This is a genomic window from Haemophilus haemolyticus (genome assembly GCF_001008205.1).
Classification (GTDB): Bacteria; Pseudomonadota; Gammaproteobacteria; order Enterobacterales; family Pasteurellaceae; genus Haemophilus; species Haemophilus haemolyticus_Q.
On the sequence record NZ_LCTK01000006.1, the window covers coordinates 57,672 to 173,014 of the forward strand.

114 protein-coding genes, 2 pseudogenes and 1 CRISPR repeat array (2 of these 117 cut by a window edge) are annotated in these 115,343 nt (G+C 39.5%); of the genes and pseudogenes, 30 read left to right on the forward strand and 86 right to left on the reverse strand.

Annotation, left to right across the window (positions count from 1 at the left end; all coding sequences use genetic code 11):
- Both holA and AAX18_RS01590 read left to right on the forward strand, forming a co-directional pair.
- A protein-coding gene (gene holA, locus AAX18_RS01585) for a DNA polymerase III subunit delta (RefSeq protein ID WP_046952732.1) crosses the window boundary here: on the forward strand, positions 1 to 411 show its end. The gene continues 624 nt to the left of window position 1, outside the view; the window shows 411 of its 1,035 coding nt (coding positions 625-1,035); the start codon falls outside the window, past its left edge; its stop codon occupies positions 409 to 411.
- A gap of 89 nt (positions 412 to 500) precedes the next feature.
- Positions 501 to 764 carry a DUF5339 domain-containing protein gene (locus AAX18_RS01590; RefSeq protein ID WP_032825592.1) on the forward strand — a complete coding sequence of 88 codons (264 nt, stop codon included), beginning with the start codon at positions 501 to 503 and terminating at the stop codon, positions 762 to 764.
- 48 nt (positions 765 to 812) lie between these two features.
- Here AAX18_RS01590 and mutT read toward each other — a convergent pair whose 3' ends face one another.
- From mutT to secM, 3 genes are all read right to left on the reverse strand, one after another.
- Positions 813 to 1,226: an 8-oxo-dGTP diphosphatase MutT gene (gene mutT / locus AAX18_RS01595; protein ID WP_005627484.1), complete on the reverse strand. Its 414-nt coding sequence runs from the start codon at positions 1,224 to 1,226 to the stop codon at positions 813 to 815.
- A 64-nt stretch (positions 1,227 to 1,290) separates the two neighbouring features.
- Positions 1,291 to 3,996, reverse strand: a complete 2,706-nt coding sequence (gene secA, locus AAX18_RS01600) for a preprotein translocase subunit SecA (protein ID WP_046952733.1) — start codon at positions 3,994 to 3,996, stop codon at positions 1,291 to 1,293.
- A gap of 127 nt (positions 3,997 to 4,123) precedes the next feature.
- Entirely contained in the window at positions 4,124 to 4,426 is a 303-nt protein-coding gene (gene secM, locus AAX18_RS01605; protein WP_046952734.1) for a secA translation cis-regulator SecM, read from the reverse strand.
- 78 nt (positions 4,427 to 4,504) lie between these two features.
- Between secM and AAX18_RS01610 the strand changes: the two genes are divergently transcribed.
- Positions 4,505 to 4,819, forward strand: a complete 315-nt coding sequence (locus AAX18_RS01610) for a DUF721 domain-containing protein (protein WP_005627477.1) — start codon at positions 4,505 to 4,507, stop codon at positions 4,817 to 4,819.
- Between the two features lie 33 nt (positions 4,820 to 4,852).
- On the opposite strand, the gene tadA is transcribed toward AAX18_RS01610, so the two are convergent.
- The 6 genes from tadA to ampD form a co-directional block, all read right to left on the reverse strand.
- Entirely contained in the window at positions 4,853 to 5,368 is a 516-nt protein-coding gene (tadA, locus tag AAX18_RS01615) for a tRNA adenosine(34) deaminase TadA (RefSeq protein WP_005627475.1), read from the reverse strand.
- Positions 5,368 to 6,219, reverse strand: coding sequence for a thymidylate synthase (locus AAX18_RS01620; protein WP_005627473.1), 852 nt, complete (start codon positions 6,217 to 6,219; stop codon positions 5,368 to 5,370). The genes tadA and AAX18_RS01620 overlap by 1 nt, the downstream gene beginning before the upstream one ends.
- A gap of 10 nt (positions 6,220 to 6,229) precedes the next feature.
- Positions 6,230 to 7,036: a prolipoprotein diacylglyceryl transferase gene (lgt, locus tag AAX18_RS01625; protein WP_046952735.1), complete on the reverse strand. Its 807-nt coding sequence runs from the start codon at positions 7,034 to 7,036 to the stop codon at positions 6,230 to 6,232.
- Positions 7,037 to 7,044: 8 nt separating this feature from the next.
- Positions 7,045 to 7,842, reverse strand: coding sequence for a sulfite exporter TauE/SafE family protein (locus AAX18_RS01630; protein ID WP_005627469.1), 798 nt, complete (start codon positions 7,840 to 7,842; stop codon positions 7,045 to 7,047).
- Positions 7,842 to 8,432, reverse strand: coding sequence for an RNA pyrophosphohydrolase (gene rppH / locus AAX18_RS01635; protein ID WP_005627467.1), 591 nt, complete (start codon positions 8,430 to 8,432; stop codon positions 7,842 to 7,844). The genes AAX18_RS01630 and rppH overlap by 1 nt, the downstream gene beginning before the upstream one ends.
- Before the next feature lie 525 nt (positions 8,433 to 8,957).
- A complete protein-coding gene (ampD, locus tag AAX18_RS01640; protein ID WP_005627465.1) occupies positions 8,958 to 9,512 on the reverse strand; it encodes a 1,6-anhydro-N-acetylmuramyl-L-alanine amidase AmpD in 555 nt (184 codons plus the stop codon).
- A gap of 114 nt (positions 9,513 to 9,626) precedes the next feature.
- Between ampD and ppdD the strand changes: the two genes are divergently transcribed.
- Genes ppdD through AAX18_RS01660 form a run of 4 tightly spaced genes read left to right on the forward strand, consistent with a single transcriptional unit; the run spans position 9,627 to position 13,364 of the window.
- A complete protein-coding gene (gene ppdD / locus AAX18_RS01645) occupies positions 9,627 to 10,067 on the forward strand; it encodes a prepilin peptidase-dependent pilin (protein ID WP_005627463.1) in 441 nt (146 codons plus the stop codon).
- Positions 10,064 to 11,458 carry a GspE/PulE family protein gene (locus AAX18_RS01650; protein ID WP_005627460.1) on the forward strand — a complete coding sequence of 465 codons (1,395 nt, stop codon included), beginning with the start codon at positions 10,064 to 10,066 and terminating at the stop codon, positions 11,456 to 11,458. Before ppdD ends, AAX18_RS01650 begins: the two co-directional genes overlap by 4 nt.
- Positions 11,455 to 12,675: a type II secretion system F family protein gene (locus AAX18_RS01655; RefSeq protein WP_046952736.1), complete on the forward strand. Its 1,221-nt coding sequence runs from the start codon at positions 11,455 to 11,457 to the stop codon at positions 12,673 to 12,675. The genes AAX18_RS01650 and AAX18_RS01655 overlap by 4 nt, the downstream gene beginning before the upstream one ends.
- A complete protein-coding gene (locus AAX18_RS01660; protein WP_046952737.1) occupies positions 12,672 to 13,364 on the forward strand; it encodes a prepilin peptidase in 693 nt (230 codons plus the stop codon). The genes AAX18_RS01655 and AAX18_RS01660 overlap by 4 nt, the downstream gene beginning before the upstream one ends.
- Before the next feature lie 53 nt (positions 13,365 to 13,417).
- On the opposite strand, the gene rho is transcribed toward AAX18_RS01660, so the two are convergent.
- Entirely contained in the window at positions 13,418 to 14,680 is a 1,263-nt protein-coding gene (rho, locus tag AAX18_RS01665; RefSeq protein ID WP_005629550.1) for a transcription termination factor Rho, read from the reverse strand.
- Between the two features lie 247 nt (positions 14,681 to 14,927).
- Here rho and metJ point away from each other — a divergent pair, with 247 nt between their 5' ends.
- Entirely contained in the window at positions 14,928 to 15,245 is a 318-nt protein-coding gene (metJ, locus tag AAX18_RS01670) for a met regulon transcriptional regulator MetJ (RefSeq protein ID WP_005634287.1), read from the forward strand.
- Between the two features lie 13 nt (positions 15,246 to 15,258).
- Here the strand turns inward: metJ and cueR are convergent, their stop codons facing one another.
- Positions 15,259 to 15,645, reverse strand: coding sequence for a Cu(I)-responsive transcriptional regulator (cueR, locus tag AAX18_RS01675; protein WP_046952738.1), 387 nt, complete (start codon positions 15,643 to 15,645; stop codon positions 15,259 to 15,261).
- A gap of 76 nt (positions 15,646 to 15,721) precedes the next feature.
- Here cueR and AAX18_RS01680 point away from each other — a divergent pair, with 76 nt between their 5' ends.
- The 5 genes from AAX18_RS01680 to AAX18_RS01700 all read left to right on the forward strand — a co-directional run bounded on the left by AAX18_RS01680 (position 15,722) and on the right by AAX18_RS01700 (position 22,604).
- The gene (locus AAX18_RS01680; protein WP_046952739.1) at positions 15,722 to 15,928 is read left to right on the forward strand and encodes a heavy-metal-associated domain-containing protein; all 207 of its coding nucleotides are present in this window, start codon (positions 15,722 to 15,724) and stop codon (positions 15,926 to 15,928) included.
- Positions 15,903 to 18,074 carry a heavy metal translocating P-type ATPase gene (locus AAX18_RS01685; protein ID WP_046952740.1) on the forward strand — a complete coding sequence of 724 codons (2,172 nt, stop codon included), beginning with the start codon at positions 15,903 to 15,905 and terminating at the stop codon, positions 18,072 to 18,074. The genes AAX18_RS01680 and AAX18_RS01685 overlap by 26 nt, the downstream gene beginning before the upstream one ends.
- A 222-nt stretch (positions 18,075 to 18,296) precedes the next feature.
- Complete coding sequence (locus AAX18_RS01690; RefSeq protein ID WP_005629539.1) at positions 18,297 to 19,535, forward strand: HAAAP family serine/threonine permease; 1,239 nt, start codon at positions 18,297 to 18,299, stop codon at positions 19,533 to 19,535.
- Between the two features lie 35 nt (positions 19,536 to 19,570).
- Positions 19,571 to 20,938, forward strand: a complete 1,368-nt coding sequence (locus AAX18_RS01695; protein WP_046952741.1) for an L-serine ammonia-lyase — start codon at positions 19,571 to 19,573, stop codon at positions 20,936 to 20,938.
- A gap of 76 nt (positions 20,939 to 21,014) precedes the next feature.
- On the forward strand, positions 21,015 to 22,604 hold the full coding sequence (locus AAX18_RS01700; protein ID WP_230599527.1) for a phosphoethanolamine transferase: 1,590 nt from the start codon (positions 21,015 to 21,017) through the stop codon (positions 22,602 to 22,604).
- 40 nt (positions 22,605 to 22,644) lie between these two features.
- Here the strand turns inward: AAX18_RS01700 and AAX18_RS01705 are convergent, their stop codons facing one another.
- The 11 genes from AAX18_RS01705 to ccmA form a co-directional block, all read right to left on the reverse strand.
- Positions 22,645 to 22,938 carry a hypothetical protein gene (locus tag AAX18_RS01705; protein ID WP_046952742.1) on the reverse strand — a complete coding sequence of 98 codons (294 nt, stop codon included), beginning with the start codon at positions 22,936 to 22,938 and terminating at the stop codon, positions 22,645 to 22,647.
- 10 nt (positions 22,939 to 22,948) lie between these two features.
- Entirely contained in the window at positions 22,949 to 23,473 is a 525-nt protein-coding gene (locus tag AAX18_RS01710) for a hypothetical protein (RefSeq protein ID WP_046952743.1), read from the reverse strand.
- A 114-nt stretch (positions 23,474 to 23,587) separates the two neighbouring features.
- Positions 23,588 to 24,505: a c-type cytochrome biogenesis protein CcmI gene (ccmI, locus tag AAX18_RS01715; RefSeq protein ID WP_046952744.1), complete on the reverse strand. Its 918-nt coding sequence runs from the start codon at positions 24,503 to 24,505 to the stop codon at positions 23,588 to 23,590.
- Complete coding sequence (locus AAX18_RS01720) at positions 24,506 to 24,967, reverse strand: cytochrome c-type biogenesis protein (protein WP_046952745.1); 462 nt, start codon at positions 24,965 to 24,967, stop codon at positions 24,506 to 24,508.
- Positions 24,967 to 25,512 (reverse strand): DsbE family thiol:disulfide interchange protein, encoded by a 546-nt coding sequence (locus tag AAX18_RS01725; RefSeq protein ID WP_005634310.1) that lies wholly within the window; start codon positions 25,510 to 25,512, stop codon positions 24,967 to 24,969. Before AAX18_RS01725 ends, AAX18_RS01720 begins: the two co-directional genes overlap by 1 nt.
- Positions 25,513 to 25,625: 113 nt before the next feature.
- Complete coding sequence (locus AAX18_RS01730; protein WP_046952746.1) at positions 25,626 to 27,572, reverse strand: heme lyase CcmF/NrfE family subunit; 1,947 nt, start codon at positions 27,570 to 27,572, stop codon at positions 25,626 to 25,628.
- Positions 27,569 to 28,090 (reverse strand): cytochrome c maturation protein CcmE, encoded by a 522-nt coding sequence (ccmE, locus tag AAX18_RS01735; RefSeq protein WP_005631161.1) that lies wholly within the window; start codon positions 28,088 to 28,090, stop codon positions 27,569 to 27,571. Before ccmE ends, AAX18_RS01730 begins: the two co-directional genes overlap by 4 nt.
- Positions 28,087 to 28,290: a heme exporter protein CcmD gene (gene ccmD, locus AAX18_RS01740; RefSeq protein ID WP_046952747.1), complete on the reverse strand. Its 204-nt coding sequence runs from the start codon at positions 28,288 to 28,290 to the stop codon at positions 28,087 to 28,089. The genes ccmE and ccmD overlap by 4 nt, the downstream gene beginning before the upstream one ends.
- A gap of 42 nt (positions 28,291 to 28,332) precedes the next feature.
- Positions 28,333 to 29,073, reverse strand: coding sequence for a heme ABC transporter permease (locus tag AAX18_RS01745; protein ID WP_005634316.1), 741 nt, complete (start codon positions 29,071 to 29,073; stop codon positions 28,333 to 28,335).
- A gap of 58 nt (positions 29,074 to 29,131) precedes the next feature.
- Positions 29,132 to 29,797 (reverse strand): heme exporter protein CcmB, encoded by a 666-nt coding sequence (ccmB, locus tag AAX18_RS01750; RefSeq protein WP_005637214.1) that lies wholly within the window; start codon positions 29,795 to 29,797, stop codon positions 29,132 to 29,134.
- Positions 29,798 to 29,801: 4 nt separating this feature from the next.
- A complete protein-coding gene (gene ccmA, locus AAX18_RS01755) occupies positions 29,802 to 30,440 on the reverse strand; it encodes a cytochrome c biogenesis heme-transporting ATPase CcmA (RefSeq protein ID WP_046952748.1) in 639 nt (212 codons plus the stop codon).
- 265 nt (positions 30,441 to 30,705) lie between these two features.
- On the opposite strand from ccmA, the gene sodA reads away from it, so the two are divergent.
- Positions 30,706 to 31,353 (forward strand): superoxide dismutase [Mn], encoded by a 648-nt coding sequence (gene sodA, locus AAX18_RS01760; RefSeq protein ID WP_046952749.1) that lies wholly within the window; start codon positions 30,706 to 30,708, stop codon positions 31,351 to 31,353.
- Between the two features lie 100 nt (positions 31,354 to 31,453).
- Here sodA and cysK read toward each other — a convergent pair whose 3' ends face one another.
- Both cysK and cysZ read right to left on the reverse strand, forming a co-directional pair.
- Complete coding sequence (gene cysK, locus AAX18_RS01765; protein WP_046952750.1) at positions 31,454 to 32,404, reverse strand: cysteine synthase A; 951 nt, start codon at positions 32,402 to 32,404, stop codon at positions 31,454 to 31,456.
- Positions 32,405 to 32,503: 99 nt separating this feature from the next.
- Complete coding sequence (gene cysZ, locus AAX18_RS01770) at positions 32,504 to 33,322, reverse strand: sulfate transporter CysZ (protein ID WP_046952751.1); 819 nt, start codon at positions 33,320 to 33,322, stop codon at positions 32,504 to 32,506.
- Positions 33,323 to 33,474: 152 nt separating this feature from the next.
- Here cysZ and zipA point away from each other — a divergent pair, with 152 nt between their 5' ends.
- Together zipA and ligA are read left to right on the forward strand one after the other, a co-directional pair.
- Entirely contained in the window at positions 33,475 to 34,461 is a 987-nt protein-coding gene (gene zipA, locus AAX18_RS01775) for a cell division protein ZipA (RefSeq protein WP_046952752.1), read from the forward strand.
- A gap of 110 nt (positions 34,462 to 34,571) precedes the next feature.
- Positions 34,572 to 36,590 carry an NAD-dependent DNA ligase LigA gene (ligA, locus tag AAX18_RS01780; RefSeq protein WP_046952753.1) on the forward strand — a complete coding sequence of 673 codons (2,019 nt, stop codon included), beginning with the start codon at positions 34,572 to 34,574 and terminating at the stop codon, positions 36,588 to 36,590.
- Positions 36,591 to 36,759: 169 nt separating this feature from the next.
- Positions 36,760 to 37,258: direct repeats of the CRISPR family, unit length 32 nt; unit sequence GTTTCAACACACAGCCGCGCGAAGGCGGCTGC.
- A gap of 191 nt (positions 37,259 to 37,449) precedes the next feature.
- Here the strand turns inward: ligA and cas2 are convergent.
- From cas2 to folA, 13 genes are all read right to left on the reverse strand, one after another.
- Positions 37,450 to 37,743: a CRISPR-associated endonuclease Cas2 gene (gene cas2 / locus AAX18_RS01785; protein WP_046952754.1), complete on the reverse strand. Its 294-nt coding sequence runs from the start codon at positions 37,741 to 37,743 to the stop codon at positions 37,450 to 37,452.
- Between the two features lie 3 nt (positions 37,744 to 37,746).
- Positions 37,747 to 38,760 (reverse strand): type I-C CRISPR-associated endonuclease Cas1c, encoded by a 1,014-nt coding sequence (gene cas1c, locus AAX18_RS01790; protein WP_046952755.1) that lies wholly within the window; start codon positions 38,758 to 38,760, stop codon positions 37,747 to 37,749.
- Between the two features lie 143 nt (positions 38,761 to 38,903).
- Positions 38,904 to 39,845 (reverse strand): LPO_1073/Vpar_1526 family protein, encoded by a 942-nt coding sequence (locus AAX18_RS01795; protein ID WP_046952756.1) that lies wholly within the window; start codon positions 39,843 to 39,845, stop codon positions 38,904 to 38,906.
- Between the two features lie 3 nt (positions 39,846 to 39,848).
- Complete coding sequence (locus tag AAX18_RS01800; RefSeq protein ID WP_046952757.1) at positions 39,849 to 40,112, reverse strand: hypothetical protein; 264 nt, start codon at positions 40,110 to 40,112, stop codon at positions 39,849 to 39,851.
- Between the two features lie 25 nt (positions 40,113 to 40,137).
- Positions 40,138 to 40,794: a CRISPR-associated protein Cas4 gene (gene cas4, locus AAX18_RS01805; protein ID WP_046952758.1), complete on the reverse strand. Its 657-nt coding sequence runs from the start codon at positions 40,792 to 40,794 to the stop codon at positions 40,138 to 40,140.
- Positions 40,795 to 40,811: 17 nt separating this feature from the next.
- Positions 40,812 to 41,678 carry a type I-C CRISPR-associated protein Cas7/Csd2 gene (gene cas7c / locus AAX18_RS01810; RefSeq protein ID WP_046952759.1) on the reverse strand — a complete coding sequence of 289 codons (867 nt, stop codon included), beginning with the start codon at positions 41,676 to 41,678 and terminating at the stop codon, positions 40,812 to 40,814.
- Positions 41,679 to 41,689: 11 nt separating this feature from the next.
- Positions 41,690 to 43,468 (reverse strand): type I-C CRISPR-associated protein Cas8c/Csd1, encoded by a 1,779-nt coding sequence (gene cas8c / locus AAX18_RS01815; protein WP_046952760.1) that lies wholly within the window; start codon positions 43,466 to 43,468, stop codon positions 41,690 to 41,692.
- Positions 43,465 to 44,145, reverse strand: coding sequence for a type I-C CRISPR-associated protein Cas5c (cas5c, locus tag AAX18_RS01820; RefSeq protein WP_046952761.1), 681 nt, complete (start codon positions 44,143 to 44,145; stop codon positions 43,465 to 43,467). Before cas5c ends, cas8c begins: the two co-directional genes overlap by 4 nt.
- Before the next feature lie 162 nt (positions 44,146 to 44,307).
- A complete protein-coding gene (locus tag AAX18_RS01825) occupies positions 44,308 to 45,630 on the reverse strand; it encodes an AAA family ATPase (RefSeq protein WP_046952762.1) in 1,323 nt (440 codons plus the stop codon).
- Between the two features lie 96 nt (positions 45,631 to 45,726).
- Positions 45,727 to 48,018 (reverse strand): CRISPR-associated helicase/endonuclease Cas3, encoded by a 2,292-nt coding sequence (locus tag AAX18_RS01830; protein ID WP_046952763.1) that lies wholly within the window; start codon positions 48,016 to 48,018, stop codon positions 45,727 to 45,729.
- 125 nt (positions 48,019 to 48,143) lie between these two features.
- Positions 48,144 to 49,676: a DHA2 family efflux MFS transporter permease subunit gene (locus AAX18_RS01835; protein ID WP_046952764.1), complete on the reverse strand. Its 1,533-nt coding sequence runs from the start codon at positions 49,674 to 49,676 to the stop codon at positions 48,144 to 48,146.
- A gap of 9 nt (positions 49,677 to 49,685) precedes the next feature.
- Entirely contained in the window at positions 49,686 to 50,858 is a 1,173-nt protein-coding gene (locus tag AAX18_RS01840) for an EmrA/EmrK family multidrug efflux transporter periplasmic adaptor subunit (protein WP_046952765.1), read from the reverse strand.
- 177 nt (positions 50,859 to 51,035) lie between these two features.
- Complete coding sequence (gene folA / locus AAX18_RS01845) at positions 51,036 to 51,518, reverse strand: type 3 dihydrofolate reductase (protein WP_046952766.1); 483 nt, start codon at positions 51,516 to 51,518, stop codon at positions 51,036 to 51,038.
- Positions 51,519 to 51,619: 101 nt separating this feature from the next.
- Here folA and proB point away from each other — a divergent pair, with 101 nt between their 5' ends.
- Positions 51,620 to 52,723: a glutamate 5-kinase gene (gene proB / locus AAX18_RS01850; RefSeq protein WP_046952767.1), complete on the forward strand. Its 1,104-nt coding sequence runs from the start codon at positions 51,620 to 51,622 to the stop codon at positions 52,721 to 52,723.
- A gap of 113 nt (positions 52,724 to 52,836) precedes the next feature.
- On the opposite strand, the gene ftsN is transcribed toward proB, so the two are convergent.
- From ftsN to trmB, 10 genes and pseudogenes are all read right to left on the reverse strand, one after another.
- A complete protein-coding gene (gene ftsN / locus AAX18_RS01855; RefSeq protein WP_046952768.1) occupies positions 52,837 to 53,625 on the reverse strand; it encodes a cell division protein FtsN in 789 nt (262 codons plus the stop codon).
- 175 nt (positions 53,626 to 53,800) lie between these two features.
- Positions 53,801 to 54,403 carry a cytochrome c3 family protein gene (locus tag AAX18_RS01860; RefSeq protein WP_046952769.1) on the reverse strand — a complete coding sequence of 201 codons (603 nt, stop codon included), beginning with the start codon at positions 54,401 to 54,403 and terminating at the stop codon, positions 53,801 to 53,803.
- A gap of 14 nt (positions 54,404 to 54,417) precedes the next feature.
- Positions 54,418 to 54,861, reverse strand: coding sequence for a nitrate reductase cytochrome c-type subunit (locus AAX18_RS01865; RefSeq protein ID WP_005636511.1), 444 nt, complete (start codon positions 54,859 to 54,861; stop codon positions 54,418 to 54,420).
- A gap of 5 nt (positions 54,862 to 54,866) precedes the next feature.
- Positions 54,867 to 55,730 carry a quinol dehydrogenase ferredoxin subunit NapH gene (gene napH, locus AAX18_RS01870; RefSeq protein WP_005635182.1) on the reverse strand — a complete coding sequence of 288 codons (864 nt, stop codon included), beginning with the start codon at positions 55,728 to 55,730 and terminating at the stop codon, positions 54,867 to 54,869.
- Positions 55,730 to 56,568 (reverse strand): annotated as a pseudogene (gene napG, locus AAX18_RS01875) (ferredoxin-type protein NapG). Before napG ends, napH begins: the two are co-directional and overlap by 1 nt.
- A 54-nt stretch (positions 56,569 to 56,622) precedes the next feature.
- Complete coding sequence (gene napA / locus AAX18_RS01880) at positions 56,623 to 59,106, reverse strand: nitrate reductase catalytic subunit NapA (RefSeq protein ID WP_046952771.1); 2,484 nt, start codon at positions 59,104 to 59,106, stop codon at positions 56,623 to 56,625.
- A gap of 155 nt (positions 59,107 to 59,261) precedes the next feature.
- The gene (locus AAX18_RS01885) at positions 59,262 to 59,543 is read right to left on the reverse strand and encodes a chaperone NapD (protein ID WP_046952772.1); all 282 of its coding nucleotides are present in this window, start codon (positions 59,541 to 59,543) and stop codon (positions 59,262 to 59,264) included.
- The gene (gene napF, locus AAX18_RS01890; protein ID WP_046952773.1) at positions 59,536 to 60,066 is read right to left on the reverse strand and encodes a ferredoxin-type protein NapF; all 531 of its coding nucleotides are present in this window, start codon (positions 60,064 to 60,066) and stop codon (positions 59,536 to 59,538) included. Before napF ends, AAX18_RS01885 begins: the two co-directional genes overlap by 8 nt.
- A gap of 214 nt (positions 60,067 to 60,280) precedes the next feature.
- A complete protein-coding gene (locus AAX18_RS01895; RefSeq protein ID WP_005632159.1) occupies positions 60,281 to 60,625 on the reverse strand; it encodes a YggL family protein in 345 nt (114 codons plus the stop codon).
- Between the two features lie 117 nt (positions 60,626 to 60,742).
- Positions 60,743 to 61,483 carry a tRNA (guanosine(46)-N7)-methyltransferase TrmB gene (gene trmB / locus AAX18_RS01900; protein WP_046952774.1) on the reverse strand — a complete coding sequence of 247 codons (741 nt, stop codon included), beginning with the start codon at positions 61,481 to 61,483 and terminating at the stop codon, positions 60,743 to 60,745.
- An 84-nt stretch (positions 61,484 to 61,567) separates the two neighbouring features.
- On the opposite strand from trmB, the gene priA reads away from it, so the two are divergent.
- Positions 61,568 to 63,760 (forward strand): primosomal protein N', encoded by a 2,193-nt coding sequence (gene priA, locus AAX18_RS01905; RefSeq protein WP_046952775.1) that lies wholly within the window; start codon positions 61,568 to 61,570, stop codon positions 63,758 to 63,760.
- 41 nt (positions 63,761 to 63,801) lie between these two features.
- Here priA and AAX18_RS01910 read toward each other — a convergent pair whose 3' ends face one another.
- From AAX18_RS01910 to epmB, 10 genes are all read right to left on the reverse strand, one after another.
- Positions 63,802 to 64,848, reverse strand: a complete 1,047-nt coding sequence (locus AAX18_RS01910; protein WP_046952776.1) for an AI-2E family transporter — start codon at positions 64,846 to 64,848, stop codon at positions 63,802 to 63,804.
- Complete coding sequence (gene glnB / locus AAX18_RS01915) at positions 64,848 to 65,186, reverse strand: nitrogen regulatory protein P-II (protein WP_005627040.1); 339 nt, start codon at positions 65,184 to 65,186, stop codon at positions 64,848 to 64,850. The genes AAX18_RS01910 and glnB overlap by 1 nt, the downstream gene beginning before the upstream one ends.
- A gap of 1 nt (position 65,187) precedes the next feature.
- A complete protein-coding gene (gene mog / locus AAX18_RS01920) occupies positions 65,188 to 65,781 on the reverse strand; it encodes a molybdopterin adenylyltransferase (RefSeq protein WP_046952777.1) in 594 nt (197 codons plus the stop codon).
- An 82-nt stretch (positions 65,782 to 65,863) separates the two neighbouring features.
- A complete protein-coding gene (locus AAX18_RS01925; RefSeq protein ID WP_005627042.1) occupies positions 65,864 to 66,220 on the reverse strand; it encodes a diacylglycerol kinase in 357 nt (118 codons plus the stop codon).
- A 14-nt stretch (positions 66,221 to 66,234) separates the two neighbouring features.
- The gene (gene relA / locus AAX18_RS01930) at positions 66,235 to 68,466 is read right to left on the reverse strand and encodes a GTP diphosphokinase (protein WP_046952778.1); all 2,232 of its coding nucleotides are present in this window, start codon (positions 68,464 to 68,466) and stop codon (positions 66,235 to 66,237) included.
- A gap of 77 nt (positions 68,467 to 68,543) precedes the next feature.
- Positions 68,544 to 69,860: a 23S rRNA (uracil(1939)-C(5))-methyltransferase RlmD gene (gene rlmD, locus AAX18_RS01935; protein WP_005627044.1), complete on the reverse strand. Its 1,317-nt coding sequence runs from the start codon at positions 69,858 to 69,860 to the stop codon at positions 68,544 to 68,546.
- Complete coding sequence (recO, locus tag AAX18_RS01940) at positions 69,860 to 70,570, reverse strand: DNA repair protein RecO (protein WP_005627045.1); 711 nt, start codon at positions 70,568 to 70,570, stop codon at positions 69,860 to 69,862. Before recO ends, rlmD begins: the two co-directional genes overlap by 1 nt.
- 2 nt (positions 70,571 to 70,572) lie before the next feature.
- Positions 70,573 to 70,977: a hypothetical protein gene (locus AAX18_RS01945; protein WP_046952779.1), complete on the reverse strand. Its 405-nt coding sequence runs from the start codon at positions 70,975 to 70,977 to the stop codon at positions 70,573 to 70,575.
- Between the two features lie 47 nt (positions 70,978 to 71,024).
- The gene (gene oapA / locus AAX18_RS01950; RefSeq protein ID WP_005627046.1) at positions 71,025 to 72,392 is read right to left on the reverse strand and encodes an opacity-associated protein OapA; all 1,368 of its coding nucleotides are present in this window, start codon (positions 72,390 to 72,392) and stop codon (positions 71,025 to 71,027) included.
- A gap of 84 nt (positions 72,393 to 72,476) precedes the next feature.
- Complete coding sequence (gene epmB, locus AAX18_RS01955; protein WP_005627047.1) at positions 72,477 to 73,493, reverse strand: EF-P beta-lysylation protein EpmB; 1,017 nt, start codon at positions 73,491 to 73,493, stop codon at positions 72,477 to 72,479.
- A gap of 37 nt (positions 73,494 to 73,530) precedes the next feature.
- On the opposite strand from epmB, the gene efp reads away from it, so the two are divergent.
- Positions 73,531 to 74,097, forward strand: a complete 567-nt coding sequence (efp, locus tag AAX18_RS01960; RefSeq protein ID WP_005627049.1) for an elongation factor P — start codon at positions 73,531 to 73,533, stop codon at positions 74,095 to 74,097.
- A gap of 151 nt (positions 74,098 to 74,248) precedes the next feature.
- On the opposite strand, the gene AAX18_RS09040 is transcribed toward efp, so the two are convergent.
- Entirely contained in the window at positions 74,249 to 74,371 is a 123-nt protein-coding gene (locus AAX18_RS09040; protein ID WP_268988368.1) for a hypothetical protein, read from the reverse strand.
- Between the two features lie 384 nt (positions 74,372 to 74,755).
- Between AAX18_RS09040 and trhP the strand changes: the two genes are divergently transcribed.
- Positions 74,756 to 76,135, forward strand: coding sequence for a prephenate-dependent tRNA uridine(34) hydroxylase TrhP (gene trhP, locus AAX18_RS01965; RefSeq protein WP_046952780.1), 1,380 nt, complete (start codon positions 74,756 to 74,758; stop codon positions 76,133 to 76,135).
- A gap of 142 nt (positions 76,136 to 76,277) precedes the next feature.
- Here the strand turns inward: trhP and ruvX are convergent, their stop codons facing one another.
- The 4 genes from ruvX to fadR form a co-directional block, all read right to left on the reverse strand.
- On the reverse strand, positions 76,278 to 76,703 hold the full coding sequence (ruvX, locus tag AAX18_RS01970; protein WP_005646895.1) for a Holliday junction resolvase RuvX: 426 nt from the start codon (positions 76,701 to 76,703) through the stop codon (positions 76,278 to 76,280).
- Complete coding sequence (locus tag AAX18_RS01975; protein WP_005627726.1) at positions 76,703 to 77,263, reverse strand: YqgE/AlgH family protein; 561 nt, start codon at positions 77,261 to 77,263, stop codon at positions 76,703 to 76,705. The genes ruvX and AAX18_RS01975 overlap by 1 nt, the downstream gene beginning before the upstream one ends.
- Entirely contained in the window at positions 77,260 to 77,997 is a 738-nt protein-coding gene (gene rsmE / locus AAX18_RS01980) for a 16S rRNA (uracil(1498)-N(3))-methyltransferase (protein WP_005627723.1), read from the reverse strand. Before rsmE ends, AAX18_RS01975 begins: the two co-directional genes overlap by 4 nt.
- A 61-nt stretch (positions 77,998 to 78,058) precedes the next feature.
- Positions 78,059 to 78,784, reverse strand: coding sequence for a fatty acid metabolism transcriptional regulator FadR (gene fadR, locus AAX18_RS01985; protein ID WP_005627721.1), 726 nt, complete (start codon positions 78,782 to 78,784; stop codon positions 78,059 to 78,061).
- Between the two features lie 126 nt (positions 78,785 to 78,910).
- Between fadR and nhaB the strand changes: the two genes are divergently transcribed.
- Both nhaB and dsbB read left to right on the forward strand, forming a co-directional pair.
- Positions 78,911 to 80,455 carry a Na(+)/H(+) antiporter NhaB gene (gene nhaB, locus AAX18_RS01990; RefSeq protein ID WP_032825605.1) on the forward strand — a complete coding sequence of 515 codons (1,545 nt, stop codon included), beginning with the start codon at positions 78,911 to 78,913 and terminating at the stop codon, positions 80,453 to 80,455.
- A gap of 9 nt (positions 80,456 to 80,464) precedes the next feature.
- Positions 80,465 to 80,998 carry a disulfide bond formation protein DsbB gene (dsbB, locus tag AAX18_RS01995; protein ID WP_046952781.1) on the forward strand — a complete coding sequence of 178 codons (534 nt, stop codon included), beginning with the start codon at positions 80,465 to 80,467 and terminating at the stop codon, positions 80,996 to 80,998.
- Positions 80,999 to 81,052: 54 nt separating this feature from the next.
- On the opposite strand, the gene AAX18_RS02000 is transcribed toward dsbB, so the two are convergent.
- From AAX18_RS02000 to proC, 14 genes are all read right to left on the reverse strand, one after another.
- On the reverse strand, positions 81,053 to 81,529 hold the full coding sequence (locus tag AAX18_RS02000) for a surface-adhesin protein E (RefSeq protein ID WP_046952782.1): 477 nt from the start codon (positions 81,527 to 81,529) through the stop codon (positions 81,053 to 81,055).
- Between the two features lie 31 nt (positions 81,530 to 81,560).
- Positions 81,561 to 82,301, reverse strand: coding sequence for a pyruvate formate lyase 1-activating protein (gene pflA, locus AAX18_RS02005; RefSeq protein ID WP_046952783.1), 741 nt, complete (start codon positions 82,299 to 82,301; stop codon positions 81,561 to 81,563).
- A gap of 115 nt (positions 82,302 to 82,416) precedes the next feature.
- Positions 82,417 to 82,707: a putative quinol monooxygenase gene (locus AAX18_RS02010; protein WP_046952784.1), complete on the reverse strand. Its 291-nt coding sequence runs from the start codon at positions 82,705 to 82,707 to the stop codon at positions 82,417 to 82,419.
- 82 nt (positions 82,708 to 82,789) lie between these two features.
- Positions 82,790 to 85,102: a formate C-acetyltransferase gene (pflB, locus tag AAX18_RS02015; RefSeq protein ID WP_046952785.1), complete on the reverse strand. Its 2,313-nt coding sequence runs from the start codon at positions 85,100 to 85,102 to the stop codon at positions 82,790 to 82,792.
- A 41-nt stretch (positions 85,103 to 85,143) separates the two neighbouring features.
- Positions 85,144 to 85,998: a formate transporter FocA gene (gene focA, locus AAX18_RS02020; RefSeq protein WP_046952786.1), complete on the reverse strand. Its 855-nt coding sequence runs from the start codon at positions 85,996 to 85,998 to the stop codon at positions 85,144 to 85,146.
- A gap of 285 nt (positions 85,999 to 86,283) precedes the next feature.
- Positions 86,284 to 87,465, reverse strand: coding sequence for a glutathionylspermidine synthase family protein (locus tag AAX18_RS02025; protein ID WP_005627708.1), 1,182 nt, complete (start codon positions 87,463 to 87,465; stop codon positions 86,284 to 86,286).
- Positions 87,466 to 88,047 carry a DUF1190 domain-containing protein gene (locus tag AAX18_RS02030; protein ID WP_005627707.1) on the reverse strand — a complete coding sequence of 194 codons (582 nt, stop codon included), beginning with the start codon at positions 88,045 to 88,047 and terminating at the stop codon, positions 87,466 to 87,468.
- 12 nt (positions 88,048 to 88,059) lie between these two features.
- Positions 88,060 to 88,479 carry a DUF2251 domain-containing protein gene (locus AAX18_RS02035; protein WP_046952787.1) on the reverse strand — a complete coding sequence of 140 codons (420 nt, stop codon included), beginning with the start codon at positions 88,477 to 88,479 and terminating at the stop codon, positions 88,060 to 88,062.
- A gap of 33 nt (positions 88,480 to 88,512) precedes the next feature.
- On the reverse strand, positions 88,513 to 89,223 hold the full coding sequence (locus tag AAX18_RS02040; protein WP_032825602.1) for a hypothetical protein: 711 nt from the start codon (positions 89,221 to 89,223) through the stop codon (positions 88,513 to 88,515).
- A gap of 139 nt (positions 89,224 to 89,362) precedes the next feature.
- Entirely contained in the window at positions 89,363 to 90,673 is a 1,311-nt protein-coding gene (gene eno, locus AAX18_RS02045) for a phosphopyruvate hydratase (protein WP_005627703.1), read from the reverse strand.
- Between the two features lie 190 nt (positions 90,674 to 90,863).
- Complete coding sequence (gene pyrG, locus AAX18_RS02050) at positions 90,864 to 92,501, reverse strand: glutamine hydrolyzing CTP synthase (protein WP_005636432.1); 1,638 nt, start codon at positions 92,499 to 92,501, stop codon at positions 90,864 to 90,866.
- Positions 92,502 to 92,687: 186 nt separating this feature from the next.
- Positions 92,688 to 93,581, reverse strand: a complete 894-nt coding sequence (xerD, locus tag AAX18_RS02055) for a site-specific tyrosine recombinase XerD (protein WP_046952788.1) — start codon at positions 93,579 to 93,581, stop codon at positions 92,688 to 92,690.
- Positions 93,582 to 93,611: 30 nt separating this feature from the next.
- A complete protein-coding gene (locus AAX18_RS02060) occupies positions 93,612 to 94,778 on the reverse strand; it encodes a 3-phenylpropionate MFS transporter (protein ID WP_046952789.1) in 1,167 nt (388 codons plus the stop codon).
- Positions 94,778 to 95,593 (reverse strand): pyrroline-5-carboxylate reductase, encoded by an 816-nt coding sequence (gene proC / locus AAX18_RS02065; protein ID WP_046952790.1) that lies wholly within the window; start codon positions 95,591 to 95,593, stop codon positions 94,778 to 94,780. Before proC ends, AAX18_RS02060 begins: the two co-directional genes overlap by 1 nt.
- A 65-nt stretch (positions 95,594 to 95,658) precedes the next feature.
- On the opposite strand from proC, the gene rdgC reads away from it, so the two are divergent.
- The gene (rdgC, locus tag AAX18_RS02070) at positions 95,659 to 96,567 is read left to right on the forward strand and encodes a recombination-associated protein RdgC (protein ID WP_046952791.1); all 909 of its coding nucleotides are present in this window, start codon (positions 95,659 to 95,661) and stop codon (positions 96,565 to 96,567) included.
- 117 nt (positions 96,568 to 96,684) lie between these two features.
- On the opposite strand, the gene srmB is transcribed toward rdgC, so the two are convergent.
- The gene (gene srmB / locus AAX18_RS02075) at positions 96,685 to 98,010 is read right to left on the reverse strand and encodes an ATP-dependent RNA helicase SrmB (protein ID WP_046952792.1); all 1,326 of its coding nucleotides are present in this window, start codon (positions 98,008 to 98,010) and stop codon (positions 96,685 to 96,687) included.
- Between the two features lie 80 nt (positions 98,011 to 98,090).
- On the opposite strand from srmB, the gene AAX18_RS02080 reads away from it, so the two are divergent.
- Positions 98,091 to 98,789, forward strand: a complete 699-nt coding sequence (locus tag AAX18_RS02080; RefSeq protein ID WP_046952793.1) for a tRNA1(Val) (adenine(37)-N6)-methyltransferase — start codon at positions 98,091 to 98,093, stop codon at positions 98,787 to 98,789.
- A 42-nt stretch (positions 98,790 to 98,831) separates the two neighbouring features.
- On the opposite strand, the gene AAX18_RS02085 is transcribed toward AAX18_RS02080, so the two are convergent.
- The gene (locus tag AAX18_RS02085; RefSeq protein ID WP_046952794.1) at positions 98,832 to 101,780 is read right to left on the reverse strand and encodes a YadA-like family protein; all 2,949 of its coding nucleotides are present in this window, start codon (positions 101,778 to 101,780) and stop codon (positions 98,832 to 98,834) included.
- A 253-nt stretch (positions 101,781 to 102,033) separates the two neighbouring features.
- On the reverse strand, positions 102,034 to 103,089 hold the full coding sequence (locus AAX18_RS02090) for a tRNA/rRNA methyltransferase (protein ID WP_046952795.1): 1,056 nt from the start codon (positions 103,087 to 103,089) through the stop codon (positions 102,034 to 102,036).
- A gap of 145 nt (positions 103,090 to 103,234) precedes the next feature.
- Here AAX18_RS02090 and pssA point away from each other — a divergent pair, with 145 nt between their 5' ends.
- Together pssA and AAX18_RS08835 are read left to right on the forward strand one after the other, a co-directional pair.
- Positions 103,235 to 104,602: a CDP-diacylglycerol--serine O-phosphatidyltransferase gene (gene pssA, locus AAX18_RS02095; protein WP_046952796.1), complete on the forward strand. Its 1,368-nt coding sequence runs from the start codon at positions 103,235 to 103,237 to the stop codon at positions 104,600 to 104,602.
- Between the two features lie 177 nt (positions 104,603 to 104,779).
- Positions 104,780 to 104,882 (forward strand): annotated as a pseudogene (locus AAX18_RS08835) (IS3 family transposase); the annotation flags it as partial.
- Positions 104,883 to 104,978: 96 nt separating this feature from the next.
- On the opposite strand, the gene AAX18_RS02100 reads toward AAX18_RS08835, so the two are convergent.
- Entirely contained in the window at positions 104,979 to 106,022 is a 1,044-nt protein-coding gene (locus AAX18_RS02100; RefSeq protein ID WP_046952797.1) for a glycosyltransferase family 9 protein, read from the reverse strand.
- Between the two features lie 76 nt (positions 106,023 to 106,098).
- Here AAX18_RS02100 and AAX18_RS02105 point away from each other — a divergent pair, with 76 nt between their 5' ends.
- Both AAX18_RS02105 and rdgB read left to right on the forward strand, forming a co-directional pair.
- Positions 106,099 to 106,824, forward strand: coding sequence for a 3-deoxy-D-manno-octulosonic acid kinase (locus tag AAX18_RS02105; RefSeq protein WP_046952810.1), 726 nt, complete (start codon positions 106,099 to 106,101; stop codon positions 106,822 to 106,824).
- An 11-nt stretch (positions 106,825 to 106,835) separates the two neighbouring features.
- Positions 106,836 to 107,423, forward strand: a complete 588-nt coding sequence (rdgB, locus tag AAX18_RS02110) for an RdgB/HAM1 family non-canonical purine NTP pyrophosphatase (RefSeq protein ID WP_005642741.1) — start codon at positions 106,836 to 106,838, stop codon at positions 107,421 to 107,423.
- An 87-nt stretch (positions 107,424 to 107,510) separates the two neighbouring features.
- On the opposite strand, the gene AAX18_RS02115 is transcribed toward rdgB, so the two are convergent.
- Entirely contained in the window at positions 107,511 to 109,355 is a 1,845-nt protein-coding gene (locus AAX18_RS02115; RefSeq protein WP_005627677.1) for an ABC transporter ATP-binding protein, read from the reverse strand.
- 78 nt (positions 109,356 to 109,433) lie between these two features.
- Positions 109,434 to 110,330 (reverse strand): cupin domain-containing protein, encoded by an 897-nt coding sequence (locus AAX18_RS02120; protein WP_046952798.1) that lies wholly within the window; start codon positions 110,328 to 110,330, stop codon positions 109,434 to 109,436.
- A 111-nt stretch (positions 110,331 to 110,441) separates the two neighbouring features.
- On the opposite strand from AAX18_RS02120, the gene AAX18_RS02125 reads away from it, so the two are divergent.
- A complete protein-coding gene (locus AAX18_RS02125) occupies positions 110,442 to 110,783 on the forward strand; it encodes a carboxymuconolactone decarboxylase family protein (RefSeq protein ID WP_005627672.1) in 342 nt (113 codons plus the stop codon).
- Positions 110,784 to 111,184: 401 nt separating this feature from the next.
- Here the strand turns inward: AAX18_RS02125 and rraA are convergent, their stop codons facing one another.
- Together rraA and menA are read right to left on the reverse strand one after the other, a co-directional pair.
- The gene (rraA, locus tag AAX18_RS02130; protein ID WP_005627670.1) at positions 111,185 to 111,676 is read right to left on the reverse strand and encodes a ribonuclease E activity regulator RraA; all 492 of its coding nucleotides are present in this window, start codon (positions 111,674 to 111,676) and stop codon (positions 111,185 to 111,187) included.
- A gap of 51 nt (positions 111,677 to 111,727) precedes the next feature.
- Positions 111,728 to 112,639, reverse strand: coding sequence for a 1,4-dihydroxy-2-naphthoate octaprenyltransferase (gene menA, locus AAX18_RS02135; protein ID WP_046952799.1), 912 nt, complete (start codon positions 112,637 to 112,639; stop codon positions 111,728 to 111,730).
- A gap of 62 nt (positions 112,640 to 112,701) precedes the next feature.
- Between menA and tsaA the strand changes: the two genes are divergently transcribed.
- Positions 112,702 to 113,421: a tRNA (N6-threonylcarbamoyladenosine(37)-N6)-methyltransferase TrmO gene (tsaA, locus tag AAX18_RS02140; RefSeq protein WP_005627666.1), complete on the forward strand. Its 720-nt coding sequence runs from the start codon at positions 112,702 to 112,704 to the stop codon at positions 113,419 to 113,421.
- A 52-nt stretch (positions 113,422 to 113,473) separates the two neighbouring features.
- On the opposite strand, the gene tehA is transcribed toward tsaA, so the two are convergent.
- Together tehA and rpoC are read right to left on the reverse strand one after the other, a co-directional pair.
- A complete protein-coding gene (gene tehA, locus AAX18_RS02145; protein ID WP_032825599.1) occupies positions 113,474 to 114,418 on the reverse strand; it encodes a dicarboxylate transporter/tellurite-resistance protein TehA in 945 nt (314 codons plus the stop codon).
- Between the two features lie 194 nt (positions 114,419 to 114,612).
- A protein-coding gene (gene rpoC / locus AAX18_RS02150) for a DNA-directed RNA polymerase subunit beta' (RefSeq protein WP_005633056.1) crosses the window boundary here: on the reverse strand, positions 114,613 to 115,343 show its 3' portion. The gene runs 3,520 nt beyond the window's last position; 731 of the gene's 4,251 nt are visible here — the last part of the coding sequence; the start codon falls outside the window, past its right edge; its stop codon occupies positions 114,613 to 114,615.

Sequence of the window (115,343 nt, forward strand, 5' to 3'; positions counted from 1 at the left end):
GAACAATCATCAATTTTTACACCATTTCAATGGATTGATGCTTTGCTAATGGGAAAAGCAAATCGCGCTAAACGTATTTTAAAAGGTTTACAAGCAGAAGATGTGCAACCTGTTATTTTATTACGCACGCTACAGCGAGAATTATTTACGTTGCTTGAACTTACCAAACCACAGCAACGCATTATGACAACGGAAAAACTTCCAACTCAACGAATTAAGGCTGAATTTGACCGTCTAAAAATCTGGCAAAATCGCCGACCGCTCTTTTTAAGTGCGATTCAACGTTTAACCTACCAAAAACTCTACGAAATTATCCAAGAGCTTGCCAATATTGAACGTCTTGCTAAGCAAGAATTTAGTGATAAAGTGTGGATTAAACTCGCTGATTTATCTGTAAAAATTTGTTTGTAATTGCTATTGTTTTTTTTTTGCACTAAAGCGGTATAATAAAACGCCATATCGGCAATGACTTATTAATTAACTTTCGTGAGGATATCATGATGAAAAAAACACTAGCTACGCTTATTTTAATGGGATTTGGTTTTTCAGCTTCAGCAACTGATTTGTCTGCAAGTTGTAAAACTTATTTCGCTGAAATTGATTCTTTCTTAGCATCAATGCCAGCTGCGCAAGCAAATGCGATGAAAGCTCAATATGAATCAAGCAAACAACAATTTGCATCAATGCCCGTAGCGGCACAGGATCAGGCTTGTAATCAAGCGGCAGAGCAACTTAAACAAATGAAAGCCGCAATGCCGAAATAATTTGAAAAAATCAATAGATATTATATAAACCCTAGCCTGACTAGGGTTTTATTTTATGGGATGGAGAGCTTCATTCAATAAGCGATGAATTAATTTAGCATTAGCTGGCGGAAACTGTCCTGCATCTAATGCGCGTTGCTCAACCCAAAAACCTTCTTGCCCTTCTCTCCCAAAAGGCTCACCAATCCATTCATCTACAACATAAAAGAAAAAAGAAATAATCTTTGTTGGATATTCAAATTGGAAGCGTTCGTAAAGTTCAGCATTTAATACAACAATGCCAATTTCCTCTTCCAGTTCACGTTTTAAAGCCTGTTCTGGAGTTTCTCCCGCATCCACTTTTCCACCGGGAAATTCTAAAGATTGGGCAAAATCCTGTCCTTCTAAACGCTGCGTTAAATAGATCTGCCCAAACTCATTACGAATAATCCCCGCAGCAACTTGTATAATTTTTTTATCCATTTCTTCTATCCAATAGCACGTATGAAAAAAGTGCGGTGAAAAATCACCGCACTTTGGCTAATCATTAATGGCGAGCAGCACGACTGCCATGACAATGCTTGTATTTTTTACCCGAACCACAAGGACAAGGCTCATTGCGTCCAATGCGACGATCTGAATAATCTTCAGAATCTGAATTTTGGATTGCCTGACCATTTTCATCCACAGGTAAATGATTTTGATTGATACGAGCAGCCATCTCCTGACGAGCACGTTCAGCTTCTTCCATTTCTTCTTGAGTACGTACACGTACACGCGTTAAAGTCGTAATAACGTGATGTTTTAAAGAATCCAACATTTCCGTAAACATACGGAAAGATTCTTTTTTATACTCTTGTTTTGGATCTTTTTGCGCATAACCGCGTAAATGAATACCTTGGCGTAAATAATCCATCGCCGCTAAGTGTTCTTTCCAAAGCTCATCTAAGGTTTGTAACATGACGCCTTTTTCAAAGTTGCGCATAGTTTCTTCACCAGCCAGCGCTTCTTTTCCTTTATATTCTTTTTCAGCGACTTCTACGATGCGTTCACGCAAGTTTTCTTCGTGCAGATTATTATCTTCTTCCAGCCAATGAGAAATTGGTAATTCCATACCAAACTCTTGAGCCAAACGTTCTTCAAGCCCTTTAATATCCCATTGTTCTTCCAAAGATTGCGGTGGAATATATTGATCAATCACACTATTAAATACATCGTGGCGAATGGCGTTGATAGTTTCAGAAATATCATCATTATCAAGCAAATAATTGCGTTGCTCATAAATTGCATGACGTTGGTCATTTGCCACGTCATCATATTCAAGTAGGTTTTTACGACCATCGAAGTGGAAAGCCTCAACTTTTGCTTGGGCAGATGCGATAACTTTCGCCAACATTTTCGATTCCATTGCCTCACCAGGCACGGTGAACGCTTTACGCATTAAATTGAGTTTACCTTCATTCAAATAAATGCGCATTAAGCCATCTTCCAAAGAAAGATAGAAACGAGAAGAGCCAGGGTCACCTTGACGGCCAGAACGACCACGCAACTGGTTATCGATACGGCGAGATTCATGACGCTCTGTACCGATAATATGCAAACCACCGGCTTTCATTACAATCTCGTGGTTCTTTTCCCACTCAGCTTTAAGCGCTTCAATTTGTTCTTGAGTTGGATTTTCTAATTTAGCAGCCTGCGCTTTCCAATTACCACCAAGGATAATATCTGTACCGCGACCCGCCATATTCGTTGCGATAGTCACCGCACCGGGATAACCAGCTTCTGCCACGATTTCTGCTTCTTGTTGGTGGAATTTCGCATTCAATACATTATGTTTGATGCCCGCTTTATCTAAAGCCTTAGATAATTCTTCTGATTTTTCTACTGAAATCGTCCCCACTAACACTGGTTGCTGGCGTTCTACACAATCTTTGATGTCTTCAATAATTGCATTAAATTTATATTGTTCATTTTCAAACATCACATCGGTACGATCATCACGGATCATTGGACGGTTTGTTGGAATCACAACGGTTTCCAAACCGTAAATTTGTTGGAACTCAAACGCTTCAGTATCCGCAGTCCCCGTCATACCGGCAAGACGCTCATATAAACGGAAGTAGTTTTGGTAAGAGATTGACGCAACAGTTTGGTTTTCACTCTTAATTTCAACCCCTTCTTTTGCCTCAATGGCTTGGTGTAAACCATCTGACCAACGACGCCCTGCCATTGTTCGACCAGTGTGCTCATCAACAATCACGATTTCACCATCTTTCACAATGTAATCGACATCTTTTTCAAACAATGTGTGCGCACGCAAGGCAGCCATAACATGGTGAAGCAATACAATTCGACCAGGAGAATACAAAGAATCACCTTCTGGCATTAAACCTTGCGCAATCAACCAATCTTCCACTTTTTCTTGGCCACGTTCAGTTAAGTGCGCCTGTTTAGATTTAAGATCTAAAGTAAAGTCCCCTTCACCTTGGTATTCTTCTGTATCTTCTTTTTCTTGCTTAATTAAGTTTGGAATCAGTTTATTTACCGCAATATAAAGTGCAGAACTGTCTTCCGCTTGACCAGAAATAATCAATGGTGTACGCGCTTCATCGATTAAGATAGAGTCCACTTCATCCACCAACGCATAGCCTAAAGTACGTTGGAAACGCTCTTCTTTTGAGTGAGCTAAGTTGTCACGTAAGTAATCAAAACCAAGTTCACTATTGGTTGCATAAGTAATATCTGCTGAATAAGCGGCACGTTTTTCTTCAGGCGGTAAACCAGGAATATTTACGCCTACACTCATGCCCAAAAATTCAAATAACGGACGGTTTGTTTCTGCATCTCGGCGAGCAAGATAGTCATTCACTGTCACAACATGAACGCCTTTACCTTCAAGTGCGATTAAATAACAAGGTAAAGTCGCAGTTAATGTTTTACCTTCACCAGTGCGCATTTCTGCGATACAACGGTTAGTCAATACCATTCCGCCAATAAGCTGAACATCAAAATGTCTCATACCAAGCACGCGCTTACTTGCCTCACGTACCGTTGCGAATGCTTCTGGTAAAATTTGTTGCAAAGTTTCGCTCGCACTTAAACGTTGACGGAATTCATCTGTTTTTGCACGAAGTTGTTCATCTGTGAGGGCTTCAAACTCAGGTTCTAATTTATTGATTTTTACAACTTGTTTTCTTAATTTACGTAAAATACGGTCGTTACGGCTGCCAAAAATTTTCGTTAAAATGCTCATAATTTCTCTTTTTAAATATATAAGTTAAATAGTTAAATGCGTATGAAATACTTTATTTCATGCACAATAATTCTTTTTTAAAATATCGCTATTTCAATAGCAATATTCTTCACAAAAAACAGAAAAATTAAATAAGCAAGGGGCCAGCTCGAATTGGCGCACTAGGATTCAACGCATCAGCTAAAAAGTGCGGTTGAATTTTAGGTTGTTTTTCAGTTTGGTGGGAAATTAAAGGTTGAGGAATGGCTTGTCGTTGCACTTCACGTGCTACTTTTACCGTTTCTAACGCTTGTTGAATGGAAATACTCGAGGAATAATTTTCCGCATTATTTTGATTTTCAAAACTTTGTGCGTTAGGCAAAGCAAAAATCGCGATGATACTTAAAAGTAATCGCGACCAAAAATTCGGTTTGACAGTGCCTGAAATCATCGTCTCGTTGTTTATTATGAAAATTGCGTGTATTGTAGCGGAAATCTAAACTAATGTCATTTACTGAGAGCAGACTTTATGGAAAACAAGGCTGAGCGTTATCAAAAAGCAGTCAATATTATGGATGTGCTTGAGCAATCCCCCTTTGCCAAAATAATGAAAAAAGGTCTTGCCATGAATGAACTTAATCAAAAATTTAACCGCATTTTTCCACAGGAATTTCACGGCAAATTTCGTATTGGTAATATGATAGATAACTCAATTTTTATTGAAACAGCAAATGCGATCGTTCGTCAAGGAATTTTATTCAGACAGACAGAATTGTTGAAACTCATTCAAGAAGAATTTCCGCAGGTAAAACGACTTGAGATAACAATAAACCCTGGTTTTTAAAAGCTAAGAATAGGAGAAAATGGAGATTTAATATCAATCAGACTTTTTTAACAATGCTTTCTCTATTTTTTTCTCTTCGCGTCTCTTCTGAAAAAATGCGCTTAATTTCTGACTACACTCTTCTGCCAATACACCAGATGTAATCTCCAGAGTATGATTCATTTTATAATCATCAAAAAAATGGAAACGTGATCCAACCGCACCAGTTTTATAATCAGAAGCGCCGAACACAAGGCGTTTAATTCGGCTATGCAAAATTGCCCCAGCACACATTGTGCAAGGCTCTAATGTCACATAAAGCGTGGTATTCAGTAGGCGATAATTTTGAATATTTTTCGCGCCATTACGCAAGGCGATAATTTCAGCATGTGCGGTAGGATCACTTTGAACAATGGAGAGATTCCAACCTTCGCCAATAATATTCCCACTCTCATCCACCAAAACCGCCCCCACAGGAATCTCACCTAACGCTTCTGCTTTATCCGCAAGAGTAAGGGCATAGCGCATCATTTTCTCGTCAAATTCTGATCGCACTTTTGTTGCATCCATTAGACGGAAAAAGGATATTTAATCGGTTCATGAGATTGATAGCCAATGACGTTGAAATCATCCATCGTGACCCAAGTTTCTAAATCTTCAAGGCTTTTTATATCTGGATTGATTTCTAATTTTGGCAATGGGAAAGGCTCGCGTTTAAGTTGCACATCACGCATTAACTCAAGCTGATCTTCATAAATATGTGCATTCACAATTTTATGATATGCCTTGCCTGCTTTTTTGCCCGTAATCTGAGCCATAAGCGCCAAGAACGTAAACACTTGGATTTGATTGAAATTCAATCCAAGCGGAACATCACAAGAACGTTGATAACTAGTAAGATGTAAAGTATTGCCCACAAGAGAAAAAGTATGCGTGTGCATACAAGGACGAAGACAACCAAGATCAAATTCCCCTGGATTAAAGAAGGTTAAAATTTCCCCTCTATCATCAATGCCCTTTGTCAAATTATTAACAATTTTGCGTAGCTGATCGATGGTTTCACCATTAGGCTTACGCCATGCTCTGCCCTGCACACCATATACGCGCCCCATATCGTCAATACCTCTACGGTGCGAATTGGCAAGCCATGCGGCATTTTCATTCGCATTGGCATCCCAAGTTTTAGTACCAAGTGCGCGGAAATCAGCGGCATTGTCATATCCACGAATATAACCTAAAAATTCAGCAATGGCCGCTTTCCAATAACTTTTACGTGTAGTAATCAGCGGAAATTGATTGTTCGCCACATCATATTCTAAATCAGCATTAATAACGGTGAGACAGCGCTTACCTGTACGCTCATTGGCAACCCATTCACCTTCATTAACAATGCGACGACAAAGATCAAGATATTGCTTCATAAAAAATCTCCTATTTTATTACCGCACTTTTGCGTGAATAAGCCCAAGCCATAATTAAAGCGCCACCCATAATCATTGGTAAACACAGCGCTTGTCCTCTTGTAATGACGCCAAAGAAATTTTCAACTTCAGGTTCACGCACATATTCCACAATAAAACGGAAGACGCCATAACCAATTAAGAATAAGCCTGCAACAGAGCCCATTGGACGTGGCTTTTTAATAAAAATATTCAGAATCGTAAACAACACTACGCCTTCTAAAAAGGCTTCATAAAGTTGTGATGGATGGCGTGGAAGTAATAGCGGATCATTCGGGAAAATCATTGCCCAAGGCACATCCGTTTCGCGTCCCCATAGCTCAAGGTTAATGAAATTACCAATTCTACCTAAACCTAAACCAAACGGAATCAAAGGCGCAACAAAATCAGCCGTTTGCCAAAAATTACGTTTTTGTGAATAAGACGTCCAAATCATGGCAACAATGACGCCTATTAAGCCGCCATGGAAAGACATCCCACCTTCCCAAACACGGAATAAATAAAGCGGCTCTTGTAAGAAACGATCTAAATTATAAAAAAATACATCGCCAACACGTCCGCCAATAAATACGCCCATAAAACCGTTGAAAAGTAAGGTATCAACTTGATCCACTGTCCAACCGCTATTTGGGCGATTAGCACGACGAACCGCAAGCCAGCGTGCAAAAATAAAACCTAAAAGGTACATCAAACCATACCAACGTAAGCCGATATTGCTATCACCAAGAGTAAAAATAGTTGGATCAAAATGAGGCAGAAGCAAGTAATTTGAATTCATAATTTTCTCTATCTAATAAACATATCAACAGCAATGGTAATTAATAAAAGGGCAAATCCTTTCTTTAAAGTTGGCACTGGTAGTTTTGAGGTGGCTGTCGCACCAAGTTTTGACGTGAAAAACGATGTAGCAGTAATACATAACACTGCAGGGAAATAAATGTAACCTAAAGAATATTCCGGCATTGCAGCATTGCCCCAGCCACTTAACATAAAACTGAACATTCCAGAAGTTCCGAGTAACATGCCACAGAAAGCCGAGGAACCAATAGCCTTTTTCATATCGATGCCGCGAGAATTTAAAAACGGCACAATAAATCCGCCACCACCGATACCTGCAGCACTAGATGCCATACCAATTAGAATGCCTCCGATAATAGACGATTGAGTCGTTAAAGGTTTAACTGTTTTATTTGTCTTAGGTTTAATAGATAAGACCATTTTAACTGCGAGATAAACCACTAAACAGGCAAATAATTTACTAGAAATATCGCGATCAAGTTTTCCGATAAAGAAACCACAAATAAATACGCTAACCATGATGCTTGGAGCAAGGATCTTCACCGCACTCCACACAATATTACCTAACTTATGATGTCGTTGAGCCGAAGAAAAGCCAGTAATAACAATCGTTGCGAAAGAGGTTCCAAGTGCGGTAGACATTAACAAAGGTTCTGGCACGCCTACCATTGGTAGTAAGTACACCAACACAGGAACAATCATTAATCCACCGCCGATACCAAAAAGCCCCGCAAAAAAGCCAGCCACAGCCCCCACAAGCAAACAAAGTAAAATAAAGCTAAGCATTATGAATTCCTTGTTTTATTAAAAGAACGTTTTGGAAATTTTGAACCATTATATTTTTTAGGATGAGTATAAGATTTTTGCTCCAATTCTCGCGCAGGTTGATATACAGGAGGATTTACTGAGAACAACACACTCGAAAACTCTTTCATTGCTTTGCGATACACTTCTTTTTTGAACGATACGACCTGACGAACAGGATACCAAAAACTAACCCAACGCCATCCATCAAATTCTGGCGATTTGGTTGTTTGCATATTGATATTTTTTTCATCGCCAACAAGCTGCAACAAAAACCAGCGTTGTTTTTGTCCTATACACATCGGTTTGCTGTCATAACGCAACAAACGTTTTGGTAATTTATAACGCAACCAATGCTTAGATACATATAAAATGCGTATATCTTTAGGCTGTAGACCAACTTCTTCGTACAGTTCACGATACATCGCTTGCTCGGCACTTTCATTATCATTAATGCCACCTTGCGGAAACTGCCACGAATTTTGCCCACAGCGCTTCGCCCAAAGCACTTGCCCGTTGCGATTACAAATCACAATACCCACATTTGGACGGTAGCCATCAAAATCGATCACTATCGTTTTACCTTAAATTTTTCATACAAAAATAGTCTGCAGATTGTTTCATAAATCAGTGTTTTTATCAACCAAAGGGCTGGTTACACAATAAAATACACAGATTGTGGATAACATTGTGAATAACGGATTTCTGATTGTGAATTGAGCACGTAAAAACAGAGTGAGATCCTTATCACATCGAACTTAAAAATAAATTGAGTTATTTTCGATCTAAAAATCTAAAGAAAAAATAAACCGCACTTTTCACATATAAAAATGGAAGAAAGTGCGGTAAAAAAATACAATTTTTAAAGAGACGCCATTCATCAAAGATCTTTTGGTCATCTCTTTGAGTTATTCAATATTTCTGTGGATAAAATTGTGATTGAGAAAATCCATAATGTTGTATAACTCAAACAAACCTTTCCAATATAATTTCAATATAAAATTTATCCATTTAAATTCAATCATTTAGTCACAAAACATAACAATATTTGTAATACACAGAAGTCTCTAAATTTTAATGTCTAATTTTTAAACAAATTATTTTAGGCTGGCAAAATAACGTTCCCAATCGAAATATTGACCTGGATCGATCTTACGTCCTGGCGAAATATCACAATGCCCAACAATCCGCTCTTTCGTAATCTTAGGATAACTTTTCATGATTAGGTTAGTTAATTCTTGCAATGCCCAATACTGCTCATTAGTAAAAGGTTGTTCATTACTACCTTCTAACTCAATTCCAATGGCAAAATCATTACATTTTTCTCGCCCTTGAAAGCAAGATAATCCAGCGTGCCAAGCCCTTTGGTTAAAATTAACATATTGCGTGATTCGCCCATCTCGTTCAATCAAACAATGGGCAGAAACACGCATTTGATAAATTTCTTCAAAATAAGGATGAATCTTAGGATCTAATTTTCCTTGAAAAAAATCATCCACATATCCGCCACCAAATTGTTCTGGCGGTAAGCTAATGTAATGGATAACAAGAAGTGAAATATCTTGTAAATCTGGGCGTTCATCAAAATACGGAGATGGAATTTGTCGACAATCAGTCAGAAATCCTTTATCAATATCTTTTATTTTTCGCATACATTTTTCCTATTTTTACGATCAGGATCACAGAAAAAGCGCGGTCTGTTTTACAAAACAATTTTCCCTTTTCACAATATTCCAGCCAATAAAGGCTTAATGAAAGGAAAATAAATGAAACTAACTACACAAACTACCTTGAAAAAAGGGTTTACCTTAATTGAATTAATGATAGTCATCGCTATCATTGCGATTTTAGCTACTATCGCTATTCCTTCTTATCAAAATTATACCAAAAAAGCAGCGGTATCCGAATTACTGCAAGCTTCCGCACCTTATAAGTCAGATGTGGAATTATGCGTTTATAGCACAGGCAAACCTTCTACTTGCTCGGGAGGAAGCAATGGAATTGCGGCTGATATTACAACTGCAAAAGGCTATGTAAAATCAGTGACAACAAGCAACGGTGCAATAACAGTAGCGGGTAATGGTACATTAGATGGAATGAGTTACACACTCACAGCTGAAGGAGATAGTGCAAAAGGCGTTACATGGAAAACCACCTGTGGCACAACGAATGCCGATATTTTCCCTGCAGGATTCTGTTCAAAATGATCGACTTAACTAGTGCAAAACCTCGTGTAAAAGCACAAAATGGCGAGATATTTACGATCTCGCCAGAGTTATGGGGGCGTAATCAGCAACAACAGTCGTTACTCTTACGTTATTTTGCTTTACCACTTAAAGAAGAAAATAATCGTCTTTGGCTAGGTGTCGATTCTCTTTCAAATCTTTCCGCCTGTGAAACTATTGCGTTTATAACTGGCAAGCTTGTTGAGCCAGTTTTATTAGAAAGCACTCAACTTAAAGAACTATTACAGCAACTTGCCCCTAATCAACCTAAAGTGGAAGAGCAAGTTAAATATTACCAACATCAAGAACAGTCTCATCTTGAACAACAAGATGACGAGCCCGTCATTCGCTTACTTAATCAAATTTTTGAATCCGCTTTACAAAATAATGCCTCAGATATTCACTTGGAGACTTTATCGGATCATTTCCAAGTGCGGTTTAGAATTGACGGTGTTTTACAAGCTCAGCCTCCACTTAGTAAAAATTTGGCTAATCGAATTATTTCTCGCCTAAAACTGCTCGCTAAATTAGATATCAGTGAAACCCGCCTTCCACAAGATGGACGATTTCAATTTAAAACTACGTTTTCCGATATTCTTGATTTCCGTCTTTCAACGTTACCAACTCATTGGGGAGAGAAAGTTGTCCTGAGAGCACAGCAAAATAAACCTGTAGAACTCAGCTTTTCTGAACTAGGCATGACTGAAAGTCAACAGAAAGAATTTCAACGCGCACTTAGCCAACCCCAAGGATTAATTTTAGTAACCGGCCCAACAGGAAGTGGGAAAAGTATCTCACTTTACACCGCACTTCAGTGGCTAAATACGCCTGATAAACATATTATGACCGCTGAGGATCCCATTGAAATTGAGCTTAATGGAATTATTCAAAGCCAAATAAATCCACAGATTGGATTAGATTTTAACCGCCTATTGCGTGCTTTCTTACGCCAAGATCCAGACATCATTATGCTAGGTGAAATTCGTGATGAAGAAAGTGCAATGATCGCGCTACGTGCTGCCCAAACGGGGCATTTGGTACTCTCAACTTTACATACCAATGATGCAATATCTGCCATTTCCCGCTTACAACAACTCGGTATTCAACAACATGAAATTGAAAACAGTTTGCTGCTCGTCATTGCGCAGCGTCTTGTACGAAAAATCTGTCCAAAGTGCGGTGGAAATTTAATAAATTCTTGTGATTGCCATCAAGGTTATCAAGGTCGAATCGGCGTGTATCAATTTCTACATTGGCAGCAGAATGGCTATCAAACCGATTTTAAAAATTTACGTGCGAGTGGTTTAGAAAAAGTTCGCCAAGGTATAACGGATGAGAAAGAAATTGAACGTGTGTTAGGTAAAAACTCATGACTAAAAAACTCTTTTATTATCAAGGTAGTAACGCATTAAATCAGAAACAAAAAGGCTCAATTATTGCGGATACGAAACAACAAGCACACTTTCAATTAATAAGCCGCGGGCTTACTCACATCAAATTACGACAAAACTGGCAGTTTGGGGCAAAGCCCAAAAATTCAGAAATCAGTGAATTACTCAATCAATTAGCGACATTGCTACAATCCGCTATTCCGTTAAAAAACAGTCTGCAAATTTTGCAACAAAATTGCACTCAAATTATGCTCAACGAATGGCTTGAACGACTGCTTCAATCTATTGAATCTGGTTTAGCATTCTCACAAGCAATTGAACAACAAGGAAAATATCTCACACAACAAGAAATTCAACTGATTCAAGTGGGAGAAATGACAGGCAAACTTGCCGTAGTTTGTAAAAAAATAGCCACGCACCGTAGTCAATCTTTGGCTTTACAACGCAAATTACAGAAAATTATGTTATATCCCTCAATGGTATTGGGAATTTCACTATTACTAACACTCGCATTACTGCTTTTTATCGTGCCTCAATTTGCTGAAATGTACAGTGGCAATAATGCTGAGTTACCAACAATAACCGCAATATTGCTCTCTATATCCAATGTTCTTAAGCAAAATATTGGCATTTTGCTATTTTTATCTTTTAGTTTTTTTCTATTTTATTACTTCTATCTAAAACGCCTGGTCTGGTTTCATCAACAGAAAAATCAACTTATTTCTATCACGCCTATTTTTGGCACAATTCAAAAGCTTTCACGTTTAGTGAACTTTAGCCACAGTTTACAAATTATGTTGCAGGCTGGCGTACCGCTTAATCAAGCACTAGACAGTTTTCTCCCTCGCACACAAACGTGGCAAACCAAGAAAACCCTCGTAAATGACATCGTATTAGATAAAGAAGTGCGGTCAATTTTACAATGGGTTTCTCAAGGCTATGCCTTTTCTAATAGCGTAAGTAGCGATCTTTTCCCGATGGAAGCACAACAAATGTTACAAATTGGCGAGCAAAGCGGAAAACTCGCTTTGATGCTAGAGCACATAGCAGATAATTACCAAGAAAAACTTAATCATCAAATTGACTTACTCTCACAAATGCTAGAGCCATTAATGATGGTGATAATCGGCAGCCTGATTGGAATTATTATGATGGGAATGTATTTACCTATCTTTAATATGGGCTCCGTTATTCAATGATTTACTTCGCAATGTTTTTATTAGGCGGCATCTTAGGGATCGCATTGTGGTTCTACCTATCTGGTTTTATTACGCGCTTGCAGCAAGAGATTTATGTGACTTACGTTGAATTATTTCCACAAAATCGTTCTCCATTTCAACCGCATTTTGTCTCTATTCAACAAAAAAAGTGCGGTCATATTTTGAGGTATTTTTTAAGCATTGGAGTAGGATTTATATTTTTACAAATTGCCTTTAAAGATTCTATTTTTACTGTATGGTTCGGACTCACACTTCTTATTCTTTGGACAATTAGTTATCTTGATTGGCACTATCAACTTATTTCTACTACACCCTGTTTATGGTTACTTACGCTCGGTTTATTTGGAGCAGATAATAACTTTTCATTGCTTACGTTATCTGAAAGCATAAAAAGTGCGGCAAGTTTTTTTATTGTTTTCTACGCAATCTATTGGATTGCAAAATTCTATTACAGAAAAGAAGCCTTTGGACGGGGAGATTATTGGCTAGCAATGGCATTAGGAAGTTTTATTCATTTAGAAACTTTACCGCACTTTTTGTTATTAGCCTCAGTTCTTGGAATATGTTTTTCGCTTATTCATAGGAAGAAAAAAGAATTTTTACCTTTTGCCCCTTTTATGAACTTATCGGCCGTCATAATTTATTTCGTCAAATATTACGGATATTAAAAAGGGGAAAACATAATATTTTCCCCTTGTTCTTCATAGAAGTGCGGTTACTTTTACGAACGTTTCATCACTTCAAAAAACTCTTCGTTGGTTTTCGCCATCATGAGCTTATCAATCAAGAATTCCATTGCATCCACTTCATCCATTGGATTAAGAATCTTACGAAGAATCCACATTTTTTGTAATTCATCAGATGTTGTGAGTAAGTCTTCTTTACGAGTACCAGAGCGTTTAAAGTCAATAGCTGGGAATACGCGTCTTTCTGCAATTTTACGAGAAAGGTGTAATTCCATATTACCTGTACCTTTAAATTCTTCGAAAATAACTTCATCCATTTTCGAACCGGTATCAACTAGCGCTGTCGCAATAATCGTTAAACTACCACCTTCTTCCACATTACGTGCAGCACCAAAGAAACGTTTTGGACGATGCAACGCGTTAGCATCCACACCACCAGATAAAATTTTACCTGAAGCGGGGGTTACCGTATTGTAAGCGCGCGCTAAACGTGTAATAGAGTCAAGCAGAATCACCACATCTTTTTTATGCTCGACTGAACGTTTCGCTTTTTCGATTACCATTTCTGCTACTTGAACGTGACGAGTTGCAGGCTCATCAAAAGTAGAAGCAATGACTTCGCCTTTTACTGAACGTTGCATTTCTGTCACTTCTTCTGGGCGTTCATCAATCAATAATACGATAAGCTCTACATCAGGATAATTATGCGTGATACTTTGCGCAATATTTTGCAGCAACATGGTTTTACCCGCTTTGGGTGGAGCAACAATCAAACCACGTTGACCTTTACCAATTGGTGATGCTAAATCCAAAATACGTGCTGTTAAATCTTCTGTTGAGCCATTGCCTCGCTCCATTCTTAAACGAGAGTTAGCATGTAATGGCGTTAAGTTTTCAAATAAGATTTTGCTACGAGAAACTTCAGGTTTGTCATCATTAACTTGATCAACTTTTAAAAGTGCAAAATAGCGTTCACCTTCTTTTGGTGGACGAATTTTGCCTTCGATTTTATCACCAGTTTGAAGATTAAAACGACGAATTTGACTTGGGGAAACGTAGATATCATCAGGGCCGGCAAGGTAGGAACTGTCAGCAGAACGAAGGAAACCAAAACCATCCGGTAAGATTTCTAACACGCCGCCGCCGAAAATATCTTCACCGCTTTTGGCGTGCTGTTTTAAAATTGCAAAGACAATATCTTGTTTACGCAAACGAGCTAAATTCTCTAAGCCCATTTGTTCTTCGCCAAGTTTCACAAGATCAGAAACAGGCGTATTTTTAAGTTCAGTTAAATGCATAATGAATAAATATTGGAATTAATAAGAATTGATGATTCGAATGGTGAGCCTATGCTCTTTGAATGGCGCGTAAATTACCACTAAAACCCTGTACTGTCTAGCGTTTCTTTATATTTAATCTAAAAAATTACCGCACTTTTCTTTCTCTTTTTAACATAGAAGTTTAGCCGTCTAGATTGTTATTTATTTGATTTTTCATTAGAATACGGACAATTCGTAAGGTTATCAATAAGCACTAAGGTAAATTATGGCGGATTGGGACGGAAAATATATCAGCCCTTATGCAGAACATGGCAAAAAAAGCGAGCAAGTAAAAAAAATCACTGTGTCTATTCCAATCAAAGTACTGGAAATTTTGACGAATGAACGCACTCGCCGCCAATTAAAAAGTTTACGTCATGCAACCAACAGTGAATTACTTTGCGAAGCATTTTTGCATGCATTCACCGGTCAACCTTTACCCACCGATGCAGATTTAATGAAAGAGCGTAATGATGAAATTCCCGAAGATGCCAAAGTGCTTATGCGTGAATTAGGCGTCGACCCAGAAAGTTGGGAATATTAACCGCACTTTTCATTTATCCTTTTAATCCATTCAAAATTGAACATTCAGGGCAGTCATTGCCCTGACAATTATCATGCCAACGCTGTAATTCTTGTACCATTTTTTGTAACTGTTCTATTTGTTGATTTAATGTCGCAATATGTTGCGCCGTTAGCGCTTTCACTTCGCGACTGCTACGCTTAGGATTATCTTGCAGTTCTAATAATTGTGCGATTTGATGTAGAGAAAACCCCACATCACGTGAGTGACGAATAAAATGCAATCTTTCTAAATCACTTTCTCCATAATTTCGATAGCCTGATAAACTGCGCACAGCGGGTTTAATTAACCCCATTTTTTCATAATCACGGATTTGTTTTGTAGATAAACCTACTAATTTTGCGACTTCACTAATATTCATAAAAAACTTCTTGACCTTAACCTTGCGTAAAGGTTTATAGTGTAGCCCTCAATAAAACAACTCACAAGGAGTAAAAATGAAAACTATCACATTAAACATAAAAGGCATACATTGCGGCTGTTGCGTAAAAAGTCTTACTCAAGTTTTAACTGAATTAGATGGCGTACAATCTGCTAATGTGCAACTAGAAGGGAAAGCAAATATTACTTTTGATGAAAATCGAGTCAATGTTGCACAGTTGATTGAGGTCATTGAAGATGCTGGATTTGACGCCACAGAGTAAAAAAATTTCGATTCAGATTGGTGGGATGACCTGCCAATCTTGTGCCAATCGTATTGAAAAAGTTTTAAATAAAAAACCATTTGTGCAACAAGCGGGAGTGAATTTTGCCGCCGAAGAAGCACAAGTGGTATTTGACTCTACGCAAGCAAACGAAACTCAAATTATAGAGATTATCCATAAAACAGGTTTCTCTGCCCATATCAAACAAGACAACGAATTACCAATAGAAGAAAAAAATACATCACTCCCTTGGCGATTAATCGTACTTTGGATAATCAATATTCCATTTCTAATTGGTATGCTTGGCATGATGAGTGGCTCACATAGCTTGATGCTGCACCCTATTTGGCAATTTGCATTAGCGAGCATTGTTCAACTTTGGTTAGCCATTCCATTTTATCGCGGAGCAATCGGTAGTATTCGTGGAGGACTTGCCAATATGGATGTCCTTGTCAGTACAGGAACGCTCACCATTTATCTTTATTCTGCTTTCATGTTGTTTTACCACGACAATCATGCAATGGGACATGTGTACTTTGAAGTTTCTGTTATGGTGATTGGTTTTGTCAGTCTTGGAAAATTTCTTGAAGATCGCACTAAAAAGCACAGCCTAAATAGCTTAAGTATGCTCTTGCAACTGACACCGAAAAAAGTCACTGCACTACGTAATGACAAATGGACTGAAATTACTCTTGACCAAGTAAATATCGGCGAAATCATTCGTGCGAATCAAGGCGAGCGTATTGCGGCAGACGGCATAATTGAAAGTGGAAATGGGTGGTGTGATGAAAGTCATTTAACGGGTGAATCTCGTCCAGAAGAAAAACAGAAATGTGGAAAAGTATTAGCGGGGGCGATGGTAACAGAAGGTTCTATTATCTATCGAGCAAATCAGCTTGGTAGCCAAACCTTACTTGGCGATATGATGAATGCATTATCAGATGCACAAGGCTCAAAAGCGCCAATTGCACGATTTGCTGACAAAGTTGCGTCAGTTTTTGTGCCTGCTGTATTAGTGATTTCACTTGCTACTTTCGCGCTCACTTATATTCTGACCAATGATAGTGTGTCTTCACTTATTCACGCGGTATCAGTGCTTGTGATTGCTTGTCCTTGTGCCTTGGGATTAGCCACACCAGCAGCCATCATGGTTGGTTTAGGTAAAGCAGTTAATGCTGGCGTATGGTTTAAAGATGCGGCAGCAATGGAGGAAACCGCCCACGTGGATACCATTGTGCTTGATAAAACAGGCACGCTAACAAAAGGCGAGCTTGAAATCTCTGCTTTATGGCAGCCACAAAGTGCGGTGTATTCTGAAAAAGATTTGTATCGTTTTGCCGCAGCCGTTGAACGACAAGCTAACCACCCAATTGCAAAAGCTATTGTGCAAGCAGCAGAACAAAAAATGTTAGAAATTCCCACCGCACTTTTTCCAAAGATGGAAGTTGGTCAAGGTATTCAAGCTGAATTAGAACAAGTGGGAACAATAAAAGTCGGTAAACCAGATTATTGCGGTTTAATCTTGCCTAAAAATTTAGAGGATATCTGGCAAATTGCGAGCATTGTCGCGGTATCTATAAATGATGAACCCATCGGTGCATTTGCGCTGACGGATACCTTAAAAAACGATAGCTTGCACGCCATTCAACGCTTACAACAGCAAAATATTGATGTAGTAATTATGAGTGGCGATCAACAATCTGTCGTGGATTACATAGCTAAACAGCTCGGCATTAAGAAAGCCTTTGGTGGACTCAGCCCTAGAGATAAGGCAGAACAAATTCAAAAGCTGAAAGCTCTAGGTCATGTTGTAGCAATGGTAGGTGATGGAATAAATGATGCGCCTGCTTTAGCCGCTGCAAACGTCAGTTTTGCGATGAAATCAGGTTCAGATATTGCAGAACAAACGGCCTCCGCAACGCTTATGCAACATTCGGTGAATCAACTTGTGGATGCGCTTTTTATTGCAAGGGCAACCTTGAAAAATATTAAACAAAATCTATTCTTTGCTTTAATTTACAATATTCTCGGCATACCCCTTGCCGCTTTCGGTTTTCTAAATCCAGTGATTGCAGGCGCCGCGATGGCGATGAGTTCAATTTCCGTATTGATGAACGCCTTAAGATTGAAAAAAGTGCGGTTCTAATTTCATTTATTTTTATACTCAATCGGTGTCGTGATCGCACCGATTTTTTTATCGTTGAAAATTACCGCACTTTTTATAAAAAAATTTTAACTTGATCACAATTTTAGAATTTGCTCTTTGAGATTCTCTATTTATCGGCATAACATAATACTCAAATTTTGTTAGGGCATATTTTGCTCTGCAAATTGACAAATTTAAGTAATTTATGCTTTGGAGCAAACTATGAAACCAACAGAAAAACTCAAATGGAACAAATTTGATGCAACATGGATGTTAAACCTTTTCGGTACGGCGGTTGGCGCTGGCGTCTTATTCCTACCGATTAACGCAGGGATGGGCGGATTTTGGCCGTTAGTTTTAATGGCAATTATCGTCGGACCTATGACCTATTTTGCTCACCGTGGTTTAGCCTATTTTGTACTTTCATCAAAAAATCCTGGCAGCGATATTACTGAAGTAGTTGAAGAACACTTTGGTAAAACAGCCGGTAAACTTATCACCCTACTTTATTTCTTTGCTATTTTCCCTATTCTTTTAATTTACGGGAATGGTATTACTAACACTGTCGATTCTTTCATTGTGAATCAACTTGGCATGGCGTCACCAAACCGAGCAATTCTCTCTTTTGTATTAATTGCAGTATTGATTTCCGTCATGCTATTTAATGAAAAAGTGATGTTAAAAATCACAGAATGGCTTGTTTACCCATTAGTATTAATTTTATTCGCACTTTCTATTTACTTAATTCCGGAATGGAATGGTGCGATGTTACATGAATTCCCAACAGCAGGCGGTTTTGTCACCACATTGTGGCTTACTATTCCTGTATTGGTATTCTCATTTAACCATTCACCAGCAATTTCATCTTTCACCTGCTCACAATTCCGTGAATACAAAACTTTCGATGGAGCAGAACGCCATATCGACCATACAGAAAAAGGCACCTCAACGATTTTGTTATTCTTCGTGATGTTCTTCGTATTTAGCTGTGTATTAACATTAACACCTGAAGAATTAGTGGCAGCAAAAGCACAAAATATCAGTATCTTGTCTTTCTTAGCGAATAAATTTGATAATCCATATATCTCTTATTTTGGCCCGCTTGTCGCATTCTTAGCGATTACTAGCTCATTCTTCGGACACTATATGGGCGCACGTGAAGGATTAGAAGGCTTATATTTAAAAATGAAAGGCGAATCTGTAAATCGTAAAAAACTCAATTATGCGACCGCACTTTTCTTCTTATTAACGTTATGGGGGGTTGCGATTATTAATCCAAGTATCTTAGGCTTAATCGAATCTCTTGGCGGCCCAATCATTGCGATGATTTTGTTTATCATGCCAATGTACGCGATTCGCAAAATCCCAGCGATGAAACGCTACAGCGGACGTTTCAGCAATGTTTTTGTAACGCTTATGGGATTAATCGCTATCTCTGCGGTTGTTTATGGATTATTATAAGCGCCCTTTAAAGTTTAGCGAATTTTGAGAAATTTATGATTAGCGTATTTGATATGTTTAAAGTGGGAATTGGGCCATCCAGTTCCCATACTGTCGGCCCAATGAAAGCCGGCAAACAATTTATAGATGACTTAATTGAACGAAATCAATTTGAACAAACATCTGAAATTCATGTGGATGTGTATGGTTCTCTTTCGATGACAGGGAGAGGCCATAGTACAGATATTGCCATCATTATGGGGTTAGCGGGTTATTTACCACATAATGTGGATATCGATATGATTTCAGGTTTCATCGAGAAAGTGAAGCAAACTGCGCTTTTACCAATTAATGTTGGTCAAAAGACAGTAAAATTTGATTTTGAAAATAATCTCATTTTCCACCGCACTTTTTTAAAATTGCACGAAAATGGCATGACAATTACCGCTCTTGATGAAAATCGCACAGAGCTTTATCGCCAAACCTATTATTCAATCGGTGGTGGTTTTATTGTCGATGAAGCCCATTTTGGTCAAGAAGAAAAAAACACAGTCCAAGTGCCTTATTCTTACAAAAATGCAGAAGATATTTTGAAACATTGCAGTGATAACGGCTTAATGCTTTCCACTGTGATGTTGAAAAATGAAATTGCCTTGCATGGCAAAGAAGCTGTCAGTGCTCATTTAGAAAATGTCTGGAAGACGATGCAAGCTTGTATCGAACACGGTATTCACACTGAAGGGATTTTACCTGGGCCATTACGAGTGCCACGTCGTGCAGCATCTCTTTATCGTATGTTGCAAGCAAATACTAATTTGTCCAACGATCCAATGCGTGTGATCGACTGGGTCAATATGTTTGCGCTTGCTGTCAATGAAGAAAATGCAGCGGGTGGACGCGTAGTCACTGCCCCAACTAATGGTGCATGTGGGATTATTCCAGCTGTATTGGCTTACTATGAGAAATTCATCTCGCCATTAACACCTGAAATTATTGAACGCTATTTATTAGCAGCAGGGATGATTGGTTCACTTTATAAAATGAATGCTTCGATTTCTGGCGCAGAAGTGGGTTGCCAAGGTGAAGTAGGGGTAGCCTGTTCAATGGCGGCTGCGGGACTAGCTGAAATTCTGGGTGGTAATCCACTGCAAGTATGCATCGCAGCTGAGATTGCAATGGAACATAACTTAGGATTAACTTGCGACCCTGTCGGCGGTCAAGTTCAAGTACCTTGTATCGAACGCAATGCGATTGCTTCAGTAAAAGCAATCAATGCATCACGCATGGCTTTACGCCGCACCACCAATCCAAGAGTAACCTTAGATAAAGTGATTGAAACAATGTATGAAACAGGTAAAGATATGAACGCCAAATACCGCGAAACATCTCAAGGTGGACTAGCAGTTAAGATTGTTTGTAACTAACAAACAATAAAAAAGTTAATATATCAGAATCGGATTATTTTTATTGATTATTTAATATATTAAAAAGAGAAATACATTGAAAACAACAACTTTAAGACATCAAATAAATAAAGTGAGTATATTTTTTCATTTATCGCTTTTTATTTTTTCATTCCTAACAAATATTGGCTTAGGAAAAGCCCACACAGGAAACATTTTTTCATCTAGCCATATTACATTATATGTTTTTCTAATATTAATATTTTCATCATCAAGAATCATAGGCTTGATTACGTCTAGTATATTATTTATAACCTCTATGATTTATTATCCAGCAGGAGTGTCTTATGGCGCTCCCTCTTTTGGAATTATAGCATCAATATATGAAACTAACATAAACGAAACATTAGAGTATTTATCTTCAATCCCAAATTATATTTATACTTTAATGTGTATTTATTTTTTGGTGTTAATTAGTGTAATATATTCAAGCAAGCAAGTAAGCAAATTTATCACATTGAGAAAGAAGAAAAAAATATTCATTTTAATATGGATAACTTTACTTTCTTACGTATTAACAAAGCCAATTAACGGCATTATAAAATCAAAATCATCTGATATTTCCTATTCATATTACTTTTCTCAATCTAAGTTATATCCATTATCTTTTTATTCTGAAACAGTCAGGGTAGTCTCAGAGTACTTCAAACAAAAACACTTTCTTGATCGAGCGTTTGATGAAGATTCTAAATGGGAAATTGTCTCTGTCTCACCTAAATATAAGAACTACATTCTTATTATTGGTGAGAGTATGAGAAAGGATTATATGTCCTTATATGGTTATCCAATCAAGACAACTCCATTCTTAGATAGTATAAATGGTACTATTTTTAATAATTACTATTCTGCAGCACCAAATACACAACCATCGTTACAAAGAACACTATATAGACAGGAAAATTATAAAACAGTTTATACTGACAATATAATTTCTCTATTAAAATTAGCAAATATAAAAACATATTGGCTTTCAAATCAAGGGAAAATGGGAGAATATGATACTATGGCGTCTCGCTTAGGAGTTAATGCAGATTACAATTTTTTTACAAAAGATTTATGGTATGAAACTGAGAAAAAATTTGATACTGAATTATTGCCAAAATTTAAAGAGATTTTGGAAAAAGAAAAAAATACAAATAAATTAATAGTATTACACTTAATGGGCTCGCACCCAATTTTTTGTGAAAGATTACCTTATAAAGTTGAAAATTATTTCATCAATCAACAAATGTCTTGTTATTTAGAATCAATAAAATACACCGATAAATTCATTGAAGATATAAATAAGTTATTAATTAAAAACAATGAATCTTTTTCCGTGATATATTTTTCAGATCATGGTTTAGCACATAAAAATGATTCCTTACATGTTAGTAATTTATATAAACAAGACTACGAAGTTCCATTTATTATGTTTTCAAGTGATTCAATTAAAAGAATAGAAATTAATGAAAAACAATCGGCATTTAATTTTATGTATGGCTTTACTCAATGGCTAGGAATAAAAGAAAAACATTTATCTGGAGTTGATTTCTTTAATCCTAAAGAGCAAAAAATAAAAGTTTTTGACTGGGAAAATATTATTGATGTTAATTTACTAAAAGATGACCCAGCCAAGCTACATTGACAAAATTAAAGCCTTGATAATCAAGGCTTTAATTTTTCTATCAAAAATGATGATAATTATAATGATACCCGACACTTGGGACTACAGGGATAACTGGTAGTGAGCTTCTCACTCGAGCTCTAACCTTATTATCACTCGCATTCAATTTTAAGTTAGTATCAACTTGACTTGCAACTCTATCTTTCTGTGCCTGAGTAACCGTATTACCACTTGTTACACGAGCATTATACTCTTGCACAGCCTTCATATCATAAACACCACCAGTTTGTTCTGGCTGAGACGAACATGCTGCTAAACCTAAAATTGCACAACTAACAAAAACTATTTTTCTCATTTAGTCCATCCTATTTACAAATTACGTCAGTTAATACTGCTCTTCCTTCAGAAACATGATTAACTGCTTTTTCTTTTAATGTCTTATTTTCTTGTAACTGAATGCGTTTAGACAAGTTTTTGTCTGTAATTGAGTAAACAGGAACATAACTTACATTCAAAGGTTCCTTTCTACTATAAATTGTCGCTCCAGTTACTCCACCGTAATATTCACTTCTATTACTTGGGGAAAGATAATTGTGAGTTGAATTTGTGTAATCCACACCTCTTTTAATTTTAAAGCCTCGGCAAATTCCTGCTGGAGATTCATAAATACTCTCTGATGAGCTCATTTCATTAATTTTATAAACCTTCAATTCGATACTTTGAGCAAGATGTCGAACATCATTATCAGAGACATCTGAACTAAAGGCTTTTTTATCTGTTTCATCAACATAAGTCACTGAATTAGATTTGCCTTCAGCAATTGACAAGCGTGGTATAAACAAGCTAACCAGCATGCAACAGAATAAAGAAATATAATTTTTATAATTCATTCCAAATTTGCCTTAACATTTTTTAAAGTGATATTTCCTACATAAAATACTAACTACAACTTGTCAGTTAATAACATTGCCTCACTATATCAAAAAGGGGTATAAACTACTAGGTTATTTTTCAGGCGTAATACTTTTTGATTTTTCTTCGTTTTGAGTTTCTAAAGCATCACGCGCGGCACGAATACTTTTTTCAATTAATGGAACACGCTCATCATCTTTCGGCATTAAGCGTAGCATCATCGCCCAAGTCACTGCCGCCATTTTATAATCTTCCGTTTCAAAATAACGGAATGCGAGTAAACTCAATGCTTCAATGTTAGTGTGATCTTGACGAATCACTTCACGCAATAAATCGCCACCTTTAAGTTTATCAGTCGCATCTTCAGAGAACATCAATACACGAGCATAGCCTAGTTTATATTGCACATTATCTGGTTCAAGTTTATTAGCCTTTTGATAGCTATCGAATGCCAAACGAGCATCACCTAAATTCATCCCAATTTGACCAAGCATCCACCATTTTTTTGCATCAGTTGGATTTTTCTGCAAATCAATTCGAAGTGCGGTAGAAAATTGCTGCATTTCTGCATCAGAAAATGGATTTTTATCTTCATCTTTCATTCGTTCAAAGAAATATGGCAATTTCGCATAAGTTTGCTCTAACATAGACTCTGCTTGCCAAGATCCAACCATAAAATAAGAAGAGCCCGCGATAATTCCTAGCGCCAACACGCCAGACCCAAACCACACTTTTCCATAAGATTTGCCAGAATAATCCACATTCTCTTGAACCTTGCTCGGCACATCATCAAGCAAAGTTTTCTGTAATTCTTGTTTGAGTTGCTCAACATTTTCAACTAAACCTTGTGAATTATCTTGCTCAATTTCTTCTAAGCGGGAGAAATATAACGCCTTATTTAAATCATCACGTTTTTGCCCATGTTTCGCTTTGAATTGACGCAATAAAGGATAAAAACAAATTAACGCCACAACTAAAGTGGTTAATATAAAAATTAATGCAAAATTCATCTATTTATCCTTGTTTAATAATTCTGCCAAACGCGCATTATCTTCATCAGTTAAAACATCTTGGGATTTCACCGCACTTTGAGCTTTTGGTTTACGTCTTAATAAAAATACCACGCCTAACAATACAAGCAATAATGGCGCAATCCATAGCACTAATGTGCTCGCTGTCATAGGTGGATCGTAAGTTACAAAATTGCCATAGCGCGCCACCATATAATCCACTACGTCATTTTTCGATTTGCCTTCTTGTAAAAGCTCAAATACTTTGCCACGCATATCCACAGCGATAGTCGCGTTGGAATCCGCAATATTGTTATTTTGACATTGAGGACAACGCAAAGATTGTGTTAACTGGTGGTAATCACTCTCTTGCTGTGGAGAAGTAAAATTAAGTGCATCAATGGCTGAAAACGCCACTGAGCTAAACAAAAGTGCGGTCAAAAATAGCCATGTTTTTTTCATTATTGTTGCTCCGAAAGTTTGTCATAAATTGGTTTTAAAGTTTGAGTCCAAACTTTCTCATTTACATCACCGGCATAACGATAATGAATCACGCCTTTACCATCTATAATAAAAGTTTCTGGCGCACCATATACCCCTAAATCCAAACCGAAAGAACCTTTTTCATCTTTTAAAACAACTTTATAAGGATTGCCAAGATCTTTTAACCACTTCATTGCTTTAGGTGATTCATCTTTATAATCTAAACCGATAATTCGCACACCATCTTTGGCTAGTTTGTTTAAATATTGATGTTCTGCATAACAAGTCGGACACCAAGTCGCCCACACATTAAGCAAAACTGGCTTACCTTGTTGAAACAATTCATTCGTATAAGCTTTATTTTCAAAAAGCTCCGTCAAATTTTTTGCTGGCACAGGCTTTCCAACCAAAGCAGACTCTAATGCTTTAATATCTTCGCCTTGCGCATTACGTTTTAATTGCACTAAAAAGGCAATGGTTATCGATAAAAAGAGAATAAGAGGAACGAGTAATTTTTTTTTCATTTTTTACCGCACTTTAAATATAAAAAACCAAAGTTGGCCTTCCTGAAAGCTCACATTATTCATACAAGCTAATTAAAAGTTAAGGCACACCTTAATCAAGGTGCGCCGTCATATTATTTTTTCAATAAAGCGTTAAATCGATAGCGTCGATCGAACATACACAACAATCCACCTAACGCCATAAATAAGCCGCCAATCCAAATCCAGCGAATAAATGGCTTGTAATATAAGCGTAACGCCCAAGAATTGTCCTCAAGTTTTTCACCAAGTGCCACATAAAGGTCACGAGTTAAACCACCGGCAATGGCGGCTTCCGTCATAGACATCCGACTTACTGTGTAAAAACGTTTTTCTGCAAATAAACTTGCCTTTGGTTGCCCATCTTTCGAAATATCAATTTGCGCTTTTCCACCAACATAATTTGGACCATTCGCATCCGTCACTCCGGCGAATTTAAAATCGTAACGACCAATTTGTGCACTTTCGCCGACTTTCATTCGAACATCACGTTCTACGCTGAAGTTTTGGCTAAATGCGATACCCCAAACAGTCATTGCTACGCCTAAGTGAGCTAACATCATTCCCCAATGAGAACGAGATAGTTTTCGTACGCCCACAAAAAATGGTTCACGATGCGTCGCACGTTGTTGCAATTCATAAAGCGCAAGTAACGCGATAATTACAGTCATCATTGAGCCAAGCACCGAACTTACGGTAATTTTATCTTGCAAGAAGTAAGGTAATGCAAAACCTGCAATCACCATAACAAATACGCTAATAACAACAGGCGTACGAATTGCAGAAAATTGGTCTCTACGCCATTTCACCAAAGGTCCAATACCAAGCAATAATGCAAATGGTGTCATAATAATTAAGAACATTTGATCAAAGAATGGCGCACCAATAGAAATAGAACCTAAACCAAGTTGTTTATGAACGAGTGGTAACAACGTTCCTAAGAATACAACGCAAAGTGCGGTCATTAATAAGATATTATTTAATAACAACATACTTTCACGTGAATAGCGTTCTGCATTATCACGAGAACGAATTTGACTACCTTTATACGCATAGAGCGCAAGCGAACCGCCAATCACCACAACAAGGTAAGCCAAAATATACAAACCACGAGTTGGATCCGATGCAAATGCGTGAACTGAAACTAAGATACCAGAACGAACTAAGAACGTGCCGAGCAGACAAAGTGAAAAGGCTAAAATCGCAAGTAATACCGTCCAAGCTTTGAAAGAACCACGTTTTTCTGTCACAGAAAGGGAGTGAATCAATGCAGTGCCAGCAAGCCAAGGCATAAAAGAGGAGTTTTCCACTGGATCCCAGAACCACCAGCCGCCCCAGCCAAGCTCATAATAAGCCCACCAAGAACCGAGTACGATACCTAAAGTTAAAAACACCCAAGCAGCAAGTGTCCAAGGACGTGACCAACGCGCCCAAGCTGAATCTAATTTTCCGGTCATTAAGGATGCAATCGCAAACGCAAACGCCACCGAAAAACCAACATAGCCCATATAAAGTAATGGAGGGTGGAAAATTAAGCCCACATCTTGCAACATTGGATTGAGCTCTTTTCCGTCCACTGGGAAATCAGGGAAAGTACGCGTAAAAGGATTTGAGGTGAACAAGACGAACAACACAAAACCGACGCTAATAATCCCCATAATACCAAGCACGCGAGCAACTGCTTCTTGGGGTAAATGTTTACTCAATAAAGCAACGGCAGATGACCAAACGGCCAGTAACCAGATCCACAGTAATAAAGAACCTTCATGAGAACCCCATACGGCAGACAAACGATAATAAATAGGTAAAGCCGTATTAGAGTTATTCACCACATACTGCACACTAAAATCATTTACTGCGAATAAATAAAATAATGCAGCAAAAGCGACGCTTAGGCTTGCAAATAAACCATAAGTCATTGGGCGAGCTAATGCCATTAATTGTGCATTGCTCTTTTCTGCCCCCCACAAAGGGAAAATCGCCAACATAAGCGATACGGCTAAACTTAAAGCCAGCGCATAATTTCCTAATTCAGCAATCATTTTGCGCCTTCTTTTTCTTGACGATCACGTGTGCTTTCGCCTTTTAAATCTGCATCACCAATCCCCATTGGTTTATGCACTTTTTGCATTTTTTCACCTAATTCTGGTGGCACATAATTCTCATCGTGTTTAGCCAATACTTCTGTCGCGGTTAAAACAGTTGGCTGAGTTAATACGCCTTGAGCCACGATACCTTGTCCTTCACGGAAAAGATCCGGCAAAATGCCTTCATATTCAACAGTGATCGCTGGGCCAATATCATTTAAATCGAAGCGCACTTTTAAGCTTTTTGGATCGCGCACTACCGTCCCTTCAACCACCATACCGCCAACACGAATACGCTGCCCCACTTCAGGTTTTTGATTCGGGTTATTATCCTTGCCTTGAATCACTTCAGATGGCGTATAAAACAAGTCGATATTTTGACGTAACGCATACAGCATCAATCCACTTGCAATAGCAATGCCAAGCACAACAAAAATGACTAATTTAAATCTGGATTTACGTCTTGGATTCATAGTGTGTTCCCTTTATTTACTTGTTGTAAACGTTCTTCGCGTTGTTGTTCACGCAATACATTTTGTAACACTGTCTTGCGTTGTTTTACACTTTGAACAATTAAGGCAATAACTGCCACTAAACTTACTGCATAGGATAACCATACGTAAAAACCGTAGCCACCCATATTAAAAAAATCACTCCAAGTCTGGAAAAACATAAAATATTCCTTATAAAAAATCGCTAAAAAACTAACCGCACTTTATTTCAGTGTTTGAGCCAATGCTTTAACCCAAGGACGTTTCGCATCTTCTTTCAATAATTCCACGCGATAACGCACTAAAGTAAGCCAAATATACAAGGTTAAAAAACCGAAGATACACAAAATTAATGGAACCAACATTGGAATTGCAATGGATGGTTTTTCCAGTTTCGTGATACTCGCACCTTGATGTAACGTGTTCCACCATTCCACCGAAAAATGAATAATCGGTAAAATCACGACCGTTGTAATACATAAAATCCCAGCCGCTTTTGCTCCTACGTTACGATCTGAAAAAGCAGAATAAAGCGCTAAGATACCAAGATAAAGAAAGAATAAAATCAATTCTGCAGTTAAGCGAGCATCCCACACCCACCAAGTGCCCCACATTGGTTTACCCCAAATTGCGCCCGTAACAAGCGATAAAAAAGTAAACAATGCACCAATTGGCGCCATTGCAATCATTGCGAGATGAGCTTGCTTAATTTGCCACACAAGGGCAACCACAGCTGCAATCGCCATTGAACCGTACACACCCATTGACCAAATCGCTGTCGGCACATGTACATACATAATTCGGAAACTATTACCTTGTTGGTAATCTGCTGGAGCGAATGCTAAGCCCCATACAATGCCAACTCCGAGTAAAATAAGCGTTAAAAATGCAAATAACGGACTCAATTTACCGCAGATACGATATTGAGTTTCGGGTTTTGCATAAGGATGTAGCCACTTCCACATAAAAAATCCTTAAAAATTAAAGAGAAAAACCACTGCACTTTTATACGGTGGAATGAAATTAATTATCTAAACTAATTCGCAGTGCCGCTGCGATGGCAAAAGGCGAAAGCGTTACAGCGCCAACCATCATTGCACCTAAAATCGCCAGTTGTCCCCCATAAGGCACATTTAATCCTGCAGCCTCTAATACTGATGACGCAAAAATTAAAACAGGAATAAACAACGGAACAACAAGCAAACTCAACAACACGCCACCTTTTCGCAATCCCACCGTTAAAGCCACGCCAATAGCACCAATACAACTCAATACAGGAGTGCCCAGTAACAATGTCAAAACCAGTGCCCACCAAATATTGACCTCAAGAGAAAGCAACAAAGCGGCAATAGGTGATAGCAAAATAAGTGGTAAACCAGTGAGCAACCAATGTGCAACGACTTTAGCCAGAGCCGTCATCGGCAAAGGCTGTGCGGTTAACATTAATTGTTCAAGAGAACCATCAATAAAATCATCACGAAACAAACGTTCAAAAGAAAGCAATGCTGAAAGTAATGCGGCTACCCATGCAATACCCGGTGCGATACGGGAAAGTAATTTAGGATCCGGCCCAATAACAAGCGGAAACAAAGTAATCACAAGCAAAAAGAACCATAGCGGATTTAAAATTTCCGCATTTTTGCGCATCGCAATTTGAAGTTCGCGTTTAATTATCTCTAAAAAAATCATTAAGTTATTCCGCTTTATAAGCCGCTAAATTCAATTTTTGCAGATGAGAACTTGGCACTTCTTGGTGGCTAGTCAACAACACAATACCACCTCGTTGCGCATGCTCATCAAAAAGTGCGGTTAGAATTTCCACGCCTTTTTTATCAATCGCAGTAAAGGGCTCATCTAAAATCCATAAGGGTGCTTGAGACAGCCATAAACGACCTAACGCGATACGCTTTTGTTGCCCAGCAGAAAGTTGTGCGGCAGGCAAATCTTCACGGCCTAACAATCCCACTTTCTCAAGCAAATCCCACAAAATGTCAGTATTTTGTTCAGCTTGACTAATTCGTTGATAAAACTGCAAATTTTCCCATGCAGTTAACTCTGGTTTTACGCCCGAAAGATGACCTAAATAAAGCAAATTCTGATGATACTGCTCACGTTGTTTAGAAATTGCTTCAGCATCCCACCGCACTTCGCCTTCTAAAGGTTGAGCTAAACCAGCAAGAATACGCAATAAACTGGTTTTACCTATGCCGTTATGCCCTTCAATTTGCACAAAATCACCGCTATTAAAATCGCAAGTCAAAGCACAAAAAAGCGCTCGCTCACCACGTTGGCAGGATAAATTTTGCAGAGATAACTTGTGTGGTTCAAACATAATTGCAAAGGGAAAATAAAAAGTGGCGGTATTCTATCACAAGAGAAATATTTGACGAGATTTTACCCCCCCAAAACAGATAACTCTTTAGGTGTAGATCGATAGGTTTATTGATTTAAAACAAGGTTTAATAAATTCGTCTATTAATGTAAAAGGAAAAACATTTAATGATCTAAATCAAAATTTTTGCTATTATTTGCCCACTTTTGGTTATAGACCAAAACCCTCAACGAAATTTGTCTTTATTACATAGAAGGAATAAATTATGGCTTACACTCTACCTGAATTAGGCTACGCCTACGATGCATTAGAACCACATTTCGATGCGCAAACAATGGAAATCCACCACAGCAAACACCACCAAGCGTACGTAAACAATGCAAACGCAGCATTAGAAGGTTTACCGGCTGAATTAGTGGAAATGTGCCCAGGTCAATTAGTTTCTAACCTTGACAAAATCCCTGCAGAAAAACGTGGCGTATTACGCAATAACGCAGGTGGTCATGCAAACCACAGCTTATTCTGGAAAGGTTTGAAAAAAGGTACCACCTTACAGGGCGCATTAAAAGATGCTATCGAACGTGATTTCGGTTCTGTAGATGCATTTAAAGCAGAATTTGAAAAAGCAGCAGCAACTCGTTTCGGTTCAGGTTGGGCGTGGTTAGTATTAACTGCTGAAGGTAAATTAGCCGTTGTATCAACAGCAAACCAAGATAACCCATTAATGGGTAAAGAAGTGGCAGGTTGTGAAGGTTTCCCACTTTTAGGTTTAGACGTTTGGGAACACGCTTACTACTTAAAATTCCAAAACCGTCGTCCAGACTACATTAAAGAATTCTGGAACGTGGTAAACTGGGATTTCGTCGCAGAACGTTTTGAACAAAAAACAGCACACTGCAACTGCGCAAAATAATCAATATTGAAAAAGCCTAGCAAACGCTAGGCTTTTTTGTTTTCAGATATACCAAATACAAAAATGCGGTGAAAATTCACCGCACTTTATTCTTTTTTATTTATCCCTCAATCCCTTCAAATAGTGCTGTGCTTAAATAGCGCTCTGAAGCTGAAGGCAAAATAACGACAATGAGTTTATCAGCAAATTCTGGTAATTTAGCTAGGCGATCTGCAGCTGCGACAGCTGCGCCAGATGAAATACCTGCAAGAATGCCTTCTTCCGCCATTAAGCGACGAGCTGTAGCAAGTGCGGTATCGCTATCAACAGTTTCTACGCGATCAATAATAGATAAATCTAAATTTTTAGGAATAAAACCAGCACCAATGCCTTGAATTTTGTGTGGGCCTGGTTTTACTTCTTCGCCCGCTAAAGTTTGAGTAATGACAGGTGATTCCACTGGTTCAACGGCAACAGAAGTGATTTGTTTACCAAAATCTAATTTAATCGCGCGAGAAATACCCGTAATCGTTCCGCCTGTTCCTACTCCAGCAACAATAACATCGACTTTACCATCTGTATCTTTCCAAATTTCAGGGCCTGTTGTTTCTCGATGAATTTGTGGGTTAGCTGGATTTTCAAATTGTTTAAGCATGACATAACGGCTTGGATCAGAAGCAACAATTTCTTCTGCTTTCGCAATCGCGCCTTTCATTCCTTTTGCGCCTTCGGTAAGCACTAAATTCACACCCAATCCGCGCAATAAACGTTTTCTTTCTAGGCTCATTGTTTCCGGCATGGTGAGCGTGATTTTATAACCTCTAGCGGCAGCAACATAAGCCAAAGCAATACCAGTGTTACCGCTCGTTGCATCTACAATTTCTTTTCCTTTCGTGAGCGTGCCATCTTTTTCTGCTTGCCACACCATATTCGCTCCAATACGGCATTTTACGCTGTAGCTTGGGTTACGCCCCTCAATTTTCACGACCACATTGCCATTGTGACCAAAGTGTTTTAAACGCACAAGTGGCGTATTTCCGATAGAATAAGAATTGTCTGCATAAATTGTCATAATATTTTCCTTTCGTTGGACTTCGTTAATGTTAGTTTATTTATAGCACCGCACTTTTGATTAAAAAAATAGTTATTTGATCTATTTTATAACCGCAAGCTATTTAACAATCCCTGTATTTTCTGAACGCACTTCAATCCCTGTTTGAGCGGAGGAAGGTCTATTCATATTAAAACGTAAGTCATTACGATAATTTTCCACCCACATCACCGTCGCACCACATACTGCAACAGGCATAATTAATAAATTAATCACAGGCACAAATGTGCAACAAGTTACTAATCCACCAAAAGTTAAACTTTGAGTTCGTTGATTGCCAAGCGCATTTTTCATGATATCAAAAGAGACTTTATGATTATCAAAAGGATAATCACAGTATTGAATTGCCATCATCCAACAAGTGAACAAGAAAGTTAGTACTGGTACGATGGTTTGCCCAACCAAAGGAATAAAACTCAGTAAAAACAAGGCGACAATTTTTGGTAGGCTATAACGTAATTTTTGCCATTCTCGAGCAAGCATACGAGGCACATCTCTCATTACATCAACAAGACTATCATCATTAATATTTTCACCTGTCAGCATTTTTTCTACTTTTTCCGCTAGCAAGCCATTAAAAGGTGCGGCAATAAAGCCAGAAAGTGTGGTGAAGGTAAAATAAAAGAGCAATAAAATTGTTAAGATCGAAAGTGTCAGTAAAATTACACTGAGAAAACTAAGCCAGTCTGGAATAAAATTCATCACCCAATCAATCGCACTGGTGATTTGACTAATAAAAAGCCAAAACAAACCACAGAGCAAAACAGTATTGAGCAAAATTGGAATAATAACAAACCGACGCAAACCTTTTTGTGTAATGTAATGCCAGCCCATTACAAAATAATGGAAACCAGATTTTAATTCATTAGGATTCAACATTTTTCTTTCCTTTCAATAAAAATACGCCTAAAACAGACCGCTCTTTTCCCTTAAAATTCCACGCATTGAAGTATTTTTTCACCTACTGAAATATGGTAGGATTAGCGCCATTAATAGCATTCTCGCTGGACTAGCACGCGTAAGGAATAAAGATGGATTTAAATACAATTTTGATTATTGTGGGCATTTTGGCACTTGTTGCCTTAATCGTGCACGGATTATGGTCAAATCGTCGTGAGAAATCAAAATATTTTGATAAAGCTAATAAATTTGACCGCACTTCTCATGTGCAAAGATCCCACACGCAAGAAGAAATGCAACCAACAAATGCTAATTTGTCTCACGTCACTACAGCGCAAGCAAATGCACCAATTCGTCATCAAGTCATGCCTAATTCTGCTGTGATTCAAGAACCTGTCGATTATAGACAAAGTGAAAAAAGCGTCGATGACATTAAGATTTCGATTCCAAATGTTCAACCTGTTTATGATATGGGAAATCATCGTTCTGAGCCGTTAAAGCCGACTCAACCACAATATGATATGCCGACACCAAATAGCGTTGCGAATATGACATTAGAACAAATTGAAGAACAAAGCCAAAATGCTAGTTTCGACGGAATTAATTCATCATCACCAGAATTAAGAGCGCAACTTGCGGAATTAGATCATGAAGAACGTCAAGTGGACTACAACGTATCTTTTAATGAACCAAAAGCAGAAACCACAACTAAACATAAACAAACAACTGGCTATATTCAACTTTATCTTATTCCAAAATCTAGCGACCAATTTAACGGTGCGAAATTAGTACAAGCACTTGAAAACTTAGGGTTTATCTTGGGTGAGGATGAAATGTATCACCGCCACTTAGACTTAAGTGTGGCAAGTCCAGTTCTCTTTAGCGTGGCCAATTTAGAGCAACCGGGAACATTCGATGCTTACAATTTAGTAGATTTTAGCACTGTGGGAATCGTATTCTTTATGCAACTGCCATCACCAGGTAATAATCTCGCCAATTTACGAATGATGATCCGCGCTGCGCATACATTAGCCGAAGATTTACAAGGCATCGTTCTTACTGAAGAACAAGAAATCTTTGATGAAAATGCAGAGCAAGCATATCTTGCTCGCGTGTAAATTCATACCTTAAATTTACCGCACTTTTATCTTTATTGAGACAGGCTTTATGCCTGTCTATTTTCACTCTAAACAGACAAAAAGTGCGGTCATTTTTCCCCGAGAATTTTATGACAAATATTCAAACTCAAATAGACAATCTACGCAAAACCTTGCGCCAATATGAATACGAATATCACGTTCTAGATAATCCAACCGTGCCTGATAGCGAATATGATCGTCTCTTTCATCAGCTAAAAGCATTAGAGCTAGAACATCCTGAATTTCTTACTTCAGATTCCCCAACTCAACGTGTTGGAGCAAAACCACTTTCTGGGTTTAGCCAAATTCGTCATGAAATTCCCATGCTCTCTTTGGATAATGCTTTTTCCGATGAAGAATTCAAAGCCTTTGTAAAACGCATTGAAGATCGTTTAATCGTATTGCCTAAACCACTTACCTTCTGTTGTGAACCTAAACTTGATGGTTTAGCCGTGAGCATTTTGTATGTAAATGGCATTCTTACCCAAGCTGCTACTCGTGGCGATGGCACCACAGGCGAAGATATTACAGCTAATATCCGTACCATTCGTAATATTCCATTACAACTTCTAACAGACAATCCTCCAGCACGTTTAGAAGTGCGGGGCGAAGTATTTATGCCACACGCAGGATTTGAGCGTTTAAATGAATATGCACTAGAACATGGTGAAAAAACCTTTGCTAACCCTCGTAATGCAGCGGCAGGCTCTTTACGTCAACTTGATCCTAATATTACAAGTAAACGCCCATTGGTATTAAATGCTTATGGTATTGGGATTGCTGAAGGTGTTGAACTACCAAGTAATCATTATGCTCGTTTGCAATGGCTAAAATCTATCGGTATTCCAGTGAATTCAGAAATTCGTTTATGTAATGGTACGAATGAAGTTTTAGATTTTTACCGAGATATTCAGAATAAACGAAGCTCGCTGGGTTATGACATTGATGGAACGGTATTAAAAATCAATGATATAGCCTTACAAAATAAGCTAGGATTTATTTCTAAAGCACCTCGTTGGGCGATTGCTTATAAGTTCCCCGCCCAAGAAGAATTAACCGTGCTGAATGATGTTGAATTCCAAGTTGGCCGAACGGGCGCAATCACACCAGTCGCTAAATTAGAACCAGTATTTGTTGCAGGTGTTACAGTAAGCAATGCCACCTTACACAATGGTGATGAAATTGAACGCTTAAATATTGCTATTCGCGATACTGTTGTCATTCGTCGAGCAGGCGATGTGATTCCACAAATTATAGGAGTATTACACGAACGTCGCCCTGATAATGCTAAACCAATTATTTTCCCAACAAATTGCCCTGTGTGCGACTCTCAAATTATTCGTATTGAAGGCGAAGCGGTGGCTCGCTGTACGGGAGGACTATTCTGTGCAGCACAACGCAAAGAGGCGTTAAAACATTTCGTCTCTCGTAAAGCAATGGATATTGATGGCGTAGGCGGAAAATTAATAGAGCAATTAGTCGATAGAGAACTTATTCATACACCTGCGGACTTATTTAAACTTGATTTAACTACGCTCACACGCTTAGAAAGAATGGGAGAAAAATCTGCAGAAAACGCTCTCAATAGTCTTGAGAAAGCCAAAAGTACGACTCTTGCTCGCTTTATTTTTGCTTTAGGTATTCGTGAAGTAGGTGAGGCCACTGCATTGAATCTTGCTAATCACTTCAAAACTTTAGATGCGCTTAAAGCCGCTGATCTTGAAGAACTTCAACAAGTACCTGATGTAGGTGAAGTCGTGGCAAACAGAATTTTTGTATTCTGGCGTGAAGCGCATAATGTTGCCGTTGTTGATGATTTAATCGCACAAGGCGTACATTGGGAAACTGTGGAAGTAAAAGAAGCCAGTGAAAACTTATTCAAAGATAAAACCGTCGTCCTCACTGGCACCCTCACTCAAATGGGTCGCAACGAAGCAAAAGCATTACTACAGCAGCTAGGCGCAAAAGTAAGTGGCTCTGTTTCCAGCAAAACGGACTTTGTCATCGCAGGCGACGCCGCTGGCTCTAAACTAGCCAAAGCGCAGGAACTAAATATTACAGTATTAACAGAAGATGAGTTTTTAGAGCAGGTTAATATTTTAAATTAGTTGAATTAAAATCATATAAACAAGAGCGGCCAAAAATCATTATATTTTGACCGCTCTTTTGTATTTAAATGTTAAGTTATCCATTTACTGACATTGTCATTTGTCTTCTTTCATCCTACTTAAATACGCAGCTGCCCGTATTAATAACGGTAATTTGATTGTGATTACAGTTTCAACACACAGCCACCCGAAGATGGCTGCAAGGAAAAAGCCTTCCCGTTTTCGCGCCTTTTTTGTTTCAACACACAGCCGCGCGAAGGCGGCTGCATGAATTGCTTGGGAAAGAGGGTGCTGAATATAATGTTTCAACACACAGCCGCGCGAAGGCGGCTGCCATCTATTTGCATCCTGGTTTGTACCAATTCGATTGTTTCAACACACAGCCGCGCGAAGGCGGCTGCATCGGGTTTAAAATGACATCTATTCCCTCTCGATAGTTTCAACACACAGCCGCGCGAAGGCGGCTGCCTCTATCCCAGTTCGCCCCCTCTGGCGTGTTGAGGTTTCAACACACAGCCGCGCGAAGGCGGCTGCGAGTTACCAAGTCTTAATAACGTGCCTAAAATTTTAGTTTCAACACACAGCCGCGCGAAGGCGGCTGCGTGCCTTGTTCGCCTGTTGCTGGATTACCATTGTGTTTCAACACACAGCCGCGCGAAGGCGGCTGCTCCCTACCTAAAAAAGCAAGAAAAATCAGCGTATTAAACACTGTATTTCGCTAACTGATTTTATGATAAGGAGTTTAGTCAGTATAACGGCCATACCGCCGTTATACAAATAGATTAATTCATCCAAATTGTTAAAGAAAATAAGGATCGCTATCCCATCAGGGTTTTAATGAGAACAACAGGTTAGCGAACTAAATGATAAGCACGTCTTTAAATACATCCACTGCCGGTTTTGCCCCATGATGTTCCACTTTATTACGCCACTTACTGCCCAAATGATAAAAACGCAGACTGTCACATGTAGGGTCGTAGGTTTCCAACAGTTTGTTTTTCAATATGACCCACTGGTCAGGCGTGACATCACATTCAAATACCGAATATTGCGCCCGCACGCCGTAATCTAAGCAATGTTTTGCAATGCGGCGCAATCGTGCTTGCCCATTTGGATCGTCAAAAGAAATGTCGTAAGTAATCAGCATTAACATAGTTTATCTCATCAAAAACGGCGGATATTCTGCCAAATCTCCGCGTAAGTGCCGCGCCAACAGCATGGCCTGAATATACGGCAGCAAACCGATTTCCACTTCTTCATCCAAAAACGGATGAACGATTTTCTCCTGCTTTTTCGCCTGCAAGGCTTGAAACAAGAGCTTACGCGCATCGGCTTTCAGGCTCACCGCGCCGCTTGCCTCGGTAACAAAATCCTGCGGTTTGATTTGCCCGCGGTTAATCAGCGACAACACCAGCCTGTCTGCCCACCACGCGCGGAATTCTTCCAAAATATCTTGCGCCAAACTATCGCGCCCCGGTCGGTCGGCGTGCAGAAAACCCACCTGCGGATCGAGCCCCACACCTTGCAGCGCGCCACTGATGTCCTTGCCCAAGATGCTGTAAACAAACGACAACAGCGCATTCACCCCGTCTCTGGGCGGACGGCGGTTGCGCCCGTCAAAAGTAAAGCCGCTTTTCTCGCTCAAAAGCTGCCAGAATACGCCGAAATAACGCGCCGCCGCATCGCCCTCAATGCCGCGCACCACGTCCAGATCCGCCGCGCCCTTCAACTGCCGCAGAGAAATGTTTAAAGAATCGACCGCACTTTGAATCGCCGTATTCTCGCCGTAATTGCGAATCTGCCGCTGAAGCACCCGCTTACTCGCCTGAATCTTCGCCGCAATGATATTGCGCGCAATCGGCACGGGATTTTGCTCCGACACCCGATACTGCGCCCGACGCAACAGCACATTGCCGCTCTGCCGCCCCTGAAGCCGCCCCAAATAACGCCCGTTTTCGGTAAAAAACGCCAAATTCACATTATTTTCGCCGCAAAACCTCAGCAAAAACGGCGACACCAACACATTCCCAAAACAGAAAATATGCCCGATGGAATGCACCGGCAACTGCGCCACCTTCTTATGCTCCTGCTCCACCACCAGCGTCTCCCGCTCCTTATGCAAATAGCTGCCTTGGGTAGTGATGTAGAGCGTGTTTTGCAGTTTGCGCATGGGGAACTCCTTGGGGTTTGACTGCAGTTTTGTTTTGAACCGGCTTGTCAATTTAGGCTGTCTAAAAAATCAGACCTGTAGATAGCTTGAAATAAAAAGCAAATAATCCATCAATATACATGCCCAAATACACACTACGATTTTTAATCAATTTTTATATTGCAATTTTCTGCAATGCATTCTCCAAATGGAGTTAATGGCTTAATTAACTCGTCAAGTTCAGAAGCGTCTATTTTCATAAATTCAATAAACTCAATAAAATCAGGGAAGTCAGTTTTTATATTTTCTGTTTTATAATCATTTACGCCTAGAGAATCACCCAAAAGTTTTAACGTATTAATCTTATAAGATTTATCAGAAAAAACCATATTATTCAAAGCGAGTAAATCAATGTTTACAGGAGAAGAAATATTCTCCATAAAGAATTTTGAAATACCGTTTATATATTTCTTGTAAAGTTCTTTTGCCTGTTGCATTAAATCAGTTTGAGATTCTATTGAATTAACATTACTAACAATCTGTTGATAAACGTCAAAAAAATTACTATAAAACTCCCCATCATCATGCTGAACCGAAACATAAAGAGGCTTTCTAAGGCATTTGATGAAACACAAGAAAAACACCTGATCCTTGTTTAAGTATTTTAAATATGATATAGCTTGATTGATTAAATAATCATTATTATTACTACTTAGTTTATCCATTAACAAATTTGCCAATACCTCATTTAATGAAATATCATTCTTTGTCCCAACTTGGTTAACCATCTCACTAATTAAACTTTGTACTTCAGAAGAAGCAAATCTTTTCTCCATTTCTTCATCAATGCGACCACTTACAGCCTCATCTACAGTTGAATTTAGCTTTTCATGGAATTTAAATGCGAAATCTGCAATGGCTTTATATGATTCAGATCTTGCATCTGCTATCAAGCTAGGCAACTTAGCAGAAAATAGTTTCTCAAATAGATCTTGAATTTCAGAAAATGAAAGCCCAATATTTACATTACCTGTGATTTCCCCTTGATTTTGTAAAGATACAGAATTTTCACCCTGAGATAATGTTAAATTTTTTCCCAAAACCATTTTTCAATCCTTTTTATTTATTTGATTAATATTTATGTTGCCGTTAATTTTTCCAGAATTTTGAATATTTTGTATATTATCTCCATTTAAATTAGCACTTATATTATTTTTAACAAATCTATCTCTCATGTAACTAGCTCCAAATAATAACGACAAAGCACTAAATATCATGGACCAGCTATTAGGATTCAATCCCAAAAAAGACTTATCAAAAATATTTGTAATAAAAGCCAAAAGCAACCAAACAATAACGAAAAATATTTTCATATATTCTCCTAAAAATACTAATAAATTAAAAGCATTTACCAAACAACCCCGCCACATACCCCAAACTCCTATCCCGTTTCCCCAACAGCTCCGGCTGGCAAATTTCCACCAGTGAGCAGGCCTTGCAGCGTTTGCCGTAGTTGGGCGGCGGGGTTTGTCCGCTTTCCAGTAATTCACGGACGGCAGCGATGGTGGCGAGTGTTTGGGTGCGCAGGTCGTCTGAAAACACGACAGGGACGCGGTGGCGGGTTTGCATATACCACAGCGCGCCCTCTGAAACGGTTTGCCCCGTCATTTCTTCCAAACACAAGCCTTGGGCACAAAGTTGGATTTCGTCCATCGGGTCGGGTTTGGGCTTGCCGCGTTTGTATTCCACGGGTTTCAGACGACCTGTTTTCGTTTCCACTTCCACCAAATCCAACACGCCGCTAATGCCCAGTTTCTCCGCCGACACATGCACCGTCCGCTCAAAGCGCACGCCCTTGCGCGTTTCCGGCTCGCCCGAATCCACCCGCTCATGCAGCGCCTTGCCCTGCGCGGTCAAATAGTTCTCCGCCCACGCCTGCTCGTTGTGGATCAAGGCGCATTGGCGCGGGCAGAAGGCGTAGTGTTGTAGGGCGGAAAGGGGAATCAGGCGCGTGTCCTGATTTTCCCCTTGGGTTTTGGTTAAAAGTGCGGTCATCTTTTTAAGTGTTTTTTTTAAAGCAGCTCTTCCACACTCACGCCATTTAAGCCGTCTGAAACCACACTGATGTTGTAATCGCCAAAACCGCTTGCCGGCGTACCTGATTCGCCGTTTACGCGTTCGACTTTCACGGCATCAAACAATTTATGTGCAGGCTGGCTGCCGAGTGCGCTGTCGTGTTTGAAAACAATCAGTTTGCGCGCCGCCATTTCGCCACGGGCGGCGGAGCGGTCGTGTTCAAACATCAGTTGCAGGGCTTGCCAGAGTTTGGCCAAGTCGTCGTCTGAAAAACCGGTTTTGGCGGCAAGGTTGGCGGAGATAAAGCCGTGCACGCGGTAAAGCGCGTAAGGGACGATGTATTTGCGCCCCATGGTGCGTTCTTTTTCCAAGTCTTTTTCATTGGTTACCGCCATGCGGGTGATGGAAACTTCCAGCGGCACAATCGGGTCGATGGATTGGGCGAACGCCAGTTGCACCGGGCCGCGCACTTGTCCGCTGTTGACTTCGGTGGTCATCACGGCGCCGAAGGTGCGAATATCGAAGAAGTTTTTACACATCCACGCGGTAATGTCGCGGGCTTTGGCTTCGTCTTTTGGCAGTTTTTTGGCTTCCGATTCAATGCCAAGTGCTTCATAAGCACGTTTGTTTTGCAGGTTTAACACGCTCTTTTCTTTGACGTAGATTTCGTAACCGGCTTCGTTTTCGCTGCTGATTTCGACAAAATTACGGATTTTTCGTTTCAGGCAGACATCGGTTACCAAGCCTTTGCTGGATTCGGGATCGAGACGCGGCATATTGCCCGCATCGGGATCGCCGTTGGGGTTGCCGTTGGTTACGTCAAAAAAGTAAACAAATTCATAGCGGTTTTGAATGGCAGACATTTTCTGGCTCCTTAGTTTTCAATGGTTTCAGCGGTTTCTTTTTTAGCAAAATAGCTTTGTTTTTGATGGTAATAGCCGATGGCGAAACGGCCTTGTTCGTCAATGCTCAAATGGCGCGGAAAGGTTTCGGGCAGTTTGGCAATGATTTCGCCCAAATCTTTATCCAAATTCACCGCCATACCGGCTTTGTCTTTACGCAAGCGCGACAAATGGTGTTTTGCACCCGACAAAAGGCGCGGAAAAACCGAAAACGGCACGGCGGATGCCGAGCCGTAATAGCGGTCGGCAATGCCGGCATTTAATTCACCCAACGCCTGATATTGAATGCGCTCCAACACGGCAAACAGCCGCCCTAAAAGATAGGCGCGATTCGGACTTTCATTGTTCAAACTCATAGGAACTCCTTCTTCGATAAAACCTTTTCTAAAACGCCGCTCTAATACGGCTTTCATCATTGCCACGCGCAGACCGTTCACGTCGCCATCGGCGCGGATTCGGGCAATCAGTTGCGACAGCAAACTCAAGGGATACGGCGTACCACAAATCACGGCGCGGGTCATTTCGCCTGCCAACACGGGTGAGATGTTTTCGCTTTTGCCCAGCACGGCAGTTTGCAATAAAAGTCGCCAAATAGACGGCGGTGTTTTCCACGCGCACGGCTCAAGGGCTAAATCTTGCCAATGCTGCGCCAAATTTTCCGCCAACTGCCCAAACGTGGTGTCCAGCCAAAAGCGAACAGAAATCCGCGCGGCATTGGGGGCAAGCCCTAAGATATAAAAACGGGTATTGGGAGAGAGTTCGGGCGCAATTTCTTGCAGCGGACGACCTTTGCCGATTTGTTCCAATACGTTGAAAATTTTGGCACTTTCTTGTTCATCATCCGGCGGCGTGAACACGTGCGCGAAGAAGCCCTCGGCAGCCTGCGCCGTGGCGTTATCATCCGCTTCCGCCCAAAAGACCGTGCTGGCATCGCCGATGGTCAGGCAGTGATTATTTTCGCGACGCAACAGATAGTTCAGCGCGGTGGTGTAGGCAAAGGCGGATTGTTCGGAAACGGGCGCATTTGCGCCTTGCTCTTTACCAAAAGAGGCAAAGGCTTCTTTGTTGAACGAAATAATCGAACCGCCGGAGCTTTGCCCGCCAAATACGCCTTTAATCGCCGGATGCAGCCGAGCAATCGGGGCGGTGTCGCCGCTAATCAGGCACAAGCCTTCTTCAGCCTCATCACTTTTCAGACAGTTAGCCCATATAGCCTGTGCGGCTTCTCGTTTATGAATACAAGCGGTCGTTTTTTCAAAAGAAAATGCAATATTGGCATCAAGCATTTCGGCAGGCAGATTTTCAGTAGCGAAATTATCAGGCTGCCAGTTTTGCAGAAAACGGCACAAGGCTTGCAAGCCTTCATCTTCGCTGTTTTGCAGTAAATCGAGATGGTATTGCTTAAAGGCGTCAAAAGTTTTTTCAGAAGACGTAAAGGGTTTTTCTTTCGCTTCGGCTTTGTTTTTATTGGCTTCCACGCCAAGCGCGTAGGCGGTTTTATCCCACAAAAAATTCGGTTTGATACCCGACGTGCGTTTTTCAGGGCGCGGCACGCTCATCAGCTTCGGCTGCGGCTTTTTATCGGCAGTCAGATTCGGCACAGCGGTTTTCAGACGACCTTCTTTATCCAACACCAAAATCCAGCTAATTTTCTCCTCGCTAAAGCCATAAGGCGGCACTTTCGGATTGCCCATTTCATCGGTTTCCGCTGCCAAACGGCGGTAATAGCGGGCAAGGGACGCAAGAATCATGCTTTCACCTCCTCGGCGTAAAACGGCGGCACATCAATCACCCCGTCTTTCATTTCTGCGCGGAAAAAATGCGGCGTGTTGCCGTGGTCAAAATCAATATCGTGCAGCATCCAGCCCAAATCGCGGTTTGTCTCGCTTTCCGATAATGCCGGCAGCGGCAGCGGCAGCGGCTCGCCTTCATCAATCAACGCAAAATCGGCAGGAAATTCACGCACGCCCAAACAAGGCTGCTGAAAGCATTGCCCCTTTTTGGCACGGCGTTTAAACATCTCAATATGCTTGGTAACGGTCTCATCCGCCCCCGCTTTTGCCGTCAGCACCGCATGAGCTTCAATCACATAAGCCACATCTTTAAGCACCGTCGCCGCGCGCTGCTGGCGGTCGTCTTCAATCAGCGTATATAAATCGGCAACATTCTTGCGCTTCATCGCGCCGCTGACCTTGCCCGCCGAAATCTTGCCGCCTAACTCATTGCGCCGCACCGACTCAAACCGAATCGGCTTTAACACATAAATCTTATCAATCACCCAGCGAATCGCCGGCTTCCAATGCACCGCCGCCAAAATCCCGCGCGCTGCCGATGGCGTGATGACATCATAAGACACCCGCTCCACCTTCATCTCCGGACGGGTAAAACAGGCATAATCGCCCCAAATGTGTAGGCGGATTTGGTTCATTTGGTTCTCCTTTTGGTTGTACACACGCCCCTTCGCAAGGAAGGGGCGGATTAGCTGACTAATCTAACTACTTTAGTTTCAATCCACGCACGGTTAAGTGCGAAAAGTTTTCAGATAACCTAAAAAACAACGGAAAAACTGACCGCACTTTTCTGTTATCAATTAAACATCGTCTTCGTCTGATGAATCATCATTTTTTCTGGGTATGCTCTTATTTTTCCCCTGATTAACCTTGATTGACTCTTGTCTCTCACTCATGACATTTCCTGCAAGTTCTTTCACTTTATCTGGAAAACTTGGAATTTTAGACATGGCTTGCTTAACAATATTTGATGAAGCTAATTCATGCCAAGGACTTCCATGACTTTCAGCCTCAACCAAGCGTAAAGGCAATTCATCTAATCTAGTTAGAGCAGAACTAAGCAATTTAGCTTCCATTTCGTTATCGAATCTCGTAGTTTCTTTACGGAAACCTTCATAAGCACGAGAAACAGAGGCTTTAAAGGCGTAATCTTCCGATAATTTAAACCGTTGCCCAATTTGTTTGGTTGCCAACCAAGAGAACCATATTGGTGCTCCAATTGACAAAATTGCCATAATGAAATTGATAGACATACTTAAACTAGAAATATCCTGCTGTGCCATTAACTCTAGTAACTTTTGTAATTGAACTGATCCAAAGTAACCACCTGCACTAAGCGATAAAACCAATCCACCAACCCATACCCACATAGATGTAGATAAACTATCAGAGCGTTCGGAAAAGGCCGCTGCTAACCCCACACTTGTAGCTGCAGCATAGGTACTTTTACATTCTTCTAATATATCTTTGGCTTCTTGAGAAGCATCTTTTAATTCTGCTTGAAGTTTTTCAATTTCTGTTTTTGTATTTGAAACTGCCGTTTTATCTGCAGTAGATTCAGTTACTAATTGACTTATAGTCTTCCTGGCTTCCCTTAACGATTCCAAATCTGTAGGTAATTGCTCTGCTGTCTCATGTGCTTGTTCTATACTGGAAACCATATCCTTTAACGGAGATGTTCTAGGCTCAAGATCATTTAATGTTGCCTCTAAACTCCTGACTCTTTTTCTTTGGTTCTTTAACCGAATAGCTAACTCTTTACTATCGTCTTTAATCAAAAAAGGTTCTAGGGCTGTCCTTAAGGCGTTTATCGTGATTATGTAGGCTGAAACTGCTTCATGAGGATTTCCCCATATTTGAGGAATTGTATTAGCTCTTAAAAATTCCAAAGCTTTTACATAACGGGAAAGTACATTATTCTCATCATTAATTTCATCATTTCCTTTGGTCTCAATGAGAGTAATTACCTTTTGTGCTTCAGTAACTAACTCTTCTCTTGCTATTCCTGGATATGCCCAACCATTTCTTGCATAATTTAATACATCTTCACTAGAGATGGAGCTTTCTAATTGTTGAATAATATTATTCAATTCATCTTTAATATCTAACAAAACTTGATTCATAGAGTTTTCCTTAAGGTTATAAATAATGTAACACTGTTGAGTATATTACTCTTGTATTTTTAAACATTCAACTTCTAAAGAAGTTATATTAAAAACTTAAAACACCAAACTCTCCCCCTTCAAAAACTCCGTATCGTCCCAAGAAAGCCCCGCCACTTGATCATACAAATCCAGCCCGATCAGCGTATAAAACTGTTTGCCGAAGTTTTTTTCGTTAATCGGTTCGATACGCCCTGCTTTATATAAAGCGGCGAGGGCACTTTCAGGGATTTGGACGGTGTAGGGTTGCAATTTGCGTAAGAGTCCGCCTATGTGGTCGGCGTAGCGCAGGCTGCTGATGAGGTTCTCGGCCTCACCATCGAACGGAACAATCAGCGGCTGCATATGGCTTTCGATCATGCGGAATTTGTCGGCGATGGTTTGGAATGGGAAATCGAGGCTTTGCCCTGTATCGTTGTGCATTTTCAGGATTTTTTTATTATCCAGTTCGCTGCCTTTTAATTGATAAAGCTCGGCGAAATAGGCTGCGACGGCTTGGGTGGATAAGAGGTCGTCTGAAAAGCTGTCGGCGGTCAGGCGCATAACGGCGGCTTGGGCGGCAAGTTCGGGCGGGGCTTTCCATTGTTCTTCGGGCGCAAATATCCATACAAAGCTGTTTTCAGACGGCCTTTTGCCTTCGCGGTTGCAGCGTCCTGCGGCTTGGGCAACGCTGTCTAAACCTGCTTCGGCGCGCATTACCAGCGGAAAATCCACATCAACGCCGGCTTCAATTAAGGAGGTGGCGATAACGCGGCAGGGTTCGCCGTTTTTCAAACGACCTCGAATCTCATCGAGTTTTTGGCTGCGGTGTTTGGCGCACATTAAGGTGGTCAGGTGGAACGTGCCCTCAAGGTGTTTGGCTTGGTCGTACAAGCTGTGGGCGTGGCGGCGGTTGTTGACGATGACGAGCATTTGCAGGTGTTCGGCAAGTTTGGCGAGCAGGTCGGCGTCGGTTTGAGAGCCGATGTGTTGCACGGTGGTACGGCGCAGTTTGTCGAAAAGTGCGGTCGGTTTTGGGGCTATTTCGCGCACGTTTTCAAAGCCGCGATAGAAGCCGTTTTCGGCTTGCACGGCTGGCTGGGTGGCGGTGCACATGACGACGCTGCAGCGGTAGTTTTGCGCCAATTCTTTGATGGCTTGCATGATGGGCAGCAAAAGATTGAGCGGCAGCATTTGCGCTTCGTCGAGAATGATGACAGAGCCTGTGATGTTGTGCAGCTTGCGGCAGCGCGAGGAGCGGTCGGCAAAGAGGGATTCGAAGAATTGCACGGCGGTGGTCACGACAATCGGCGCGTCCCAGTTTTCCGAGGCAAGGCGCAATTTGTCTTTGGTGGCCTTATTTTGCAGTTTGCCATCGTCGAAGGTGCTGTGGTGTTCCAACACGGCTTGCTCACCCAATTCGCCAAAGGCTTTGCGGAATTCAGCAGCATTTTGTTCGATGATGCTGGTGAACGGGATGACGTAAATCACGCGTCGCATACCGTGCCGTTTGGCATGTTCCAGTGCGAACGCCATGGAAGTGAAGGTTTTGCCGCCGCCGGTCGGCACGGTGAGCGTGAACAGCCCTTGCGCTTGTGCCGCTTGTTCTACGGCATGCTCCAGAATTTCGCTGCGCAGGCGGTTTAAGGCAGCATTACGTTTTTCGGCTTCGGTTTGCTCCGGAGCTTGGGTGATACGTCGTCTGAAAGCATTGATAAATTGATTGAAATTGTGTTGTAAGGCGTTTAGATCGGGATAGCCGCCGCGCTCGACGGCTTTGTTTTCTAGCTTTAGATAAAAGGCTTCGGTGTCTAGATAATCAGCATCCACCAAGCAGGAATAGAGCATTCGGGTGAAAAAGGCGTAGGAGAAATAAGGATGATGTGCGTCGGCTTTGAGTGGCGGTGCGGATAAGTTTTGAGGGAGCTTGATTTCTTGTTGCCACAGGTTATCGAGGGTGGGAATATCTGCGCCAAATTGTAACGCCAAACGCTGTTTTAACGTGCGGCGGTTATCACCTTCACCGCTCCCGTTGGCTAGCCCTGCATGATGCCCCGCAATGCAAAATGCCATCAGCTTGCCGATCACATTTCCCCAACGCTCAACGGCAATTTTGGCTCCGGCGGTAGCATGATCGACTGATAGGGCACCATGCAATCGTTGGTCAAAAGCTTCCGAATATTTCCCTAAGTCATGAAGCTGTCCCGTCTGGCAGGCAATTTCCTGCGCACCAAATACCCGAGCAAACTCCGCCGCCATTTCGCCAACATTGACCGAATGGCTTTGCAAGGTTTGCCAGTGTTCGTAAGGTAAGAGATTGCCGAGTTTGTCTTGGGCGGAATGGGCGTAGTAGAAAGGCTTAGTAAACATAAAAATAATCCTTTATATTTATGATTATTATTTGACCTAATCTACTCCTAATTCTCTTTTAATTCAACAATGTTTACATTGATAAATTTTGAAGTTAAATCATTCAAATTTTGAATAATATGATACTAATGACGCCCGCCAAAAGGTGGTTTTGCAAACCAAATCACAATAAACAATCCTAAGAATCCCATAGCTGATAACCAAAATATTTCATTTGCGCCAATAATAAATCCTTGCGATGTTATTTGTTGAGCGAGGTAAGCTGAAGTTTGGGTATCACTTAAACCAAATTGATTCATTTGATGGTAAAAACTTTGGGAAATTGGGTTATAAGGATTAATGTGTTCTGTTAATTGAGTGTGGTGAACAGCTTCACGGTTATACCACATAAATGTGGTTAAAGATGTCCCTACAGAACCCGCTAAAGTTCTCAAAAAGTTAAATAAGCTAGAGGCTGAAGCCATTCTATGCGCAGGCAAGCCAGACAGCGTGATTGTAGTAAGTGGCATAAAGAAACAGGCCACAGCTAAACCTTGCACTAATTGTGGTAAAGCCACATCAGCAAATGTCATTGATGGCTCGAAAGTCACCGCTCGCCAATAGAAAGTAATCGCATACACTACAAAACTCACAGTAAGCAAAATTCGCATATCAATTTTATGACCGAAGCGGCCAATAATCGGTGAAAGCAAAATCGGGAATAATCCCACAGGAGAAGCGGCTAAGCCCGCCCAAGTCGCAGTGTAGTGATAAACTTGTTGCAGTAAGAGAGGAATAAGCACTACTGTTCCAAGATAAATCAGAAAAGCCAAACTGGTACATGAACAGCCCACAGTAAAGTTACGTGAACGGAAAAGAGACATATCAACCACAGGATTGTCATCCGTCAATTCCCAAATAATCAAGGCAATCAGACAAACGACAGCAACAACAGCTAATATAATGATTTCATTAGAACTAAACCAATCTTGCTCACGGCCTTGATCAAGCATTAATTGCAAAGATCCCACACCTAAGACAAGTAAGACTAAACCGACTTTATCAATAGGTTGATGAACAATTTGACTTTCTCGGCTACCCAAAATCTTCCAGCTGATTAGCACAACTAATAAACCAATCGGAATATTGATAAAGAAGATCCATCCCCAGTGGATATTATCACTAATCCATCCGCCTAAAATTGGGCCAAAAATAGGCGCAACCACAATAGTCATTGACCAAAACGCCAATGCCATTCCACGTTTTTCTGGTGGATAATTATTCAATAATAAACTTTGTGAAAGAGGAATCACTGGGCCTGCGACAGCACCTTGAATGACTCGAAAAATAATTAATGCTTCAAGACTATCTGCAATCCCACAAAGCCAAGAAGAGACAACAAATAAAAAAGTTGAAACTAAAAATAACCGCACTTCGCCAAAACGTTTTGCTAACCAACCTGTTATTGGAATAGAAATCGCATTTGCTACACCAAAAGAAGTAATTACCCACGTCCCTTGACTAAAAGATGCGCCAAGATCGCCTGCAATAGTAGGAATCGCCACATTTGCAATCGTAGAATCTAATACCTGCATAAAGGTAGCGAGAGATAAAGCCAGCGTCAATAAAATCAGGGCGCCACCTTGAATAGGTGGGAATTTTTTTGCGGAATTGTCCATAACGCCGCCTTAATGGCTGTTTTGCTGAATGATAGATTCAATCAAATCTTCTACCGCACTTTCATCATATTTAAGTGTATCAGTCGCAAATAAAGTTTTCAGTTCTGATTTTTCTCGCAACATTGGACCAGATAAATCTGCAATTCTTACTTTTGCCGTTGCAGAAAGGCCAATTCTCAATGGTGTTTCTACAAATTGTTGTGGATCTAATTTAATTCGCACAGGTACACGTTGCACCACCTTAATCCAGTTACCCGTAGCATTTTGTGAAGGTAAAAGAGAAAACGCATTGCCAGTCCCCATTTCAATGCCATTTATCACGCCATCAAATTCTTTATTTTTACCATATAAATCAAAATGAATTTTCACCGGCTGGCCAATACGCATATTCGTTAATTGGGTTTCTTTGAAGTTAGCTTCTAACCACATTTGCTCATTAGATACCACCGCCATTAATGCGCCGCCCACTGAAACGGCTTGCCCAACCTGAGCATTACGACGCGCCACATAACCATCAATTGGACTTCTAATTTTTGTACGTTGTAAATTCAACCAAGCCTGTTTGAGTGAACTCATTGCATTCTGTATTTGCGGTTGTTGGCGTAATGGAACATTACTCAATAAAGCCTGATTGGCCGCTAATTGATTTCTAGAAGAATTTAAATTTGCTTTGGAAAGTTCAACTGCTTCTTTTGCGTGTTGGAAAGATTCTTTATCAATCGCGCCCATTTTTTCAAGTTGAACTCGGCGCGCCAAATTGCCTTGAGCTTGAGCTAAAGAAATTTCATTGGCGTGCACAGCTGACTGCAATTGTTGCACAGTGAAACCGAGTTGTTCTACCTGACGTACAGCATTGGCGAGATTGCTTTTGGCCTGTTCGAAACTAAATTTCGCATTCGTATCATCCAATTCAACTAGAATATCACCTGCATGGACTTTATCCATATTGTCAGCATTAATCTTCGCTACATTACCCGCAACTTGTGATGATACCATCACTTGATTTCCCCCCACATAAGCATCTTCTGTTTCTTCAAAATCCTTCAAGAAGAAGAACCAATACAAAGCACAAGCAATACCAATAATAAGCAGGAGAAGAATAAAAATGCTTAAGCCTTTTTTACGGTTAGTTTTATTTGATACAGATTTAGTTGATAGGTTTTCAGTTGCAGTTTGAGTCATAATGCCTTCCCTAAGCTGGGATAATGTTTAAAAATGAGATATTTGAGATAACCTTTAAAACTATCAAAAATAAAAATGAAGGGTCATTATGAAACTTTAAAAAGGGGAACTCAAGGGAAATCATCATCTCTTTATTTTCTAGATTAATGAATACTCTAAAGATATGGTCTCATTAATTTATTTTCGTATAAGAATCAAAAATCGACAATCATAGCGATTTTGTTCATCCGCCTTGCGATATTCGTCAAATTCAATTTTCCACTCATCCCAATTCAATTGAGGGAAAAATGTATCACCATCTAGTTCTGCCTGAATTTGAGTAAGGTATAACTTATCTGCTTGTGGCAAATATTGTTTAAATAACTCTCCCCCACCAATCAACATAATTTCATCAAAATCTCTGACAAAATCTACCGCACTTTCAAAGCTATCTTTCCATACCACACCTTCGTGTTCAAAAGGCTGACGAGAAAGTACGATATTAGTGCGTTTAGGTAACGGGCGACCAATACTTTCAAACGTTTTACGCCCCATGATGACTGGTTTGCCAGTCGTATTCTGGCGAAACCATGCTAAATCTGCAGGCAAGTGCCAAGGCATTTGGTTATCTTTACCAATCACGCTATTTAATGTCGTCGCGACAATTAAACTAAATGTCATAAATCCCCCTAAAATTTGCCGTTACTATACCTGATATTAGGTGATTTTTCATTGATTTAGTGATAACGTTAATGTCAATTTTAAGAACTTTGGAAACGACTATGAACAAAAAAACAATCGTAGTGAAATTTGGTACAAGTACCCTAACGCAGGGTTCGCCAAAACTGAATTCACCGCACATGATGGAAATCGTTCGTCAAATTGCAAAACTGCATAATGATGGATTTCGTATAGTGATCGTTACTTCTGGCGCTATTGCAGCGGGTCGCCATTATCTAAATCATCCTCAATTACCCCCCACAATTGCCTCAAAGCAACTACTTGCAGCGGTTGGTCAGAGCCAATTAATTCAGGCTTGGGAAAAATTATTTGCTATTTATGATATTCATATCGGACAACTTTTATTAACTCGTGCCGATATTGAAGATCGCGAACGTTTTTTAAATGCGCGAGATACTTTACACGCACTTTTAGATAATCATATTATTCCTGTGATTAATGAAAATGATGCGGTGGCAACCGCAGAAATTAAAGTAGGCGATAATGACAATTTATCTGCATTAGTCGCAATTCTTGTTCAAGCAGAACAGCTTTATTTATTGACTGATCAACAAGGTTTATTTGATAGTGATCCGCGTAAAAATTCTGAAGCAAAATTAATTCCAGTTGTAGAACAAATCACTGATCATATTCGCTCAATCGCTGGTGGCAGTGGGACTAATCTTGGTACAGGTGGAATGATGACTAAAATCATTGCTGCCGATGTTGCCACTCGCTCTGGAATTGAAACAATTATTGCACCAGGTAATCGCCCAAATGTGATCGCAGATCTTGCTTATGAACAAAATATTGGTACAAAATTTATTGCACACCAATCTGATCGATTAGAAAGCCGCAAACAATGGCTTTTCGCTGCGCCATCTGCAGGCATCATCACTGTTGATGAAGGAGCCCAAAACGCTATTCTTGAACAAAATAAATCCTTATTACCAGCTGGCATTGTTAACGTGGAAGGACGTTTTTCGCGTGGTGAAGTAATCAAAATACGCACTCAATCGGGTAAAGACATTGCGCTAGGTATGCCACGCTATAATAGCGATGCCCTACAACTAATTAAGGGCCGAAAATCAGCAGACATTGAAAATGTTTTAGGCTATGAATACGGTGCGGTGGCAATGCATCGTGATGATATGATTATTTTGTAATAATCCTTAATGAAAAAATCCCAACTAATTGCACCGCACTTTTAGTTGGAATTTTTTTATTTCAATGATAGGGATTTAACGTATTAAGATAATTCAACAATGTTAGATTATCATTACATACCAATCACAACACAGTCTGCTACACTTTTGGTTTTACTTTGTGCTTGCACTGCAGCATCTCGACTAGCAAATCCACCAACACGAACACGGTTCCATTCACCATTCACTTGCACCTGTGCATTTAAACCAGTCATTGATAAGCGTCCTTGCAAATTTTCAGCTTGCGCTCTATTTTTGAAAGCGCCACATTGCAAACCAAATTTTTTACCACCATTCGGATTATCTGCAGTTTTAGGTTGCTCAATTTTTTTAGCCGTCTCAATTTTTGGCAGTTCTTGTTTTTTAACCGGTTCAGATTTTACAATTTCTGTTTTTACTGCTTCAGGCTTTTTCTCTTGCTCTATTTTTGGCGTAGCTTGAACTTGTTGATCTTTCGCCGTTTCTACCGCACGTTGTTGCTCCGCTAATTTACGAGCTTCCTCCGCAGCTTGTTGTTCTTTTTCCATTTGCACTAGAACTTGGCGTTGTTCTTCGGTTAAGCGCATATTTTGCTCTACGCTTGTAGGTTTATTATCAACAGGAACAGTTCGAGTTTCTAATGCTTTGATATAACTCCAAACTTCCTCTGGGCGATTAGGTAAGACACTTTTAGGTTGCGTTTTTTCTTGTTGTGTCGCAGCCTGTTGCACTACAGCTTCGCTATTTTTATTTTTCAACAAATAAAGCCCTACGCCAAAAGCCAACACAATGACTAAAGCGAGGATAATCAGAATATTCTTATTCTTTTTTGTTTTTTTCTTATTATTTGAACCGCGACGTGCGGCAAAATCTCGGTGAGCCACAATAAATTCCTAAATTTTAAGTAATATTTTAATAATTCAACAAAACTTGCTAAGTTTACTGAAAAATAGGCTTTAAATAAAGACTAACATCAATAGATTATCTTGTATAAACACAAAATAAAAATACCGCACTTATTAGATAAGCGCGGTATTTTTTCACAATATTTTGAGAAAATTATTTCTCGTCTTTGAATCCTGACTCAACGCCACTCATATCTGGTAGTTGGTGTGCAATACCTTTGTGACAGTCGATACAAGTTTTACCTTCAGTCTTCATTTTTTCATGCATACGTGCAGCCACAGAACGTTGATCGTTAAAGTTCATACGATCTACTTTATGACAGTTACGGCATTCTTTAGAATCATTAGCTTTCATACGAGCCCATTCGTTTTCAGCCATTTCTAAACGATGCGCATTGAATTTTTCTAATGTATCCACTTTTCCAGTGTAGTGAGCAAATACTTCTTTCGCCGCAACAATTTTACGTTTTATTTTAGGGCCAAATTCATGCGGCACATGGCAGTCTGGACAACTTGCGCCCACACCTGTACGAGTTTGATAATGCACGCTATGTAAATATTCTGGATAAGCATCTTGGGTATGACAACTCGCACAGAACTGCTCAGTGTTAGTTTTCTCTAGACCATAGTTAAAACCAACCCAAGAAAGAATACCACCGATAGCTGATAAAATAATAATCGTACCTATCGCCATACGGCTTGGTTTTCTAAACCATTGCCAGAAACGCTTTAAGATATTTGGTTTTTTCTCAGACATATAGACCTCTTAAATTAGTTTCCGTAACCTTTCATCGGTTTGAAATCATTTGGAACAATCGGATCTACGTTTGATTGAGAAACGTGACATTGTAAACAGAAATAACGACGTGGTGATGAGCTTGAACCCACTTTACCATCACGATCCATAAAGTGAGTTGGGCTGATTCGAGTTGCACCACTCAAACGAGAATTTTCTGGGCTGTGACAATTTAAACATTGGTTCGCATTTTTTGTCACTTGATAATTTGCAACACTATGTGGAACCATTGGAGGTTGGTTTACATAGTTTAATGCTGGTAATTCACCTTGACGCGGTGCATTATGAAATGCTGGAGCAATATTTTCTGCCGCTTGAGTTAAATCTTTTCCCACTGCTGGTGCATCAGATGCCATCAGTGAGCCAGCAAAAAGTGCGGTAAATAATCCCGCTAAAATTTTAGATACCTGTTTAGTCATATTAATCACTCCCCTGAATGATCGAATCTGGTCGAAAATTTAAAAACTTTTTCAGCGCAAACGTCAATACAACGTCCGCAGCTGATGCAATCTTTGGAAAGCACAAGTAGGCTTTCGTCTTTTTTTCCATGTAAAGGTGAACGTAACACTTGGGCTTCGGGACAAACATTGTAACAATCCATACAATTATCGCATTTTGCACGATCAATCACTTTGATACGGATTAAACTTTTTGCACCAATCACACCATAAGCAGCACCAATTGGGCAAAGGTGTCCACACCAGCCATGTTCTGCAATCAATAAATCAAAAAGAAAAATAACAAGCAATAGCCAGCCTGTTGCACCAAAGCCAAATATGAAGGCACGGCCAAGTGCAGCCACTGGATTAACCCACTCCCAAAGCAACATTCCGCTTACGCAACTGCCTAGTAAAATAAGCGCAAGAATGCCATAACGTAAACCGCGCGAAATTTTTGCCGTTTGGCGAATGCCTAACTTACGGCGTAGCCACGCAGCACAGTCCGTCACAACATTTAGCGGACATACCCAACCACAAAATACTTTACTACCAAGTACTGCGTAGAATAACACAATAATTGCTGCACCAATCAAGGTGAGAGCATCAGGTAAATGTCTTGCAGCCAAGCTTTCTGCTGTAATTAAAGGGTCGCTTAATGGAATAGTATCGAGCAATAAGCTTCCACTATAATTGCCTTTTAAAATCCACACGCCAAAATAAGGACCGCTTAAAAACATCGCAAGAATGCTAAGTTGGCTTAGTCGACGCCAAAACAAAAAGCGGTTTGCATACCACCAGCCCCATTTTTCTCGCGATTCTTTACCTGCAAATTTTGGTGTATTTGCCATTATTTGCCACTCCCTAAAATAGGTGCAAGCACGGGTTCTGCCGGTTCAAGAATTACAGTTGCTCCTTCTGGAGTGCGAGTCGGCAACGAAATCATATCTTTAGGCGCAAGAGAATGGCCAGCTTTCGCTTTTTCTTCCCAGCTTAAACGATAATGTTTACCTAACATACCTTTTGCAAGATCCATTGGTAAAACCTTAATCGCAGCCTCTTCTAACACACAAGCTTGCTCACATTTTCCACATCCGGTACAGGCGTCAGAATGTACTGTTGGAATAAATAACGCATGCTTATCAGAACGTGGATTATGTTGTTTTTCCAATGTAATCGCTTTATCGATTAATGGACAAACCCGATAACAAACATCGCAACGTAACCCTTGCCAGTTCAAGCAAGTTTCGTGGTCTAACAATACTGACAGCCCCATACGCGACTCATTAATATTTGTCGCATTACGATCAAGCGCGCCTGTTGGACAAGCATGAGCACAAGGAATGTCAGGGCACATTTCGCAAGGTTTATCACGCGCAATAAAATACGGTGTTCCCGCTTCTACTGGCGATAATAAAGATGCTAAATGCAGCATGTCATAAGGACAGGCTTGAACACATTGCCCACAACGAATACAAGCGGCAGAAAACGCTTTCGCATCTTGCAAAGCAAACGGCGGGCGTAATGGCACACCTTCGCGAGCAAGACTTTGATTTTGCTGCAATCCCAACAAAATCCCAACACCAGCTAAACCACCCGCAGTACGGGTTGCTTCTTTGAGAAATTTTCTACGTTCAGGATTGAGTGCTGGTTTCTTCATTTTCTTTTAGATTTTAACCGCACTTTCATCCTCCTCTTTTATTAATAAGGGAAAATAAAGTGCGGTTGATTTTTACATGGTTTTTACGCAGCCTTTTCCACTTTTACCGCACATTTTTTGAAGTCGGTTTCTTTTGAAATTGGGTCTGTCGCATCTAGCGTTAAGCTATTTGCAAGCTGACCAGCATCAAAGAAAGTGGTAAATACTAAGCCACGAGGTGGTTTATTACGTCCGCGAGTATCTAAGTAAGAAATCATTTCGCCTCGACGAGATGAAATCTTAATTTTATCGCCATGGCGTAAACCACGAGCTTCAGCATCTAATGGGTGCATCCAAACAAGGTTATTCGGCATAGCACGGTGTAATTCAGGCACACGACGAGTCATAGTACCAGTATGCCAATGCTCTAGAACGCGACCAGTAGATAACCATAAATCATATTCTTTATCTGGAGACTCAGCTGCAGGCTCATAAGGTACCGCAAGAATAATCGCTTTCTTGTCTGGATAACCGTAGAATGCCACACCTTCACCTTCTTTAACGTACGGATCGTAGCCTTCACGGTAACGCCATAAGGTTTCTTTACCTTCGACAACCGGCCAGCGTAAACCACGCGCTTTGTGATACATTTCAAACGGAGCCAAGTCATGGCCATGACCGCGACCAAATTCAGCATATTCTTCAAATAAACCTTTGTGTACATAGTAACCAAAGTGTTCTGATTCGTCGTTTAATTGGCCTTCAGCAAGTTCGCTTAACGGGAATTTATCTACTTGACCATTTCTGAAGAGTACATCATATAAAGTTTTACCTCTATATTCAGGCATTTGTGCAAGTAATTCTTCTGTCCACATTTCATCAGTTGTGAAGTATTTTGCAAACTCCATTAATTGCCATAAGTCTGATTTTGATTCACCTGGTGCTTTTACTTGTTGACGCCAGAATTGAGTACGACGTTCCGCATTACCGTAAGCACCTTCTTTTTCTACCCACATTGCAGTTGGAAGAATTAAGTCAGCAGAAAGTGCGGATACAGTTGGATAAGGATCGGATACAACAACGAAGTTGCCTTCTTTACGCCAGCCTGGTAAACGATCTTGATTAATGTTTGGACCAGCTTGCATATTGTTGTTACACATTTGCCATAGCACATTCATTTTACCATCGTTCATTGCACGATCTTGTGCAATTGTGTCCAAACCAACTTTTTCAGAAACCGTACCTTTTGGTAATTTCCAAATACGTTCCGCTGTTTCACGGTGTTTAGGATTAGTTACCACTAAGTCTGCCGGTAAACGATGAGGGAATGAACCAACTTCACGCGCTGTGCCACAAGCAGAAGGTTGACCTGTTAATGAGAATGGTCCACAACCTGGAAGTGAGATTTTCCCAGTTAATAAGTGGATATTATAAATTAGTTGGTTTGCCCACACACCACGAGTGTGTTGGTTGAAGCCCATTGTCCAGAAAGACACCACTTTTTTGCTTGGATCAGCATAAAGTTTTGCTAAAGTTTCAAGTTGAGTCTTATCCACACCAGACATTTCAGATACTTTTTCAAGTGTATATTCAGACACAATTTGTTTTAATTCTTCGAAAGAAGAATCATACATTTTGCCCGCAGTTTTACGGTTAGTATCTTTTTCTAATGGATTTTCAGGACGTAAACCGTAACCAATATTGGTTTCACCACGTTTGAATTTAGTGTGTTTGTTCACAAAATCGTGGTTTACAGCATTGTTCTGAATTAAATAATTGATGATGTAGTTCATGATCGCCAAATCGGTTTGTGGTGTAAATACCAAACCGTGATCAGCAAGTTCGAAACTACGATGCTCGTAAGTAGAAAGTACAGTTACACGAACATCAGGATTAGAAATACGGCGATCAGTAATACGAGACCACAAAATTGGGTGCATTTCCGCCATATTTGAGCCCCAAAGAACGAAAGCATCTGCATGTTCAATGTCGTTATAACAACCCATAGGTTCATCCATACCGAAGGTACGCATAAACGCAACTGCCGCCGATGCCATACAGTGACGTGCATTCGGGTCTACGTTGTTAGAACGGAAACCTGCTTTCCAAAGTTTGTTCTTCGCGTAGCCTTCCCAAATGGTAGACTGACCAGAACTGAACATACCTACTGCATTTTGACCGTTCTTTTTGAAAGCTTCTTTGAATTTTTCAGCCATTGTTTTGAACGCAAAATCCCAAGAAACAGGCGTAAAATCGCCGTTCTTATCAAATTTTCCGTTTGTCATACGTAAAAGTGGCTGAGTTACACGGTCTTTACCGTACATAATTTTCGGTAAGAAGTAACCTTTAATACAGTTTAAACCACGGTTTACTTCTGCATCTGGATCGCCTTGAGATGCCACAACACGTCCATCTTTAGTACCCACTAATACTGCACAACCGGTACCACAGAAACGACATACTGCTTTGTCCCATTTAATTTCGGATTCAGCCGCAACCACATTTTTGACTGGGATGGTTAGCCCCGCAGCCGTTGCCGCAGCTACAGCTGCGTTGGCTTTCATAAAGTCTCGACGACTTAAACTCATCGCGTTTCCCCCACGTTAAACACTGATTTATTATTAAATGTAAACTTTTTTACACACCTATAAGGCATTAGCCTTACGATAAGAGAAAAAACTTTTCCTTTATCTTTTAAGTATTTCCCTTGCTTACAAGAGAATAAAGGTATTGTTATAGTAATTTATTTCTTCTGCTCGTCTTGCTCGTGATACACCAATGACACATTAATAACACCATCAATGTCTTTCACGCTTTCCATATTATCTAGCAGAATATGTTGATCATGCGATTGCATCACTACGACCATCTTTCCAAATTTTTCATCAAAAGTTGGAATTTCAGTATGCTCAATCGCTAAAAGTGCGGTTCGAATTGCCGCAAATTTTTCCGGATTACCTTGAACAATTAGCCCAACAACATGCCAATCTTTTGCGCTTTCCAGAGATAAATTTGTATTACTCATTTTGTTTTAGATAACTAATTTTAATCGCATTCACCAGACACCCCTGTAAACAAGCCCCACAGCCGTTACAAACATCCGTATTCACTAAAGGCTGCGCCACTCCACCCATTTGCAGACGAAAACTAATTGCTCTCATCGGGCAACTGTCTTGGCAAGAACGGCACTCAATGCGATGTTGGCTTAAACAAGCCATGCCAATTTCGATTTTGTGTAACCAAGGTTTTTCATCACGAGAATGAAAAATAGGTTGTTTACACACATCTACGCATTTTCCACAAAAAGTACATTCGCCATTATCAAAACGAACTTCTGGAAAGCCTCCATCGCCTTTCACCAAAATATTGGTTTCACAAACAGAAAGACAATCGCCACAGCGAGTACATTGCTCCACAAAAATAGAATTTTCCATAGCCCAAGGTGGGCGAATTCCATCAAAGCCTTGTTTTTGCTCATTTTCTGAATGTAAAGACGTTAAGAATTTACCTCGTAAAAACTGTCTGCGGGGTAAGTTTTCAACGGTCATCGAGCGTGCCTTTTGTGAATAAATAAACAAATGCTTTTTTAAGGTGTAGAATTATGCGACGCAACAGCTACAATATAAACTACCTAAAATGGGTAGATCGTTAAATTATTGAGCTTTATTTGTGATAGATCAAAAAATCTAAAGCGTGGTGAATTTCGCTAATATTTTTAATAAAACAGCACCGCGATTTATGCCATGCTGTTTTTAAATCAAATTACTCTGCTTTTGCTGGATATTCCCACCAAATATCAAATAATTCGCTTACTTCAATTTGTTGCAAACCATTTGTTTCTAACCATTTTTTCACAGTTTCACGGTGGCTTTCATCACATTTACCAATTTTTTCTAGGCAAACTAAACCTTCCCAATGTAAATACCCGCTACCTTCATAAGCTAGACCATTTGGTTGAATCACTTCGTTAATAAAACGATCAACGATTTCATCCACAGTTTCAATCGCAGTACCTTCTGCAAATTGGAAATTTACAAGAAAACCAAGTTCTTGAAATTCAGCGAGGTGAAGTTTTTTGCGTTGACGTTGATTGTAAGATTTAGACATGGTATTTCTCCTATTAAGGCCGTATTCAAATCAGTATTCTATATTAAATTCGTGAATTTGGCATCGGATTTCCCCAACATCAATCTTCACCCAAAAGTTAATTTGCCCAAAATAGGCTTATTTCTTCACAAAGTATAAATCCCAAACACCATGACCAAGTCTGTGGCCTCTGGCTTCAAATTTAGTTAAAGGTCTAAAATCTGGTCTTGGAATATAATCACCATTTTTCGAGGTATTCACTAAATCGATGTTTGCGCTTAATACTTCTAGCATTTGCTCAGCATAATTTTCCCAGTCTGTCGCCATATGGATAAAACCATTTCCACCTAATTTTTGTACAACTTGTGCCACAAAGTGCGGTTGAACAATACGACGTTTATGATGTTTTGCTTTATGCCAAGGATCTGGGAAAAATAACTGCAAACCGCCAAGCGCACCATCTGCAATACTGTCACGTAAAATTTCCGTGGCATCATGACAAATCACGCGTAAATTCGTCACACCTTTTTCCACTGCATAAGCAATACAAGCACCAACACCCGGAGTATGAACTTCAATGCCAAGATAATTCTTGTCAGGATTAGCAAAAGCCATATCCACAAGCGATTTTCCCATTCCAAAGCCAATTTCTAATACAACCAGATTATCATTGCCGTAAATCTTCGCAAAATCAAAAGGTTCCGTTTGATAATCTAAACCAAGTGTTCCCCAATTATCATTCATCATGTTTTTCTGAAATTCACTCAAACGACCTGTTCGGAGCACAAAACTACGGACTTTGCGTTTATAGCGGCCATCTTCGGTAAATTCTGCGGTTTCAACGGTTTTACGTTTTTGATCAGCAAAAGTTTGTGTCATAAAAATCTTGTTCGTAAAAAAAATTGGCGGCGATTATACACGTTTTTCTCGTATAATAGGGCAAATTTTTTCCCAAGGTTGATTATGAAAATGGTCCGAGTGGCACTGGCTGTGCCGCTTCCTCGTTTATTTGATTATCTCGTCCCCGATGATGTTTTATTACAAATCGGTATGCGTGTTCTTGTACCTTTTGGTACGCAAAAACGCGTCGCCATCGTGACTGGTTTTCCGACAAAATCGGACGTGCCTGAGGATAAGCTCAAAGCTATTCTTCAACCATTGGATTTAGCACCACTCTTTACCCCCATTTATTGGGATTGGCTTCATTGGGCAGCAAATTATTATCAAGCGGGATTAGGCGATGTGTTATTTCAAGCCTTGCCTGTGAAATTACGCAACGGCGAAAGTGCGGTAAAAAATGACCGCACTTTTTGGCGAATTACAGATGCGGGGAAAAATGCGCTTGAACAAGGCCTGTTAAAACGCTCAAAAAAGCAAATTGAAGCCCTACAATGCTTATCTGAAACTGATCTTGAAAAAGGCAATAATGATTTTTCCTCTGCGATTTGGTCAACCTTAAAAGCCAAAGGGTTTATTGAGGAAATTACTATCCAAACAAAGCCCCTAAGCTGGCAACAAAGCTTAGGCAATAACCCAATTATCAATGCTGAAAATCGCTTAATCTTAAATAAGCAGCAAGCCTTAGCGTTTAGTCAACTGATCTTTCATTCTGGTTTCAATGTATGGCTGCTCGATGGGGTAACTGGTTCAGGCAAAACAGAAATTTATCTGCAGTATATTGAAGAAATTTTAAAATCGGGTAAGCAAGTATTAGTGCTTGTACCCGAAATCGGGTTAACACCACAAACGGTGCAACGTTTCAAAGCGCGTTTCAACGTAGAAATTGATGTTCTTCATTCTAATTTAACCGATACGCAACGGCTTTATGTATGGGATCGCGCCCGCTCTGGACAAAGTGCCATTGTGATTGGCACGAGATCGGCATTGTTCACGCAATTTTCTAATCTTGGTGCAATTATTTTGGACGAAGAACACGACGCGTCTTACAAACAGCAAGACAGTTGGCGTTATCACGCGCGAGACTTGGCGATTGTACTGGCTCAAAAACTAAATATTGCCGTATTAATGGGCTCCGCCACGCCAAGTTTAGAAAGTATTAATAATGTACAAAACGGCAAATACCAACATTTAGTTTTATCAAAAAGAGCGGGGAATTCTACCGCACTTCGTCATTTCGTTGTTGATTTGAAAAATCAAAACATACAAAACGGGCTTTCAAAACCCTTATTAGAACGGATGAAAGCTCACCTCGAAAAAGGCAATCAAGTGTTGCTTTTCTTAAATCGTCGTGGCTTTGCGCCCGTATTGCTTTGCCATGAATGTGGTTGGATCGCACAATGCCCGCATTGTGAAAAACCTTATACCTATCATCAGCATCAAAATGTATTGCGTTGTCATCATTGTGGTGCTCAAAAAACAATTCCTCGACAATGTGGTGATTGTGGCTCGACTCATTTAGTCACTACAGGTCTCGGCACAGAACAATTAGAAGAAACCTTGAAAACGCTATTTCCTAATTATTCTGTGGCTCGAATCGACCGCGATAGCACTGCGCGTAAAGGGAAATTGGAAGGTTATTTAGAAGATATTCAACAAGGCAAAAGCCAAATTTTGATTGGCACACAAATGCTGGCGAAAGGACATCATTTTCCGAATGTTACTCTCGTTGCCTTAGTGAATGTAGATAGTGCATTATTTTCACTGGATTTTCGTGCAGAAGAACGTTTAGCTCAACTTTATATTCAAGTTGCTGGTCGAGCTGGACGTGCCGATAAACAAGGTGAGGTGGTGCTACAAACACATTATCCTGATCACCCTTTGCTTACCACGTTATTAGCGAATGGCTACCAAGCTTTTGCAAAAGAAACCTTACAATTACGTCATTCAATAGGATTGCCGCCTTTCACTTTTCAGGCGTTATTCAAAGCACAGGCTCGACATTCTGATCTTGCAGAAAATTGCTTAAGCCAGATTGCAGATTTTTTTCAATCAAAGCAAATTACAGGATTACAAATGCTTGGTCCAATGCCTGCGCCGTTCAGCAAAAAAGCGGGGCAATATCGCTGGCAGTTATTATTGCAACATCCGTCAAGAATGACGTTGCAAAAAGCATTGCGAGAATATCAACAAGCCGAACTAGAAAAAAACAGCCAAGTGCGGTTAATTTTGGACGTCGATCCGCAAGACTTATCATAAAAAAAATGCGGTGAAAATTCACCGCACTTTCTCTATAAAATCTATTTGAAATCTTCAACATCACCTAATAGACAGGCATATTTTGCCGTATTGGGACTCGACTCCAAGGCAATTTTTAATGCCATCGTCAAAGGAACAGAAAGTAGCATTCCCACGGTTCCAAGCAGCCATCCCCAAAACAATAATGAGAGGAACACCACTAAGGTTGAAAGCCCTAATCGTTGCCCCATCATTTTAGGTTCAATAATGTTACCAACAACCATATTGATCGCAATAACACCAACTGCCACGCCAAAGCCAGCACCAAAACCGTTCAATAATAAGGCTTGCACAATAATTGGAATAGCTGCAATGATAGAACCAATATTCGGAATATAATTCAGCAAGAAACTCAAGGTTGCCCACAAAATTGCATATTGAACCCCACAGGCTTCCAACAAAATAAAAATACCAACGCCAGTAAGCAAGCTCGTGATACTTTTAATGCCGAGATAACCAATTACGCCTTGTAAAACGCGATCAATATGGCGTTCTTCTTTGGCTGCGTCATGAGGTGTTGAACTAATCACCATTGCAAATTTATGTTTCATCGTTGGTGCTTCAGCAAGCATAAAAATCACGACCAACACCAAAACAAACACATTACTCACCACACCAGAAAAATTCAGCAATACTCGGCTCACAAAATTCATAATGATGCTTGGGTCAAAATTTTCTTGGATAGTTTCACGCGAAAGCGTGAAAGGCAGATTGAAACGTTGCAACAATCCAGTTAAATCACTCACACGTTGTGAAAGCAAAACTTTATATTGTGGAATTGATTGGGTAAATTCTCTTGCAGTGCTGTTAATCAGCCCGACTAAGAAGAAAAACACCAAAGAAATCAAGACGAAAAGCAAAGTAATGGCTAACCAATGAGGAATTCGGCGTTGCGTCATCGCCTTAATCATCGGTGAACAAATTATCGCGATAAATAGCGATAGTAAAAATGGCACCACAATTTCTGCAGCCAATTTTACGCCAGCTAAGATAATAATCACCGAAGCAATGCCAAGCAAAGTGCGGTGTAAATTTAAATTATTTTGCACTAAATCGCATCCTCGTTTTCTTCGCCCGTGCGAATGCGGATCGCTCTCTCAACGTTATAAACAAAAATTTTGCCGTCACCGATTTTACCTGTTTGTGCCGTTTCAATAATCGCTTCAATACATTGATCCACAAGCTCATCAGGAACCACTACTTCCAATTTCACTTTCGGCAGAAAATCCACCATATATTCAGCACCACGATAAAGTTCTGTATGACCTTTTTGGCGACCAAATCCGCGCACTTCCGTGATTGTCATACCTGAAATACCAATATCTGAAAGACTTTCTCGCACATCGTCTAATTTAAACGGTTTGATCATTGCTTCGATTTTTTTCATGTTATTTCTCCAGATTTTCACGTCTTGCTGATTTAGGGCGGAAACTTTCGATGATTTCAGGCTTGGTATCAATATATAAGCCGTTAATCAGTTGCAAACAATAAGGCACTGCACTAAAAATGCCTTTTACAAGCACATTTCCTTCTTTATCTTTCACGCCTTCTAAGGTTTCTTTAATCGCTTTAGGCTGACCTGGAAGATTTAAAATCAAGCTTTCCTTACGAATCACACCCACTTGGCGGGATAAAATTGCGGTGGGCACAAAATGCAAACTCACTTGACGCATTTGTTCGCCAAAACCCGGCATTTCTCTATCCGCTACCGCAAGGGTTGCATCAGGCGTTACATCGCGTTTTGCTGGCCCTGTTCCACCTGTTGTCAGGACTAAATGGCAACCTTGTTCATCCACTAACTCTTTTAATGTTTGTTCAATAACTGGATGCTCATCGGGGATTAATCTTGTTTCCAAATGGAAAGGATCGACAAGTGCTTGTTCTAACCAAGCCTGTAATTCTGGGATACCTTGATCTTGATATACGCCTGCAGATGCACGATCAGAAACAGACACAAGACCAATTTTTAAAAGTGCGGTCATATTTTTCCTTATTTTTATAAATGATTTTGACGTGATTGGATAAATCAAAAATGCGGTAAAAACTTACCGCACTTTGGAAGGGCTAGAAGAATAAAATTCCGCCCCAAACGATACCGACAATACAAAGGGCAATAAATACCGATGCAGAACCTTGATCTTTCGCACGTCCTGAAAGTTCGTGGCGTTCTGTACCAATTCGATCAACGACAGCTTCCACCGCACTGTTTAAAAGCTCTAATGCCATCACAAGCAAAACAGAAGAAATCATCAAAATAATTTCAATTTTTGTTTCGCCTAAAAAGAAAGCAAGAGGAATTAAAATACAGGCTAAAAAACATTCGTGGCGAAAGGCCGTTTCATTTTTAAACGCACTTTTTAAGCCTTGTAATGAATATTTAGTGGAATTGATTAAATGGGTTAGCCCCGTCGTTTTATACATAAATTTTCCTATTTTTATAAACGTTTCGCTTCGATAACATCATCTAATTTTGCTAATCGAGCCAATATTTTACTCAAACTTTCAACATTATGGAGTTCAATTTCCATATCAATAGTAGCAAGCTGTTTTTTGGTATCAGCACGGCTTGAGACCCCTAATACGCTAATTTTTTCATTTGCCAGAACCGTCGTAATATCACGCAATAAGCCATTGCGATCGCCTGCCACAATACGGATATTAATATGAAACCCACTTGCGTAATTTTCGCCCCAAATAGATTCCACCACTCGTTCTGGATGAGCAGCTTGCAAATCCAAGAATTGTTCACAATCCGCTCTGTGAATAGAAATTCCACGTCCCATTGTGATATAACCAACAATCGCATCACCAGGAATAGGTTGGCAACAACGTGCAATATGATGCATAAGGTTTCCCACACCTTCCACAATCACATAGCCATTTTTTTTCTCAGATTTCTGCTGAGAATTCACCGCACTTTTATTAGCAACATGACGCAAAATCTCTTGATCAGCTTCTTCAGCGGTCACTTTAATCAATTTACTTTGCAAGAAATTGATTAAGTTATTTAAACGAATATCGCCACTGCCAATGCCCGCATAAAGATCGTCCAAATTTTTCAAGTTATAGCGTGGTAACGCATAAGGTTCCACTTGCTTAATATTTAAATTTAAACGCGCTAATTCATTATCGAGTAATTCTTTACCCGCTGGAATATTTTTATCGCGATCTTGTTTTTTAAACCACGCCTGGATTTTGGCTCGAGATTTTGCAGTGTGAGTAAATCCTAAATTTGGGTTTAGCCAGTCACGGCTCGGGTTCGGGTTTTTCTGGGTAATAATATCGATTTGATCACCCATTTGTAGCTGATAGGTAAATGGCACAATACGTCCCGCTACTTTTGCTCCGATGCAGCGATGACCAATTTCACTATGAATTGCATAAGCAAAATCTAATGGTGTAGATCCCGTTGGCAAATCCACTACTTCGCCTTTTGGCGTAAACACATACACGCGGTCATCAAACACTTGGCTACGCAACTCTGCCATCACTTCGCCTGAATCCGTAATATCATCTTGCCAAGCTAGCAATTTGCGTAACCATGCAATTTTTTCTTCATAGGCAGACATACTGCCTGTATTGCCTTCTTTATATTTCCAGTGAGCCGCCACACCTAACTCTGCATCATCATGCATTTGTTGGGTTCGAATTTGCACTTCAATTGGCTTGCCACCTTTACCTAAAACAACTGTATGAATAGATTGATAACCGTTCGGTTTCGGGTTCGCGACATAATCGTCAAATTCTTTGGGTAAGTGTTTAAATTGAGTATGAACAATCCCAAGTGCGGTATAACAATCTTGCAATTTTTGCACGATAATTCTGACCGCTCTTACATCATATAAACCGCTAAACTCAAGATGCTTTTTCTGCATTTTGCGCCAAATACTGTAAATATGTTTCGGACGACCATAGACTTCCACTTGCTCGATATTTTCGCGTAAATAACCGCTCAACTCGTTAACGAAATCAGCAATGTAATGTTCACGATCAAGACGACGTTCCTGCAATAATTTAGCAATAGCGCGATATTGTTCAGGATGGAGATAACGGAAGCAGTAATCTTCTAACTCCCATTTCAACTGACCAATCCCAAGACGATTGGCAAGAGGGGCATAAATATAAGAACATTCTTTGGCTGCAAGAACTTTGTCTTCTTCAGCACAACGATGCTCTGCATCACGCAAGAAAGTAATGCGTTCGGCAAGTTTAATGATCACGCAGCGGAAATCGTCCACCATCGCCAACAACATACGGCGAACATTATCCACTTGTAACGCGTTAGCAGAATGGCTGGCATTGAGTTGACGGATATTATCCATCTCCAACACGCCTTTAAGTAATTTAGTGATTTTCGCACCAAATTTTTCTTTTAGGCCTTCCCAGTCTGTTAATTTATTTGCAACGATAGGAAACAACATTGCAGTAAGTAAGGTTTCCGCATCCATATTAAGTTCGTGCAAAATTTCTACCATTTCCACGCCAGACTGGAGCATCAAGGTAGCATTCTTCATTTCATCGGGATGGGTGCTCATTAAGTCACGTGCGTAATACCACGCATCGATCAAACTTTTTTCTGTTTGTTCTGCCAGTTTTAAGCTAGCGCACCATTGTTCAATCAAAAAATCCTGCGGATTTAACAAATGAGAACCACGAACAGCAACCATAACACCCCCTTGTTGATGAAGAGCAAGCAACTTCCTGTCGCTTTTATTTTGGGTGGATATTGTACCGAATAACCGAGTTATTTTGTAGTGAATAACGTTATCGATTCCAAATGCCCCGTATGAGGGAACATATCTATCACCGCACTTTTTTCAATCTTGTAGCCAAAATCACGTAAAATTTCCGCATCACGCACTAATGTTGCCGGATTACAAGACACATATAAAATTTTCTCTGCTTTCAACTCGCACAAAGCATTTAACGCAAAAGCTGCTCCGCTGCGTGGAGGATCGAGCAAAATTTTATTGAACGACTGACGAGCCCAAGGTTGTTCAACAAAGGATTGGTCAAGATCCGCTTGGAAAAATTCAATATTCTTGATTTGGTTTCTTGCGGCATTTTGCTCCGCTTTTTGTACCATTTCAAGAACACCTTCAATTCCTACCGCACTTTTCACGCGTTTGGCGAGAGGGAGCGTAAAATTTCCCATACCACAAAATAAATCGAGCACGCAATCCTGTTGGTTCAATTCAAGCCAATCCAACGCGGTATTGACCATACGTTCATTTAATGCACGATTTACTTGGATAAAATCACGAATATCAAAATGTAATTTTATGCCATTAGAAAATTGATAATAAGGTGCATCGCCATAGATTTGTTCAATGCTTTCATCGCTTTGTAAAAACAGCATTAACTTTTCTTGTTCAGCAAATTTGAGCAATAAAGTGCGGTCAATTTCCGCAAGTTTTTTGGTGTAACGTAACAACATTGCGACGCCATTATCGGCCGCCACAAGTTCAATATGCCCAAGCTGTTTCGGCGCAGAGAATTGTTCTAAAAGTGCGGTTAATTTAGGTAGTAAATAATTAATTGCAGGTTCTGCCACTTCGCAAGATTGAACGGTAATTAAATCGTTGGTATTTTTCTGACGAAAGCCCATCTCGATTTGTTTTGAGCTCGGGTTAAACCATAAACTCAAACGCACACGACGACGATACGCCCAAGCATCGCCATAAATCATAGGTTCAAATGAAATCGGCTCTGACTGTAATTTACTTAACCGCTTAAACAATGCGGATTCTTTCGCGTTCCTCTGCATTTCAATAGGAATATGTTGCCCTTGGCAACCACCACAACGCATAAAATGAGCACATTTAGGTTCTAAACGTTCAGGGCTTTTTATTAGCCATTTTTTTGCCGTAGCATGCCCATATTGGCGTTTATCCTCCAGAATCCGACATTCCACTTTTTCGTGCGGAAGTGCATTTTCAATAAACCAAGTTTTACCATTAATTTTCGCGACGCCTAAACCTTGATAATCTAAATCAAGAATATCAGCCGTAATGGTTTGAACATTTTTTGTTTTTTGCTTTGGGGTATAAAGAAGAACCATTATTTTAGAAGTAAAATATTTTGAGTGAATAATTCTCGGCTTTTTAGCGGTTTATCGCCAAGATAAGGTTTCAGTGCAATACGAGTAAAACGTTTTGCCGCTTGACGTACCGCCTCATCGGAAAAATCAAGGGCTTCAAAGGCTAACAAATCTCTTCCATAAAAGGTGAGATTATCTTTCACTAAGGATGCAATGAAACCTTTTTCCTCACGATAACGATATGTCATTGAGAAATCCACTGGCTCGCCAGATCCTGCACAATGCAGAAAATCCACGCCGTAACCGAGAATTTGTAAAAGTTGAAATTCAAAAAGACGTAAAGTTGGCTCAACGTTGGTTTCTGTTGCTAAGCCCGTTAAGCATTTTAAATAATGTTGAAACAGCGAAAGATTCGGCGTTTCAGGCTCAATGACACGAGTCAATAACTCATTCACATAAAAACCGCTATAAAGTGCGGTTTGTTGTAAAGGAAGTGTAATTGCGGCGGGTTCAGCTTTAGTAAGGGTTTTCAATGAACTTTTTCCCGTCCAACGCAACAATAAAGGTGTGAAAGGTTGCAAAACCGACTTCCAAGATGAACGCTTTGCTCGTGCGCCCTTGGCGATCACGGTTAGGCGACCACTTTCTTCAGTAAACAAATCGACTAAAAGACTCGTTTCACTATAAGGGCGACGATGAAGAATAAAGCCTCGCTGGAGTTCGGTTTGCACAATTAATTACCGGATAAACGCTCTACGGGTTGTAATACACATTGTTCTGCTAAAACTTCACCTAAATTAGTTTTTAGCACACTGAAATCATCGCGCTCTTGCCACGCCCAACGAATATTGCCGTAATTTTTACCGCGCTCAGAAATCATTAATGTCAATTTTTCTGACATAGAATTGAAAGTCACCGTAATGTGATGCAATGATTTTTTACGTTTTTTTTGGGTGGAATGAACCACACGAACTTGCTTATCATCTTTACACAAATAAACTTTAGCCTCACCTTTTTGCAAAGCTTTATCTACTTTTTCCACCTGCATCTTTTGCGGCTCTGGCTTCTTTGGTAAACCATTTTGAGCACAACCGATCAAGCAAAGTGCGGTTAAAATTAGAAACATTTTTTTAAACATAGAATCCTACTTGCAAAAGAAAAATGGGCGATTGCTCGCCCTAAAAATTATTTTTTATATTCATAAGAACCATCAGACTGACGAACAAATCGCGTACCGTTAGATAAACGCATTTCATTTACTCGCCCTTGACTGTTTACGGATACCGCAACTTTATCACCCGGTTTAAAGCTACTTAAAACATTGCCCGTTCCAGCTGCTTTACTCATTGCATTAACATCCGAAATATTAAGTTGATTGTCACGGAATACTTGCATAAGAGAAACGCCTTTAGGCACAGTTAATGTTTTCGCCGATGTAGTTGGTGCAGCGGATTTTGTTGCAGGTTTTGCATCAACAATTTGAACTTTAGCTTCTTTTTTAACTTGAACCGGTTTGGCTTCAACAATTGGTGCTTTTCCTGCTGTTTTAGCGACGGTTTGTTCAGTTGCTTTTGCTGGTACATGTGCTTTTTCAGCAACCTTCACTTCTTTTTTTGCGATATCTTTATGCGCAACTTGTTGTTCTACTACTTTTTTCACCGGTGGAACTGGTGCTACAACAGTTGGCGCTTTTGGCTGTTCCACTTGAGCTTGTTGAGCTTGAGTTTGTGATTGCTCAGGTTGAGCTGCTTGCATAGGTTTAGCTGAAGCTGAATCCATTGTATTTGAGGTTTGAACTGGAGCTTGAGCCATATTTTGTGACGCAACCATGTTTTGTGGCTCAGCTACGTTTTCTGCAGGTTGATTTTGAGCGGTCGCACTATTAGCCGATTCATCTGCTTTTGGCGCATTTTCAGGTTGGTTAGCTTGCTCTGCCGCCATCTGATTTTGTGCAGGAGGATTATCTAAAATCGTGGTTTCAACTGGTTGATTTTGATCTAAAGATTGGAACTGCACTGGGATTTCATTGCTGTTAGATTGAGTGAAAGACTCAACGGTGTCAGAACTTGGTTTTAATGCAAAGAAAATAATTAATAAAATGACCAACGCCAAAATAGCCATAAATAAACGGCGATGTTTTGTTGGTAATACTTGCAACACTTTCCATTTTTCTGGTTGGCTTAAAGTACGTTTTTCCGCTTGCTCAACAGTTTCTTCGGCAATAGTTTCAGTTTTAATTTCCTCTTCAACAGCAGATATTGTCTCTTCTGCAGATACAATCTGAATAACAGGCTCTTGTTCTGTTCTCAATGTTTCGCTAGAAATAAAAGGCGCGCTTTCTTGAGCAGAAGTATGCCCAAAAGTGGGTTCTTTACGCTCATGAAAATTTGTTTCTACATGATCTTTTTTAGCAAATAAACCTTTTGCTTTATCAAAAATTGACTCGCTAGGTTGCACCACTTTCTTTGGTGTAATTGGTTCAACTTGATTAAGACCTAAATCTAATTCATCTTGAGATGATTGTTCATTTTGATTTTTATTCATAGAATCCACTGGATTACTCCTGATACTTGTTGTTATTCATGTTAATTAGCCGCGGAAGTGCGGCGAAAAAATTACGCGATATTTTATCGGATCTTATTCCGCGTATAAAGTTTTATTTGGTTCGCCGGCAATTTCTCGTGCGAGTTTGGGAACAAGATAGCCAGATGTAAGAGATTGCAAAGTTTTATAAATTTGCATAGCCTCGATATCACTAATCAGAAAATGGCTCGCTCCTTGCACTTTATCTAGCAAATGCAAGTAATAAGGCAAAATTCCTGTTTGAAAAAGTTTATCGCTCAATATTTTTAGAATTTGTGCATCATCATTCACACCTTTTAGCAAAACGGATTGATTCAAAAGCGTGACATTCACGGCTTTTAATTTTTGCATCGCATGAGCAAAAACTTGGTCAATTTCATTTGGGTGATTAATGTGTGTCACCATAACAGTTTGCAAACGAGTTTCTGCTAATAAGGTACAAAATTCATCAGTAATCCGTTGCGGAATCACGACAGGCAAACGAGTATGAATACGCAAACGCTGTAAGTGCGGTATGTTTTCCAAATGTTTTATTAACCACGCTAACTCATGATCTTTCGCCATTAAAGGATCGCCACCTGAAAAAATCACTTCTTCAATTTCAGGATGCACCGCAATGTAATCTAATGCCAGTTGCCAGCTTTTTTTATTTCCTGGGTTTTCGTCGTAAGGAAAATGTCGGCGGAAGCAATAACGACAATTCACCGCACAACCACCCTTCGCCATAAAGAGCAAACGGTTTTGATATTTATGCAGAATATTCGGCACCGCATTGGCATTTTTTTCTTCTAAGGGATCCGTACTAAATCCTTCGGCTTGTACAAACTCTAGATCAGAACACATCACTTGCAAGAAAAGGGGATCTTGCGGATTACCTTTTTCTATTTTATCAATAAAAGGTTGTGGTACGCGAAGCGAAAAAAGTTTCCGCGCAGCAATAGATTGCTCAAAATCATCTTCTGGTAAATTTAAGGCTTTTAGCAATAATTTAGGATCTGAAATCGCATTTTTTAGAATTGTGAGCCAATTTTGTTCTTCTCTAATGACGGGTTCTTGGGTTAAAATACGCACTTTTCAAACCATCTCTAATTTTTAGGATATTAAAAATATGGCTACATATACTACCAGTGATTTCAAACCAGGTCTAAAATTTATGCAAGACGGTGAACCTTGCGTAATCGTTGAAAATGAATTCGTAAAACCAGGTAAAGGTCAAGCCTTCACCCGTACTCGTATTCGTAAATTAATTTCAGGCAAAGTATTAGACGTAAACTTCAAATCTGGTACTTCGGTCGAAGCTGCTGATGTTATGGATCTTAACTTAACTTATTCATACAAAGACGATGCATTCTGGTATTTCATGCACCCAGAAACATTTGAACAATACTCTGCTGATGCAAAAGCTGTAGGTGATTCAGAAAAATGGTTATTAGACCAAGCAGATTGTATCGTGACTTTATGGAATGGTGCGCCAATTACTGTTACTCCACCAAACTTTGTTGAATTAGAAATCGTCGATACAGACCCAGGTCTTAAAGGCGATACAGCAGGTACTGGCGGTAAACCAGCAACATTAAGCACTGGCGCAGTAGTAAAAGTGCCTCTTTTCGTTCAAATCGGTGAAGTAATCAAAGTAGATACTCGTTCTGGCGAATACGTATCTCGCGTAAAATAATTGTTTAGATGACAAAAGTGCGGTTAATTTCTGCGATATATTATGTCGCAGTAATAAAAAGCACTACAATTCATGCGATAAAAATGCCTTTCCGTTCATAAATAGGAAAGGCATTTTTTACATTCAAACTATATCTAAGTAGGTTTATTCATTACCAAATCATTCCATCATCACTTTCATAAAGACTATTTAATTCTGTCATCATATCATTTAAATGAATATTTTTAGATAAACTTGGATGCGCTTGTACCATCAATTTAAGTTCTAATGCCACTAGAATTTAAAATAAGATATCTATTTGTGAGATGTACCTTCATAACGAAACTCACGGATGGTGTCGCTGTAATCACAGCCATAACTCAAGCAAATGATATAAAAGTAGCAACTCAAGCCCTAAAGGAAGAAAGTGATGCACTCAACTTATAACTAAAATAAAAGACAAGCTATTGTCATAGGGCAAAATTTAGAGCCCATAATTTTATTTAATATAGGGTAATTTTAAGCGGTTAAATCTTTATATCAGAACCAGATAAACTGAATTTCTAGTTAGGATTTGACCGCACTTTCCTTTACAAGCCAAATATTTTCTCTACAATACCCCACCTAACGATTTGCCTAGCGCAAATCCCTGACCTGAAATCAGACAAAAGAGAATATTATGACAACCCAAGTCAAACCGGAATTACTCTCCCCTGCGGGCTCCCTTAAAAATATGCGCTATGCCTTTGCGTATGGTGCTGATGCCGTTTATGCAGGCCAACCACGTTACAGCTTACGTGTACGTAACAATGAATTTAATCACGCCAATTTAAAAATCGGGATTGATGAAGCCCATGCGCTTGGCAAAAAATTCTATGTAGTGGTGAACATTGCACCGCATAACTCCAAACTCAAAACCTTTATCAAAGATTTACAACCTGTGATCGACATGGGCCCAGATGCCTTAATTATGTCTGACCCAGGCTTAATCATGTTGGTGCGTGAAAACTTCCCTGATATTGATATTCACCTTTCTGTACAAGCAAATGCGGTAAACTGGGCAACGGTGAAATTCTGGAAACAAATGGGATTAACCCGTGTGATTTTATCGCGCGAATTATCTATTGAAGAGATCGCTGAAATTCGCCAACATGTGCCCGATATCGAACTCGAAATCTTCGTACACGGTGCGTTATGCATGGCGTATTCTGGCCGTTGCTTACTTTCTGGCTATATCAACAAACGCGACCCAAACCAAGGTACTTGCACGAATGCTTGTCGTTGGGAATACAAAATGGAAGAAGGCACGACGGATGAACTAGGCAACATCGTGCCTAAAATCGATCCTGCTCAACAAATTGAAGTGAAAAATGTGGCGCCAACCTTGGGCGAAGGTGCGGTAACAGATAAAGTTTTCCTTTATACAGAATCACAAAAGCCTGATGAGCAAATGACGGCGTTTGAAGATGAGCACGGCACTTATTTTATGAACTCAAAAGATCTGCGTGCAGTACAACACGTGGAAAAATTGACCGCACTTGGTGTGCATTCTTTAAAAATCGAAGGCCGTACTAAATCATTCTATTATTGCGCAAGAACCGCACAAGTTTACCGCAAAGCCATTGATGATGCGGCAGCAGGAAAACCATTCGATGAAAGCTTAATGGATACGTTGGAATCCCTTGCTCATCGTGGTTATACCGAAGGTTTCTTACGTCGTCATACGCACGATGAATACCAAAATTACGAATACGGTTATTCTATTTCCGATCGTCAACAATTTGTCGGTGAATTTACCGGTAAACGTAATGAACAAGGTATGGCTGAAGTGGCAGTAAAAAATAAATTCTTGCTTGGTGATGAAGTGGAAATGATGACCCCACAAGGCAACATCGTCTTTAAGATTGAAAAAATGCTCAATCGAAAAAATGAAACGGTTGATGCCGCACTAGGTGATGGGCATTTTGTGTTCTTAGATGTACCACAAGATATCAACTTAGACTACGCCTTATTAATGCGTAATTTAGTCAATAGCAATACAAGAAATCCACATAATTAAATGACAAAAAATTATTTGTTAAGAAAATGTTGCATTTTTGTATTTTATTATTATAATACGCCACATACCTGATTTGTTAATTCAACAACTCATAGTATGACTCCAAATATTTTTGCCCTTTCAGCTTTTGAAAGGGCTTTTTTTACTCGGAGTATTCTGCAACCTCAAACCAACTTTCTAGAATCAAACAAGCAGAGATCCCATCTACTTTGCCTTTTTTTAAGGCACGAAAACCGCCTCTGTCAAAAATTTCACTGCGTGCCTCAGTTGTTGTTAAACGTTCATCTTGTAGCTGAACATTAACACCAAAACGACCTTGTAAACGATTTGCAAATTTACGAGCACGCAAAGTGAGATCTTGCTCTGTTCCATCCATATTTAAAGGCAAACCAACTACAACAACATCTGGTTTCCATTCTTTCAAGCATTTTTCGATCGCATCCCAGTTTGGAATACCATCTTGCGCCTTAAAAGCAGGTAAGGCTTGAGCGGTGCCAGTAATACTTTGCCCTACAGCACAGCCAATACTTTTGGTACCAAAATCAAAAGCAAGTGCAGTAATCCCCATTAGCTATGCCCCACTTGTGCAAACACAAAATTATGTGGGTGAATACCAAGCAATTGATTCGCCGCAACATAGCGCTCATCATAAGGCATATCAAATAAAATCTGATCGTTCGCAGTAGCGACTAACCAAGCATTATCAGTGATTTCTTTTTCTAATTGCCCTGCCTCCCAGCTAGAGCACCCTAGAGCGATAAGATATTTTTCTGGTGCAAGTTCAGAACCTAGCGTCTCTATTACATCAGCAGAGGTTGTCATTGAAAGATCATCCGTGATTTTATAAGTATGCTGGAATTCATTCGGTGTATTCTTATGTAGAATAAAACCTCTTTCGCTATGCATAGGGCCACCTGCTACCACCATTTCATTGCTAAAAGTGCGGTCATTTTTCATCATAAAATTGAGTTTTGAATAAAGTTCCGCAATGCTTAAATCCGTTGGCTGATTAATCACTAACCCCATCGAGCCTTGCTCATTATGCTCGCACATAAACACCACAGTACGATTAAAATAATCATCTAAATGTGGCATCGCGATCAAAAATTTCCCTTGTAACTCCATCATTCACCTAAATCTCCAAAACAAATCTGTAGTGCACTAATCGCCGCAAGCGATGCAGTTTCAGTACGCAAAACACGCTTTCCTAATAAAATTTCAGTAAATCCTTGCTGTTCAGTTTGTGCAATTTCTTGTACAGATAATCCACCTTCTGAGCCAATTAATAAGCGAACACCTTCAACGGGAATATTCGGTAACGTTTTAATCGAATATTGCGCTCGTGGATGTAAATTCAATTTTAGCGCTCCGTCATTTTCTGCACACCAATCTTGTAATTTCATCAGTGGACGAATCTCCGGCACAATATTACGGCCACACTGTTCACAAGCAGCAATCGCAATTTTTTGCCATTGTTGAATTTTTTTATCCATGCGTTCACCATCAAGTTTTACGCCACAGCGTTCTGACCATAATGGCGTAATCACGTTCACTCCCAATTCCACCGATTTTTGAATGGTAAATTCCATTCGCTCTCCGCGAGAAATCACTTGCCCCAAATGAATTTTTAAATTGGATTCTTTATCCGCAAGCTCACGCCCCAAAATCGCTACCTTTACAGTTTTTTTATTCGACTCAATAATTTTGGCTGGATAAATATGATTAGAACCATCAAAGAGTTCAATTTGCTCGCCCTCTATCATTCTTAACACGCGCCCTACATGGTTTGCCGCGTCTTCTGAAAGTTGACATTGAGTTTGATTTTCAAGGGATTCTGGATGATAAATTCTTGGTATGCGCATAATGTTTATCTATATGAATGAAAAAGTGCGGTTAAAATTCACCGCACTTTTGATGTTGAAATTAATCCGAAAGGTTCTGCGGCAATCGCTCTAGAATAGCTTTCCAATAAGTTGAAGAACGTAAATTATGTTTACGAATACAATCCACCACCGCATCAGCATTTCCCGCAAGGCAAATTTGTTGCATTTCTAAATAGAACGTTTTTGTAAGTTCTCGGTGTTTTTCTTCTTTAAAAAATAAAAAACCAATTCGTTGATAGACCCCTTTCAAACTATTAAAAATTAAACGATAAAAGGGTTTGTTAGCCACTACGGTAAATTGACGAAATAATTTGTAATCAAATTCTGTGTAATCTTGCGCCGTATTTTGTAATTGATCTAATTCGGCAAAAAGTGCGGCAGATTGTTGAGGAGAATTTTTTACTGCCTCATAAATATAAGATTCAGACATTTTACTGCGTAAAGACAACATATTGTCAATAATCAAAGGTGCTGACTGCATATCTAAACCGATTAGCGTTTCAATAATATTCGGCCCTGCTGTGTCCCAAATATTATTTACTTTTGTGGGTTTACCGTGCTGAATCGTCAACCAACCATCACGCGCCAAACGTTGTAAAACTTCACGTAAAGTTGTACGAGTTACACCAATCTTATCAGCCAAATCACGCTCTGAGGGTAAATTGCTGCCCGCTGGGAAAACATCTTGCCAAATGCTTTTCACTATATATTCTTCAGCTAAAGCGGCGGGGCTTTGGGCTTTCAAAATGTCATTATCATGTTGCATAAATTAAAAAATCAGATAAAAATCAAAAAAAAATGCAATTTTATAAAAAAATTACTTACTTTTTATTATCCTTTAAAGGGGGATATATTACAATGTTAGCGCAATAAAAAAATAATGGAGTGCTCTATGACAAACACACAAGCCTTTATGAAAAACTTTCTTGGCGCGAGCCCAAATTGGTACAAACTCGCCATTGTCGTTTTTCTCATTGTTAATCCAATTATTTTCTTTTTTATCAGCCCCTTTCTTGCGGGTTGGTTGCTCGTTGCTGAATTCATTTTTACGTTAGCAATGGCATTAAAATGCTATCCGTTGCAACCCGGTGGCTTATTAGCGATTGAAGCTATTATTATAGGGATGACTAACGTAGAACACGTAAAAACGGAAATTATGGCAAACTTTGAAGTGGTATTGCTATTAATGTTCATGGTGGCAGGGATTTTCTTCATGAAACAACTGCTTCTTTACGTATTCACGAAATTACTTGTCAAAATTCGTTCAAAAATCGCGCTTTCTTTAGCTTTCTGTTTTAGCGCAGCCTTCCTATCAGCCTTCCTTGATGCATTAACGGTTGTTGCCGTAATTATCAGCGTAGCAATGGGATTCTATGGTGTTTATCACAAAGTCGCATCAGGTAATAATTTAATTGATGCTGTTGATATTGCCGATGATGGAAAAATTGCAACACAACATCACGAAACCTTAGAAAAATTCCGTTCATTCTTACGTAGTTTGATGATGCATGCGGGCGTCGGAACCGCACTTGGTGGCGTAATGACAATGGTGGGTGAACCACAAAACTTAATCATTGCCGAACAAGCCAAATGGAACTTTATCGAATTTTTCTTCCGCATGGCGCCAGTTACTGTTCCAGTATTTATCTGCGGATTGCTCACTTGCTTCTTAGTCGAAAAATTCAAATTATTTGGTTATGGTGAAAAATTACCTGAAGACGTATGGAAAATCTTGTCAGATTTAGACCGCACTAATTCAGAGAAAATGTCCAAACAAGACAAAATTAAATTAGGCGTCCAAGCGTTAATCGCTATTTGGTTAATTCTTGGGTTGGCGTTCCATCTTGCGGCGGTGGGCTTAATTGGTTTAAGTATCATCATTTTTGCTACAGCATTCACAGGTGTGACTGACGAGCACACTATCGGTAAAGCATTCCAAGAATCCTTGCCTTTCACTGCATTGCTCGTAGTATTCTTCTCAGTGGTTGCCGTAATTATTGATCAAAAACTTTTTGCGCCAATCATTCACTTCGTACTTTCTTCAGAAGAAAATACACAGCTTGCCTTATTCTATGTATTTAACGGCTTGCTTTCTTCTATCTCTGATAACGTATTCGTCGCAACGGTTTACATCAATGAAGCCAAAGCAGCATTAACGAATGGCGTAATTGCTCCGCACCAATTTGAATTGCTCTCTGTTGCAATCAATACAGGGACAAACTTACCATCAGTAGCGACACCAAATGGACAAGCCGCATTCTTGTTCTTATTGACTTCATCGCTAGCGCCATTAATTCGTCTTTCTTACGGAAGAATGGTTTATATGGCTTTACCTTACACGATTGTACTTTCACTCATTGGTTTACTAGCTATTGAATTTATCTTACCAGCCGCCACTATTTGGCTAGCAAGTTTAGGCTTAATTTTGCCAATCTAAGGAGAAGAAATGCTCGCACTTTTAAAACGATTTTCTGAAAAACGTTCTGCATGGTTCCTGCTGGCATTCTCAAGTTTAGCACTAGAATCCACCGCACTTTACTTCCAATATGGAATGGGATTACACCCTTGCGTACTTTGCGTGTATGAACGTTTAGCAATAATTGGGTTATTTATTGCGGGCATTATAGGTTTACTTCAACCTCGCGCTTTAATCATTCGATTAATCGCTTTGGCATTAGGCTTATTCAGTGGGATTAAGGGATTATTGGTTTCATTCCATCATCTTGATTTACAAATGAATCCAGCCCCTTGGAAACAATGTGAATTTATTCCAAACTTTCCTGAGACTTTACCGTTTCACCAATGGTTTCCATTTATGTTTAACCCGACCGGCTCTTGTAATGAAAGTCAATGGTCATTATTCGGTGTGACGATGGTGCAATGGTTGGTATTTATTTTTGCAGTATATGTGATAATTCTTGCTTTATTATTAATAGTGCAAGTAGTCAAAACACGAAAACAAAGAAGAATATTTAATTAAAAAAATACGGTGAAATTTCACCGTATTTTTTATTTCGCTAGATTTTGTTATTTTTTATTCTGAAGATTGTGCTCTGCCATAATTCGCACAAATAATCTGAGCAGCATTATAAAGCGTTGTATCAGGTGTTAGACTTAACGTATGTTTCTTTTGCTTTTTAGGCGCGGCACGTAAACCCTGTCCCCAAAACTCATCATAGAAATCAGTTCTCACTTGAGTTAAATGATAATTTGCACAATTCAAAATCTTGTACTGACGAACAGAACGTGCATAACGTTTAGGCTCCGGATAAACATACAATCCCTTATCTAAATTCACCACTGCATCAAAATGCACAATTTGTGGTTCTTGATTATCCACCCAGATCGATTCACTATCGATGTAATAATTTACATTCTTCACCAAACGTACATATCCGCTGCGCACATCAGTCGGTGGTGTCAGCTTCACATTATTTTGTTCAGCCTTTTGAGTTTGAGCAGAACAGGCGGTAAGTAACCCAAGTGATAATGTTAAAATAATTTTTTTCATTATTTACTCCTTATGTTAGCTGACATTCACTCTAGAATTTTACAGTGTGCCCATAACCTTCTAGGATTGTTTTAATATGCTTTAACGATTCTTTGGTTGGCGGTAATACATCTTCAAGCTCATAATCTAACCCAAGGGTTTTCCATTTATGCGCACCTAATCGATGATAAGGAAGAAGTTCAACTTTTTCAATATTGGTCATACCTTCAATAAACTGACCTAATAAATGCACATCGTGATCGCTATCGGTATAACCAGGAACAACAACATAACGAATCCATGTACGTTGATTACGTTTTTGCAAATATTTTGCAAATTCAAGAGTACGTTTATTTGGTACTCCAATAAGATTTTGATGAACTTGATCATTAAGCTCTTTTAAATCAAGTAAAACAAGATCTGTTACATCTAATAATTCATCAATAATATGATCATAATGACGTACAAAACCATTTGTATCCAAGCAAGTATTAATTCCTTCCTCTTTACAAGCACGGAACCAATCGCGCACAAACTCTGCCTGTAACACAGCCTCACCGCCAGATGCCGTAACACCACCGCCAGTAGCATTCATAAAATGGCGATAAGTCACGACTTCTTTCATTAAATCTTCGACACTGATTTCTTTACCACCTTCAAGATCCCAAGTATCACGATTGTGGCAATATTTGCAGCGCATCAAGCAGCCTTGCATAAATAAAATAAAACGAATACCTGGCCCATCTACAGTGCCACAGGATTCAAAAGAGTGAATTCGTCCAAGGACTGACATACATAAATTTCCTAAAATTAGATATAGCTAAATTTTACCAAAGATTTAGTCTATAAAAAATGAGCCTGATTTAAATCAGGCTCATAATTAAAATATATTTATCAAAGTGCGGTCATTATTCGCTGACTTTTTGAAAGGTTTGCACCACTGGCGCTTGTTCACAATACTTGACCAATACAGGTACAATTGAGGTAAAGTGTGGCGTTACAAAATGTTGTTCTAAATCTGCTTTGCTTTTCCATTGCTCAATAAAAACATAATGATTAGCCTGCTCACTATTTTGTTGTAATTCATAAGATACGCATCCTGTTTCTTGACGAGTATGCTTAATTAATTCTTGGCATTGAGTTAGGAAATCATTAATTTTGTCCGCTTTTACTGAAAATTGGGCAATAACTGTTAGCATAATTTGCTCTCCTATATATAAAAATAAACCACTCACAAAACTAGTCTGTGAATGGTTTATATTAAAACATAATTTTATTTACTTAGAAAGACTCAGTAAATGTACGGGTTACGACGTCTTGTTGTTGCTCTTTAGTTAAAGAATTGAAACGTACTGCGTAACCAGATACACGGATAGTCAATTGTGGATATTTATCCGGATTTTCCATTGCATCTAACAACATTTCACGGTTTAACACGTTCACATTTAAGTGTTGGCCACCTTCAACAGTTGCTTCGTGATGGAAATAACCATCCATTAAGCCTGCAAGATTACGGCGTTGTGCTTCTGCATCTTTACCTAACGCATTTGGTACGATTGAGAAAGTATAAGAAATACCATCTTTCGCGTAAGCAAATGGTAGTTTAGCTACAGAAGTTAATGATGCTACCGCACCTTTTTGGTCACGGCCGTGCATTGGGTTCGCACCTGGTCCGAATGGCGCACCAGCACGACGACCATCTGGGGTGTTACCAGTTTTCTTACCATAAACCACGTTAGAAGTAATGGTTAATACAGATTGTGTAGGCACTGCATTGCGGTAAGTTTTAAGTTTTTGAATTTTCTTCATGAAACGTTCAACTAAGTCACAAGCGATGTCATCAACACGGTTATCGTTGTTACCATATTGTGGATATTCACCTTCGATTTCGAAGTCGATCGCTACGTTGCTTGCTACAACATTGCCATCTTTATCTTTGATGTCGCCACGAACTGGTTTAACTTTCGCATATTTAATTGCTGAAAGTGAGTCTGCTGCAACAGAAAGACCTGCGATACCACAAGCCATAGTACGATATACATCACGATCATGTAATGCCATTAATGCTGCTTCGTATGAATATTTATCGTGCATATAGTGGATTACGTTTAAGGCAGTCACATATTGTTTTGCTAACCAATCCATAAAGCTGTCCATACGAGTCATTACTGTATCGAAATCTAATACTTCATCAGTAATTGGTGCAGTTTTCGGACCTACTTGCATACCTAATTTTTCATCGATACCACCATTGATTGCGTATAACAATGTTTTCGCTAAGTTTGCACGCGCACCGAAGAATTGCATTTGTTTACCCACAACCATTGGTGATACACAACATGCGATTGCGTAGTCATCATTGTTGAAGTCTGGACGCATTAAATCATCGTTTTCGTATTGAACTGATGAGGTATCAATCGATACTTTCGCACAGAAACGTTTGAAGTTTTCAGGTAATTGTTCAGACCAAAGGATAGTTAAGTTTGGTTCTGGAGAAGTCCCCATGTTGTAAAGAGTGTGTAAAATACGGAATGTATTTTTGGTTACTAATGTACGACCGTCTAACCCCATACCTGCGATGGTTTCAGTTGCCCACATTGGGTCGCCAGAGAATAATTGATCGTATTCAGGTGTACGTAAGAAACGAACCATACGGAGTTTCATGACTAAGTGGTCAACTAATTCTTGCGCTTCAGTTTCAGTAATTTTACCTGCTTGTAAATCACGTTCGATATAGATATCGATAAAGGTTGCAGTACGACCGAATGACATTGCCGCACCATTTTGTGATTTGATAGCAGCAAGATAAGCAAAGTACATCCATTGAATAGCTTCTTGAGCATTAGTTGCTGGGTTAGAAATATCATAACCATAGCTTGCAGCCATTTGTTTTAATTGGCCTAATGCACGGTGTTGTTCTGCGATTTCTTCACGTAAACGAATTGTTGCTTCAAGATTTACGCCATCTTCTAAATCTTTTTGTAAAGAAGAGAATTGTGCGTATTTATCTTTCATTAAGAAATCTACACCATAAAGCGCTACACGACGGTAGTCACCGATGATACGGCCACGACCATAAGCATCAGGAAGACCGGTTAATACACCTGATTTACGGCAACGTAAAATGTCTGGCGTATAAACATCGAATACACCTTGGTTGTGGGTTTTACGATATTCAGTGAAGATTTTTTTCACTTCAGGATCTAATTCTCGACCGTAAATTTTGCATGATCCTTCCACCATTTTGATACCACCAAATGGCATAATGGCACGTTTTAAAGGCTCATCAGTTTGAAGACCAACGATTTTTTCTAAGTCTTTGTTAATGTAACCTGGTGCGTGAGAAGTAATTGTTGAAGGCGTATGCTCGTCAAAATCTAATGGCGCATGTGTGCGGTTTTCAACTTTGATTCCTTCCATTACGGTCTCCCAAAGTTTTGTTGTCGCTTCAGTTGGACCCGCTAAGAAAGAATCATCACCTTCATATGGGGTGTAGTTTTTTTGGATAAAGTCACGTACATTGACATTTTCTTGCCAATCACCACCAGTAAAACTAGCCCACGCTAATTTTTGCGCTTCATTAAGTTCTGACATAGTCATTTCCTTTGTTAATTAATAAATAAGTAAATAAATCTTTAATGCGTTTTGGTTAAATAACGTTGGAATACACCCATGCAAATTGCCCCGCCGACAATATTTCCCAACGTTACGGGAATTAAATTCTTCACAATGAAATGATACAAATCTAAATCTGCGTATTTCATCGGATCAACGCCGATTTGTTGCCAAAATTCAGGTGTACTAAAATGTGCGGTAATAATTCCCATCGGAATCATAAACATATTAGCCACACAGTGTTCAAACCCTGATGCAACAAACAAACCAATCGGCATAATCATAATAAATGCTTTGTCTGTAACAGTCTTACCAGAATAAGACATCCAAATCGCCACACACACCATAATGTTACATAAAATACCTAGGTTAAAAGCTTCAAACCACGTGTGGTGAATTTTATGTTGGGCAGTGGCAAGAATTGTTAAACCCCATTGGCCATTTGCTGCCATTGTTTGTCCACCAAACCAAATAACAGCCGCAATAAATAAACCGCCCACAAAGTTACCTAAATATACGACAATCCAATTTCGGATCATTTGCGCTGTGGTTATCTTACCACCAACACGGGCAACTAATGTTAAAGTAGAAGAGGTGAATAATTCAGATCCTAATATCACCACCATAATCACACCTAATGAGAATACTAACCCACCCACTAATTTGGTCAGCCCCCAAGGTGCTCCGGCACTAGCAGCTTGTGTTGTCGTGTAAAATACAAAAGCTAAAGCAATACAAGCTCCAGCACTAATGCCAGACATAAACGATAAAAATGGACGTTTATTTGCTTTATAAGTAGCTGTACTTTCTGCATAATCCGTTGCTTCAACAGGTGTGAGCGCAACAGAAGACAGTTTTTGAATTTCTGATGCCATAATCAAACTCCAAATATTAAAAAATTTGATGAAAATTTAATACTTCTAATATGTTTACAACTTCAAATACTTCTACCACCGAGGACATTTTACTCTTTTAATTTTTCATTTCAAAGAAATGCTACGATTTATTCTAACAAAATTTGATATTTTGCAAGATTTTTTCAGATAAAATAACCATAACTCTTTAGTGATAGTTTTTAGGTAAAAAAATAACCGCACTTTTATCAAAAAAGACAAAAGTGCGGTTAATTTTCTGGTTATTTTAGCAATACTCAGGACACATTAAGGTACAAAATAATGAGGTATAAAATGACTATCATTACCCGTCACAGCCGTAAAATCTTCGCGTAATCCCATACCGCAAGCCACATCACCCACAACCCAAGAGCCGATAATGGGATACATTCCATCAAAACTCGGTAATTCAAATTTTTGTTGATAAACATAACCTGAATTACCATAAAACGTAGAGTGTTCGCTTCCTTTCGCTGCAAATTCTACGCCATTGTTTTTCTCATAATAGAAGACATTGGCACCTTCTCGACCTAACAATGGTTTTTTCACCCACATTGATAAATCTTTTGGTAATTCGAAGGGCGTAAAATAAGCAGGCAATAAATTCGGATGATTAGGATAACGCGCCCAAAGTTTTGCCAATAGTGCTTTATTACTTAACAACATTTTCCACGCAGGCTCAATAAATCGTGTTTCAGCGGTTGTAATATGGCGAGCAAACTCAGCGTGGCTTAGCCATTCCAGTGGATACAATTTAAATAACATTTCAATAGGCTGTTCATTTAAATCTACAAATTTTTCTGTTTCGCTGTTATAGCCAATATCTTCCACTGCTAATTGATGAATATTCCAACCTGCGTTATAAGCCACATCAGCTAAATAATCTACATTGCCCCAATCTTCACGGCCAGCATCCTGCATGGCACTCAAATGGAAATCTGTTTTGCCGCTTTGTTGTTTCAAAAATTGGAAATGTTTTATTAATTCTTCATGAATCCAGTTAAATTGATCACGATGTTTCAGTCCCTCAATTTGCTCCAACCACTGCCATTGAACAACCGCAGCCTCCAACAAAGATGTTGGCGTATCAGCGTTATATTCAAACATTTTTAGATTATCGCCATCATAGCCAAAATCAAAGCGTCCATATAAATAAGGATCTTGATTACGCCAAGAGGTTTCAATAAGCTGTTTTTGCAACTCCGTAAAATGATAATTTTCATAATCGCCTTTTTTAATTTCATCCGCCGCAAAATCTAAACACATTGAATGTAATTCGTTAGTTGTATCCTCAATGCGATCAATTTCCGCTAAGGTAAATTCATAGGCGACATTATCAGACCAATAATGAGATCCATCACTAGAAGGCAAGTTATAATAATCAAATCCAACATTAAGTAGCTGTTGCACCATATCTGGTCGAGTCGGAAACCCAGTTACACGTTTCATTTAGCCTCCACTGCTACGATTAGTATTATTTGGGCTACTAAAACCACCACGAGATACAGGTTTGCTATTCATGCTTCCTGCATTTCCTTTCACGAGCATTGGTTTTCCAACAGAACGATTTGTTTGCGGTTGCACAACTTGCCCTGTTGGCGTAGTGACAGCTCGATTTCCAGGATGATAACTTGGGCCAAGGAAACTACTGATTGCACGAGCCGCCATATACCCCATAACGCCACCAGCAATCGCGGCCGCTAAAGAAGGATCGGTACTTTCAGCTTTTGCAGTCGATTCGGCATTGTTCTCGCTTTGATTAGCTTGTGCATTATTTTCAGCTGGATTTTTTACCGCACTTTCTGCATTACCGTTATCACGAATATTTAAACCAAGCCCCTGCTGTGGTGTGGTTTCAGTTCTCTGAGTGCTCTCGGTATTTTTATCTGCCTCACAAAGCTCAATTTTTTTCCAATCCGCTAAACAATCGTCTAAAGACTGATACACATCACGTTGTACTTGTTCTTCTGAACAGCCCCCTAATAAGGCCACAATAGATAAACTAACTAAAATCTGATTTTTCTTTTTCATTGTTCTCAATTTTTATCGAATGGTTTTCACGCCTAGCCATTGCTCGGCCTGTTTATTGGTAATTTCTTCACGAGTCCACATACTCATTAAATCTGGTTGTGGATATTTATTGCTGTTATAGCCGACTAAACGAGCAAAATCAAATACGGCATGAGGATAGCCATTAATAAGCAAAAATGCTAAATAACCACTCTCATCCCAACAAATTTCAAGTTTGCGAGCCTCATGATGATTAGAGGTTGAATCAACATTATACACGTGCAACATATCCACTATCGGTTGAGCATTTTGACGCATATCAAGTGCATAAAAATAGCCCGTTTCACCGTCATCTTCAAACATCACTGCCAGGTGATCATGCACAGTCGAGAGTGTACCTACTTGCTTTGGTTGACCGAGAAAGAGTTGATCTTCGAGGGTTAAGTGTAACATGGTATTTCCTCTTGAATTGAAGTTTTTGATAGACTAATCATCTATTGCTATAATATTAATATCTCTATCTAATTCTATCCATATGACCTCAGCTGGTAGATTTGGTAAATTGTATTCTTCAGGATTCAAATCACTTTTTCTAAGAGGTATTATTGATAAGTTTGATTTTATATTGAAACTTATATCTGTGATCCTATAAAGATAATCCAAAATACGGGCTTCTTTATAAAGATTAAACTCTTCTTCATATTGTATTTCTAAATATTTGAATAGATGTTGTCTAATTTTATTTTTGTTTTCATAAATTTTTTTAACCCATTTATTACATTTAAATGTAAATAGGTTTGTTTCTTTATGAAATATTTTATTTATTCTATTTAATAATTTATGTTCAAATTCAATTTGATAAATCAACATCGAATCGATTTGGTATTCTTGGCAATTATACCATTCACCTAACAGCACAGCAGAATTGATATCATTAGGTAATGCATCAAACATAGATGTATTATCATCTATAGAAACTATTTGTAAATTTTTGCCATTAAATACAACATTCTCTAGAATTTTATCAGATAAAAATAATGCTTCTTTTCTAGTTTTTGCTAGTGCTAATTCATAAATATTATCTTCATATTCTTGTTGTATAAGATAAGCAGTAGCCCATTCGGTTAATACGGAAAAATAATTGATGTCTCTTTCAACACAATAATATCTTCTGTATAGCTCTAGTTTTGCATTCATAATTTTTACGGAGTTTAATTAGTTAATCAGATAATATCTAGATAAAAATAATAGGCAAGCTATTGCTTTGCAATTTTATAAAAAAACACCGCACTTTTGTGCAAAGTGCGGTGAGATTTTACAGTAAATTCAGCGTGAATTACGCTTGACCTTTAACCGCTTTTAAACCTAAGAACGGAGCTGGTGTACCAGCGCGTTCTAATGCTTCTTCGATACGGATTAATTGGTTGTATTTCGCAATACGATCAGAACGGCTCATAGAACCAGTTTTGATTTGACCTGCTGCTGTACCAACCGCTAAATCAGCGATAGTCGCATCTTCAGTTTCACCTGAACGGTGAGAGATAACCGCGGTGTAACCTGCATCTTTAGCCATTTTGATTGCTGCTAAAGTTTCAGTTAAAGAACCGATTTGGTTGAATTTGATTAAGATAGAGTTTGCGATACCTTTTTCGATACCTTCTTTTAAGATTTTGGTGTTAGTGACGAATAAGTCGTCGCCCACTAATTGAACGCGGTCGCCTAACACTTTAGTTTGGTATGCAAAACCATCCCAGTCAGATTCATCTTGACCATCTTCGATAGACACGATTGGGTATTGTTTGGTTAATTCTTCAAGATAATGTGTGAACTCTTGAGAAGTGAATGAACGGCCTTCGCCTTTCATTTCGTATTTGCCAGTTTCTTTGTTGTAGAACTCAGAAGAAGCACAGTCCATTGCTAAAGTAACGTCTTTACCTAATACATAACCAGCTTTTTCTACTGCTTCTTTGATACATGCTAAAGCATCTGCATTAGATGCTAAATTAGGTGCGAAACCACCTTCATCACCTACAGCAGTGCTCATGCCTTTAGATTTTAATACTTTCGCAAGGTTGTGGAATACTTCAGCACCGATACGAAGTGCTTCACGTAACGTTTTCGCACCAACTGGTTGAATCATGAATTCTTGGATATCAACGTTGTTATCTGCGTGCTCACCACCGTTGATGATGTTCATCATTGGTAATGGCATAGAGTAAACGCCTGGGGTGCCGTTAAGTTCTGCAATGTAAGCGTAAAGTGGTAAACCTTTAGATGCAGCTGCTGCTTTTGCATTTGCTAAAGATACCGCTAAGATTGCGTTTGCACCGAAGTTAGATTTGTTTTCAGTACCGTCTAAATCGATCATGATTTGGTCGATTTCAGCTTGGTTAGACGCTTCTTTACCTACTAATGCATCAGCGATAGGACCGTTTACCGCTGCAACCGCTTTTAATACACCTTTACCTAAGAAACGAGATTTGTCGCCGTCACGTAATTCTAATGCTTCACGAGAACCAGTAGATGCACCTGATGGAGCAGCTGCTAAACCAACGAAACCACCTTCAAGATGAACTTCAGCTTCTACAGTTGGGTTACCGCGTGAGTCAATGATTTCGCGACCAATCACTTTAACGATTTTTGCCATTTTTATTTTCCTCAATTAAGTTAATTAAAACGGGTTAGGCGAGCCTAAAACAGGCGATATGATAAAGCTATTTTGAGATTTTGTCTTGTAAAAAATGCGTATGCTTTGATCTTTATCTATTTTTACAAAATAAAAGAGCGGTGAAAAAATTTGTTGTTTCTCACCGCTCTTTTTACTCTAATTTAATCCATTACTTCACAGATTGTTTGTGATTTTCATAGGCTGCTTTTACAAAGCCTGCAAACAACGGATGACCATCACGAGGCGTAGAAGTAAATTCTGGATGGAATTGGCAAGCGACAAACCAAGGATGATTTGGCACTTCGATAATTTCTACCAATTTTTTATCCGCAGATAAGCCAGTTACTTTCAATCCTGCTTTTTCAATTTGAGGAAGTAAGGTATTGTTCACTTCATAGCGATGACGATGACGCTCTTCAATGGTTTCTTTGCCATAAAGCTCGCGAGCGCGACTGCCTGACACCAAATGACATTGTTGTGCGCCTAAACGCATTGTTCCGCCAAGATCAGATTCATCGGTACGCACTTCTGTATTACCATCGGCATCTTGCCATTCCGTGATTAATGCAACCACGGGTTGTTCACAATCTTTATCAAATTCAGATGAATTTGCTTTAGTTAAACCCGCTACATTACGTGCATATTCAATCAATGCGATCTGCATGCCTAAACAAATGCCCAAGTAAGGAATTTTGTTTTCACGTGCATATTGTGCAGTACGAATCTTACCTTCCACACCACGATAACCGAATCCACCAGGAACAAGAATGCCATCAATGCCTTTTAACACTTCAACACCTTTGGTTTCAACATCTTGGGAATCAATGTATTTAATGTTCACACTTAAACGATTCGTTAAACCTGCATGTTTCAACGCTTCATTTACAGATTTATAGGCATCTGGTAACTCAGTGTATTTACCCACCATTCCAATGGTCACTTCACCCACTGGATTGGCTTGTTTGTAAAGCACTTGCTCCCATTCAGACAGATCCGCTTCAGGGCAAGTTAAACGGAAACGTTCACAGACAAAATCATCTAAACCTTGAGATTTTAATAATGCTGGGATTTGATAAATCGAATTTACATCTTTTAATGAAATGACTGCGCGTTCTGGAACATTACAGAATAAAGCAATTTTCGCACGTTCATTTGGCGGGATCATACGATCTGAACGGCAAATCAACACATCAGGTTGAATACCAATAGAAAGCAATTCTTTTACCGAATGTTGAGTTGGTTTAGTTTTTACTTCACCCGCCGTTGGAATATAAGGCACTAAAGTTAAGTGCATAAATAAGGTGTGTTCACGACCAACTTGAACGGCTAATTGACGCAATGCTTCTAAGAATGGGAGTGATTCAATATCACCAACGGTACCGCCCACTTCAACAATCACAACATCGTGACCTTGAGCACCAGCAATAACGCGATCTTTAATTTCATTGGTAATATGTGGAATAACTTGAATTGTTGCACCGAGATAATCGCCACGACGCTCTTTACGTAATACTTCAGAATAAATTTTACCTGTGGTGAAGTTATTACGTTTAGTCATTTTCGTGCGAATAAAACGCTCATAGTGGCCTAAGTCTAAATCTGTTTCAGCGCCATCTTGTGTAACGAAAACTTCCCCATGTTGGGTTGGGCTCATCGTACCTGGATCCACATTAATATATGGATCTAATTTCATAATAGTTACGTTTAAACCACGAGCTTCTAAAATTGCCGCCAATGATGCTGCCGCAATGCCTTTACCTAACGATGAAACCACACCGCCAGTGACGAAAATATAATTTGTAGCCATAGGGAACCTAATCTGTATTGGGATATAAATGATTATAGCTAATCATCTTACAGACAAAATCAACCAAAAGTGCGGTCAAAAATCGAAGATAACTAGCTATCAAAGACGGGACGGTAGTTTACCTGATTTGGTCAATGAACTCAATTAGAAAACCACAATTAGCATGTAAAGCCTTGTTATACTTATCTATCCTCTAGGATGAAATCTTTCATGCAATCGTTTCAATCTCTCTTTTGCCACATGAGTATAAATCTGTGTTGTGGATAAATCTGTATGCCCTAGCAACATTTGCACCACGCGTAAATCCGCACCGTGATTCACTAAATGGGTGGCAAAAGCATGGCGAAGAACGTGAGGGGAAAGTGCATCAACATCAATATCCGCGAGAATGGCATAATGTTTTACACGATGCCAGAAAGTTTGACGAGTCATTTGCTGTGCACGCTGACTTGGAAACACAACATCAGAACTCTGCCCATTTAAGAGAACAGGACGACCATAAAGCATAAATTGACGAACCCAATAGGCAGCTTCTTCCCCCATTGGCACAATACGTTCCTTGTTCCCTTTACCAATCACTCGCACCACGCCTTGTTGCACACTCATGTTTTCAATCGTCAGCGAAACTAACTCCGTTACACGAAGCCCCGTTGCATAAAGCAACTCCAACATTGCTTTATCACGCAATTCCAAAGGCACCTCCACATCTGGCGTATTGAGCAGATCAGACACTTGTTGCTCAGTTAAATATTTTGGCAGGCGACTAGGTAATTTAGGCGAACTTAGCACCGCACTTGGATCATCTACTCGATATTTTTCCCGATATAAATATTGGAAAAGTTTACGCATTGCACTTAACATTCGCGCGGTGCTCGTAGCTTTGTAACCTTTCTCCAAGCGTTCACCTAGAAAACCTTGCAAATCAACAGCATCTAAGGTTTCCAAAGACAAGTCATTTTTATCCAACCAATCACAAAGTGCGGTTAAATCTAAACGATAAGATTGAACGGTATTTTCTGAAAGCCCTTTTTCAATCCAATATTCATTAAGAAACAAATCAATGAGCGCAAGATTTTTCATATTACTTTTCTACAAGGAAAGCGATGCGTCCTATTTATGCTGAACAATTAAAAAGGCATTTAACTTGCGTGGAATCACAAAAAATGCAGCCGCCGCGATGATACTCATAAATACAAATGTCATCGCTGGCGAAGTCGGATAAATCATACCAGCAACCGCGGTGAAAATGGCAATGAGTACCCCATTCGATAAACCATTATACAAACCTTGCAACTTCGCAATATGGCTTTGCGGCTGAGTGGTGATATAGCGAACAATCGCATAATGGCACACGGCATAAGTCAAACTATGCATAAGTTGCAATAAAAATATCAACCAAAAATCTTCAATATATCCCATTACAGCCCAGCGTCCGATGCACGCAAGCGTAGAAATATAAAGCAGCACACTGATAGAAATATTTTGAAATAAGCGACGAGAAAAGAAAAATAATACAATTTCTGCTAATACGCCAATGCCCCAAAGTAAGCTAGTTTGAGAAACGGAGATCCCAATACTTGTCCAATAAATTGTGCTATAAACATAATAAGCCGCATGAGAGCCTTGAATCAGCCCCACTGCAATCATGACTCGCAATGTAATAGGATTTTTCAGTAACGCAATAAAACCAATATTATTTTGATCGCCACTTTCAGGTATTTCATCTTTTGGGGAAATGGTCGGTTTTAAAAGCTGAATGATGGTATAGAAAGATAAAAGTGCGGTTAAAATCCAGACAATATTTTGCTCGCCAACCCAGCCAATCATGCCACCAAATACCACTACACCAAGAATAAAAGCAGCAGAGCCAATCAAACGTACTTTACCATAATCCAAGCCGATTTGGCGTTGCCAAGTGGATGCCAACGAATCCCCAATCGGCATTCCTGCTGAATTCACAGAGGCATATAAACCAATAGCAATAAACAACAACCAAAAATTATGTGCAACTAAACTCATAGCCGCCATAATAATGGCAGATGCTAACGCCAATAGACGTAAGGAACTAATAATATGATTGGCTTTTTTAATCAGCGATGAAAAAAATAATCCGCCCGCAAATCGGAAAATATAAGCACTCCCGATCACCAGACCAATCATTTCTTCACCATATTGTTGTGATTTCAACCATGCTGGGAAGAACGGCAAAAACACGCCATAAGCGCAGTAGTAACCTAGAAAGCTCAGTGCGAGCCAATAAAAAGGACGAACTTGCATCAGAATAACGTTTCCATTTCTTGTGAACGAGACAAACAAGCCTGCATAGCTTGCTCTATTGTTTGATTAAAATGTTGTACATCAAATACTGCTAACGCTGCCGCAGTGGTGCCACCTTTCGAGGTAACATTTTCACGCAAAGTTGAAAGTGCAATTTGCGGATTTTCTGTCACCATTTTTGCTGCACCAAGCATGGATTGCTGCACTAATTCACGCGCAGTTTTCTCATCAATATTCATTTTGATTAAGGCTTGCTGCATCGCTTCCAGCATCAAAAAGAAATAGGCTGGGCTACTTCCTGAAGCGGCGGTTACTGCGTGCATTTGAGTTTCATCCTCCACCCAAACCGTTCTTCCCACTATTCCCAATAAATCTTGTGCAAAAGTGCGGTAATTTTCACTCGTATTTTTCGGTGCAAATAACCCCGCCATGCCTTCCCCCACCAATGCGGGCGTATTTGGCATGACACGCACTATCGCTTTTATACTTGGAATTAATGCGTTCAAACGTTCAGTTGAAATACCCGCGGCAATGGAAATTAACAATTTATCGGAAAAATCCACCGCACTTAGTGGCGAACAAACATCAGCCATCATTTGAGGTTTTACCGCAAGCAACACAACCTCAGCTTTGGTTGCACTTTCCACATTATTTTCTGAAGTTGCCACGCCAAGATTGGCAAAAAATGCTCTTTTTTCCTCATTCGGATCATTCACAATAATTTGCTCGGCAGGATAACCTTGTTTCAATAATCCAAGAATAATAGCTTGCGCCATATTGCCGCCGCCAATAAAGGCAATCAATTTGTGTTGCATCGTTTTTCCTACTTTTATGGGCTATAATGCCTCACATTCTACCCTATATTGAAGGAAGTGTTACGATGTGGTTTAAAAATTTAATGACTTATAGGCTGACTAAACCGCTAGATTGGGATCTTGCACAGCTACAAACTCAACTGGAAGATTGTCAATTTCATCCTTGCGGTGCTCAAGATCAAAGTAAATTTGGATGGTCTGCTCCATTACGAGGCGCTGATTTACTCTATTTTTCTGTTGGAAAACAAATTCTATTAATTGCCAAAAAAGAAGAAAAAATCTTGCCGGCAAATGTGGTCAAACGTGAACTTGATGAACGCATTGAAAGCCTTGAACAAAAAGAAAACCGCAAACTTAAAAAAGTAGAAAAACAAACATTAAAAGATGATGTTGTTATGAATTTATTACCTCGTGCGTTTAGTAAAAATCAGCATACGGCGCTATGGATTGATACAGAAAATAATCTTGTTCATGTTGATGCAGCATCGAGTAAACGCGCTGAAGATGCACTCGCATTACTGCGTAAATCCTTAGGTTCGCTCCCTGTCGTGCCTTTAGCCTTTGCTAATGAACCTAGCACGATTTTAACCAATTGGATCATTCAAGATAGCTTACCCCATTGGTTACTTGTATTGGAAGAAGCCGAGCTTCGCGGCAGTCAGGAAGACAGCGTTATTCGTTGCAAAAAACAACCTTTAGAAAATGAAGAAATTCTCGCACTTCTGCAAGATGGCAAAAAAGTAGTAAGTAAATTAGCCTTAGAATGGGAGGATACCTTAACTTTCGTTTTTAACGAGGATTGCACCCTCAAACGTTTAAAATTTGCAGACAGTGTTCGAGAAAAAAATGATGATATTCTGAAAGAAGATTTTGCACAGCGTTTCGATGCAGATTTTGTACTGATGACAGGTATTTTAGCCAAACTCACCGAAAATTTATTAGATGAATTTGGTGGCGAAAAAACTAGACTATAAAATCATATTACAAATTTACCGCACTTTTAATTGAACAATATTTGCCTAGACAGAGGTTAAATCAAGCATAGACAAAAGCCTTTCCAAAATCTTAGGAAAGGCTTTCTTATCATTAAATTATTGTTCAGTATTTGAGTTACTTGGCTTACGTCGTTTACCGATATTTTTCGTATCCTTATGACGTAATTTCACTTTTTTCTTTGCCTCTGTTTTTTTCTTTTCTTCACGTTTTTCTTTAATACGTGCCTTTTGTTTTTTGCTGACAGATTTCACTTCACCATCTTTTGGTGGCTTGGTGCGGGGTTCTAAACCTTCTAAAATGCGTGCCTTTAAAATTTCCTCGGTATAGCGTTTAATTTTACCTAGTAACTTGTAATCATGGGCTTCAACAAAAGAGACCGCAGTGCCCTTTTTGCCTGCTCGCGCAGTACGTCCAATTCGATGTAAATAAGTATCCGCACTATACGGCAAATCAAAATTCATAACATGGCTTACATCGTCAATATCAATACCACGCGCCGCCACATCCGTTGCAACCAATACAGTCACAATACCTGATTTCAATTTATCAATCGCATTGTTACGTTGGGTTTGTGCCATTTCACCTTCTAAATACGCGGAACGAATTCCTCGTTTACGCAATGTTTCAGAAAGTTCACGCGCATCTTCACGACGACGAACAAACACAATCCCACGCGTCACGTCTTCAGTTTCGATAAAGCGTGCGAGCAATTTAATTTTGTGTTCATTGCTGTCTGCGTGATAATACCATTGATTAATTTTTTTTCTTTCTCGACGGCTTGGTTCCGCATCTACTTTCACAGGATCATTCAACAAACGATCCGCGAAATCGATCAATAGCTCCCCTTCCAAGGTTGCAGAAAACAACAAGGTTTGTTTTCGCCAACGGGTTTCAGCTGCAATTTTTTCCGCATCCTGCCCAAATCCCATTTGTAACATTCTATCGGCTTCGTCAAAAATCAGTATTTCAACGGAACGGCAATCAAAATTTTCTTCCTTAATGTATTGCAATAAACGACCGGGCGTAGCCACCACTAAATCTTGATTGGTATTGAATACATCGCCGTGATTTTGATACGCCACACCACCTGTAATTGTCGCAATATTTAAATGGGTGAACTGCGCTAATTCTTCCGCTTGTTCAGCTACTTGCATTGCCAGTTCACGGGTTGGCGTTAATACCAAAATACGCGGCGGGCCTGGTTTACGACGCGGATAATCCAATAAATGTTGTAGCGCAGGTAATAAAAAAGCAGCAGTTTTCCCTGTTCCCGTTGGTGCAGAGCCTAATACATCACGCTCTTCCATTGCTGCTGGAATGGCTTCCATTTGAATAGCTGTTGGGCGGGAATAACCTTTTTTCTCAAGCGCCTTTAAAAGCTCAGGAGAAAGATCGAATTGTTCAAATTGGGATAAATTCATTATTGTGCGGTTCTTTGTTAAAATTGGCGCGAATTATACCCGAAAAGCACCTAAAAGTGCGGTCAATTTACGAAAAATTTATGAGCGGATTTACCTTTAAACAATTCCATATCAATCAAGATTCTTGTGCGATGAAAGTCGGCACTGATGGCATTTTGTTAGGTACTTGGGCAGATGTAAAGCATTGTAAAAATATTTTAGATATGGGCAGTGGCACAGGATTATTGGCTTTAATGTTGGCACAACGAACAAAAGAAAACTGCCAAATTCAAGCGGTTGAGTTGGATCCCATTGCAGCAAAACAAGCGCAAGAAAACATCAATGATTCAGCATGGAAAAATCGCATTCAACTTATTCAAACGGATATACAACATTTTTTACAAACCATTGAACAAACCTTTGATTTAATTGTGGCAAATCCACCTTATTTTGAACAAGGTATTGCTTGCAAAAATGAGGAAAGAGAATTGGCTCGTTATACCAAGCAAAACCACTTAAATTGGTTAGAATGGGCAGCCACGCGCTTATCAGAAAATGGGAGAATAAGTTTTGTTTTGCCTTATGATGCAGGCAAAACGCTTATAAAATCCACCGCACTTTTTTGCATAAAACAAACGAATGTCATTACAAAAATGGGAAAAACGCCCCATAGAATGTTGCTCACCTTTGCCAAACAACCCGAAGTTTTAATTCAAGATCAATTAGTGATTTATGATGAGGATAATCAATACACGGAAGCGTTTATTGAATTGACTAAAGACTTTTATTTGAAATTTTAAAGGGGAGAAAATTCTCCCCTTGAACTGATAAAAAGCGCTTAATTACCATTCATAACCATAAGCAGCCCCAACCATAACATCTTTCTTACCTGACATATTGGATGCTCCACTAAATTTAACAATATGTTTACCATTATCTGCCAAACGAGAATATCCAACTGCTAAAGCTTGTTCTCCACGATAATACGTGGTGGCGGTACTTATAGATGATCTACCTGAAGTATGTGGCTGAGGCAACAAACCCATTGCACCCGCAATAGCAACGCCTCGACGTCCGCGACGATCAACTTCATCCATTTTATTGTTTAATTGATTAATTGCACGTGTATTTTGTGCCACAGATTGATTAGTTTCATATAATTGCTGACCATTTACCGCCTCTTTTGATATTGCAGAAATCTCACCAGCGGCTACATTCACTACTTTATTTCCGCCATTATTTAAGCCGTTTTCAGTAATAGAAACAGTTTTATTGCCTGTATTAATGGTTACGCCATTGGTGTTCATAACTGTATTGCCAGTGTGAACCTCTTTAACATTAACGATGTCATTTGGTGTAAGGCTATTACCATCTCTGCCGTCTCTGCCGTTTATGCCATCTCTACCGTTTTGTCCATCTTTACCATCTCTGCCGTCTCTACCATTTTGCCCTTTCAAATCAGGATTAGTTTTAATGGCATCGCTATCTAATTCCATAAATAGAACCTGATTATTATTTTTATCCTTTTGTAGCGATGCTTTTAAGCCATTACCAAAAGAAAAACGAAGATTCGTTAAATTAAACGGTGAACCTAGTTGTGTAAGTGGTGTGCCAATATTAAAGTTAGCACCATTACCACTTCCGCTGTTATAAAATAGCACAGGTGCAGCTGCCAAGGCTTTTAATTGTGCCACATTCACTGCGTCAGTATCTTCTGAACCCGCAGCAACATTCGTGATTTGGCGAGTGATACCTAAATCTGAATTACCTACAGATACCGCACCGGCAGAACTTCTCCAAGTGTTGGCATCATTGTAGTTGGCTTGAATCTCTGCTAGTGCCAATTTTTTAGCTGCAATGGCATCATCACGATTCTTACGCATCTTTGTCGTCGTTTCTGAAGCCTTATTACGAATATCTTCAGTTTTGCCATATAAACGGTCATATTCCGATACCTTTAAGGTTTCATTATACGAAAAAATCTTCTCGTCTAACTCAATAATCTTTGCTCGTAAGTTGTTATAAGCTTCTAATTTCTCAGCTGATAGAACAGTACTCATATCTTTTAGTAGCGTTTCTGGTTTAGTCGCATTATATGCTGTAGATGCATAGCCTAATGGATCAAAACCAATTACATCGCTTTTTGTATTTGCCAAAGAGTTATCTCCTAGAGCTACTGTCGAATTAAATGTAGCCATAGCACTTGGACCAAGTGCAACAGAATTAACGCCTGTTGTTTGAGCATTATCCCCCATAGCAATAGATTTTACGGCATTAGCTTGGCTTTGATAGCCCAATGCGATAGAGCTATTATAATTTGCTCGAGCTTCTTGCCCTTGAGCAATACTATATATTCCATGTGAATAGGTATATAAACCAATAGCCATACTGCCAAAGCCACGTGTACCATACGCAGTATTACGCCCCTGCTGATCAACTTGCGTGCCAATAGCAATAGAGTAATGTCCCCAAGCCAGTGATGTTGCACCTAATGCAGTTGAGTAAATCCCTATAGTTTTTGCACGGTCACCAACGGCAGTACTATTTTCTCCTCCTGTTTCAGCGTTAGTACCAATAGAAACAGCTCTTGTACCATTAGCAATAGATCCCGTACCTAACGCGATACCATAGTTTTTATGATCCACATTCGCTTTAGCAAGATTACCTAATGCAACAGAACCTACACCTCCAGTATAAGACTTATAACCAATAGCAGTAGCTGCTGTGTGGAATGGAGAACCTTGCTTAATAGAATCATTTTTAGCTTCAGGACCAATAGCAACAGACAATCCAACTTTTGACTGAGCACCATATCCAATAGCTATAGAACGTTCAGTTTGAGAACTTTCCTCTACCTTAGCTGCGGTACCAATAGCAAGACTATAATCTCCTCCAGCCTCAGCTGCAAAACCATTTGCTAATGCTTGCACTCCCGTCGCCTTAGCCTTATATCCTGTTGCGATACTTGCATAGTTAGTTGCTTTTGATTCAGCACCTAGCGCAACAGAATAGGAACCAGAAGCTAATGATTCATCACCAATCGCAATAGCTTTGCCTCCTGTTGCACCAAATGGGTTGGCTAACCCAAAACGAGCTAATTCAGGATTCTTTGGATATAACGCTTTTTGCTTATCTAATGTTGCACGAGCCTCCGCGACACTTTTTGCATAAGCAATAAAAGCATCACGTTTTTTCTGATCTGGAATAAGTTGTTTGAGTCGGGCGTCATCTTTAATAAGTTCTGCTAGTTTTGTTTCACCCTGTGTTGCGTTAGTAAGTTCAGAAATGACCGCTTGATCGGTGATATTGCTTTTAATCGTACTATCATAATTCAGAAATTCTCTTAATTTATTTGGATCATCATAGAATTTCTTCATTTCTTTTTCACTAGTATGCACACCAATCGCAATTGCTCGTTCTCCTACCGAATAAGCATCTGCGCCAACTGCAATACCATATTGATCAGTTGCCTCCGCGTATGCACCTAACGCAGTTGTATTAATTTCAGTGGCTTTAGACTTTGTCCCCATCGCTATTGCGTCAGTTTTTGTTGCTTGTGCGTTGTTCCCAACAGCTGTACCACCAGCACCATTTTTGCCCATTTTTTCTTCTAATTGGGTAATTCGACTAATTAACGTGTTGTATTCTTCTTGTGTGAGAGTAACATCCGCCCATGCTGGCGCACTTAAAGCAGAAAAGAGAGAAAGGGAAACAAGAGAAATTTTTGCACTAAAGTGCGGTTGATGTTTATTGTGTTTTACACAATTGTTGCCTGTAGGATTATATGTCATTGATTATTCCTTATTTATGATATTTGTTACAAACTTCGCTGTTGTTATATAAAAAGAGTACAAATTATATCCCCCCCTATGAACGGAAATCAATGAGTCATTGGAAATATAAAAACTGCATGATCTGTATCAAGGATAAATATACTCTAGGCTAGTTTTAATTCTATACTTTAAGGGAGATAGACACTTCACCAAAGGTTAAACTATTACCATAGTTAGCAATAAATAAATATATCTATGCCAAACTAAAAGTTCACTTAAAATACCAGTGCGCTAACAACACCCCCGCATTCACTACAATGTTTAAGCCTGATTTAATTGGGCTTGCGAGCGTTAAACGTACTTGTGTGTCTTCTGGCGTCGCTAAACTTTCCGTAGAACTTTCACTTAGCACAAAAACCACTTTATTTTTTAACCGCACTTTATCCAACGGCTCGCCTTGTTTATTGTGCGATACGTGAATAATTTGATAGCCTGATTTGCGCAATTGCATTAAAGCTGAATCGATATAATCCGTTTCTAACACTCGAATATATTCTGCGCCACCTTCTGCTATGCGCATTGAGGCTCCCGAATACAGATTTTCCACATTATCGGCGACAATATTTTTTACGCCAAAATAAGCACAAGTACGCAATACGCCACCAATATTTTGCGCATTATTCACGTTGTCTAATAGCACTAAACAATCCTCTTCACGAGGAATATCCAAATACCCTTGCAACGTGAAAGCACGCGGTTTCTTCACTAATAAACAAATGCCACCATGATGTTCTGTTCCACTTACTCGAGCTAATTCTTCGCTATCTACAACATGATAAGCCTTCTTGTTTTCGGCTAAATAACTCAATACCTCGCCAATTTTGTGTGACATTTGTACGGTTGCCCACAATCGAACAATACTTTCAGGGCGTTCTGCAAATAAAGCTAAACAGGCATTTTCACCGTAAACTTTCATTTCTTCAGCACGGTTTTTCTTAATTTTTTCAGGCGCACGAGGAGAAAGCGCACCCGTTTTCTTTTCTTTTGTTTTATAAACCGTACCAGTACTTTTTATCGTCACTTGAACCTTAGATTGTTCTGCATTTTTATTTGATGGTGCACGAGATAAAGAAAGTTGTGTAATTTTAGTTTCTTTCACTTCTTGTTTATCACGAGAAAAACGAGATTTTTCGTTTCTATTTCCATTAAATTTATCATTAGAGTGCGGTCGATTTTGAGTTGGTTTTCCTCTGTATTTTTCACCTACTGAGCGTTCTTGAAAGGATCTGCCGGCGGATTGAAAAGACGGTTTACGTTTGTTGTTCATAGGGTTTCCCTGAGTAAAATGAATATTTTTTAGCCAAAAAATGCTAAAATTTGTGAGCATTATAACGAAAAAAAGCCTTTTTTCTATTAATAAGCGCGTGAAATATTGTAAACTAACGCACTAGTCTTTAATCACGAGATGGATTATGTTAATCAATAAAACCAAACGAGCTGAACAAAATTTAAATAATTTGCCATTCCTTGCTTTGCAAGCTGAGCAAATTGAATTTTTGGGTAGCCCGGCTGAATTTAAAACTCAAATTATTGAATTAATCAGAAACGCAAAAAAACGTATTTATGTCACCGCACTTTATTGGCAAAAAGATGAAGCGGGGCAGGAAATTCTCGATGAAATTTATCGCGTGAAGCAAGAAAATCCACACTTGGATGTAAAAATTCTCATAGATTGGCATCGCGCACAACGCAATTTATTAGGGGCGAAAAAATCGGCTACCAATGCAGATTGGTATTGCGAGCAACGTCAAACTTATCAGTTACCTGATGATCCGAATATGTTCTTTGGCGTGCCAATTAATACACGCGAAGTTTTTGGTGTATTACACATTAAAGGCTTTGTATTTGATGATACGGTGCTTTATAGCGGTGCAAGCATTAATAATGTCTATCTTCATCAATTTGAAAAATATCGTTACGATCGCTATCAAAAAATCACTCATGTCGAATTAGCTGATTCAATGGTGAATTTCATCAATGATTACTTGTTAGATTTCAGTGCAGTTTATCCACTTGATGTTACCAACCGCCCTCGCACCAAAGAGATTCGCGGCAATATTAGAGCTTACCGTAAAGACCTTGCACAAAATGGTGAATATTCATTAAAAAGTGCGGTGAAATTACCGAATGTTTTAAGCGTATCGCCACTGTTTGGCTTAGGCGCATCGGGCAATGAATTAAATCAAGTAATTGAAGATTTATTCTTACAAGTACAAGAAAAATTGGTGATTTGTACGCCATATTTTAATTTCCCACGCACATTGCAACATAAAATAGCAACGTTATTGGAAAACGGTAAACGAGTAGAAATTATTGTTGGCGATAAAGTCGCAAACGATTTTTATATTCCACCAGATCAACCATTCAAAATGGCGGGGGCGTTACCTTATCTTTATGAAAGTAATCTTCGCCGTTTCTGTGAAAAATTTGAGTCACAAATTGAAAATGGTCAGCTTGTGGTGCGTTTGTGGCGTGATGGCGATAATACCTACCACTTAAAAGGTGTTTGGGTAGATAACCGTTATATTTTACTTACAGGCAATAATCTTAATCCTCGAGCATGGCGTTTGGATGCGGAAAATGGATTATTAATTTACGATCCACAACAACAGCTTTTAGCTCAAGTGGAAAAAGAGCAAAACCAAATTCGCCAACATACAAAAGTATTAAAACATTACACTGAATTAGAAGAATTGAATCAATACCCAGAACCTGTGCAAAAACTTTTGAAAAAATTTGCACGAATTAAAGCGGATAAATTGGTGAAAATGATTCTGTAATGCTGAATGATACTTTTTATACCTAATAATAAAGCCTTATAAAAATGATCTGCCCCCAAAAGTTGGACTAAATAACCAACTGATTAAGGTGCAGATTTTTCATGGCTATTCAACAATGGTAGTATATCGAGAAAAGAAAATCGTTTAGATGTCGAGCAATAGAAGCTACTTTGGTGATTAAAAACAGAATGCTACGAGAGAAAATAGTTTGATACTTTCGAGTAGTTCAAAAACAATTCACGAGTACATTCATTATTACAATCATGAGCGTATTCAATGAGAACTGAAAAGACCAAGCCCTGTGGATTACAGAACTCAGTTCTTGATTTAATACTCTAACTTTTGATAAGCAGATCACATTAGCTGAGCTTTTTCTTTAGAATAATCCTAATTTTTTCATTTGTTCAATGACGGGGGCGACTTGAATCTCTGCCATCAAATTTTTCCCTTTTAGTTTCTTTGCCCAAGGTAGTTCAGATGACGCTTTGCCAAATTCTTTTTGAGCATTTGCTTCATATACTGATACCACGTTATCTAAATTATTATAGGGCGCAGTACGCAAAGGATTGTGATACGCGTACAAGCCAATAACGGGTGTTCCTTGTGTTGTCGCAATATGGGCTGGGCCAGAATCTGGCGAAAGTACCAAATCAACCTTAGAAATTAAAGCGGTAAGCTGTTTTAGGTTTGTTTTTCCTGCAATATTGGTTGGCATGAAATGGCAAAGTGCGGTAATTTTTTCTACTATTTCTAATTCTCGTTTGGCTGGCGAACTGCAGAAGATTACATTGATATTATGCTGATGGGCAATATTGGCAACCTCTGCATAACGTTCGATTAGCCAATCTTTTTCTGCTTTGCTAGAACAAGGGGAAATTAATAAATTTTTACGAGAGAAATCAATAAATTGATCGGCAAATTTATAATCATCTTCTGAGATAGCTAATTTCCATTTCGGTTCTGATTTCGGTACGCCAATATATTCAGCGAAAGTCATAAATCCATCTAATACATGAGGCGATGAGGGATCGGTGATACGACGATTTACAAATAGCCATTGTCCTTCGCGAGAACGTTTTTCTCCAAATCCAATTTTGAATTTTGCGTTAATTCCTAAAGAAAGGATTGATGCACGAAATGCTGTTTGCATATTTAATAGCGCATCAAACTGTTTATTTTTTAGTTGTTTCCAGAGTGATAAAACGCCTTTCCATCCCGCTTTTTTATCGTAAGGAATGAGCGTGACATTAGGAATACCCGAAAGCAAACCCATTTCGGTTTTACCTACAATCCACGTAATTTCTGTTTGGGGATAACATGCCTGAATGTGCTGAACCACAGCTAAGGCATGGCAGACATCGCCTACAGCTGACAATCGGAGAATACAAAGGGATTTTGGAGCTTCGGTAAAAAGTGGCATTGACATTCCTTTCTCATTTAACTTGCGCCTATTTTAAAGTAGAATGGGTCCATTTTCTATTCATAACAACATTCCCATGCACCAATTCCAACAAGATAACCAATATTTTATCTTTAATTTTGACCGCACATTTGAGCAAGCAACCGAGTTTTTTCACACGGAATTTTGGCAAAAACAAGAGCGAGTGATAGGAAGTGCAAAAGGTCGAGGCACCACTTATTTCTTGCAAACGGAAGATTGGTTTGGCGTAAATTGTGCGTTGCGTCATTATTATCGCGGTGGGCTTTGGGGTAAACTGAACAAAGATCGTTATCGTTTTTCTGCTCTTGAAACTACCCGTAGTTTTGCTGAGTTTCATTTGTTGCAACGTTTGTATGAAGCGGGTTTACCTGTGCCTAAACCGATTGCCGCACGTATTCAAAAAGGCAAGTTAGGTATTTGCTATCAAGCGGATATTTTGACCGAGAAAATCGAAAATGCGCAGGATTTAACCGCACTTTTACAAACACAAACATTGCCAAAAGAAACTTGGATGCAAATTGGTCGTTTGATTCGAAAACTACATGATTTACAGATTTGCCATACGGACTTAAATGCACATAATATTTTGCTTCAACAAACTGAACAAGGGCAAAAATGTTGGTTACTGGATTTTGATAAGTGCGGTGAAAAATCAGGAAATTTTTGGAAAGCACAAAATCTGAACCGTTTAAAACGTTCCTTTGAAAAAGAAGTTGGACGAATGAATATTCAATTTACCGAACAAAACTGGGCTGATTTAACAGCAGCTTATCATCAATAAAAGGACTGATTATGAAACAAAAAATCGTACTTGCTACAGGCAATAAAGGCAAAGTGAAAGAAATGGCTGATGTCCTATCTGATTTTGGTTTTGAAGTGATTGCACAAACAGATTTAGGCATTGAAAGCCCAGAAGAAACAGGCTTAACTTTCGTTGAGAATGCGTTATTAAAAGCGCGCTATGCCTCAGAAAAATCGGGTTTACCTGCTATTGCTGATGATTCAGGTTTGGTGGTTTCCGCACTTAATGGCGCACCTGGTCTATATTCTGCACGTTATGCTGGTGAAGAGGGCAATGATGCTAAAAACCGTGAGAAATTATTGGCAGAGCTTGCTCATGTTGCACAAGATAAACGCCAAGCCAAATTTGTGAGCTGTATCGTGTTTTTACAACATCCAACGGATCCATCGCCAATTATTGCCGAAGGTGAGTGTCACGGTGTGATTGGTTTTGAAGAAAAAGGCGAAAATGGTTTTGGTTATGACAGTTTATTCTTTAGCCCAGAACAAGGTTGCACATTTGCTGAATTAGAAACCGCTGAGAAGAAAAAAATTTCTCATCGTGCACGAGCATTGAAAGTATTAAAAAGTAAGTTATAAGCCAGTTAAATTACAATGATAAAAGGCACGCATATTTTTATATGTGTGCCTTTTTATATGGATTTTACCTATAGCGGAAAAGCAACATTATTCAGCATGTTCACTTAAAAAACCGCCACTTTGATGATTCCAAAGTTTAGCGTACAGACCATTACGCTCCAGTAATTCAGCATGGGTACCTTGTTCAACAATTTGCCCTTTATCAAGCACAATCAGGCGATCCATTGCGGCGATGGTGGATAAACGATGGGCAATGGCAATCACAGTTTTATTTTCCATCATCTTATCGAGACTTTCTTGTATTGCCACTTCTACTTCTGAATCCAGCGCGCTTGTGGCTTCATCTAACAATAGAATTGGCGCATCTTTTAACATGACACGAGCAATAGCAATGCGCTGACGCTGACCACCAGAAAGTTTTACACCTCTTTCACCCACATGGGCATCGTAGCCTTTTCTGCCTTGAGCATCAGTGAGGAGTGGAATGAAATCAGCGGCTTCTGCTCGTTCAGCTGCTAAAACCATTTCTTCATCTGTGGCATTAGGTCGTCCATAAATAATATTGTCACGAACAGAGCGATGTAGCAGCGAAGTGTCTTGAGTCACTAAGCCAATTTGGCGGCGTAGGCTTTCTTGTTGCACATCTAGTACATCTTGCCCGTCAATGGTAATCGCACCTTGTTGTGCTTCATAGAAACGCAGCAACAAGTTCACAATTGTAGATTTTCCAGCACCAGAACGGCCGATCAGCCCGACTTTTTCACCAGGTTTGATGGTGAGATTGAAATGATTGAGCAATGGTTTTGTCGGATCATAAGCAAAGGTAATGTCGTTAAACTTAATTTCCCCTTGTGTCACTTGTAACGGCGATGCTTGAGGTTTATCTATAATAGTGTGAGGTTTGGTTAAAGTATTCATTCCGTCGTTTACGGTTCCGATATTCTCAAACAAACGGGCAGATTCCCACATAATCCAACGAGACAGCCCATTTACTCGTAATGCCATTGCCGTTGCCGTTGCTATTGCACCCACGCCAACTTGACCATTTTTCCATAAAATAATTCCGAGTACGGCGGTGCTTAGTGTAAGTAAAATATTAGCTGCATAGGTGAGCGTGTCCAGTGATGTGGCTAAACGCATTTGGGCGTGTACTGTCACCATAAAATCTTCCATGGAACGCTTGGCATAAGCGGCTTCACGTGAACCATGAGAGAATAATTTTACTGTAGCGATATTGGAATAAGCATCTGTAATGCGTCCTGTCATTAACGAGCGTGCGTCCGCTTGTCGTTGTGCAGTTTTTGATAATTTAGGAATGAGGGTTCGTAGGATAAAAACAAAAATCGTAATCCAAGCAATAAATGGCAGTAAGAACCAAGAATCTAATGCTGCGAGAACTAATCCTGATGTAATAAAATATACGATGACATATACAAACATATCCGCAAGTGTGAGCACTGTATCACGAACAGCCAGTGCGGTTTGCATGACTTTGGCAGACACTCTGCCGGCAAATTCATCTTGATAAAAACTCAAACTTTGTCCAAGCATTAAACGATGGAAATTCCAACGTAATCGCATTGGAAATACGCCTTGTAAGGTTTGTAAACGTACGGTAGAGGCTAAAAATCCCCACATGATGCTAACAAGTAATAGGGCAGCCATACCAATTAATAAATGACCTTTTTCTTGCCATAATGTCTCAGGCGTGAATGTTCCTAACCAATCTACAAGCGTTCCCATAAATTGGAATAATACGGCTTCCATTACACCAGTACCCACCGTTAGCACTGTCAGTAAGAGAATCCAGCCTTTCATTCCTTCCATGCTAGACCAAATAAAGCGCAATAAACCTTTTTTAGGTGTTGTTGGATTACCTTCCGGATAAGGATTTAAACGGTTTTCAAACCACGAAAAAATTTTATTAAACATATCTTTTCCTTAAAAAGAAAAGGCAACAGATGTTGCCTTTCAAAAAACTTGGCGATTATAGCGCAAAAATTCTCCAATTTATAGGCTGGCAGATTTTCTGTATTGGCTTGGTGAGAGTTGGTAGTAATTTTTGAAGGCTTTACTAAAATGCGCCTCCGATTGATACCCAACTTCTAAAGCAATAGCAAGTACGGATTGTTGGGATTGCTTTAATAAAAACGCTGCCGATTGTAACCGCACTTGAGTAATAAAACGCCCTGGCGACATACCAAGTTGTTGTTGAAAAACACGAATAAAGTTTGCACGAGACATTGCAGAAAGATCAGATAATTGTTCAATTCGCCAATCTTCTTGAGGGCGTTGTAATATCGCACCTAGCACCGCATTTAATCGCTTGTCTTGCAACGCAAGTAGTACACCGCCTGTAATTAAATTCTCTTGAATCGCATGGCGTAAAATATAAATTAAAAGCACATTCGAAAGTGCATCGACGACTGATTTTGTACCTGCATCGTTTTTTTGTGCTTCTTGTAAAAAAAGCTGAACCAAAGGATGAATCGCTGTATCACATAAATTGAGATGCAAATATTCAGGCATAGAAGCTGTGAGGAGAGCATCTTGCTGATAATAAAATGCACCGCAGAACATTTTTAAATCAGGTGTACCTTGCCCTACTTGATATAATTCAAATGTACCTTGCCAGCTTTTTTTCAATGACGCGTCCTTTGTTTTATCAGACGAATGACGCATAAAGTGCGGTTGATTTTGGGGAAGGAAAAAGATATCACCTTCCTTTAAATGAAATTGCTTTTGTCCGAGTGTAAGCCAGCATTCGCCTTGTTCAATAAGATGGAATACGCCTTTTCCTGCATCTTTTTCTTGATGGGCAACTTGCCATTCACCTTGAAATTCACAGCGAATATTAATTTCCCCACGCACTTGTGCTAAATGGATGAGTTTATCTAAATAATCCATAATGAGATGTTAGCGATAAAAATTGAGATAAATAAGCAAGTATCATAATCCAATCTGTCTATAATTTGCCACACCAGTTCGTTATTAATTCAATATATTTAGGAGAACATTATGTTTGCAGATTGGAAAGAAGAAACATCACACGTTAAAAAATCATTTGGTGCGTTAGGTAAACAATATCCAAAAATGTTACAAGCTTACCAAGCATTAGGTGCAGCAGCGGCAGAAGGCAATGTGCTTGACGCTAAAACTCGAGAACTTATCGCATTAGCAGTTGCTGTAACAACTCGTTGCGAAAGCTGCATTAGCGTACACGCAGAAGAAGCTGTAAAAGCAGGTGCAAGTGAAGCTGAAGTCGCAGCAGCATTAGCAATGTCTATCGCATTAAATGCAGGTGCTGCTTATACTTATTCTTTACGTGCATTGGAAGCATATAACGTACAGAAAGGTTAATTACCCGTCATTCCATAGAGTTAAGTTAATTAAAATTTTAATCTGCCCCTAAAAGTTGGACTAAATAACCAACTGATTAAGGGCAGATTTTTATGGCTAAATACAATTAATCCGTCAAGCAATAAGTTATTAGTTTTTATCTTCAAAACGGTAAAATATCTTACTTACTGGCAACCTATTCAACTTACTGAATAAGCATCAGATAATTGAAGAAAGTAATTTAACCGCTACGATGGAAAACTGTTTAAAACTTTCAAACAACTAGAAAAAACAATTCACAATACATTGCTTGTTAGAATTATAAGCATATTAGACATTATAACTAATCTGTAGATTACCCAGTTCAATCCTTGATTTAATAATCTAGCTTTTTAGGGAAAAATCACTTTTACTCTTGCGTATTATTCATCATCTAAATCTAAGGGCTCTTGCGAAAGTATAATTCCTGTCAGATCTGCGTAAATATAATCTTCTGGGAAAAAGGTTACGCCACCAAAGTTCACTGGAATATCGCTCTCACCGGCAGTGCTTTCATCTGCACTGACTGGAATTGGCGCAAGGGCATGAATACCAATATCGAGGTTTTCTAATTGCTGAATTTGGCGTACTGCACCATATACAATAATGCCTTCCCAACCATTATCAACAGCAAGTTGAGCCAATTCTGCATCAATCAAACCACGGCGTACCGCACCACCGCCATCAATAACAAGCACTCGACCTTCACCGTTTTCTTCTAATACTTCAGCAATTAATCCATTACTTTCAAAGCATTTTACCGTAGTGACTTTACCGTAAAAATTACTTACGCCACCAAAGCTTGAAAAAATTGGCTCCACTACATCTACTTGTTCTGCATAAAGATCGCAAAGTTCTGAAGTATCAATAAACATAACTTTCCCCTATCGATTGTTGAAATTTTGTTTGCTTTAGTATATGCCGATTTAGCCGATAAGCAAGCCTAAACTAAACAAGATATTGATTAATAACGAAATCATAGACATTTGAGCCAACATTGGACGAAATTCACTTGGCTGCTGACTGCGATAAACAAAGATCGCATGTTTAGCTAACAATGGCATTGCCAATACAAATAAATAATTTGTCCAAGAAATGGCCGTTGCTACCGCAAATGCTAAATAACATAGGGCGGCCACACTTAATAAAATACAATGATAAACACGCCCTTTATACGCACCTAAACGGACGGCTAGGGTATTTTTGCCCGCTTTCGCATCCTGTTCAATATCGCGTAAATTATTGATATTTAATACCGCACTCGCCAATAAGCCAGAACCAATAGCAGGCAAAATAATGTGGCTATCAATACTGTGAGTTTGCAAATAATAAGTGCCACCAACACCAAGCAAACCAAAAAATACCAATACAGAAATATCGCCCAATCCCATATAGCCATAAGGTTTTGCCCCAACCGTATAAGTAATGGCTGCAACAATAGCTAAAATGCCAAGCCCAGCGAAAGCGAATAAATCCGAGAGAGTTTCATAAGCAATACCAATCAAGAAACTTCCTGAAAGAAAACTTGCCACCACCATTAGAATTAATCCCCATTTCAGTTCTTTTGCTGAAATGGCGCCTTTTTGAATGCCACGTAATGGCCCAATACGCTCTTCAGTATCTGAACCTTTTTGATGATCCCCATAATCATTGGCAAAATTAGAAAGCACCTGCAATAAAATTGTTGTGAGTAAACAAAGCGCCATTACAAGCCCATTAAAACCTTGTGGATTCGCCCAATAACCTAATGCCGAACCCGTGAAAATCGATGCCAACGCTAAGGGCAAAGTTTTCGGTCGGGCCGTTTCCCACCACATTTTCAATTTTTCATTTGTCATTTTTTTTTGACCGCACTTTTGATTACAATAAGCCGCGTATTCTACACTAAGACACCCAATTTATGAATGATTTAACCTTATCGCCTATCGCCATTATCCACACACCTTATAAAGAAAAATTCTCCGTACCACGCCAACCTAATTTAGTTGAAGACGGTGTAGGCATTGTAGAACTCTTACCGCCGTATAATTCGCCTGAAGCTGTGAGAGGATTGGAACAATTCAGTCACCTTTGGTTAATTTTTCAGTTCGACCAAATCCAACAAGGAAAATGGCAACCCACCGTACGCCCTCCGCGGTTAGGCGGTAATCAACGAGTTGGCGTGTTTGCTTCGCGCGCAACGCACCGCCCAAATCCTATCGGTTTATCCAAAGTCGAATTACGTCAAGTAGAATGTATCAACGGTAATGTTTTTCTCCATTTAGGTGCGGTGGATTTAGTGGATGGCACGCCGATTTTCGATATCAAACCCTATATTGCCTATGCGGATAGTGAGCCAAATGCGCAATCGAGCTTTGCTCAAGAAAAACCACCTGCAAAATTGACTGTTGAATTTACCGAGCAAGCCAAAAGTGCGGTAAAAAAACGAGAAGAAAAACGACCGCACTTAAGTCGTTTTATTCGCCAAGTGCTAGAGCAAGATCCTCGTCCAGCCTATCAACAAGGTAAACCGAGTGATCGTATTTATGGTATGAGTTTGTATGAATTTAATGTGAAATGGCGAATTAAAGCAGGTACACTGAATTGTGTAGAAGTGATTGAAATAGAAAAAGACAAATAGATGTAATATGTAAATAAGGCAGGGAATCCCTGCCTTAGTCGATTTAAATGCCTTATTTTAGGAAAAACTGCCCTTTAGCTAATTTAATAACTGTCATTAGAACTAATAAGCCAATCATTAAATTCGAGAAAACAAAGGCAAAAATAGACACGCCTTGTAAAACATTACCATCATAGAAAGCGATAGCACTGTTTGCCATAGACGCCAATCCGAATGAGAATCCCCATAAGCCAATGTTAAGTCCTTTTTCCACAATCCAAGGGAATAATCGCAATAAGAAAAATAATTGCAAGAATCCATATCCCCAAAGGATTTTAACTAAAGTATCCACTTCGCCATGATTGAGTGACAAATAAGCGGATGCGCCCACAAATGCAGGGGCCAGAATAATGCCCATTGTGGCTCTAAATGGCGGCTCAAGAGATGAAATTCGCAAATGTTGTAATAATACGGGCTCAAAAATAATCCATGCAACCATTCCAGCACCGAAGAACAAATAACCTAAATCATGGTAACCAAGTAATGCCAATGAACTTGCACTTGTGAAATTTGCCGCTACCGCAGGCAAATAAAACGGAGGACGAGTAGATTTTTGTTCAAATACACCACCTTGCCATAATTCACTGATACGCAATGATGAGAAAAGTAACTGTCCTACAGTACCAACCCAAATCATCACTTCAGCTATTAAAGGATTCCAACGATAAATAATATCGCCCACTAACATGGTTGTAATAGGAATCAACGCAATAAAGGAAAAGCGAACTGGGCAATGATACTCTGCACGAACTTCATCAAAGTAATAACGAAGTTTATACGCATACATTAAAATAAATAAAATCCAGACCGCACTTGCTACGATGCCAAGAACATCACTTACCATTCTTGCAGCAGGAAATAAGTTTTCTAGATGAAGCCAAGCCAAAGATAAAGCGGCTAAACCAAGAGGAATACCGAAATATCCCGTTGGAAGAGGAAAAGGTTTTGTTGTACTCATAATATTATCCTTATTTTGAAAAATTTGAGCGAAGTGTAGCACAGCCATCAACAACAGACTTTTCTAAAAATCTCAAATTTTTGTGAAATTTCTATAAAGAAACACACTTATTGTTCTGGAATAAAATGTCTACTAATTTTCATACAAATAAAAAACCCGAACTTTCATTCGGGTTTTCTTATATAGGGAATTAATTATTCCGCATCATCTGCCATATTAAGCATTTCAGCTAAGTTTGCACTTGCATCGTCTGCAGTCATGACAAATTCATCAGCGATAGCAGCTTCATCTTCTTCAGATAATTTCGCTACGACATCATCTACTAAACGATGTTTGTGACGATTTTGATGATACGCAAAACCTGTACCTGCAGGAATTAATCGACCTACGATTACGTTCTCTTTCAATCCACGTAATTCATCACGTTTACCTGCCACTGCTGCTTCGGTAAGAACACGAGTAGTTTCTTGGAACGATGCGGCAGAGATGAAGGATTCAGTCGCAAGAGACGCTTTGGTGATACCCAATAATTCGCGCTCAAACTCAACTGGTGGTTTGCCTTCTGCTTCACGTTGACGGTTAACGATTTTCACGCGAGCGACTTCGACTTGTTCTCCTTCAAGGAATTCAGAGTCGTAAGCTTTGGTAATTACCGCTTTACGTAACATTTGACGAACGATAACTTCGATATGTTTATCGTTGATTTTTACCCCTTGTAAGCGGTAAACATCTTGCACTTCGTTCACGATGTATTCAGTTACTGCACGCACGCCACGTAAACGTAAAATATCATGTGGTGTTTCAGCACCATCAGAAATTACGTCACCACGTTGTACCATCTCACCTTCAAATACGTTGAGCTGACGCCATTTTGGAATCATTTCTTCGTAAGTTTCACCTTCCGCAGGAGTAATTAATAAACGGC

Excerpts from the sequence above, each read along its gene's own strand:
- AAX18_RS01590 (WP_032825592.1), top strand. The coding sequence starts at position 501 with ATGAAAAAAACACTAGCTACGCTTATTTTAATGGGATTTGGTTTTTCA.
- mutT (WP_005627484.1), bottom strand. The coding sequence starts at position 1,226 with ATGGATAAAAAAATTATACAAGTTGCTGCGGGGATTATTCGTAATGAG.
- secA (WP_046952733.1), bottom strand. The coding sequence starts at position 3,996 with ATGAGCATTTTAACGAAAATTTTTGGCAGCCGTAACGACCGTATTTTA.
- secM (WP_046952734.1), bottom strand. The coding sequence starts at position 4,426 with ATGATTTCAGGCACTGTCAAACCGAATTTTTGGTCGCGATTACTTTTA.
- AAX18_RS01610 (WP_005627477.1), top strand. The coding sequence starts at position 4,505 with ATGGAAAACAAGGCTGAGCGTTATCAAAAAGCAGTCAATATTATGGAT.
- tadA (WP_005627475.1), bottom strand. The coding sequence starts at position 5,368 with ATGGATGCAACAAAAGTGCGATCAGAATTTGACGAGAAAATGATGCGC.
- AAX18_RS01620 (WP_005627473.1), bottom strand. The coding sequence starts at position 6,219 with ATGAAGCAATATCTTGATCTTTGTCGTCGCATTGTTAATGAAGGTGAA.
- lgt (WP_046952735.1), bottom strand. The coding sequence starts at position 7,036 with ATGAATTCAAATTACTTGCTTCTGCCTCATTTTGATCCAACTATTTTT.
- AAX18_RS01630 (WP_005627469.1), bottom strand. The coding sequence starts at position 7,842 with ATGCTTAGCTTTATTTTACTTTGTTTGCTTGTGGGGGCTGTGGCTGGC.
- ampD (WP_005627465.1), bottom strand. The coding sequence starts at position 9,512 with ATGCGAAAAATAAAAGATATTGATAAAGGATTTCTGACTGATTGTCGA.
- ppdD (WP_005627463.1), top strand. The coding sequence starts at position 9,627 with ATGAAACTAACTACACAAACTACCTTGAAAAAAGGGTTTACCTTAATT.
- AAX18_RS01650 (WP_005627460.1), top strand. The coding sequence starts at position 10,064 with ATGATCGACTTAACTAGTGCAAAACCTCGTGTAAAAGCACAAAATGGC.
- AAX18_RS01655 (WP_046952736.1), top strand. The coding sequence starts at position 11,455 with ATGACTAAAAAACTCTTTTATTATCAAGGTAGTAACGCATTAAATCAG.
- AAX18_RS01660 (WP_046952737.1), top strand. The coding sequence starts at position 12,672 with ATGATTTACTTCGCAATGTTTTTATTAGGCGGCATCTTAGGGATCGCA.
- rho (WP_005629550.1), bottom strand. The coding sequence starts at position 14,680 with ATGCATTTAACTGAACTTAAAAATACGCCTGTTTCTGATCTTGTGAAA.
- metJ (WP_005634287.1), top strand. The coding sequence starts at position 14,928 with ATGGCGGATTGGGACGGAAAATATATCAGCCCTTATGCAGAACATGGC.
- cueR (WP_046952738.1), bottom strand. The coding sequence starts at position 15,645 with ATGAATATTAGTGAAGTCGCAAAATTAGTAGGTTTATCTACAAAACAA.
- AAX18_RS01680 (WP_046952739.1), top strand. The coding sequence starts at position 15,722 with ATGAAAACTATCACATTAAACATAAAAGGCATACATTGCGGCTGTTGC.
- AAX18_RS01685 (WP_046952740.1), top strand. The coding sequence starts at position 15,903 with ATGCTGGATTTGACGCCACAGAGTAAAAAAATTTCGATTCAGATTGGT.
- AAX18_RS01690 (WP_005629539.1), top strand. The coding sequence starts at position 18,297 with ATGAAACCAACAGAAAAACTCAAATGGAACAAATTTGATGCAACATGG.
- AAX18_RS01695 (WP_046952741.1), top strand. The coding sequence starts at position 19,571 with ATGATTAGCGTATTTGATATGTTTAAAGTGGGAATTGGGCCATCCAGT.
- AAX18_RS01705 (WP_046952742.1), bottom strand. The coding sequence starts at position 22,938 with ATGAGAAAAATAGTTTTTGTTAGTTGTGCAATTTTAGGTTTAGCAGCA.
- AAX18_RS01710 (WP_046952743.1), bottom strand. The coding sequence starts at position 23,473 with ATGAATTATAAAAATTATATTTCTTTATTCTGTTGCATGCTGGTTAGC.
- ccmI (WP_046952744.1), bottom strand. The coding sequence starts at position 24,505 with ATGAATTTTGCATTAATTTTTATATTAACCACTTTAGTTGTGGCGTTA.
- AAX18_RS01720 (WP_046952745.1), bottom strand. The coding sequence starts at position 24,967 with ATGAAAAAAACATGGCTATTTTTGACCGCACTTTTGTTTAGCTCAGTG.
- AAX18_RS01725 (WP_005634310.1), bottom strand. The coding sequence starts at position 25,512 with ATGAAAAAAAAATTACTCGTTCCTCTTATTCTCTTTTTATCGATAACC.
- AAX18_RS01730 (WP_046952746.1), bottom strand. The coding sequence starts at position 27,572 with ATGATTGCTGAATTAGGAAATTATGCGCTGGCTTTAAGTTTAGCCGTA.
- ccmE (WP_005631161.1), bottom strand. The coding sequence starts at position 28,090 with ATGAATCCAAGACGTAAATCCAGATTTAAATTAGTCATTTTTGTTGTG.
- ccmD (WP_046952747.1), bottom strand. The coding sequence starts at position 28,290 with ATGTTTTTCCAGACTTGGAGTGATTTTTTTAATATGGGTGGCTACGGT.
- AAX18_RS01745 (WP_005634316.1), bottom strand. The coding sequence starts at position 29,073 with ATGTGGAAGTGGCTACATCCTTATGCAAAACCCGAAACTCAATATCGT.
- ccmB (WP_005637214.1), bottom strand. The coding sequence starts at position 29,797 with ATGATTTTTTTAGAGATAATTAAACGCGAACTTCAAATTGCGATGCGC.
- ccmA (WP_046952748.1), bottom strand. The coding sequence starts at position 30,440 with ATGTTTGAACCACACAAGTTATCTCTGCAAAATTTATCCTGCCAACGT.
- sodA (WP_046952749.1), top strand. The coding sequence starts at position 30,706 with ATGGCTTACACTCTACCTGAATTAGGCTACGCCTACGATGCATTAGAA.
- cysK (WP_046952750.1), bottom strand. The coding sequence starts at position 32,404 with ATGACAATTTATGCAGACAATTCTTATTCTATCGGAAATACGCCACTT.
- cysZ (WP_046952751.1), bottom strand. The coding sequence starts at position 33,322 with ATGTTGAATCCTAATGAATTAAAATCTGGTTTCCATTATTTTGTAATG.
- zipA (WP_046952752.1), top strand. The coding sequence starts at position 33,475 with ATGGATTTAAATACAATTTTGATTATTGTGGGCATTTTGGCACTTGTT.
- ligA (WP_046952753.1), top strand. The coding sequence starts at position 34,572 with ATGACAAATATTCAAACTCAAATAGACAATCTACGCAAAACCTTGCGC.
- cas2 (WP_046952754.1), bottom strand. The coding sequence starts at position 37,743 with ATGTTAATGCTGATTACTTACGACATTTCTTTTGACGATCCAAATGGG.
- cas1c (WP_046952755.1), bottom strand. The coding sequence starts at position 38,760 with ATGCGCAAACTGCAAAACACGCTCTACATCACTACCCAAGGCAGCTAT.
- AAX18_RS01795 (WP_046952756.1), bottom strand. The coding sequence starts at position 39,845 with ATGGTTTTGGGAAAAAATTTAACATTATCTCAGGGTGAAAATTCTGTA.
- AAX18_RS01800 (WP_046952757.1), bottom strand. The coding sequence starts at position 40,112 with ATGAAAATATTTTTCGTTATTGTTTGGTTGCTTTTGGCTTTTATTACA.
- cas4 (WP_046952758.1), bottom strand. The coding sequence starts at position 40,794 with ATGACCGCACTTTTAACCAAAACCCAAGGGGAAAATCAGGACACGCGC.
- cas7c (WP_046952759.1), bottom strand. The coding sequence starts at position 41,678 with ATGTCTGCCATTCAAAACCGCTATGAATTTGTTTACTTTTTTGACGTA.
- cas8c (WP_046952760.1), bottom strand. The coding sequence starts at position 43,468 with ATGATTCTTGCGTCCCTTGCCCGCTATTACCGCCGTTTGGCAGCGGAA.
- cas5c (WP_046952761.1), bottom strand. The coding sequence starts at position 44,145 with ATGAACCAAATCCGCCTACACATTTGGGGCGATTATGCCTGTTTTACC.
- AAX18_RS01825 (WP_046952762.1), bottom strand. The coding sequence starts at position 45,630 with ATGAATCAAGTTTTGTTAGATATTAAAGATGAATTGAATAATATTATT.
- AAX18_RS01830 (WP_046952763.1), bottom strand. The coding sequence starts at position 48,018 with ATGTTTACTAAGCCTTTCTACTACGCCCATTCCGCCCAAGACAAACTC.
- AAX18_RS01835 (WP_046952764.1), bottom strand. The coding sequence starts at position 49,676 with ATGGACAATTCCGCAAAAAAATTCCCACCTATTCAAGGTGGCGCCCTG.
- AAX18_RS01840 (WP_046952765.1), bottom strand. The coding sequence starts at position 50,858 with ATGACTCAAACTGCAACTGAAAACCTATCAACTAAATCTGTATCAAAT.
- folA (WP_046952766.1), bottom strand. The coding sequence starts at position 51,518 with ATGACATTTAGTTTAATTGTCGCGACGACATTAAATAGCGTGATTGGT.
- proB (WP_046952767.1), top strand. The coding sequence starts at position 51,620 with ATGAACAAAAAAACAATCGTAGTGAAATTTGGTACAAGTACCCTAACG.
- AAX18_RS01860 (WP_046952769.1), bottom strand. The coding sequence starts at position 54,403 with ATGTCTGAGAAAAAACCAAATATCTTAAAGCGTTTCTGGCAATGGTTT.
- AAX18_RS01865 (WP_005636511.1), bottom strand. The coding sequence starts at position 54,861 with ATGACTAAACAGGTATCTAAAATTTTAGCGGGATTATTTACCGCACTT.
- napH (WP_005635182.1), bottom strand. The coding sequence starts at position 55,730 with ATGGCAAATACACCAAAATTTGCAGGTAAAGAATCGCGAGAAAAATGG.
- napA (WP_046952771.1), bottom strand. The coding sequence starts at position 59,106 with ATGAGTTTAAGTCGTCGAGACTTTATGAAAGCCAACGCAGCTGTAGCT.
- AAX18_RS01885 (WP_046952772.1), bottom strand. The coding sequence starts at position 59,543 with ATGAGTAATACAAATTTATCTCTGGAAAGCGCAAAAGATTGGCATGTT.
- napF (WP_046952773.1), bottom strand. The coding sequence starts at position 60,066 with ATGACCGTTGAAAACTTACCCCGCAGACAGTTTTTACGAGGTAAATTC.
- AAX18_RS01895 (WP_005632159.1), bottom strand. The coding sequence starts at position 60,625 with ATGTCTAAATCTTACAATCAACGTCAACGCAAAAAACTTCACCTCGCT.
- trmB (WP_046952774.1), bottom strand. The coding sequence starts at position 61,483 with ATGACACAAACTTTTGCTGATCAAAAACGTAAAACCGTTGAAACCGCA.
- priA (WP_046952775.1), top strand. The coding sequence starts at position 61,568 with ATGAAAATGGTCCGAGTGGCACTGGCTGTGCCGCTTCCTCGTTTATTT.
- glnB (WP_005627040.1), bottom strand. The coding sequence starts at position 65,186 with ATGAAAAAAATCGAAGCAATGATCAAACCGTTTAAATTAGACGATGTG.
- mog (WP_046952777.1), bottom strand. The coding sequence starts at position 65,781 with ATGACCGCACTTTTAAAAATTGGTCTTGTGTCTGTTTCTGATCGTGCA.
- AAX18_RS01925 (WP_005627042.1), bottom strand. The coding sequence starts at position 66,220 with ATGTATAAAACGACGGGGCTAACCCATTTAATCAATTCCACTAAATAT.
- relA (WP_046952778.1), bottom strand. The coding sequence starts at position 68,466 with ATGGTTGCTGTTCGTGGTTCTCATTTGTTAAATCCGCAGGATTTTTTG.
- rlmD (WP_005627044.1), bottom strand. The coding sequence starts at position 69,860 with ATGGTTCTTCTTTATACCCCAAAGCAAAAAACAAAAAATGTTCAAACC.
- AAX18_RS01945 (WP_046952779.1), bottom strand. The coding sequence starts at position 70,977 with ATGTTTAAAAAAATGTTTCTAATTTTAACCGCACTTTGCTTGATCGGT.
- efp (WP_005627049.1), top strand. The coding sequence starts at position 73,531 with ATGGCTACATATACTACCAGTGATTTCAAACCAGGTCTAAAATTTATG.
- trhP (WP_046952780.1), top strand. The coding sequence starts at position 74,756 with ATGACAACCCAAGTCAAACCGGAATTACTCTCCCCTGCGGGCTCCCTT.
- ruvX (WP_005646895.1), bottom strand. The coding sequence starts at position 76,703 with ATGGGGATTACTGCACTTGCTTTTGATTTTGGTACCAAAAGTATTGGC.
- AAX18_RS01975 (WP_005627726.1), bottom strand. The coding sequence starts at position 77,263 with ATGATGGAGTTACAAGGGAAATTTTTGATCGCGATGCCACATTTAGAT.
- rsmE (WP_005627723.1), bottom strand. The coding sequence starts at position 77,997 with ATGCGCATACCAAGAATTTATCATCCAGAATCCCTTGAAAATCAAACT.
- fadR (WP_005627721.1), bottom strand. The coding sequence starts at position 78,784 with ATGCAACATGATAATGACATTTTGAAAGCCCAAAGCCCCGCCGCTTTA.
- nhaB (WP_032825605.1), top strand. The coding sequence starts at position 78,911 with ATGACAAACACACAAGCCTTTATGAAAAACTTTCTTGGCGCGAGCCCA.
- dsbB (WP_046952781.1), top strand. The coding sequence starts at position 80,465 with ATGCTCGCACTTTTAAAACGATTTTCTGAAAAACGTTCTGCATGGTTC.
- AAX18_RS02000 (WP_046952782.1), bottom strand. The coding sequence starts at position 81,529 with ATGAAAAAAATTATTTTAACATTATCACTTGGGTTACTTACCGCCTGT.
- pflA (WP_046952783.1), bottom strand. The coding sequence starts at position 82,301 with ATGTCAGTCCTTGGACGAATTCACTCTTTTGAATCCTGTGGCACTGTA.
- AAX18_RS02010 (WP_046952784.1), bottom strand. The coding sequence starts at position 82,707 with ATGCTAACAGTTATTGCCCAATTTTCAGTAAAAGCGGACAAAATTAAT.
- pflB (WP_046952785.1), bottom strand. The coding sequence starts at position 85,102 with ATGTCAGAACTTAATGAAGCGCAAAAATTAGCGTGGGCTAGTTTTACT.
- focA (WP_046952786.1), bottom strand. The coding sequence starts at position 85,998 with ATGGCATCAGAAATTCAAAAACTGTCTTCTGTTGCGCTCACACCTGTT.
- AAX18_RS02025 (WP_005627708.1), bottom strand. The coding sequence starts at position 87,465 with ATGAAACGTGTAACTGGGTTTCCGACTCGACCAGATATGGTGCAACAG.
- AAX18_RS02030 (WP_005627707.1), bottom strand. The coding sequence starts at position 88,047 with ATGAAAAAGAAAAATCAGATTTTAGTTAGTTTATCTATTGTGGCCTTA.
- AAX18_RS02035 (WP_046952787.1), bottom strand. The coding sequence starts at position 88,479 with ATGTTACACTTAACCCTCGAAGATCAACTCTTTCTCGGTCAACCAAAG.
- AAX18_RS02040 (WP_032825602.1), bottom strand. The coding sequence starts at position 89,223 with ATGAATGCAAAACTAGAGCTATACAGAAGATATTATTGTGTTGAAAGA.
- eno (WP_005627703.1), bottom strand. The coding sequence starts at position 90,673 with ATGGCAAAAATCGTTAAAGTGATTGGTCGCGAAATCATTGACTCACGC.
- pyrG (WP_005636432.1), bottom strand. The coding sequence starts at position 92,501 with ATGGCTACAAATTATATTTTCGTCACTGGCGGTGTGGTTTCATCGTTA.
- xerD (WP_046952788.1), bottom strand. The coding sequence starts at position 93,581 with ATGAAAAATCTTGCGCTCATTGATTTGTTTCTTAATGAATATTGGATT.
- AAX18_RS02060 (WP_046952789.1), bottom strand. The coding sequence starts at position 94,778 with ATGCAAGTTCGTCCTTTTTATTGGCTCGCACTGAGCTTTCTAGGTTAC.
- proC (WP_046952790.1), bottom strand. The coding sequence starts at position 95,593 with ATGCAACACAAATTGATTGCCTTTATTGGCGGCGGCAATATGGCGCAA.
- rdgC (WP_046952791.1), top strand. The coding sequence starts at position 95,659 with ATGTGGTTTAAAAATTTAATGACTTATAGGCTGACTAAACCGCTAGAT.
- srmB (WP_046952792.1), bottom strand. The coding sequence starts at position 98,010 with ATGAATTTATCCCAATTTGAACAATTCGATCTTTCTCCTGAGCTTTTA.
- AAX18_RS02080 (WP_046952793.1), top strand. The coding sequence starts at position 98,091 with ATGAGCGGATTTACCTTTAAACAATTCCATATCAATCAAGATTCTTGT.
- AAX18_RS02085 (WP_046952794.1), bottom strand. The coding sequence starts at position 101,780 with ATGACATATAATCCTACAGGCAACAATTGTGTAAAACACAATAAACAT.
- AAX18_RS02090 (WP_046952795.1), bottom strand. The coding sequence starts at position 103,089 with ATGAACAACAAACGTAAACCGTCTTTTCAATCCGCCGGCAGATCCTTT.
- pssA (WP_046952796.1), top strand. The coding sequence starts at position 103,235 with ATGTTAATCAATAAAACCAAACGAGCTGAACAAAATTTAAATAATTTG.
- AAX18_RS02100 (WP_046952797.1), bottom strand. The coding sequence starts at position 106,022 with ATGCCACTTTTTACCGAAGCTCCAAAATCCCTTTGTATTCTCCGATTG.
- AAX18_RS02105 (WP_046952810.1), top strand. The coding sequence starts at position 106,099 with ATGCACCAATTCCAACAAGATAACCAATATTTTATCTTTAATTTTGAC.
- rdgB (WP_005642741.1), top strand. The coding sequence starts at position 106,836 with ATGAAACAAAAAATCGTACTTGCTACAGGCAATAAAGGCAAAGTGAAA.
- AAX18_RS02115 (WP_005627677.1), bottom strand. The coding sequence starts at position 109,355 with ATGTTTAATAAAATTTTTTCGTGGTTTGAAAACCGTTTAAATCCTTAT.
- AAX18_RS02120 (WP_046952798.1), bottom strand. The coding sequence starts at position 110,330 with ATGGATTATTTAGATAAACTCATCCATTTAGCACAAGTGCGTGGGGAA.
- AAX18_RS02125 (WP_005627672.1), top strand. The coding sequence starts at position 110,442 with ATGTTTGCAGATTGGAAAGAAGAAACATCACACGTTAAAAAATCATTT.
- rraA (WP_005627670.1), bottom strand. The coding sequence starts at position 111,676 with ATGTTTATTGATACTTCAGAACTTTGCGATCTTTATGCAGAACAAGTA.
- menA (WP_046952799.1), bottom strand. The coding sequence starts at position 112,639 with ATGACAAATGAAAAATTGAAAATGTGGTGGGAAACGGCCCGACCGAAA.
- tsaA (WP_005627666.1), top strand. The coding sequence starts at position 112,702 with ATGAATGATTTAACCTTATCGCCTATCGCCATTATCCACACACCTTAT.
- tehA (WP_032825599.1), bottom strand. The coding sequence starts at position 114,418 with ATGAGTACAACAAAACCTTTTCCTCTTCCAACGGGATATTTCGGTATT.